The organism is Tenacibaculum sp. SZ-18, from assembly GCF_002813915.1.
Taxonomy (GTDB): domain Bacteria; phylum Bacteroidota; class Bacteroidia; order Flavobacteriales; family Flavobacteriaceae; genus Polaribacter.
In genome coordinates this window covers 3,468,634-3,583,976 of the sequence record NZ_CP019335.1, presented here as the reverse complement: position 1 = coordinate 3,583,976, position 115,343 = coordinate 3,468,634, and the positions used below count along the sequence as shown (strand labels likewise).

Annotated in this window: 130 protein-coding genes and 2 tRNA genes (2 of these 132 only partly in view); 36 read left to right on the top strand and 96 right to left on the bottom strand. The window is 30.7% G+C overall.

Annotated elements, in window-relative coordinates:
• The 5 genes from BTO06_RS16350 to BTO06_RS16330 form a co-directional block, all read left to right on the top strand.
• Positions 1-1,183, top strand: the 3' portion of a protein-coding gene (locus tag BTO06_RS16350; RefSeq protein ID WP_100923995.1) for a hypothetical protein. It extends 344 nt beyond the left edge of the window; 1,183 of the gene's 1,527 nt are visible here — the last part of the coding sequence; its start codon lies beyond the left edge, outside the window; its stop codon occupies positions 1,181-1,183.
• Positions 1,184-1,271: 88 nt separating this feature from the next.
• On the top strand, positions 1,272-2,198 hold the full coding sequence (locus BTO06_RS16345) for a tyrosine-type recombinase/integrase (RefSeq protein WP_100923996.1): 927 nt from the start codon (positions 1,272-1,274) through the stop codon (positions 2,196-2,198).
• Positions 2,195-3,082 (top strand): tyrosine-type recombinase/integrase, encoded by an 888-nt coding sequence (locus tag BTO06_RS16340; RefSeq protein WP_100923997.1) that lies wholly within the window; start codon positions 2,195-2,197, stop codon positions 3,080-3,082. The genes BTO06_RS16345 and BTO06_RS16340 overlap by 4 nt, the downstream gene beginning before the upstream one ends.
• A gap of 892 nt (positions 3,083-3,974) precedes the next feature.
• Positions 3,975-5,369, top strand: coding sequence for an RHS repeat domain-containing protein (locus BTO06_RS16335; protein ID WP_100926319.1), 1,395 nt, complete (start codon positions 3,975-3,977; stop codon positions 5,367-5,369).
• A 19-nt stretch (positions 5,370-5,388) separates the two neighbouring features.
• A complete protein-coding gene (locus tag BTO06_RS16330; RefSeq protein WP_100926318.1) occupies positions 5,389-6,078 on the top strand; it encodes a hypothetical protein in 690 nt (229 codons plus the stop codon).
• A gap of 95 nt (positions 6,079-6,173) precedes the next feature.
• Here BTO06_RS16330 and BTO06_RS16325 read toward each other — a convergent pair whose 3' ends face one another.
• Positions 6,174-6,509, bottom strand: coding sequence for a helix-turn-helix domain-containing protein (locus BTO06_RS16325; RefSeq protein WP_100926317.1), 336 nt, complete (start codon positions 6,507-6,509; stop codon positions 6,174-6,176).
• Between the two features lie 143 nt (positions 6,510-6,652).
• Here BTO06_RS16325 and BTO06_RS18735 point away from each other — a divergent pair, with 143 nt between their 5' ends.
• The 8 genes from BTO06_RS18735 (at position 6,653) to BTO06_RS16290 (ending at position 13,366) form a co-directional block, all read left to right on the top strand.
• Positions 6,653-7,474, top strand: coding sequence for a hypothetical protein (locus BTO06_RS18735; RefSeq protein ID WP_198517100.1), 822 nt, complete (start codon positions 6,653-6,655; stop codon positions 7,472-7,474).
• Positions 7,475-7,552: 78 nt separating this feature from the next.
• Positions 7,553-8,185, top strand: coding sequence for a hypothetical protein (locus tag BTO06_RS18730; protein WP_198517099.1), 633 nt, complete (start codon positions 7,553-7,555; stop codon positions 8,183-8,185).
• Positions 8,186-8,272: 87 nt separating this feature from the next.
• Positions 8,273-9,199: a tyrosine-type recombinase/integrase gene (locus tag BTO06_RS16315; RefSeq protein WP_100926316.1), complete on the top strand. Its 927-nt coding sequence runs from the start codon at positions 8,273-8,275 to the stop codon at positions 9,197-9,199.
• Positions 9,196-10,083 carry a tyrosine-type recombinase/integrase gene (locus tag BTO06_RS16310; RefSeq protein ID WP_100926315.1) on the top strand — a complete coding sequence of 296 codons (888 nt, stop codon included), beginning with the start codon at positions 9,196-9,198 and terminating at the stop codon, positions 10,081-10,083. The genes BTO06_RS16315 and BTO06_RS16310 overlap by 4 nt, the downstream gene beginning before the upstream one ends.
• Positions 10,084-10,095: 12 nt before the next feature.
• Complete coding sequence (locus BTO06_RS16305) at positions 10,096-10,389, top strand: addiction module protein (protein WP_232731481.1); 294 nt, start codon at positions 10,096-10,098, stop codon at positions 10,387-10,389.
• A complete protein-coding gene (locus tag BTO06_RS16300) occupies positions 10,390-10,680 on the top strand; it encodes a type II toxin-antitoxin system RelE/ParE family toxin (RefSeq protein ID WP_100926314.1) in 291 nt (96 codons plus the stop codon).
• 935 nt (positions 10,681-11,615) lie between these two features.
• On the top strand, positions 11,616-12,566 hold the full coding sequence (locus BTO06_RS16295; RefSeq protein WP_100926313.1) for an RHS repeat domain-containing protein: 951 nt from the start codon (positions 11,616-11,618) through the stop codon (positions 12,564-12,566).
• A 5-nt stretch (positions 12,567-12,571) separates the two neighbouring features.
• Complete coding sequence (locus tag BTO06_RS16290; protein WP_100926312.1) at positions 12,572-13,366, top strand: toxin-antitoxin system YwqK family antitoxin; 795 nt, start codon at positions 12,572-12,574, stop codon at positions 13,364-13,366.
• Here BTO06_RS16290 and BTO06_RS16285 read toward each other — a convergent pair whose 3' ends face one another.
• From BTO06_RS16285 to BTO06_RS16265, 4 genes are all read right to left on the bottom strand, one after another.
• A complete protein-coding gene (locus tag BTO06_RS16285) occupies positions 13,367-13,900 on the bottom strand; it encodes a hypothetical protein (RefSeq protein WP_100926311.1) in 534 nt (177 codons plus the stop codon). It lies immediately after the preceding gene.
• A 393-nt stretch (positions 13,901-14,293) separates the two neighbouring features.
• On the bottom strand, positions 14,294-14,761 hold the full coding sequence (locus BTO06_RS16275) for a hypothetical protein (protein WP_100926309.1): 468 nt from the start codon (positions 14,759-14,761) through the stop codon (positions 14,294-14,296).
• Positions 14,762-14,790: 29 nt separating this feature from the next.
• A complete protein-coding gene (locus BTO06_RS16270) occupies positions 14,791-15,588 on the bottom strand; it encodes a DNA adenine methylase (RefSeq protein ID WP_100926308.1) in 798 nt (265 codons plus the stop codon).
• Positions 15,589-15,612: 24 nt separating this feature from the next.
• Positions 15,613-15,978: a JAB domain-containing protein gene (locus BTO06_RS16265; RefSeq protein WP_157811901.1), complete on the bottom strand. Its 366-nt coding sequence runs from the start codon at positions 15,976-15,978 to the stop codon at positions 15,613-15,615.
• A gap of 32 nt (positions 15,979-16,010) precedes the next feature.
• Between BTO06_RS16265 and BTO06_RS16260 the strand changes: the two genes are divergently transcribed.
• Positions 16,011-16,427, top strand: a complete 417-nt coding sequence (locus tag BTO06_RS16260) for a hypothetical protein (RefSeq protein WP_157811900.1) — start codon at positions 16,011-16,013, stop codon at positions 16,425-16,427.
• A gap of 63 nt (positions 16,428-16,490) precedes the next feature.
• Entirely contained in the window at positions 16,491-17,882 is a 1,392-nt protein-coding gene (locus BTO06_RS16255) for an exonuclease domain-containing protein (protein ID WP_100926305.1), read from the top strand.
• Here the strand turns inward: BTO06_RS16255 and BTO06_RS16250 are convergent.
• Positions 17,865-18,908: a sensor histidine kinase gene (locus BTO06_RS16250; RefSeq protein ID WP_100926304.1), complete on the bottom strand. Its 1,044-nt coding sequence runs from the start codon at positions 18,906-18,908 to the stop codon at positions 17,865-17,867. The genes BTO06_RS16255 and BTO06_RS16250 overlap by 18 nt on opposite strands.
• Positions 18,909-18,968: 60 nt before the next feature.
• A complete protein-coding gene (locus BTO06_RS16245) occupies positions 18,969-19,664 on the bottom strand; it encodes a response regulator transcription factor (RefSeq protein WP_100926303.1) in 696 nt (231 codons plus the stop codon).
• A 212-nt stretch (positions 19,665-19,876) separates the two neighbouring features.
• Here BTO06_RS16245 and BTO06_RS16240 point away from each other — a divergent pair, with 212 nt between their 5' ends.
• Both BTO06_RS16240 and BTO06_RS16235 read left to right on the top strand, forming a co-directional pair.
• Positions 19,877-21,601, top strand: coding sequence for a T9SS type A sorting domain-containing protein (locus BTO06_RS16240; protein ID WP_100926302.1), 1,725 nt, complete (start codon positions 19,877-19,879; stop codon positions 21,599-21,601).
• A 79-nt stretch (positions 21,602-21,680) separates the two neighbouring features.
• Positions 21,681-22,307, top strand: coding sequence for a DUF6973 domain-containing protein (locus BTO06_RS16235; protein WP_100926301.1), 627 nt, complete (start codon positions 21,681-21,683; stop codon positions 22,305-22,307).
• Here BTO06_RS16235 and BTO06_RS16230 read toward each other — a convergent pair.
• The 6 genes from BTO06_RS16230 to BTO06_RS16205 all read right to left on the bottom strand — a co-directional run bounded on the left by BTO06_RS16230 (position 22,304) and on the right by BTO06_RS16205 (position 27,998).
• A complete protein-coding gene (locus BTO06_RS16230; protein WP_100926300.1) occupies positions 22,304-23,443 on the bottom strand; it encodes an ATP-binding protein in 1,140 nt (379 codons plus the stop codon). The two genes, BTO06_RS16235 and BTO06_RS16230, sit on opposite strands and share 4 nt — an antisense overlap.
• A gap of 1 nt (position 23,444) precedes the next feature.
• Positions 23,445-24,314 carry an aldo/keto reductase gene (locus BTO06_RS16225; RefSeq protein ID WP_232731480.1) on the bottom strand — a complete coding sequence of 290 codons (870 nt, stop codon included), beginning with the start codon at positions 24,312-24,314 and terminating at the stop codon, positions 23,445-23,447.
• Complete coding sequence (locus tag BTO06_RS16220) at positions 24,304-25,062, bottom strand: SDR family NAD(P)-dependent oxidoreductase (RefSeq protein WP_100926299.1); 759 nt, start codon at positions 25,060-25,062, stop codon at positions 24,304-24,306. The genes BTO06_RS16225 and BTO06_RS16220 overlap by 11 nt, the downstream gene beginning before the upstream one ends.
• Before the next feature lie 277 nt (positions 25,063-25,339).
• Positions 25,340-26,212, bottom strand: coding sequence for an Abi family protein (locus BTO06_RS16215; protein ID WP_100926298.1), 873 nt, complete (start codon positions 26,210-26,212; stop codon positions 25,340-25,342).
• Positions 26,213-26,500: 288 nt separating this feature from the next.
• Positions 26,501-27,421, bottom strand: a complete 921-nt coding sequence (locus BTO06_RS16210; protein ID WP_100926297.1) for a hypothetical protein — start codon at positions 27,419-27,421, stop codon at positions 26,501-26,503.
• Positions 27,422-27,521: 100 nt separating this feature from the next.
• Positions 27,522-27,998, bottom strand: a complete 477-nt coding sequence (locus BTO06_RS16205) for a hypothetical protein (RefSeq protein ID WP_157811899.1) — start codon at positions 27,996-27,998, stop codon at positions 27,522-27,524.
• A 79-nt stretch (positions 27,999-28,077) separates the two neighbouring features.
• Between BTO06_RS16205 and BTO06_RS16200 the strand changes: the two genes are divergently transcribed.
• A complete protein-coding gene (locus BTO06_RS16200) occupies positions 28,078-29,187 on the top strand; it encodes an NAD(P)/FAD-dependent oxidoreductase (protein WP_100926295.1) in 1,110 nt (369 codons plus the stop codon).
• Positions 29,184-29,633: a GreA/GreB family elongation factor gene (locus tag BTO06_RS16195; RefSeq protein WP_100926294.1), complete on the top strand. Its 450-nt coding sequence runs from the start codon at positions 29,184-29,186 to the stop codon at positions 29,631-29,633. The genes BTO06_RS16200 and BTO06_RS16195 overlap by 4 nt, the downstream gene beginning before the upstream one ends.
• Here the strand turns inward: BTO06_RS16195 and BTO06_RS16190 are convergent.
• The 3 genes from BTO06_RS16190 to BTO06_RS16180 form a co-directional block, all read right to left on the bottom strand.
• Positions 29,617-30,549 (bottom strand): ABC transporter ATP-binding protein, encoded by a 933-nt coding sequence (locus BTO06_RS16190; protein ID WP_100926293.1) that lies wholly within the window; start codon positions 30,547-30,549, stop codon positions 29,617-29,619. The two genes, BTO06_RS16195 and BTO06_RS16190, sit on opposite strands and share 17 nt — an antisense overlap.
• A 64-nt stretch (positions 30,550-30,613) precedes the next feature.
• The gene (locus BTO06_RS16185; RefSeq protein WP_100926292.1) at positions 30,614-32,731 is read right to left on the bottom strand and encodes a M13 family metallopeptidase; all 2,118 of its coding nucleotides are present in this window, start codon (positions 32,729-32,731) and stop codon (positions 30,614-30,616) included.
• A 14-nt stretch (positions 32,732-32,745) separates the two neighbouring features.
• On the bottom strand, positions 32,746-34,902 hold the full coding sequence (locus BTO06_RS16180; RefSeq protein ID WP_100926291.1) for a prolyl oligopeptidase family serine peptidase: 2,157 nt from the start codon (positions 34,900-34,902) through the stop codon (positions 32,746-32,748).
• A gap of 135 nt (positions 34,903-35,037) precedes the next feature.
• Between BTO06_RS16180 and trxA the strand changes: the two genes are divergently transcribed.
• The 4 genes from trxA to BTO06_RS16160 all read left to right on the top strand — a co-directional run bounded on the left by trxA (position 35,038) and on the right by BTO06_RS16160 (position 40,041).
• On the top strand, positions 35,038-35,397 hold the full coding sequence (gene trxA, locus BTO06_RS16175; protein ID WP_100926290.1) for a thioredoxin: 360 nt from the start codon (positions 35,038-35,040) through the stop codon (positions 35,395-35,397).
• 518 nt (positions 35,398-35,915) lie between these two features.
• Positions 35,916-36,887 (top strand): ribonucleotide-diphosphate reductase subunit beta, encoded by a 972-nt coding sequence (locus tag BTO06_RS16170; RefSeq protein WP_100926289.1) that lies wholly within the window; start codon positions 35,916-35,918, stop codon positions 36,885-36,887.
• Positions 36,888-36,983: 96 nt separating this feature from the next.
• Positions 36,984-39,377 (top strand): ribonucleoside-diphosphate reductase subunit alpha, encoded by a 2,394-nt coding sequence (locus BTO06_RS16165; protein WP_100926288.1) that lies wholly within the window; start codon positions 36,984-36,986, stop codon positions 39,375-39,377.
• A gap of 352 nt (positions 39,378-39,729) precedes the next feature.
• Entirely contained in the window at positions 39,730-40,041 is a 312-nt protein-coding gene (locus BTO06_RS16160) for a hypothetical protein (protein ID WP_100926287.1), read from the top strand.
• Between the two features lie 66 nt (positions 40,042-40,107).
• Here BTO06_RS16160 and BTO06_RS16155 read toward each other — a convergent pair whose 3' ends face one another.
• Entirely contained in the window at positions 40,108-40,434 is a 327-nt protein-coding gene (locus BTO06_RS16155; RefSeq protein ID WP_100926286.1) for a hypothetical protein, read from the bottom strand.
• On the bottom strand, positions 40,427-40,924 hold the full coding sequence (locus BTO06_RS16150; RefSeq protein WP_100926285.1) for a Panacea domain-containing protein: 498 nt from the start codon (positions 40,922-40,924) through the stop codon (positions 40,427-40,429). The genes BTO06_RS16155 and BTO06_RS16150 overlap by 8 nt, the downstream gene beginning before the upstream one ends.
• 219 nt (positions 40,925-41,143) lie before the next feature.
• Here BTO06_RS16150 and BTO06_RS16145 point away from each other — a divergent pair, with 219 nt between their 5' ends.
• Positions 41,144-42,481 (top strand): deoxyguanosinetriphosphate triphosphohydrolase, encoded by a 1,338-nt coding sequence (locus tag BTO06_RS16145; RefSeq protein WP_100926284.1) that lies wholly within the window; start codon positions 41,144-41,146, stop codon positions 42,479-42,481.
• Here the strand turns inward: BTO06_RS16145 and BTO06_RS16140 are convergent.
• Positions 42,474-43,043 (bottom strand): DUF3109 family protein, encoded by a 570-nt coding sequence (locus BTO06_RS16140; RefSeq protein WP_100926283.1) that lies wholly within the window; start codon positions 43,041-43,043, stop codon positions 42,474-42,476. The genes BTO06_RS16145 and BTO06_RS16140 overlap by 8 nt on opposite strands.
• An 84-nt stretch (positions 43,044-43,127) precedes the next feature.
• Between BTO06_RS16140 and BTO06_RS16135 the strand changes: the two genes are divergently transcribed.
• Positions 43,128-43,709 carry a MarC family protein gene (locus BTO06_RS16135; RefSeq protein WP_100926282.1) on the top strand — a complete coding sequence of 194 codons (582 nt, stop codon included), beginning with the start codon at positions 43,128-43,130 and terminating at the stop codon, positions 43,707-43,709.
• On the top strand, positions 43,709-44,320 hold the full coding sequence (locus tag BTO06_RS16130) for an FAD-dependent oxidoreductase (RefSeq protein WP_100926281.1): 612 nt from the start codon (positions 43,709-43,711) through the stop codon (positions 44,318-44,320). Before BTO06_RS16135 ends, BTO06_RS16130 begins: the two co-directional genes overlap by 1 nt.
• Before the next feature lie 235 nt (positions 44,321-44,555).
• Here BTO06_RS16130 and BTO06_RS16125 read toward each other — a convergent pair whose 3' ends face one another.
• The 3 genes from BTO06_RS16125 to BTO06_RS16115 all read right to left on the bottom strand — a co-directional run bounded on the left by BTO06_RS16125 (position 44,556) and on the right by BTO06_RS16115 (position 46,595).
• On the bottom strand, positions 44,556-44,885 hold the full coding sequence (locus BTO06_RS16125; RefSeq protein WP_100926280.1) for a hypothetical protein: 330 nt from the start codon (positions 44,883-44,885) through the stop codon (positions 44,556-44,558).
• A gap of 352 nt (positions 44,886-45,237) precedes the next feature.
• Positions 45,238-45,918, bottom strand: a complete 681-nt coding sequence (locus BTO06_RS16120) for a LytR/AlgR family response regulator transcription factor (protein WP_232731479.1) — start codon at positions 45,916-45,918, stop codon at positions 45,238-45,240.
• Positions 45,915-46,595 carry a sensor histidine kinase gene (locus BTO06_RS16115; RefSeq protein ID WP_232731478.1) on the bottom strand — a complete coding sequence of 227 codons (681 nt, stop codon included), beginning with the start codon at positions 46,593-46,595 and terminating at the stop codon, positions 45,915-45,917. The genes BTO06_RS16120 and BTO06_RS16115 overlap by 4 nt, the downstream gene beginning before the upstream one ends.
• A 480-nt stretch (positions 46,596-47,075) precedes the next feature.
• On the opposite strand from BTO06_RS16115, the gene BTO06_RS16110 reads away from it, so the two are divergent.
• Together BTO06_RS16110 and BTO06_RS16105 are read left to right on the top strand one after the other, a co-directional pair.
• On the top strand, positions 47,076-47,957 hold the full coding sequence (locus BTO06_RS16110) for a thioredoxin family protein (protein WP_100926277.1): 882 nt from the start codon (positions 47,076-47,078) through the stop codon (positions 47,955-47,957).
• A gap of 16 nt (positions 47,958-47,973) precedes the next feature.
• Positions 47,974-48,363, top strand: coding sequence for a DUF1573 domain-containing protein (locus tag BTO06_RS16105; RefSeq protein WP_100926276.1), 390 nt, complete (start codon positions 47,974-47,976; stop codon positions 48,361-48,363).
• A gap of 218 nt (positions 48,364-48,581) precedes the next feature.
• Here BTO06_RS16105 and BTO06_RS16100 read toward each other — a convergent pair whose 3' ends face one another.
• Genes BTO06_RS16100 through BTO06_RS16090 form a run of 3 tightly spaced genes read right to left on the bottom strand, consistent with a single transcriptional unit; the run spans position 48,582 to position 52,041 of the window.
• The gene (locus tag BTO06_RS16100) at positions 48,582-49,328 is read right to left on the bottom strand and encodes a succinate dehydrogenase/fumarate reductase iron-sulfur subunit (protein WP_100926275.1); all 747 of its coding nucleotides are present in this window, start codon (positions 49,326-49,328) and stop codon (positions 48,582-48,584) included.
• A gap of 10 nt (positions 49,329-49,338) precedes the next feature.
• Entirely contained in the window at positions 49,339-51,354 is a 2,016-nt protein-coding gene (locus tag BTO06_RS16095) for a fumarate reductase/succinate dehydrogenase flavoprotein subunit (RefSeq protein ID WP_100926274.1), read from the bottom strand.
• A 12-nt stretch (positions 51,355-51,366) separates the two neighbouring features.
• Positions 51,367-52,041, bottom strand: a complete 675-nt coding sequence (locus BTO06_RS16090; protein ID WP_100926273.1) for a succinate dehydrogenase cytochrome b subunit — start codon at positions 52,039-52,041, stop codon at positions 51,367-51,369.
• 881 nt (positions 52,042-52,922) lie between these two features.
• Between BTO06_RS16090 and BTO06_RS18845 the strand changes: the two genes are divergently transcribed.
• Positions 52,923-53,102, top strand: coding sequence for a helix-turn-helix domain-containing protein (locus BTO06_RS18845; protein ID WP_232731477.1), 180 nt, complete (start codon positions 52,923-52,925; stop codon positions 53,100-53,102).
• 23 nt (positions 53,103-53,125) lie between these two features.
• Here the strand turns inward: BTO06_RS18845 and BTO06_RS16080 are convergent, their stop codons facing one another.
• The 3 genes from BTO06_RS16080 to BTO06_RS16065 form a co-directional block, all read right to left on the bottom strand.
• Positions 53,126-53,365 carry a hypothetical protein gene (locus BTO06_RS16080; RefSeq protein ID WP_100926272.1) on the bottom strand — a complete coding sequence of 80 codons (240 nt, stop codon included), beginning with the start codon at positions 53,363-53,365 and terminating at the stop codon, positions 53,126-53,128.
• A 1,117-nt stretch (positions 53,366-54,482) separates the two neighbouring features.
• On the bottom strand, positions 54,483-55,079 hold the full coding sequence (locus BTO06_RS16070; protein ID WP_100926270.1) for a hypothetical protein: 597 nt from the start codon (positions 55,077-55,079) through the stop codon (positions 54,483-54,485).
• An 11-nt stretch (positions 55,080-55,090) separates the two neighbouring features.
• Positions 55,091-56,008, bottom strand: a complete 918-nt coding sequence (locus tag BTO06_RS16065) for an OmpA family protein (protein WP_100926269.1) — start codon at positions 56,006-56,008, stop codon at positions 55,091-55,093.
• 247 nt (positions 56,009-56,255) lie between these two features.
• Here BTO06_RS16065 and BTO06_RS16060 point away from each other — a divergent pair, with 247 nt between their 5' ends.
• Positions 56,256-56,639 (top strand): ankyrin repeat domain-containing protein, encoded by a 384-nt coding sequence (locus BTO06_RS16060; RefSeq protein ID WP_100926268.1) that lies wholly within the window; start codon positions 56,256-56,258, stop codon positions 56,637-56,639.
• Between the two features lie 94 nt (positions 56,640-56,733).
• On the opposite strand, the gene BTO06_RS16055 is transcribed toward BTO06_RS16060, so the two are convergent.
• Positions 56,734-57,309, bottom strand: coding sequence for a 50S ribosomal protein L25/general stress protein Ctc (locus tag BTO06_RS16055; protein WP_100926267.1), 576 nt, complete (start codon positions 57,307-57,309; stop codon positions 56,734-56,736).
• An 18-nt stretch (positions 57,310-57,327) separates the two neighbouring features.
• The gene (locus BTO06_RS16050; RefSeq protein ID WP_100926266.1) at positions 57,328-58,269 is read right to left on the bottom strand and encodes a ribose-phosphate pyrophosphokinase; all 942 of its coding nucleotides are present in this window, start codon (positions 58,267-58,269) and stop codon (positions 57,328-57,330) included.
• 107 nt (positions 58,270-58,376) lie between these two features.
• Here BTO06_RS16050 and BTO06_RS16045 point away from each other — a divergent pair.
• The 3 genes from BTO06_RS16045 (at position 58,377) to BTO06_RS16035 (ending at position 59,179) form a co-directional block, all read left to right on the top strand.
• Positions 58,377-58,460: transfer RNA gene (locus BTO06_RS16045), tRNA-Leu, on the top strand.
• Between the two features lie 312 nt (positions 58,461-58,772).
• Complete coding sequence (locus BTO06_RS16040; RefSeq protein ID WP_100926265.1) at positions 58,773-58,958, top strand: hypothetical protein; 186 nt, start codon at positions 58,773-58,775, stop codon at positions 58,956-58,958.
• Positions 58,958-59,179: a hypothetical protein gene (locus tag BTO06_RS16035; protein WP_100926264.1), complete on the top strand. Its 222-nt coding sequence runs from the start codon at positions 58,958-58,960 to the stop codon at positions 59,177-59,179. Before BTO06_RS16040 ends, BTO06_RS16035 begins: the two co-directional genes overlap by 1 nt.
• A 1,042-nt stretch (positions 59,180-60,221) precedes the next feature.
• On the opposite strand, the gene BTO06_RS16030 is transcribed toward BTO06_RS16035, so the two are convergent.
• The 9 genes from BTO06_RS16030 to BTO06_RS15985 all read right to left on the bottom strand — a co-directional run bounded on the left by BTO06_RS16030 (position 60,222) and on the right by BTO06_RS15985 (position 66,784).
• On the bottom strand, positions 60,222-60,929 hold the full coding sequence (locus BTO06_RS16030) for a DUF6090 family protein (RefSeq protein WP_100926263.1): 708 nt from the start codon (positions 60,927-60,929) through the stop codon (positions 60,222-60,224).
• 306 nt (positions 60,930-61,235) lie between these two features.
• The gene (locus tag BTO06_RS18840; RefSeq protein ID WP_100926262.1) at positions 61,236-61,466 is read right to left on the bottom strand and encodes a hypothetical protein; all 231 of its coding nucleotides are present in this window, start codon (positions 61,464-61,466) and stop codon (positions 61,236-61,238) included.
• 901 nt (positions 61,467-62,367) lie between these two features.
• Positions 62,368-63,150 (bottom strand): PhzF family phenazine biosynthesis protein, encoded by a 783-nt coding sequence (locus tag BTO06_RS16015; protein ID WP_100926260.1) that lies wholly within the window; start codon positions 63,148-63,150, stop codon positions 62,368-62,370.
• Between the two features lie 81 nt (positions 63,151-63,231).
• Positions 63,232-63,918, bottom strand: a complete 687-nt coding sequence (locus tag BTO06_RS16010; RefSeq protein ID WP_100926259.1) for a leucine-rich repeat domain-containing protein — start codon at positions 63,916-63,918, stop codon at positions 63,232-63,234.
• Between the two features lie 54 nt (positions 63,919-63,972).
• Positions 63,973-64,527 carry a GNAT family N-acetyltransferase gene (locus BTO06_RS16005; protein WP_100926258.1) on the bottom strand — a complete coding sequence of 185 codons (555 nt, stop codon included), beginning with the start codon at positions 64,525-64,527 and terminating at the stop codon, positions 63,973-63,975.
• Positions 64,528-64,695: 168 nt separating this feature from the next.
• On the bottom strand, positions 64,696-65,307 hold the full coding sequence (locus tag BTO06_RS18965; RefSeq protein ID WP_100926257.1) for a serine hydrolase domain-containing protein: 612 nt from the start codon (positions 65,305-65,307) through the stop codon (positions 64,696-64,698).
• 84 nt (positions 65,308-65,391) lie between these two features.
• Positions 65,392-65,697 (bottom strand): serine hydrolase, encoded by a 306-nt coding sequence (locus BTO06_RS18960; protein ID WP_100926256.1) that lies wholly within the window; start codon positions 65,695-65,697, stop codon positions 65,392-65,394.
• On the bottom strand, positions 65,694-66,131 hold the full coding sequence (locus BTO06_RS15990; RefSeq protein WP_100926255.1) for a MarR family winged helix-turn-helix transcriptional regulator: 438 nt from the start codon (positions 66,129-66,131) through the stop codon (positions 65,694-65,696). The genes BTO06_RS18960 and BTO06_RS15990 overlap by 4 nt, the downstream gene beginning before the upstream one ends.
• Positions 66,132-66,349: 218 nt before the next feature.
• Entirely contained in the window at positions 66,350-66,784 is a 435-nt protein-coding gene (locus BTO06_RS15985) for a hypothetical protein (protein ID WP_157811897.1), read from the bottom strand.
• Between the two features lie 4 nt (positions 66,785-66,788).
• Here BTO06_RS15985 and BTO06_RS15980 point away from each other — a divergent pair, with 4 nt between their 5' ends.
• Entirely contained in the window at positions 66,789-67,136 is a 348-nt protein-coding gene (locus BTO06_RS15980) for a hypothetical protein (RefSeq protein WP_198517098.1), read from the top strand.
• Positions 67,137-67,663: 527 nt separating this feature from the next.
• On the opposite strand, the gene BTO06_RS15975 is transcribed toward BTO06_RS15980, so the two are convergent.
• The 5 genes from BTO06_RS15975 to BTO06_RS15955 all read right to left on the bottom strand — a co-directional run bounded on the left by BTO06_RS15975 (position 67,664) and on the right by BTO06_RS15955 (position 71,494).
• The gene (locus tag BTO06_RS15975; RefSeq protein WP_157811896.1) at positions 67,664-68,761 is read right to left on the bottom strand and encodes a BspA family leucine-rich repeat surface protein; all 1,098 of its coding nucleotides are present in this window, start codon (positions 68,759-68,761) and stop codon (positions 67,664-67,666) included.
• A gap of 564 nt (positions 68,762-69,325) precedes the next feature.
• The gene (locus BTO06_RS15970) at positions 69,326-69,739 is read right to left on the bottom strand and encodes a hypothetical protein (RefSeq protein ID WP_100926251.1); all 414 of its coding nucleotides are present in this window, start codon (positions 69,737-69,739) and stop codon (positions 69,326-69,328) included.
• Between the two features lie 219 nt (positions 69,740-69,958).
• A tRNA-Arg gene (locus BTO06_RS15965) sits at positions 69,959-70,023 on the bottom strand.
• 114 nt (positions 70,024-70,137) lie between these two features.
• Positions 70,138-70,854 carry an SOS response-associated peptidase gene (locus tag BTO06_RS15960; RefSeq protein ID WP_100926250.1) on the bottom strand — a complete coding sequence of 239 codons (717 nt, stop codon included), beginning with the start codon at positions 70,852-70,854 and terminating at the stop codon, positions 70,138-70,140.
• A 343-nt stretch (positions 70,855-71,197) separates the two neighbouring features.
• Positions 71,198-71,494: a hypothetical protein gene (locus BTO06_RS15955; RefSeq protein WP_198517097.1), complete on the bottom strand. Its 297-nt coding sequence runs from the start codon at positions 71,492-71,494 to the stop codon at positions 71,198-71,200.
• A 377-nt stretch (positions 71,495-71,871) separates the two neighbouring features.
• Here BTO06_RS15955 and BTO06_RS15950 point away from each other — a divergent pair, with 377 nt between their 5' ends.
• A complete protein-coding gene (locus BTO06_RS15950) occupies positions 71,872-72,837 on the top strand; it encodes a transposase (protein WP_100925140.1) in 966 nt (321 codons plus the stop codon).
• Here BTO06_RS15950 and BTO06_RS15945 read toward each other — a convergent pair.
• The 38 genes from BTO06_RS15945 to BTO06_RS15765 all read right to left on the bottom strand — a co-directional run bounded on the left by BTO06_RS15945 (position 72,834) and on the right by BTO06_RS15765 (position 102,348).
• Positions 72,834-73,070, bottom strand: coding sequence for a hypothetical protein (locus BTO06_RS15945; protein WP_100926249.1), 237 nt, complete (start codon positions 73,068-73,070; stop codon positions 72,834-72,836). The genes BTO06_RS15950 and BTO06_RS15945 overlap by 4 nt on opposite strands.
• 73 nt (positions 73,071-73,143) lie before the next feature.
• Positions 73,144-73,713 (bottom strand): SUKH-4 family immunity protein, encoded by a 570-nt coding sequence (locus tag BTO06_RS15940; protein ID WP_100926248.1) that lies wholly within the window; start codon positions 73,711-73,713, stop codon positions 73,144-73,146.
• Between the two features lie 128 nt (positions 73,714-73,841).
• Entirely contained in the window at positions 73,842-74,423 is a 582-nt protein-coding gene (locus tag BTO06_RS15935) for a hypothetical protein (RefSeq protein ID WP_100926247.1), read from the bottom strand.
• Positions 74,424-74,588: 165 nt separating this feature from the next.
• Positions 74,589-75,086 carry a hypothetical protein gene (locus tag BTO06_RS15930; RefSeq protein ID WP_157811895.1) on the bottom strand — a complete coding sequence of 166 codons (498 nt, stop codon included), beginning with the start codon at positions 75,084-75,086 and terminating at the stop codon, positions 74,589-74,591.
• Between the two features lie 164 nt (positions 75,087-75,250).
• Complete coding sequence (locus BTO06_RS15925; RefSeq protein ID WP_100925493.1) at positions 75,251-75,784, bottom strand: TPM domain-containing protein; 534 nt, start codon at positions 75,782-75,784, stop codon at positions 75,251-75,253.
• Between the two features lie 153 nt (positions 75,785-75,937).
• Entirely contained in the window at positions 75,938-76,693 is a 756-nt protein-coding gene (locus BTO06_RS15920; protein WP_100926245.1) for a hypothetical protein, read from the bottom strand.
• A 146-nt stretch (positions 76,694-76,839) separates the two neighbouring features.
• Entirely contained in the window at positions 76,840-77,502 is a 663-nt protein-coding gene (locus tag BTO06_RS15915; protein ID WP_100926244.1) for a hypothetical protein, read from the bottom strand.
• Positions 77,503-77,579: 77 nt separating this feature from the next.
• Positions 77,580-78,461, bottom strand: a complete 882-nt coding sequence (locus BTO06_RS15910; protein ID WP_157811894.1) for a hypothetical protein — start codon at positions 78,459-78,461, stop codon at positions 77,580-77,582.
• A 156-nt stretch (positions 78,462-78,617) separates the two neighbouring features.
• Positions 78,618-78,845 (bottom strand): hypothetical protein, encoded by a 228-nt coding sequence (locus BTO06_RS15905; RefSeq protein ID WP_100926242.1) that lies wholly within the window; start codon positions 78,843-78,845, stop codon positions 78,618-78,620.
• A gap of 7 nt (positions 78,846-78,852) precedes the next feature.
• Positions 78,853-79,080, bottom strand: coding sequence for a hypothetical protein (locus tag BTO06_RS15900; RefSeq protein WP_157811893.1), 228 nt, complete (start codon positions 79,078-79,080; stop codon positions 78,853-78,855).
• A gap of 174 nt (positions 79,081-79,254) precedes the next feature.
• Positions 79,255-79,836 carry a hypothetical protein gene (locus BTO06_RS15895; RefSeq protein ID WP_100926240.1) on the bottom strand — a complete coding sequence of 194 codons (582 nt, stop codon included), beginning with the start codon at positions 79,834-79,836 and terminating at the stop codon, positions 79,255-79,257.
• 241 nt (positions 79,837-80,077) lie between these two features.
• A complete protein-coding gene (locus tag BTO06_RS15890; protein ID WP_100925621.1) occupies positions 80,078-80,740 on the bottom strand; it encodes a hypothetical protein in 663 nt (220 codons plus the stop codon).
• A gap of 116 nt (positions 80,741-80,856) precedes the next feature.
• Positions 80,857-81,564, bottom strand: a complete 708-nt coding sequence (locus BTO06_RS15885; protein ID WP_100926239.1) for an ATP-grasp domain-containing protein — start codon at positions 81,562-81,564, stop codon at positions 80,857-80,859.
• 85 nt (positions 81,565-81,649) lie between these two features.
• Positions 81,650-81,982 carry a hypothetical protein gene (locus BTO06_RS15880; RefSeq protein WP_232731476.1) on the bottom strand — a complete coding sequence of 111 codons (333 nt, stop codon included), beginning with the start codon at positions 81,980-81,982 and terminating at the stop codon, positions 81,650-81,652.
• Positions 81,979-82,257 carry a hypothetical protein gene (locus BTO06_RS15875; protein ID WP_100926238.1) on the bottom strand — a complete coding sequence of 93 codons (279 nt, stop codon included), beginning with the start codon at positions 82,255-82,257 and terminating at the stop codon, positions 81,979-81,981. Before BTO06_RS15875 ends, BTO06_RS15880 begins: the two co-directional genes overlap by 4 nt.
• A 217-nt stretch (positions 82,258-82,474) precedes the next feature.
• Complete coding sequence (locus tag BTO06_RS15870) at positions 82,475-83,119, bottom strand: hypothetical protein (protein ID WP_157811892.1); 645 nt, start codon at positions 83,117-83,119, stop codon at positions 82,475-82,477.
• Positions 83,120-83,257: 138 nt separating this feature from the next.
• A complete protein-coding gene (locus BTO06_RS15865) occupies positions 83,258-83,662 on the bottom strand; it encodes a hypothetical protein (protein ID WP_198517096.1) in 405 nt (134 codons plus the stop codon).
• Between the two features lie 633 nt (positions 83,663-84,295).
• A complete protein-coding gene (locus tag BTO06_RS15860; RefSeq protein ID WP_100926236.1) occupies positions 84,296-84,865 on the bottom strand; it encodes a hypothetical protein in 570 nt (189 codons plus the stop codon).
• A gap of 138 nt (positions 84,866-85,003) precedes the next feature.
• Positions 85,004-85,147: a hypothetical protein gene (locus BTO06_RS18605; protein ID WP_157811692.1), complete on the bottom strand. Its 144-nt coding sequence runs from the start codon at positions 85,145-85,147 to the stop codon at positions 85,004-85,006.
• 329 nt (positions 85,148-85,476) lie between these two features.
• The gene (locus tag BTO06_RS18725) at positions 85,477-86,049 is read right to left on the bottom strand and encodes a hypothetical protein (RefSeq protein ID WP_198517095.1); all 573 of its coding nucleotides are present in this window, start codon (positions 86,047-86,049) and stop codon (positions 85,477-85,479) included.
• 146 nt (positions 86,050-86,195) lie between these two features.
• Positions 86,196-86,864: a hypothetical protein gene (locus tag BTO06_RS15850; RefSeq protein WP_100926234.1), complete on the bottom strand. Its 669-nt coding sequence runs from the start codon at positions 86,862-86,864 to the stop codon at positions 86,196-86,198.
• Positions 86,865-87,081: 217 nt separating this feature from the next.
• Positions 87,082-87,459, bottom strand: a complete 378-nt coding sequence (locus tag BTO06_RS15845) for a hypothetical protein (protein ID WP_100926233.1) — start codon at positions 87,457-87,459, stop codon at positions 87,082-87,084.
• Positions 87,452-87,724, bottom strand: a complete 273-nt coding sequence (locus BTO06_RS15840; RefSeq protein ID WP_100926232.1) for a CPCC family cysteine-rich protein — start codon at positions 87,722-87,724, stop codon at positions 87,452-87,454. Before BTO06_RS15840 ends, BTO06_RS15845 begins: the two co-directional genes overlap by 8 nt.
• Positions 87,725-87,887: 163 nt before the next feature.
• Positions 87,888-88,109, bottom strand: a complete 222-nt coding sequence (locus tag BTO06_RS15835) for a PLDc N-terminal domain-containing protein (protein WP_100925596.1) — start codon at positions 88,107-88,109, stop codon at positions 87,888-87,890.
• Between the two features lie 381 nt (positions 88,110-88,490).
• Positions 88,491-89,090 (bottom strand): hypothetical protein, encoded by a 600-nt coding sequence (locus BTO06_RS15830; RefSeq protein WP_100926231.1) that lies wholly within the window; start codon positions 89,088-89,090, stop codon positions 88,491-88,493.
• 1,291 nt (positions 89,091-90,381) lie between these two features.
• Positions 90,382-90,771, bottom strand: a complete 390-nt coding sequence (locus BTO06_RS15825) for a hypothetical protein (protein ID WP_198517094.1) — start codon at positions 90,769-90,771, stop codon at positions 90,382-90,384.
• A 43-nt stretch (positions 90,772-90,814) separates the two neighbouring features.
• The gene (locus BTO06_RS15820; protein WP_100926230.1) at positions 90,815-91,321 is read right to left on the bottom strand and encodes a hypothetical protein; all 507 of its coding nucleotides are present in this window, start codon (positions 91,319-91,321) and stop codon (positions 90,815-90,817) included.
• 73 nt (positions 91,322-91,394) lie between these two features.
• The gene (locus BTO06_RS15815; protein WP_100926229.1) at positions 91,395-91,862 is read right to left on the bottom strand and encodes a hypothetical protein; all 468 of its coding nucleotides are present in this window, start codon (positions 91,860-91,862) and stop codon (positions 91,395-91,397) included.
• Positions 91,863-93,229: 1,367 nt separating this feature from the next.
• Positions 93,230-93,694, bottom strand: a complete 465-nt coding sequence (locus BTO06_RS15810; protein WP_100924101.1) for a hypothetical protein — start codon at positions 93,692-93,694, stop codon at positions 93,230-93,232.
• Between the two features lie 203 nt (positions 93,695-93,897).
• Positions 93,898-94,470: a hypothetical protein gene (locus BTO06_RS15805; RefSeq protein WP_100926228.1), complete on the bottom strand. Its 573-nt coding sequence runs from the start codon at positions 94,468-94,470 to the stop codon at positions 93,898-93,900.
• 150 nt (positions 94,471-94,620) lie between these two features.
• Positions 94,621-95,091, bottom strand: a complete 471-nt coding sequence (locus BTO06_RS15800; protein ID WP_100926227.1) for a hypothetical protein — start codon at positions 95,089-95,091, stop codon at positions 94,621-94,623.
• Between the two features lie 156 nt (positions 95,092-95,247).
• Positions 95,248-95,709, bottom strand: coding sequence for a hypothetical protein (locus BTO06_RS15795; RefSeq protein ID WP_100926226.1), 462 nt, complete (start codon positions 95,707-95,709; stop codon positions 95,248-95,250).
• Positions 95,710-95,857: 148 nt separating this feature from the next.
• Positions 95,858-96,385 carry a DMP19 family protein gene (locus BTO06_RS15790; RefSeq protein ID WP_157811891.1) on the bottom strand — a complete coding sequence of 176 codons (528 nt, stop codon included), beginning with the start codon at positions 96,383-96,385 and terminating at the stop codon, positions 95,858-95,860.
• Positions 96,386-97,144: 759 nt separating this feature from the next.
• Positions 97,145-97,624, bottom strand: coding sequence for a hypothetical protein (locus BTO06_RS15785; protein ID WP_157811890.1), 480 nt, complete (start codon positions 97,622-97,624; stop codon positions 97,145-97,147).
• Between the two features lie 210 nt (positions 97,625-97,834).
• Complete coding sequence (locus BTO06_RS15780) at positions 97,835-98,593, bottom strand: NADAR family protein (protein ID WP_100926223.1); 759 nt, start codon at positions 98,591-98,593, stop codon at positions 97,835-97,837.
• Between the two features lie 149 nt (positions 98,594-98,742).
• A complete protein-coding gene (locus BTO06_RS15775) occupies positions 98,743-99,339 on the bottom strand; it encodes a hypothetical protein (RefSeq protein ID WP_100926222.1) in 597 nt (198 codons plus the stop codon).
• Between the two features lie 1,357 nt (positions 99,340-100,696).
• Positions 100,697-101,278, bottom strand: coding sequence for a hypothetical protein (locus BTO06_RS18595; RefSeq protein WP_157811889.1), 582 nt, complete (start codon positions 101,276-101,278; stop codon positions 100,697-100,699).
• Positions 101,279-101,490: 212 nt separating this feature from the next.
• Complete coding sequence (locus BTO06_RS15765; protein WP_100926220.1) at positions 101,491-102,348, bottom strand: alpha/beta fold hydrolase; 858 nt, start codon at positions 102,346-102,348, stop codon at positions 101,491-101,493.
• A 54-nt stretch (positions 102,349-102,402) separates the two neighbouring features.
• Between BTO06_RS15765 and BTO06_RS15760 the strand changes: the two genes are divergently transcribed.
• The gene (locus BTO06_RS15760) at positions 102,403-103,032 is read left to right on the top strand and encodes a TetR/AcrR family transcriptional regulator (protein WP_100926219.1); all 630 of its coding nucleotides are present in this window, start codon (positions 102,403-102,405) and stop codon (positions 103,030-103,032) included.
• Between the two features lie 129 nt (positions 103,033-103,161).
• Here the strand turns inward: BTO06_RS15760 and BTO06_RS15755 are convergent, their stop codons facing one another.
• The 14 genes from BTO06_RS15755 to BTO06_RS15690 all read right to left on the bottom strand — a co-directional run.
• Positions 103,162-103,962: a hypothetical protein gene (locus BTO06_RS15755; RefSeq protein WP_232731475.1), complete on the bottom strand. Its 801-nt coding sequence runs from the start codon at positions 103,960-103,962 to the stop codon at positions 103,162-103,164.
• A 59-nt stretch (positions 103,963-104,021) separates the two neighbouring features.
• On the bottom strand, positions 104,022-104,561 hold the full coding sequence (locus BTO06_RS15750; RefSeq protein ID WP_100926218.1) for an SMI1/KNR4 family protein: 540 nt from the start codon (positions 104,559-104,561) through the stop codon (positions 104,022-104,024).
• 59 nt (positions 104,562-104,620) lie between these two features.
• Entirely contained in the window at positions 104,621-105,127 is a 507-nt protein-coding gene (locus tag BTO06_RS15745) for a hypothetical protein (RefSeq protein ID WP_100925568.1), read from the bottom strand.
• A gap of 121 nt (positions 105,128-105,248) precedes the next feature.
• Complete coding sequence (locus tag BTO06_RS15740) at positions 105,249-105,722, bottom strand: hypothetical protein (protein WP_100925491.1); 474 nt, start codon at positions 105,720-105,722, stop codon at positions 105,249-105,251.
• Positions 105,723-105,791: 69 nt separating this feature from the next.
• The gene (locus tag BTO06_RS15735; protein ID WP_100926217.1) at positions 105,792-106,376 is read right to left on the bottom strand and encodes a hypothetical protein; all 585 of its coding nucleotides are present in this window, start codon (positions 106,374-106,376) and stop codon (positions 105,792-105,794) included.
• A gap of 85 nt (positions 106,377-106,461) precedes the next feature.
• The gene (locus tag BTO06_RS15730; protein WP_100926216.1) at positions 106,462-107,598 is read right to left on the bottom strand and encodes a tetratricopeptide repeat protein; all 1,137 of its coding nucleotides are present in this window, start codon (positions 107,596-107,598) and stop codon (positions 106,462-106,464) included.
• A 95-nt stretch (positions 107,599-107,693) separates the two neighbouring features.
• The gene (locus BTO06_RS15725) at positions 107,694-108,215 is read right to left on the bottom strand and encodes a hypothetical protein (protein WP_100926215.1); all 522 of its coding nucleotides are present in this window, start codon (positions 108,213-108,215) and stop codon (positions 107,694-107,696) included.
• A gap of 747 nt (positions 108,216-108,962) precedes the next feature.
• The gene (locus BTO06_RS15720) at positions 108,963-109,718 is read right to left on the bottom strand and encodes a hypothetical protein (RefSeq protein WP_100926214.1); all 756 of its coding nucleotides are present in this window, start codon (positions 109,716-109,718) and stop codon (positions 108,963-108,965) included.
• Positions 109,719-109,786: 68 nt separating this feature from the next.
• Complete coding sequence (locus tag BTO06_RS15715; RefSeq protein WP_100926213.1) at positions 109,787-110,323, bottom strand: hypothetical protein; 537 nt, start codon at positions 110,321-110,323, stop codon at positions 109,787-109,789.
• Between the two features lie 179 nt (positions 110,324-110,502).
• Positions 110,503-111,927 (bottom strand): DUF4041 domain-containing protein, encoded by a 1,425-nt coding sequence (locus tag BTO06_RS15710; protein WP_100926212.1) that lies wholly within the window; start codon positions 111,925-111,927, stop codon positions 110,503-110,505.
• Positions 111,928-112,689: 762 nt separating this feature from the next.
• Positions 112,690-113,538 (bottom strand): hypothetical protein, encoded by an 849-nt coding sequence (locus BTO06_RS15705; protein WP_100926211.1) that lies wholly within the window; start codon positions 113,536-113,538, stop codon positions 112,690-112,692.
• 149 nt (positions 113,539-113,687) lie between these two features.
• Positions 113,688-114,269 (bottom strand): outer membrane protein, encoded by a 582-nt coding sequence (locus tag BTO06_RS15700; RefSeq protein ID WP_100926210.1) that lies wholly within the window; start codon positions 114,267-114,269, stop codon positions 113,688-113,690.
• Positions 114,270-114,486: 217 nt separating this feature from the next.
• Complete coding sequence (locus BTO06_RS15695) at positions 114,487-114,990, bottom strand: hypothetical protein (RefSeq protein WP_100926209.1); 504 nt, start codon at positions 114,988-114,990, stop codon at positions 114,487-114,489.
• 219 nt (positions 114,991-115,209) lie between these two features.
• On the bottom strand, positions 115,210-115,343 hold the 3' portion of the coding sequence (locus tag BTO06_RS15690) for a hypothetical protein (RefSeq protein ID WP_157811888.1). Its footprint extends 103 nt past the window's final position; 134 of the gene's 237 nt are visible here — the last part of the coding sequence; its start codon lies beyond the right edge, outside the window — the gene reads right to left on this strand; the stop codon is at positions 115,210-115,212.

The window sequence follows — 115,343 nt, the reverse complement described above, 5'->3', positions numbered from 1 at the left end:
AGAGAAAACTGCTATCGATTTTTTAAAAAAGGGAAAGTTGCTAAGTAGAACAAATGAGTACATTGGTAAGAGTGGAGTTATTGGTGAAATCAATAATCGCTTACTGATGTATCTCATTTTTACGAGCAGAAAAACAAACAATCCGTTACACTGTATAAGTTTAGGAAGTAGTGGAGTCGGAAAAACTCATTTACAAAGTAAGGTTGCGGAATTGATACCCGAAGAAGATAAAGTAGAAATTACTGTTCTCTCAGCAAATGCATTTTATTACTTCAATCGTACCGAATTACAATACAAGTTGATTTTAATCGAAGATTTAGACGGAGCAGAATCGGTGTTATATCCATTAAGAGAATTACAATCTAAAAAGAGAATTACTAAAACGGTTGTACACAAGGATAGTAAAGGAACTACCAAAACAATCCATTTAACGGTTGAAGGTCCTGTTAGTGTTGCAGGCTGTACTACACAGGAATCTATTTATGAAGATAATAGCAATCGTAGTTTTTTACTCTACATCGATGAAAGTGAAGAACAGGATAATAGAATTATGGAATATCAAAGATTAGTAAGTGCAGGAAAGTTAAATGAAGAAGAGCAACACAAAGCTGCTGAGTTACTAAAAGACGTGCAGAGAGTACTAAAACCAATTAAAGTTATCAATCCTTTTGCAGAACACTTAACACTTCCGAAATCAGTTTTTAAACCGAGACGTACCAACTCTCACTACTTACAATTTATAGAAGCAATTACATTTTATAAACAATATCAAAGAGAGAAGCTATACAATAAAGAAACAGGAGAAGAATATATCGAAACTACAATAGAAGATATAGAAGAAGCAAACGAGATAATTACAGAAGTATTATTACGAAAATCTGATACTATAACGGGAGCTTGTAGAAATTACTTAGAGAAGTTAAAAAGGTATTTATATATCGAAAACCAAACTACGTATACAAGTACAGAAATTAGAAGAAATCTAAGAGTAAAAGAAACGACACTAAGAAGATATCATAAACAATTATTAGACGAAGGATATATTAGAAAAGTAAAAGGTAAAAAAGGGCAAATGTATCATTATGAAATTACTGATTTACAAGAATATACAAATCTAAAAGAGCAAATAAGTACCGTATTACAAAACTGTGTTAGTCACATCAACCTCGCTACTTCGCCATAGGTTCGCCACTACTTAATAGCGAACTTAAAAATATAATAATCAAATAATTATATCACTTCGTTTAGGAATCTAAAAAAGGATAAAAGGCATGAAAAAATTAAAGTTAACAAATCATAGCTATAAGGTAGTATTACAAAGTTTTAAAGAATGGTTATCTATCTTAGGTTACAGCACTAGTACAATTTATCACTCACCTATTTACTTACAAGAATTTTTTTATTGGTTAGAAAGTAAAAGTATTAATGATATAAGAAGCATAAGAAGAGAAGATATTACAAATTATTATAGCTACTTAAAACAAAGACCTAATGAGAGTTATGGAGGAGCATTAAGTAAAGCAAGTTTAAATAGTCATATTGGAGCATTAAAACAACTTAATGAGTATTTAAAGAAACATCAAAGTAAAGGACTATCAATACACTTACGTTTTGAAAAAACAGAAAAGTTATGTAGTACAGATATTGTTACGCAATCCGAAATAAAAGAACTTTTTAAAGCAACGGCATATAGCAGTAGAGTAGAACATATATGTTTGCGAGATAAAGCAATGTTAGTGGTGTTGTATAGTTGTGGATTAAGAAGGAATGAAGCAGTACAATTAAACTTAAATGATGTGCTTTTTGATAAAGAACGAATCTTAGTAAGAAAAGGTAAAAATTATAAAGAGCGTTATGTACCATTAAATTTGTATAACCTGGATATTTTAGAACAGTACATTTACGAATCTCGTCCACAGTTCTATAACTCAAAAGCTCATGAAGCTTTATTTATCAATCAGCAAGGAGGTAGAATGGGAGGACAAAGCTTTAAACTTCGTTTAAGAGCAATATTAAAAGCAACTAATAATAAAGAATTACAGGAAAAGAAAATCACACCGCATAAATTACGTCACAGTATCGCTACTCATTTATTAGAACAAGGTGCAGCTATAGAATCTGTTAGTCAGTTCTTAGGTCATGGTTCTTTAGAATCTACTCAAGTGTACACACATTTATTAAAAGAAATTAGTATATGAATTTTAGAAAGTATTTAGAAGATAACAAGTATAGTAAATCAACAATAACAGTACATTTATTAAGAGTAAAAAGATACACAGATTGGTTAGAATGGTATGGTAAACATAGTGTAGAAATACAGTACAATGAGTTGTTACAATATGTGAAATATTTACAGGAAAAGAAGCAATATCAAAGAGCGTCAATCAATAATGAATTACGTGCAGTAAAACTGTATTACGATTATCTTATCGAGGAAAAACACACAATGTACAATCCAGCAGAAAATATAGTTATAAGAGGAAAGTATATTAAAGTTATAAAAGAAACACTAACAGAAGAAGAATTAGAAGATTTATATTATAGTTACAATATAGATCATCACGATACATTTTTTAAAGCTACCAAATTAAGAGATAAAGTAGTATTAGGTTTAATGTTGTTTCAAGGATTAACAGCAATAGAAATTTATAGTTTACAGGAATATCATTTACAATTACAAAAAGGTATTATAGAAATCCCAAGAACAAGAAGAAGCAATCCAAGAACTCACAAACTACAACCTTTACAAATGTTGACAATATTAGAGTATATAAATACAACAAGAAATTATTTAACCAATCGAATACAAACAAGTAATAATGAACAATTAATTTATGGAAGTAGTCATCAAATAAATGCTATCACAGGAAGAATTATAAAAAAGTTAAAAAGATATAATAATAAAGTTACTAGTTACTCACAACTAAGAAGTAGTATTATAATCAATTGGTTACAACATTATAATTTACGAAAAGTACAATACTTAGCAGGACATAGATATATTAGTTCTACAGAAAAATATGTACAAGATAATTTAGAGAAGCTACACGATATTGTAAATACGTATCATCCGATTAATTAACCAAGTGTTCTTCGCTTTTGCTCAGGGTTTAATGTTTTTTACTTCCGTTTACACTCTAGTAAAAACGGTTATAAGGTGTTCTCTTCACGCCAACTATTAAAAACATTTATTACTGTAATCTTCCGTAAACTCCAGTTCCAGTAAAAATATTTTTGCCATCACTTCTGTTCCGTTCACTCGCAACTACTCTTCTTTTTTAGTGTCACTATTTTTAATCAAAAATATCGCCACAAAAAAATAACCGTTGCTTCATTAAGGCTCGCCGCTTTTGCCTCACTCTACTGCGGTTTTTAAAGGAATTTAATATTGATTAGAAATTGGATTTTAAAAACCTTGTGGCACACAAATCGCAATGCGTTGCTTGCTATTATTTGTCTGTCAAGTTCGGCGCTCGCTGTAGCTTCGCCTTGGTTTTGCGTTGCACGCAGCTTGGCTGTAGGCACCATAACTTTTTACAAATCTGAATGAAAAACAAGTCATTTTAAAACCTTGGAATTATCCGCCGCATCATCCAAGCAAAACACCAAGTTTTTAAAACGTTTTACATCATAACTTAAAAGAGGTTGCTGAAGCTGTGGATTTAAGTTATGATTTAAAATGACTTGCTTTTAGAATCCAACATTTTACGAAGTAATGCAGAAACTTACCAAGTGCGCTGGCTGAAGCCGGCTATTTAACATAGTGGCGTTATAGTACAGAAATCCAAATGAATGTTAGTATAACAGCACATTATGTTACAATAGCTTGGGAATATCTAACGTAATTTTTTATTTTTACAAAAGGAAAGATTAATGAAGATAGAACGTTCATTTATATAAAAATTTGTTGTTGAGTATTAGAAAAATGCGACCGTTGTTAAAAAAAATGTGTAAAGTAAGACTACAATGGAAACATGATATCCGATGCTAACAAAGGTATCACTAGTATTGAATACAATCATTTGAATTTACCAACAAAAGTTAGTATGGGAAGTATTGGTAAAACAGGTACAACACTTACGGGTACCATTGATTATGTATACGATGCAACTGGAGTAAAACTTTCTAAAAAAGTAACAGAACTAATTGGTTCAAGACCTCCAGCTATCATAACACAATACGCTGGTAATCACATTTACGAAAATGGAAATTTACAATTCTTCAACCACGCAGAAGGGTACACACAACCTGTCATTGCGAGCGGTAGCACGGCAATCTCATCATTTGATTACGTTTACCAATACAAAGACCATTTAGGAAACATCCGTTTATCATATACCGATGTAAATGGTGATGGTGTAATTACTGCCAGTACTGAAATTATTGAAGAAAAGAATTATTATCCTTTTGGACTACAACACAAAGGGTATAATAGTGATTATTCTGGGATTGGGAATTCAACTGCGGAGAAGTTTAGTTTTGGAGGAAAAGAGTTGAACCAAGAGCTCGGACTAGAGTGGCACGACTTCGGTGCTAGAAACTACGATGCATCACTAGGAAGATGGATGAATATTGATCCTTTAGCTGAGCAAATGCGTAGGCATTCTCCATATAATTATGCATTTAACAATCCTATTTATTTTATTGATCCTGATGGTATGGCACCAATGGATTGGTATGAAAATAAAAGAACAGGAGAAGTAACATGGTTTGATGGTGATGGAGAACAAGCGGGGTATAATTATTTAGGTTATCATTTCACAGAAACCGATGTAGATGGTACAAGAACACAATATAATGGTGATACTAAAACAAAAACTGTAAGAGGAGAGGTTGTCAAAAATTATGAGCCTGCTGAAATAAAAGACAAAAAAGAAAGCAGTATTTTTGGTGTAACGCATACTGTCAAGCATAAGGAAGTAGTTGGAAAATATAATGGGCAATGGGGAGATGAATTAGAAATTTCTGAATCTAGAAGTAAAACAGTTGGAGATAGTGGAATTTTTAATATGAATCTTACTACAACTTTGGATGAAAATGGAACAGTAAAAGATAATGATATAGGATTTAGTGTGAACCTTAGTTTAGGAGACTTTAAACTTAAAGCAGACGTAAAAAGCCTTAAAGTTTCAACTCAAGTAAATTTTGGGGAAAAAGGCTTAAAGTCACAAGTAGGTTTAGAGAAAACTGGTAGACCAAGTATTACAGCATCACTAAGTAAAACTATAGGAGGTTTAAGTAACAGTATTTCATCGACATACAAACCTGGAGGAGGAGGAGCTATGATATTAACTGGTGCAATAATATCAGCTACAGTGCCTGGTGCAGCACCTGCTATGGTAAGAGCTTTACCAGCTTTAGGATTGTAGTATAATTATTTAATTTAAAATGAATAAAATTAGAAGAGTAATATTTTTGGTTGTAATAATATATATTGTAAACAGAGTTTTTTTTCTGGTTAGTGCTGGTTTATCTTATTCTCCTGAAAAAAGGATAGAAGAGCCTTTAGATTACAAAGAAATTATTATTCAAACGAACTCGAAATTGAAATATAGTCACACAAAAACTAAAGGAAATTCTTTACCTATTTCTTTATACATTTATGATGATAAATACAATTTAGTAATATTTAAGAAGAAAACTGAAATATTTGATTTGTCCAAGGGTATTAAGTTCTTTGATGAAAAGAAAGATATAGATTATGATAGGTTTTATTCCGTATTTATGTCAGAGAAGTTTAATTATATTTTGAATAATGAAGAAATTATTAAGGGAATAGATGTTTTTATTGATGGATTTGATTCAAAAAGTATAATTAAAAAAAATAAGGATGAAATATATTTGTCTTTTTTAATGAAATCAACTCTTTCGATTTCATTTAACGGTGAAAATATTGACTTATATTCAGAGGTTTTAGATTCAAAGTTTAAAGAATTTAATGAATTGATGATTTTTTATAAAGAAGGATATACTTATTTTGTTTATTTAAAACCCTTCAAAAAAGTTGAAAAGAAAAAAATAATACTAAACAACCTTATTAAAAGAGAGTTCTCTGATGGCGCGAGTATGTCAGATTAACGACTAGCGCAAGAACCCGATAGCGCGGATTTGCAATCTGAGATTTATATAAGAATTAAGCCACGTTATTTTTTGAGTAACGTGGTTTTTTGGTTTTAAGAAGAATATGCTTTTTTAGCTTTATAATCTCTTATTAAAGCATCAATTACATTAAAAATTTGTTGTTGTTCGTCAGTAGGCATATCGGTAATAGCCTCTATACGTTGTAATATTTTTTTATCTTTCACAATAACAGAATTATTACCCACTAAAAAGTCTAAAGAAACATCTAAGGCTTTAGCAATTTTATTAGCTATCTCAACAGATGGTTTGATCTCATTACGTTCATACCTTCCTATTACAGCTCCAGAAGTACCTACTATACTTCCTAAATCTTCACGAGATAACTTTTGTTCTTTACGTAACTGTGTTATTAGACTTCCTATATTCATAATTTATAAGTAACAAAAAGCCTTTAAAAATAAAGGTTTAGACAAATATACGTTACTTAAAGATTAAAAAACAAACAAATAAATATGTTTTAAATATCATTTATTGATTAAGTTTGTAACTAATAAGTGAAGTTTTATAAGTTATGAACAATCTAGACACTACGAATCCAAACAACTACAAATACGAAACAAAACACTTAGAAATCCATGTTTTAGGCAGTTTAAAGATTAATAAACTGGAGAGTTTAAGAGTGACCTTATCAATCCAAAAAATAAAGTCAACTAATATTTTACGTCACTCCATAGACTTATACAACGATAATCAAGTAGAAAAGTTTGTAAGGCGAATAGCAGAACGTTTGGAGATTGGAACAAGTGTCACAAGAAAAGTACTTCAAGAACTAACTAAAGAGTTAGAGAATTACCGCTTCATATTATTAGACAAACAAGCAGAAGAAGGAAAACCAAACTATAAAACCCTAAATGCTAGTGAAGAGAAAACGGCTATCGATTTTTTAAAAAAGGGAAAGTTGCTAAGTAGAACAAATGAGTACATTGGTAAGAGTGGTGTTATTGGCGAAATCAATAATCGCTTACTGATGTATCTCATTTTTACATCAAGAAAGACAAACAATCCGTTGCACTGTATTAGTTTAGGAAGTTCTGGAGTTGGTAAAACACATTTACAAAGCAAGGTTGCAGAATTAATCCCCGAAGAAGATAAAATAGAAATTACGGTGCTCTCTGCAAATGCATTTTATTACTTCAATAGAACAGAATTACAACACAAATTAATTTTAATCGAAGATTTAGACGGAGCAGAATCGGTGTTATATCCACTTCGAGAATTACAATCTAAAAAGAGAATCACAAAAACGGTCGTACACAAGGATAGTAAAGGAACTACCAAAACCATACACTTAACAGTTGAAGGTCCAGTAAGTGTTGCAGGTTGCACCACGTAGGAATCTATTTACGAAGACAACAGCAACAGGAGCTTCCTGTTATACATCGATGAATCTGAAGAACAGGATAATAGAATTATGCAATACCAAAGGTTAGTAAGTGCAGGTAAATTAAATGAAGAAGAGCAAAGTTCAGCTGCGGAGCTTCTCCGCGATGTACAAAGAGTGTTGAAACCAATAAAAGTGATTAATCCTTTTGCAGAACACTTGACACTTCCGAAATCTGTTTTTAAGCCAAGAAGAACTAACTCTCACTATTTACAATTTATAGAAGCCATTACATTTTATAAACAGTGGCAGCGCCACAAGCAAGTAGACAAGGAAACAGGAGAAGAATATATCGAAACTACAATCGAAGATATAGAAGAAGCAAATGAGTTAATTACAGAAGTATTATTACGAAAATCTGATACCATAACGGGAGCTTGTAGAAACTATTTAGAAAAGTTAAAACGATATTTATTTATAGAGAATCAAACTACTTACACAAGTACAGAAATTAGAAGAAATCTAAGAGTAAAAGAAACTACACTAAGAAGATATCATAAACAACTTTTAGAGGAAGGTTATATCAAAAAAGTAAAAGGAAAGAAAGGACAAATGTATCATTATGAAATTACTGACTTACAAGAATATACAAACCTAAAAGAACAAATAAGTACTGTATTACAAAACTGTGTTAGTCACATCAACCTCGCTACTTCGCCATAGGTTCGCCACTACTTAATAGCGAACTTAAAAATATAATAATCAAATAATTATATCACTTCGTTTAGGAATCTAAAAAAGATAAAAGGCATGAAAAAATTAAAGTTAACAAATCATAGCTATAAGGTAGTATTACAAAGTTTTAAAGAATGGTTATCTATCTTAGGTTACAGCACTAGTACAATCTATCACTCACCAATTTACTTACAAGAATTTTTTTATTGGTTAGAAAGTAAAGGTATTAATGATATAAGAAGCATAAGAAGAGAAGATATTACAAATTATTATAGTTACTTAAAACAAAGACCTAATGAGAGTTATGGAGGAGCATTAAGTAAAGCAAGTTTGAATAGTCATCTTGGAGCATTAAAACAACTTAACGAGTATTTAAAGAAACATCAAAGTAAAGGATTATCAATACACTTACGTTTTGAAAAAACAGAAAAGTTGTGTAGTACAGATATTGTTACGCAATCCGAAATAAAAGAACTTTTTAAAGCAACGGTATATAGCAGTACAATTGAACATATATGTTTACGAGATAAAGCAATGTTAGTTGTGTTGTATAGTTGTGGATTAAGAAGGAATGAAGCAGTACAATTAAACTTGAACGATGTGTTTTTTGATAAAGAACGAATCTTAGTAAGAAAAGGTAAAAATTATAAAGAGCGTTATGTACCATTAAATTTATATAACCTGGATATTTTAGAACAGTACATTTACGAATCTCGTCCACAGTTTTACAACTCAAAAGGTCATGAAGCTTTATTTATCAATCAGCAAGGTGGCAGAATGGGAGGACAAAGTTTTAAACTTCGTTTACGAGCAATATTAAAAGCAACCAATAATAAGGAACTACAGGAAAAGAAAATCACACCGCATAAATTACGTCACAGTATCGCCACTCATTTATTAGAACAAGGCGCAGCCATAGAATCTGTTAGTCAGTTCTTAGGTCATGGTTCTTTAGAATCTACTCAAGTGTACACACATTTATTAAAAGAAATTAGTATATGAATTTTAGAAAGTATTTAGAAGATAATAAGTATAGTAAATCAACAATAACAGTACATTTATTACGTGTAAAAAGATACACAGATTGGCTAGAATGGTATGGTAAACATAGTGTAGAAATACAGTATAATGAGTTGTTACAATATGTAAAATATTTACAAGAAAAGAAGCAATATCAAAGAGCATCAATCAATAATGAGCTACGCGCAGTAAAATTGTATTACGATTATCTTATCGAGGAAAAACACACAATGTACAATCCAGCAGAAAATATAGTTATAAGAGGAAAGTATATTAAAGTTATAAAAGAAACACTAACAGAAGAAGAATTAGAAGATTTATATTATAGTTACAATATAGATCATCATGATACATTTTTTAAAGCTACCAAATTAAGAGATAAAGTAGTATTAGGTTTAATGTTGTTTCAAGGATTAACAGCAATAGAAATTTATAGTTTACAGGAATATCATTTACAATTACAAAAGGGTATTATAGAAATCCCAAGAACAAGAAGAAGTAATCCAAGAACTCATAAACTACAATCTTTACAAATGTTGACAATATTAGAATATATAAACACAACAAGAAATTATTTAGCCAAACGAATACAAACAAGTAATAATGAACAATTAATTTATGGAAGTAGCCATCAAATAAATGCTATCACAGGAAGAATTATAAAAAAGTTAAAAGTATATAATAACAAAGTAATCAGTTACTCACAGATAAGAAGTAGTATTATAATTAATTGGTTACAACATTATAATTTACGAAAAGTACAATACTTAGCAGGACACAGATATATAAGTTCTACAGAAAAATATGTACAAGATAATTTAGAATCTTTACATGAAATCGTAAACAACTTCCATCCGATTAATTAATTTGATAAAATCATGATTATAAACAATAAAAACATTAAATTATCTTTGTATCATAAAACAGTAGCAGCTATGGCAACAATAGATTTAAGGAATACAGTTAGAGAATATATAAATACGGCAGATGTAAGACTTTTAAAAATGATAAAAGCGCTAGCAGAAAGTTATCAAAGTGACGAGCAAGAATTATCCTTAACAAAGGAACAATATCAAATCATAGATAAGCGTAGAGAAGCTCATTTAAAAGGAGAAAGTAAATCTTTTACATGGGAACAAGTAAAACAAAATGCACGAAACGCTGCTCAATAAATGAAATACACTTTAGAGGTTAAAGAAGAAGCTAACATAGAAATTATGGAAGCTTATCTTTATTATACAGAAAAAAGAGCTGGTTTGGGAGAAGAGTTTTTAGAACACCTAGAACTTTACTTTGATAGAATTACTTCCAATCCGAAACACTTTCCTAAAAAGAGAAAACCGTATCGAGAAGCTTTTATAAAACGTTTTCCATTTTTGATTATCTATGAAGTTTCAAAGAAAACAATAATCGTTTACTCTGTATTTAATACTTGGCAAAATCCAGATAAGAAAAAGAGATAATTATGACAGAATGTGAATTTATAAAAAGAAAACTAGCACTTATACAGTTAATATTAGATTGTGATGATGAGAGTATTTTGCTAGAATGTGAAAGAATTTTAAAAGAAGAAGGTTTATAATAACCAAGTGTTCTTCGCTTTGCTCAGGGTTTAATGTTTTTTCCTTCCGTTTACACTCTAGTAAAAACGGTTATAAGGTGTTCTCTTCACGCCAACTATGTTTTGGTTTTTAAAGTTTTAAAAACTCAAAACTCCCCACTTCTGTTCCGTTCACTCGCAACTACTCTTCTTTTTTAGTGTCACTATTTTTAGCCAAAAATATCGCCACAAAAAAATAACCGTTGCTTGCGTTAGGCTCGCCGCTTTTGCCTCACTCTACTACGGTTTTTAAAATGGATTTTTAACGATTGATGTAAGTATTTAAAAAACCTTGTGGCGGTTGTGTCTTCATCCTTCGTCGTCATTCTACACCACCGTCAAGTTCGGCGCTCGCTGTAGCTTCGCCTTGGTTTTGCGTTGCACGCAGCTTGGCTGTAGGCACTATAACTTTTTACAAATCTGAATGAAAAACAAGTCATTTTAAAACCTTGGAATTATCCGCCGCATAACTCCAAGCAAAACACCAAGTTTTTAAAACGTTTTACATCATAACTTAAAAGTGGCTGATGAAGCTGTTGATTTAAGTTATGATTTAAAATGACTTGTTGTATAATCCAAGGTTTTACGAAGTAATGCAAAGACTTACCAAGTGCGCTGGCTGAAGCCGGCTATTTAACATAGTGGCGTTATAGTACAGAAATCAAATGAATGCTAGTATAACTGCACATTATGTTACAATAGCTTGGGAAATATCCAACGTAATTTTTTTTATCTTTGAAACTGGAAAAGACAAATGCTATGGGACGTTCAAAATTTTTTGTTGTAGGTAGATAACCGCTGAAAAAAAGGGTATGCGGAGAAAAAAAACGCGTTAATTACTATCCTTTTGGACTACAACATAAAGGGTACAATAACACGGTAAATTCAATAGGAAACTCTAAGGCTGGGAAATATGGGTTTACAGGAAAAGAACACCAAGATGAACTTGGACTCGATTGGATAGATATTACAGCTCGTAATTATGATGCTGCTATTGGACGTTGGATGAACCTTGACCCTCTTGCTGAAGAAATGCGTAGACATTCACCGTATAATTATGGTTTTGACAATCCAGTTTTTTGGATAGATCCTGATGGTATGTCTCCTTGTCCCCCAGATGTAGAGTGTGACCAGACCGAAAGTAATATTGAAAAAGTAAATAAAACTGTAGAAAAAGTTAAACATGAAGTTTCGACTATCGTTTCTAATGCATTTGATTGGGTTTCTGAACATTTTGTTTTAGAAGGATCAGGTACAATTAATTTAGGAGTTGCGTTAGGAGCAAAATCAAAAATTGGTGGCCTTGCAAAGGTAAATACTAGCTTAAATGTTGCTTCTTTTAAGTTAGCCTCTTTTAAAGTAGATTTGACAGATGTAACGAATTTAGATGCACACGATGCTTATTTAATTGGTGATGAAGGTACTGCTGATATAAGTCATGGTGCTTCGCTAACTGTTGGTACTACTGAAAAGCCTTTAATAGGTGGAGATTATAATGTATCTTATACAACTGATGGTGATGGTAATACTACAAATTATGATGAGTCTGGAAATTTATATTTTATTAATCCATTAATCGAAACAGAATCAATTGAGAATGCTGAAGGGCCAGTTAGTGCTCCAAAAAAAGGACCCTCTTCTTCCATAAAAGGAGGTAAAAAAGGCAAGTTTTATGGTTTAGATTTAGGGGTTGGAGCTCAAGTGTTTTTGGGAGTTAGTATAAATTTAAAAATAGGTTTTAATCTTTAATAAAAATGAAAAAAGTTTTAAGTATTGTCCTATTATTTAGTATTAGTATTTTGGATGCACAAAATAAAAAGCAAGTTGTTTCTCATTATTCAAATATTAAGGAAGAATTTTACGATGATGGAAAAATAAAGAAAAAAGTACAATTAAAAAACGGTAAAGAACATGGATTATATTTTGAATATTATAGAAATCAAATACCGTCAAAAACAGGTGTAAAAATAAATAATAAAAAAAATGGTTTATGGAAAGAGTTTGATAAAAGAGGTAAAATCATTTCGGCCTACCATTTTTTTAAAGGTAAATTGATTTATAATTTAGATGTAGAAGATTTTGATTATCTCAGGTATTTTATAGATAACAAAGATTTAGAAATTAGTATTCCAAGAAAATGGGAAGTTATAGAAAATTTTAAATCTAAAAAGGTTTTATTATCTATTAGAAAAAAGTGTATTAAACAACTAGCTTTTTGCCCGAGTGTTACAATTACTAAAGATTCACCTTATTCAGATCAGAAAAAGATATTACATTATTTACAAGAAAATACTAATGCTCTAAAACTAAAATTTCAAAACTATAAGTTAATTAAAGAAAGAAGTTATCATGTTGGAGATAACTTATATCATGAAATAATTTATATTGGATCGATTAAAGGAGTTAATTTGGGAGGAGTTACAACTTGGATATTCAATAAGAAAAAAACGTATATAATTACAGGTTTAGCATTAAATGAAAAAAACAATTCCTTTTTAAAAAGCGAAGGATTACTTCGAGATTTAACAAATGAAATAAAAGTAAACTAATCAAATAGGTTTCCATTTTTTATTAAATGGTTTGTATTCTAAGGCTATATTACCTAAATTAATACTACCAACTTCATCGTGCTCTTGATGGGTTAATTCAAGAGCAACGATGAATGTTATTAATAAGGTCTCCTCAGTATCGCTATTACAGACTAACTGTGTTTTTTCAGAATTATTGAAAGTAGTTTTATGTGTTTTGTAATACGCTATTTGTATATTATTCTTAAATATTGAAACATAATATCCTTTATGTTTTATGATTTTATATATATCATTTTTATAAAAAGCTTCGTAATAATTTTTTAACAAACTCCCTTTAAGTTTTAATGTTAAATTATAATTATTAAGTGTTATTTTATATTTAACTCCATTTAGCCCTATTTTTGGTATTACTTCTGCTATTTTTTGCTTTTTATCACTAAATAATTCTTTTTTTGTTTTGAACCAACTTATAGAATAGATAGCATAATAAAGTTTTTTTTCATTTTTTAAAAAAACGTATTCATTGCCATTTCTTTTAATATCAATTTTCATTTGAAATTAATTTAATAATTTTTTTCCTTTAAGTAGCCATAAAATAGGTCCAACAAATGCAATCATGACTATTAAAACCCAAGTAGTTTTTGAGCCTTTAAAAGGCTTTGTTAGTATTTGGTAAATGGCTTTTATAGTTATAAAAATTGAAGTAAAAGAGATTAAAAATAATAATAGAGCTAGCATGATAAGATTATTTTAAGTCTTTTATAAAATAGACTGAATTTTAGGTTTTGAGTTTTCCGTTTAAAATTGAGCTGAAAGGTTTATTAAAGAAAAAACTAATAATAACCTTAAAGAAAATTTAGTTACATTTTTAATTTACACAAATATAAAGTTTAATTTATAAAAAAGAACTCCTAGATAACGGAGTTCTTTACAAGTTAAGTAACATTATTTCTGATTCAAAGAAATAATATCCTCTCTTGAATTTTTAGGGTCTTTTCCTTTGATTCTAATTAGTTTTTGAGAGTTAAACAGTGAACGACATTTGATATTAAACTCAGTGTAGTTTACCATTTCATCTTTATTCTGAACCTTTTTACTGTAAGCATTATATAGCGTTTCATTGGTAAGTTTGTGTTCTTTGGTATTCATAATAATTTCAAGCGCTATTGTAGCTACTTGATTTAATACAGAACTGTTTTCAGAAAAATCAAACCCTAATGCTTCAATTTTCTTTTTCTGCTCAGGATTTGCATACTTTATCATTACGGTTATGTCTCTTCGATAATCTTTTAGTCTATCAACTACAATACGTTTAGCTTCTTTAGCTTGTTCGATTTTACCTTCAGTTTCTTTAAGTAATACTTGATCAGTTTTGATATTCTCAATAAGGATATCAACAATAGAATTATTCATAATATTAAATTTTAAGTGAGTAAATTGTTTTAAATAGGATAGTTCGCAACTAGAATTTCTGTTTTACGACTTCGTTTTTTTCCTGCAACTGCTTTTTGAGCAGAGAGTGGTTTGTTAAATGATTTGGTGTATAAATTGTATTTCTTGATATAGCGATCTAAAATGCTTGAAGGATATGATGAGAGTAAGAATTTTCCTTTAAGCGTAACAAGTGTATCTAAGAGCTTAGTAAAGTCTTTTAGCGTATATCCACTATAATGTCCTTGATTAATTTCTGTATCTCCTACATAAGGCGGGTCAACATAATGAAAGGATTCTTTAGTGTCTCTACTCAAGATTACTTTTATAGCATCATTATTTTCAATTTGTGTGTTCTCTAGTCGCTCAGCTATTTCAGGAGTAAAAGCGATTTTCTTATTTCGAAACGCTTTGACTCGTTTTCCATACTTATCGAAGCCCCAACTATTACATTGACATGCGAAGCCCATATTGGTTGCTATATAAAATGCCCAAGCTTGTTGTAATTTATTAAACAAATGTGGTTTTCTATAAATGGTAAGAGCAACAGAATACGTAGCTCTTGAAAATAGTGTTGCTTCAATTTTAGCTTTTAAGTTTTCAAAGTCTGTTTTTACTACTTCATAGAATGTAATAGCAAGGCAATTGATATCATTAATGATTTCTGATTCTACTGGTTCTTTAGCAAAGAAAACAGCACCACCACCAAAAAAGGCTTCTGTGTAAATTCTGTGTGATGGAATAAGCGGTAAGATATGCTGTAACATATTAAGCTTTCCACCGTAATAGGTGATGGATGTTTTCGGCATAGATGATATAAGGCTAGTTAAGATTTATAACAATCCTTCTTCTTTGAAAGAGTAAAAGGATTCAGAGGTAATAATTAGATGATCTAAAAGTGTAACAGATAATAGAAGTCCAATTTCTTTAATTTTCTCAGTGATGATTTTGTCAGCAGCTGAAGGAACAAGCTTTCCTGAAGGATGTGAGTGACAAATAATAATAGCTGATGCATTAGCTACTAGAGCTAATTGGAAAATTTCTTTGATATTTACTCGTATTCCTTTATCAGTTCCAGAACCAATTTCAGCAAAACCAAGTGCTTGATTTGCATTAGAAAGTAATATCACCCAAAAGAATTCTTTTAGATCAATTCTTCGAGTATTAATGTGTCTTCTAATATAATTCTCAGCTTCCACAGCACTAGTTATATGAACTAATTTTTCAATTGGTGGACGTAAGTAATGTAATTTTCAATAAACAAATACCAAATACTTATTTATTGTTTTCTCAAGACAACAGTTACTACTTGGTAGTCGAGAAAAAAGAATCGGGTTATGAAGAACATTTTCTTCGTGTTGATGAAAGAAATAATGTAAAGCGTTTAAAATCTAGATTTATCGATGTAAACACTACGTTAGATAGAGCTTTTAACAAAGAGGTGTATCATAAGGATTATACTAACCTTGATTCTGAACTTTTTATTTCGAGCACATCTTTTTCTGGTGGAGATTCAGTGTATTTCTATCATAAAAATGAAGATGGAAATATTTATGGTGAGGCAAATTTATCAACTGTAATTCATCCAAATCCAATTGATGTTTCTGTCTTTGGGTATTTATTAAACGAGCTTCAAGAGTATATTTAGTTTGTAAATATTTCTTTTAAAAATTGAGAGAAACAATCGAAATCTAATCGTATTTTTACTTCTGTGAAGTACGCAATTGTAGATATCGAAACAGACGGTGGAGTTAAAATTACTGAAATCAGTATTTTTATTTTTGATGGAGAACAGGTGGTAGACGAGTTTACAACACTAATAAATCCAGGAACTTCTATTCCACCATACATTACCAGATTAACCGGAATTAATAATTTCATGGTTAAAGATGCTCCGAAATTTGAAGAAGTAGCGAAACGAATTTACCAAATTACTGAAGATTGTGTTTTTGTAGCTCATAATGTTAATTTTGACTACGGAATCATAGGAAAAGAATTCAAATCGTTAGGGTTAACTTACAGAAGAAAGAAACTTTGTTCTGTTCGATTATCAAGAAAATTACTTCCAGGGAAAAGATCATATAGTTTAGGTAAACTATGTATTTCCGAAGGAATTGAAATAAAAGCAAGACACCGTGCTAGAGGAGACGCAGAAGCAACGGTTATATTGTTCAAAAAACTACTTTCTATAGATGAATTGAATGATTTTGAAGTTATCAACTCGTTTTTGAATCCACGTTCTCGTGAAGCAACCTTACCACCATTATTACCCAAAAATGTTTTCGAAAGTTTATCAGAAAAACATGGTGTTTATTATTTCTGGAATAAAGACAAAGAGGTAATTTATGTTGGAAAAGCTAACAATATTAAACAACGTGTTGTAAGTCATTTTCACGATAAAAAGAAACGTGAAATAGAAATGTGTTTAGCAACCGCTAATATTACATTTACAGAGACTGGGAGTGAGTTAATTGCATTATTAGAAGAATCTGCTGAAATCAAACGTTTATTTCCTAAATTCAATAGAGCACAAAGAAGAACTACAACGAACTTTGGTTTGTTTAGTTATAAAGATAGAAAAGGAGTGATGCATTTGGCTTGGAACAACGTAAAAATGATTAGTCAGCCAATTATGAGGTTTTACACAGTTTCTCAAGCTCGAAGTTTTGTTGAGAATTTGTGTAAAGAGTTTCAATTATGTCCGAAATATTGTCATTTACAAACGAACGTAAATAGCTGTTTTCATTACCAAATAAAAGAATGTAAAGGAGTTTGTAGAGAAGAAGAAGCAATAGAAGAGTATAACAAAAGAGTGATGCAGGCTATTGATTCTATTACTTTTAAAACTGATAATTTTGTGATTACGGAGCAAGGGAAAACCTCAGATGAATTAAGTTACGCCTTGGTAATAAATGGTGTGTATGAAGGTTATGGATACATTGACAAGAATCAACAAAATAATAGTACTTCTGAAGTGTATTTTGAAAGATTAAAACCTCAAAAAGACAATCAGGATATTAGGAGAATTATAAATGCTCACGTAAAAAAGAATCCAGCGTCAATTCTACCAATAGAACACAAAGCTTTAGGTAGCCTTTTCTAGGGTAAAAGAAAATTCAGAACCTTCACCGAAATTACTTTTAAGCAAAATAGTTTCGTTATGTGCTTCAATAATGTGTTTAACAATTGATAAGCCTAAACCAGAACCACCTTGTTCTCTTGATCTACTTTGATCTACACGATAGAAACGTTCGAACAAACGAGGAATATGTTCTTGTTTTATTCCTTCTCCATTATCAATAATTTTAATAACGAACTTAGTTTCATTATAAACCTCAACAGAAGCCGTGGTAATTCCACCTGGCTTTCCATATTTAATAGAATTTACAACCAGATTAATAAGTACTTGTTCAATACGTTCTACGTCACCTTTTACGAAAATTGGAAACTCGTAAAGTCTATCAAAAATTAATTTAATGTTCTTCTTTTTAGCCTTCATTTCAAACAAATCAAAAACCGTTTGAATAAGCTCCAAAATATTAAAAGGTTCAATTTTCATTTTCATTCCGTCGGTTTCAAGTTTGGCAATCATATCCAAGTCTTTCACGATTGAAGTCAAACGTTCAACACCTTTATTGGCGCGTTCTAAATATTTATCACGAATTACTTTATCATCTGCTGCTCCTTCAATTAAAGTTAAAATATAACCTTGCACGGTAAAAAGTGGAGTTTTAAGTTCGTGAGCAACATTACCTAAAAAGTCTCTACGAAAAGAATCTCTTTCGGTGAGGTTTGCAATTTCTTCCTTTTTATCTTCTACATAATCTTGTACCGTTTTTGTGAAAGCTTCAATATCTGTAGTTACTTTATCGCGTTCTAAGTCTTCAACATCTAAAATTGAAATATCTTTGTATAGTTTTTTAACTCTCTGGTAAATAAAGTGTTCTGCTCTGTATTGGATAACAAAAAACGAAAAAACGAAAAGGATAATTCCGAATATCATAATAGAAATTAACCCTAGAGATTTGTAGAAATAGAGGTATGAAAAAACGGCAATTAAAACAGAAATTATAGTAAGATATAATGCAGATATAAGGGCGTAATTGTATGTTTTTTTTAGTCTTTTCATAAAAATAAAGAAATGCCCGATTAGGGGCATTTTTGTATGTTTTTTCTAGTTTAAATAAATTTATTTATCAGTTTCCAGAACGAATTTGTACCCCACCCCTTTAACTGTTTTAAAGTAATGATCACCTATTTTTTCTCTTAGTTTTCTGATGTGAACATCAATAGTTCTACCACCAACAACTACTTCATTCCCCCAAACACTATCTAAAATTGTTTCTCGTTTAAATACTTTACCAGGTTTAGAAGTTAATAAAGAGAATAGTTCAAATTCTTTTCTTGGTAATGTGATTTTTTCTTCTCCTTTAAACACTACATATTCGTCTCTATTAATAAGAATGTCTCCAATTTTTGTGGTAGCTTCTGAAACCGTATCTGTTTTTAATCGACGTAAAAGTGATTTCACTTTACTAACTAAAACTTTTGGTTTTATCGGTTTTGTAATATAATCATCTGCACCAGCATCAAAACCAGCTACTTGAGAATAATCTTCACCTCTTGCAGTTAAGAAAGAAATGATTACGTTTTCTAAAGGTTTAATGTTTCTTATTTTTTCACAAGCTTCAATGCCGTCCATTTCTGGCATCATAATATCTAACAAGATTAAATGTGGAGAAATTTTGCGAGCAATTTTTACACCTTCTGCTCCGTTAGTTGCGGTAAAAACCTGATAACCTTCTGATCTTAGATTGTATCCAACAATTTCTAAAATATCTGGTTCATCATCAACTAATAAAATCTTGATATCGTTAGTATTCATAGGTTTAAATTTGATTTAAAATCAAACCAAAAGTAACGATTTAATAACAAAAACAGTTAAAGGCAGTTTAACTTAATGTTGATTTAATATTAATAAATATTTTTCGAATCAATTTTAAAAAGAGAGACTTAACGTTAAATTAATCCACAAAAAGTTAGGTAAAGGTTAATAATTTCCTAATTTTGAGAACTTTTTTTAAATTAAATGAAAACATGAGAAAAAATTACTTTTTAAGCTTTTTACTTGTATTAGTTAGCCACCTTTCTTTTGGGCAGATAGTAATCAATGAAATTGACGCAGATCAAACAGGAACAGATGTTTCTGAATTTATAGAACTAAAGTGGACTCCAAACACATCTTTAGATGGTTATGTAGTTGTCCTTTTTAATGGTAGTGATGATCGTAGTTATAGTTCCTATGATTTAGATGGTAAAACAACGGATGCAAATGGTTTTTTTATACTTGCAACTACAAATTTAGCAACAGGAAGTGATATTGATATGGGAGCTAGTAATGCTGTTCAAAATGGTGCAGATGCTGTAGCAGTTTACCAAGCGAATGATACTGATTTCCCAAATGATACAGACATAACATTGACTAACCTTGTTGACGTTATAGTATATGGTACATCTGACAGTAATGATAATGGATTATTAACAGGGTTCAATAAAACCGTTCAGTATGATGAGAATCTAAATGGAAGTAAAGATACCGAATCTATCCAGAGACATTCGGACGGTACATATCAAGTACTGGCTCCAACTTTTAGAGCAGAAAATAATACATCAAGCGAAGCCTCGTTAAGTATAACTTCACCTTCAGATAATTCAAGCTTAGCTCCGGGAACTACAGAAGTAAATATTTCTATTTCAGTAGGAAACTTTAATGTTGCTCCAGGAGGTACTGGAGATGGATACATTAAGTATATAGTAAACTCAGGTTCTGCTGTTGACAAGTTTGATACTGCTGATATTGCTTTAACTTCATTAACTCCTGGGAGCTATGCTGTAACTGTTGAGTTAGTTGATAATTCAGGAGCATCTTTAAGTCCAGCAATTACTGCAACAGTGAACTTTACAATTGCTTCTTTTACACAAGTTGCAAACTTAGCTGCTTTAAGAGCAGGTACAGAAGGAGACTATTATGAATTGACTGGTGAAGTAATTTTAACTTATGCAAGAAGTTCTAGAAATCAAAAATATATTCAAGATGCTTCAGCAGGTATTTTAATTGATGATACTGTAGGAACAATCACAACTGCTTATAACACATACGACGGAATTTCTGGATTAAAGGGTAGATTAGGATCATTTGGAGGAGTATTACAGTTTGTACCTAGTTCAGATCCAGGTGCAGCTTCTTCGACAGGAAATACTATTACACCAGAGGTAGTTTCATTAGCTGATTTTGAGGCGAATGCTGTAAATTATGAATCAGAGTTAATTACAGTTCAAAATGTATCTTTTACAGATGCTGGTGGTACTTTTGCATCTAGTACTAGTTATGAGATTATGAGTGGAGGTACAACATCTACTTTTAGAACAAACTTTTCTGAAGCGGATTACATTGGAACAACAATTCCATCTGGAACGGTTGATATTACTGCTTTAGGAGCAAGTTTCACTAATTCAAGTGGTACAACAAACCAAATCGTAGCAATTGATTTATCAGGAATTGTTCTTGGATTAAATAAGAGTAATATTGAAGGTTTTGCGGTTTATCCAAACCCGGTTGAGTCTAAAACTTTCAAACTTTCATCGGCTTCATTCACAACTAAAACAGTTCAAATATTTAATGTTTTAGGAAAAGAAGTTTATAGTACGAAAGTAAATGGAACTAATAACGATATTGATGTAGCTTCATTAAATGCTGGTATCTATATTTTAAAGGTTTTAGAAAACGGAAGAATGGCTTCAAAAAAGTTAATTATAAAGTAATTTTATATTATATAAATTCAAAAGAGCCTTTATTGAAATAAAGGCTCTTTTTTTATTTTTACAACAAACTAAAGTAAATATGAAATTCGCTTCTACCCTATTTTATTTTTTTATTGCTTCGGTAAGTTGTGTATCGCAGTCAAACTTTTCGCAGTTTAAAAAACTGTCTTCTCCTAAGAAATGGTGGGTTGTTTTACACCCATTTAAAGCCCAAAAGGCTTACTTAATTTCTGTAGAGGTAAATGGTATTAGTGATAGTATTAAAAATTGTAAGCTTCTCGATGGAGATCATGTGGGTGGTCAAGTAGACGCTTTTCGTCATGCTTATTGGATGGCAAGATTGACTGAGGAAATAGGAGCTTCCTCGTCAAGATCATTAGGTAAAGCTCATGAAAAAGAGAATTATTTGATGTATAAAAATAGAAAGTTAGAAGATGGTATTGTTCCAGATAAGATTTCTTCAGAAATGGATTTGTTCAATAATGAAGTAGGCATTTCACTTACACGAAAAGGAAATAAAACTCCCAAGAACGGTTTAATTTATCGCATAATTAATGCAATTCTTGATGGAAAAATGAAAGTGATTAAAAAGAATATAAGTGGACAATTCTTAACCTGTGAAGGAAAAGTAATCAGTTCAAAATCGTTAATTGGAAAATGGAAAAATAATAAGTGTTTGGTGAATTCTAGTTACATAAGAAATTAATGATATTTTACCTTTCTTAAAACCCTAACAACATCTTTATATTTTATATAAGTAGTTTTATCTTCTAAACTTCTAATGTAGCTTTTAGCCTTTTCTAGCTGTTCTTTTGCATCTAAATATCCGTTTAAATAACAAATCAAATAATTATTAGGAAGTCTTGAAACATCTTCATGTTCAGTAACTGATAGTGGAATATTGTTTTCAATATTAGAAATTATAGCATTACTACTTTCGTAAATATGCTTGATGATGTTCTCATCAAAAATAGGAGGTTGAAATAAAAACTTTTTTATAATCTCAAGCTTTCCATTATTTTTAAAATGAATGATTGTTTTTTCAAGAGGATAACGAGCTTCCTTCTTTTCTAAGCCTAACGATATATACTCAACAATAATGAAGGAATGTTCATTTATTTTAATTTGAACTTCATCTAATGCGGAGTAAAACAATTGTACTTGTTCATTAATCAACTCAATATCGACCCTAGAATAAAATTCCCGATTATTAATGATAGTTTTCTTTCCTGCCCAACATAAAACAAACTGCTCTTTAAAAACTTTATATTGAGGTTTGTATTCTTCTTTATGTCTATTTAAAAAATCAAAAACACCATCTAAGGTCAACTGAATATTATTACTAGCGTTTTTCTCTATCGCATTAACAACATTACTATTGGTGTTTTTTACTTCAAAGTTTTCGTTTACAGGAACCGAATTACTTCCTCGTCTGTAGAAAATGGTTTTCTTTGGATATTTCCAGGCAGATTTTGACAAGTGTGAAACTTTCTCATTAGGATAAATGGTCACCAACCCTATAACTTTATATCTAGGTAAACCAGGAAAAGGAATGTTTTCGTATTGAATTTTTGGAGGATGAACCAAATAGGCATTTACTAAATTTTGAATCTTACTGTCATCAAAAAAATCAACTCCCATTATTTTATTGTCTTCATCTCTAATTCCTATTAATATGTAAGAGTTATTGTCAGGATTTGAATTTGATAAAGCACAAACATGTTTTATAAATTTAGCCTTTCCTTCCTTAGTATTTAGAGTTAATCTTTGCTTCTTATCATAAAAACTATTTTCATCATTATGAGAAAGAAGATTTTTAATAAGTAAGCGTTTGTTAACCATTTTAAGCTACTTTATGTCCTCTGCTAGCTTCATAAAGAATAAACCAATCTTGTAAATCTAGTTGAATTTCTTTAGCAGCATTAGCAATTTTTATACGTTCTATATTTGAAGTTCCAACTACTGGAATTACATTGGCAGGATGTTTTAAAATCCAAGCTAATAATAATTGATCTTCTGTGGCATTATATTTTTTTAACATCGGTTGAAGCACTTCTTTTATTCTAGAGGCTTGTTCGTTTTCAAGTGAAAAGAATCCTCCAAGTGGACTCCAACTCATAGCTGTGATATTGTTTCTTAAAACATAGTCTAAAGTAGCGTTATCAATTGCTGTATTTTGAACTAAAGAAAATTCAAACTGATTACAGGTTATTGAAATTTCTTTTTGAATTAATTCCATTTGGCTTGGTAAAAAGTTCGATACACCAAAGTCAATTATTTTCCCTTGTTTTTGTAATTGAGAAATTGCTTCTGAAATCTCATCTGCTTGCATTAATGGACTAGGCCTGTGAAGCAATAAAACATCTAAATAGTCAGTTTGTAAATTTTTTAAAGACTGTTCAACGCTCCAAATAATATATTCTTTAGAGTAATCATAATGTTTAATTCGGTTGGGTCTGTTTTCAGTTATATACTGAATTCCACATTTTGAAATTAATTGAATTTGTTCACGTTTAACGCCACTTTGTATAAGAGCTTTTCCAAAAGCTTCTTCCGTGGTATAACCACCATAAATATCTGCGTGGTCAAAAGTTGTATTGTCTTGTTCTATACATGAGTTAATTAACTCATGCATTTCCTTGGAAGAATAATCTTTTCCCCAAATTCCCCATGACATACAACCAATAATTATATCTGAAAGTTTAGTTTTCACTTTTCTTAAGTAAAGTAGCACTTGCTTGTGCTGTAGGGTAAACAATTAAATCTTCAATATTCACATGATAAGGTCGTGTTACTACGAAATGAATAATATCCGCGATATCTTCCGGTTGTAAAGCTTCATATCCTTGATATACTTTTTTTGCTCTATCAGTATCTCCTTTAAAACGAACATCTGAAAATTCGGTTTCCACCAATCCAGGATGAATGGCACTAACACGAATATTATATTGGTTTAAATCTAAACGCATTCCTTTGTTTAAAGCGTTTACAGCAAACTTTGATGCGCAATATACATTTCCATTAGCATACACCTCTTTTCCTGCAATAGAACCAATATTTACTATAAACCCATTATTTTTTTTAATCATACCAGGAATAATGGCTTTTGAAACGTAAAGTAAACCTTTAACGTTACCATCAATCATGGCGTCCCAATCATCAATATTTCCATCTTGAATCGTTGCTAATCCATGAGCATTTCCTGCATTATTAATAAGAATATCAATATTATTAAAATCTTCAGGTAATTTTTCAATAGCTAAAAAAACTTCTTCTTTAAATCGCACATCAAATTGTAAAGTATGTACTTCTGTGAGCTGAGAAAGTTCATTTTTAATTTCTTGAAGTTTTTTCTCTCTACGACCGCATAACACTAATCGTATTTTATGCTGAGCAAATAAATAAGCGGTAGCTTTCCCTATTCCTGAGGTAGCTCCTGTAATAAAAGCGGTTAAAGACATGTTTAATTTTAGTTTTTTATAAAGGTATAGAAATTGACCTAATTGATAAAAAAAACTATTTGTCGAATCAGGATTTTCAGGAAGATAATTATAAATTGAAATAGGTATCTATAAAAAATAGATGATGTAAAACATAAAAACCTAGAGCAAGTCTAGGTTTTGTTTTTAATATTTTAAAGTGCAGAGACTAAAGCAAAGTTGAATAGTAGTGCACTATTGTAATCATGTTAATTACTATGCAAAAGTACAACTTTTTTTAGATATCTAAAAATAATACTTAGATATCGAGATAATTTATCTTCTCTTTTATGATTTTTTTAAGGTTTTCATTTTTGTTAAACTTATCAAATAGAACTTGTAGTTCTTTTCCTAAATCGTTTTGCCTATTAATAGAAATTTTACCTAGAAAATATAAAATAACTTTAATACTTGCATCTAATGAATTTCTATCTCCTTTATTAAATGTAATATCGGGTATTACTGATAATCCTTTTGGAGCCCTGAAGTCAAACATTATATCACCATGAGCACATAAGTTTCTAATTAACAATGTGTTTGACATCAGATTGATGAATTTTTTAACATCCCTAACTCCATAAACATTTGATATTCTTCCTTTTATTCCTTCATCTTTAATGTTTTGATATATTGTTAGTATAGTACCAAAAGTGAAAAATTCAAGAGTTTTCCATGCTGGTGCATACTTATCATTTATATACTTTCTGTGATGCATTTTAATTGGTTTATTATTACTAATAAACTTAGAATTATAATACTTTTCGGGTTGAGAAACAAAAGAAGCCATCATTATTGCAGGATCAAAAAACCAAGTTGGTGAACCTTTAAATTTATTTGATACATAATAAATAATTTTAGCTCTGAAGTTTATCTCGATCCTATTAATATATCTGGATAATAAATTTCTTAAATCTACATCTAAATAATACAATTTAATAATATCCGAGAATTTAGTTCCTTTTTGAAAATTATGTTTATTATCAATTTCAAACGGATTCCAATAAAATCCTAGACGATAATAACCAATATCCAAAAGAAACTCTTTTACTTTTTCTTCTGAATAATCTAATTCCATTCCTCGACTCTTCAAAAGCTCTATTTGTTCATTAAAATTAGTAGCAATTATACCCATAAGTTTATATTTAGTAGGAACTTCATACTTTCAGATATCTAATTATTAATTTTAGGAAATCACAGCAATAATTTAACACATGCGTTGAAGTCTAGTGTAAAATTAATTAATTGATCTATAATGCGAAACTTTATTTTTAAACAAGAAGAAATAAATTGTCAATAAATCATATACTTTTTATGTAAACCCTATGTTATAAAAAATAGAAAACCGCCCTTTAATGAGGCGGTTTCTTGAGTTGGTTTTTCATAAAAAACCAACCAAAAATCAACTAACCAAACTTTATTTTTAAACTCTTCTATTTATTTTTTTTCTTTCTATTTTAATACGTTTTCTTCCACTGTTCCTTACAGCTGGTTTCTTAATTTTTCCTTCTCCTTTTAAATATTGGATGAAGCCTCTACCTTCGAAAACGTATGTTGTATTACTACTTAAATGAAATAACTCTATTGTTCCATCATTAATAACGCTTAATTCAAATTCTTCAGTATCACCACCTTCATAATAAAGTGTTAAAAACTTCAAGTCATTATAATCAATGATATCATCTATTCGATAACTCCCTATATAGTCCCAGTTGATTAAATCAATATCTGTGCCAAACGAATCATTAGATGAATAAAAAGTGGTAACGTTTTCAGGAGTAAACTGTAAGAAATGCTCACTATCAAAAGGGTTTGGTGTTCCATTTGCAGTGCTTGTTCTTTCCCAAGCTACATACTCTTGTAAAAAGTATTCTATATTATCATAGAATAACATATCGTAATCAAAGTTATTTCTTTGATAACCAACTAATAAATAACTCACATTACTTTGTAAATCATTTAATCTTATTTCATTAGCTGAAATTTGAATAACTTCGAAACTATAGTTGCCATCTAAATTATGACGAGTTTCTATAACACCATCATTATAAGTTCTATAACTTCCTACTAGAATACCTAAACCGTTTCCAGTTTTACCAATATCTACAATATTATTATTGGCATATAAATCACCGTTAAAAAATGATACGGTAAATGCTCTTGATAAATAAGGTACTTCAGAAGTTCCTATTGTTCTATGAAAATCAACATACCATAAATCATATCCTCCTACAACTTCTTCTAAAGAGATAAAATCATCATCTAATGGATCATCATTTACAACAACACATGATGTGATTGAGACGGATAAAAAAAGTGCGAAAAGTAATTTTATTGCTTTCATAAGTATAAGTTTTTATAGTTATGAAAAGTCTATGTCAAAATGCATGCCAAAAAAAACAAAGTCGCTATTAAAGCGACTTTGAAGTATTATTTTATACTGTTTATTGCATAAAAATTGTTTCTCCTTTTTTAACTGGTCTCACTTTATAGTATTTTGTTTTATTTTTTATAATATAACTGATAACGAGTTCATCTTCTTTTAGTTTAAATGGAATGGTGATTTTGCTTGCAGTAAGAGTATTTCCATATTCTTTTTTAGCATCGCCGTTCATTTCAATATCTTTTTTTACTGCACTATGGTAAATATTTGCAGAAACTATTTTTTGATTCCCTGAATCAAAATTACTGGCTTTAACTTTTTTTCCTTGAAAGTAAATACTATCAAATTGAATTTTATTTTCAGAAGTATAAATTATTTTAACTTGAGTGCCTCCAGGAGAACCGGGCATTCCTCCAACTCTCGCATTTGATGTCGCAGAAATAATCTTAAACGGTGTTTTGTTTTCCAATTTATAACTTGCACACTTGGTGAGTATCAAAAGTATTAACGGAATAGAAAGAAGTTTTAATAATTTCATACAAGGTGTTTTTCTAAAGAGTTTCAAGTTTTATACCAAAGTACAAATTTATATGAAACGAATTTTATAGTTTTAGTTTATGAATCAATTAAGTTATTGGGAAATTAAGCAATGGTTTCAACAAGTTGATTTTACCATTGTAGGAAGCGGAATTGTTGGGTTGAATTGCGCTTTAAACTTGAAAAAGAACCATCCAAATGCTAAAGTTTTAGTATTAGAAAAAGGAACATTACCTCAAGGAGCGAGTACTAAAAATGCAGGTTTTGCTTGTTTTGGAAGTTTATCAGAGTTAATAGACGATTTGAATTCTCATTCTGAAGAAGAAGTTATAAGTTTAGTTAAAAGAAGATGGGAAGGTTTACAATTTTTACGTCAGAATTTAGGAGATGATAAAATAGATTTTCAACAGAATAATGGATACGAATTGTTTGATGATAAAGATTTGTATCATGAATGTTTGTTAAGAAAAGATGAGATTAATAAACTTTTGTCATCAATCTTTAAAGAAGATGTTTTTTCGGAATGTAATAATATTTACAACTTTAAAAATATAGAGGAAAATTACATTGTAAATAACTTTGAAGGTCAAATTGATACTGGAAAAATGATGTTTCATTTAGTAAAGAAATGTCAAGAAATTGGTGTCTCAATTTTGAATAACATAACAGTTTTAAATTTCGAAGACGAAGGTAATCATGTTACTATAGAAACAGATGAAGCTACTTTTACAACGAATAAATTATTAATAACTACTAACGGATTTTCAAAACATTTGATAAGTGAAGAGGTTAAACCGGCAAGAGCTCAGGTGTTAATAACTAAGCGCATCGATAATTTACCTATTAAAGGAACTTTTCATTTAGATAAAGGTTATTATTATTTCAGAAATATTGATAATAGAATTCTATTTGGTGGTGGAAGAAATTTAGATTTTAAAGCAGAAGAAACAACCGATTTTTCATTAACTGAAATAGTTCAAAATAAGCTAGAAGAATTATTAAGAACGACAATTTTACCAAATTCAAATTTTGAAATTGAACATAGATGGAGCGGAATTATGGGTGTTGGAAATCAAAAGAAAAGTATTGTAAAACCAATTTCAGATAATGTTTTCTGCGGAGTTCGATTAGGAGGAATGGGAGTTGCAATTGGAAGTTTGGTAGGTAAAGAATTAGCAGAACTTTTATGAAAATAAAAAAACAACTTTTTAACGAATGTAAGTTATATGTTGAAAAACGCGAACGAACAATTCGTGAAATTATGACTTCGAATAAAAAAGCGTTGTTTTCAGAAACTAAAAGCTCTGCAGGAGATAAACATGAAACAGGAAGAGCAATGTTACAGTTAGAAATGGAGAAGGCAAGTCAGCAAATAGCAGTTGTTCAACAAATGAAAGAAGTACTGCATCGAATTAGTACAGAGGATGTTTCAGAGGTAATTCGTTTAGGAAGTTTGGTACACACCAATAAAGCATCCTATTATTTAAGCATTAGTATTGGAGCTGTTGCTGTTGAAAATGAAATGTATTTTGTAATTTCTAGTTCTTCACCTATTGGTAAATTATTGTTAGGAAAGAGAGTGAATGATATTGTGGAATTTAATGGGCAACAAATAAAAATTACACAGGTAAATTAAAAGATATGGCAATCTCTGAATCGATAGTTAGCGGGATTGAATTAGATAAAAATAGTTGTTTTTCATCTGAAATAACTTCAATTAACCAGTAATTTCCCTTGAAATAATTCTTCTTCACTGTTGCTTTCACTTGGGCGTTGTCCGTGACAGAAATTTGATGAGGATAAACTAACTTCGGTTCGCCATTAATATTGATTTCGTTAACATCATCAAAAAGTGCTGCTACATAAATATTTGGAGGAAATTGATAAAGCTCATTCGGCCTTCCTTGTGCAAGAATTGAATGGTCTTTTATAACGATTAGTTGGTCCGAAAATGATAAGGCATCGCTTCCATCGTGAGTAGCAACAATACAGGCAATATTTTTATCTTTTAGGTATTGAAATAATTTTCTTCTTAATGAATTTTTCTTGAAATTGTCTATTTGACTGAAAGGTTCATCCAGTAAAAGTAATTCAGGCTCTTTTGCTAAAGCTCTTGCTATGGCAACTCGTTGTTGTTGTCCACCACTTAATGTTTTTACTTTTAGATTAGCAAATTCTTCCATTTCAATAACTTCTAAAAGCTCTTGAGTCCTTTGTTTTGCTTCCTCAGGAAAAAAACGAGATAAATACTTTGAAATATTTTCTGCTACAGTAGTAAAGGGCATTAAATCGAAGTGTTGAGGAACATATTTGAAGAAATCCATCCCTGGAACTAAATGATATTCTGGACCTAAAATTTGATGATCTTTCCAGAACAATGTGCCTTTATCAACATCGAGTAATCCATAAATTACTTTTAATAAAGTTGATTTACCACAGCCACTTTCTCCCATAATACTTAAATGTTCTCCTGGTTTTAACGAAAGACTTATATTATTAAGTGTAGGTTTATTCTTAGTATAAAAAAAAGAAATGTTGTTTACTTTTAGCATAGATGCAAAAATAAAAATAACCGACACTTTCGTATCGGCTATTTTAAAATATTGTTGAAATATATTACCAGATTTTAACTCTATCTTCTGGTTTTAAATACATTTTATCACCTTCTTTAATATCAAAAGCTTGGTAGAAAGCATCAACATTTTTTAAAGGCACGTATGCTCTAAAGTTTCCTGGAGAGTGAGGATCTGTTTTAATCTGATTTTTAATTGCCTCTGGACGTGCTTTAGTTCTCCAAATTGTTCCCCAAGAAAGGAAGAAACGTTGCTCAGGAGTGAAACCATCGATTTCTCCTGGACGACCATTTTTCTCTAAGAAGATTTGTAATCCTTCATAAGCAGCATTTACACCACCTAAATCACCAATATTTTCTCCCAAAGTAAAAGTTCCATTTACGTGAACATCATCAATAGCAACTAATGCATCGTACTGACCAATTAATGCTTTTCCTTCAGTAGTAAACTTCGCTAAATCTTCATCAGTCCACCAGTTATTTAAGTTTCCGTCAGCGTCAAAACGAGCTCCAGAATCATCAAAACAGTGAGAAATTTCATGTCCGATTACAGCACCAATTCCACCATAGTTCACTGCTTCATCAGCTTGGTAATTATAGAATGGAGGTTGTAAAATTGCAGCAGGGAATACGATTTCATTGTTTACTGGATTAAAGTAAGCATTTACAGTTTGAGGAGACATTCCCCATTCAGATCGATCAACAGGCTTACCTAATTTTGCAATATCTTTTTCGTAGTTCCATTTAGAAACGTTAATCGCATTTTCAAAATAGCTTCCGCCTTCTTTTATTCCTTTAACCTGTAAAGCTGAATAATCTTTCCACTCGTCTGGGTAAGCTATTTTTACAGTTAATCGGTTTAATTTTTCTAGTGCTTTTTGCTTTGTAGAATCACTCATCCATGATAACCCTTTGATTCGCTTTTCAAAACCTAACATTACATTATCAATCATCTCCTTAGCTTTTTGCTTCGCTTCAGGCGGGAATTTTTTGTCTACATATAATTTACCAAGTGCCTCACCTATTGAACCATTTACAGAAGCTAATGCTCTTTCAGTTCTTGGTCGTTGTGCTTTTGCACCACGTAAATCTCTACTATAAAACTCCCAATTAGCTTTTTCTAAATCTGTAGATAAAGATCCAGCAGCTCCGTTGATGGCATTCCAACGTAAAAGTGTTTTCATGTCTGCAACAGGACACTCTGTGAAAATTGTATTGAAAGCTTTGAAGTAGTTAGGGTCAGTAACAATGACCTTTTCTAATACTTTACCTACATTTTCTGTTTTTTCAGTATTTAAAACACCAATACCAGTTAAGTGAGCATTCCAATCAATTGCAGGAACTAAAGCTTGTAATTCTTCAACAGACATTGGATTGTACATTTTTCTTGTATCACGTCTGTCTTCCTTAGTCATCATTGGTTCTGCCAAACTACGCTCGAAAGCAACTACAGTAGCAGCATTCTTTGTAGCGGTAGCTTCATCATCTCCAAGTTTTTGGAACATTTTAGCTACAAAAGCCTCGTATTTTTTTAATTTTTCTTTAGTATCATCGTCTTGATCAACATAGTAATCTCTTGATAATCCCAAACCACCAGCACCTAAGTATCCAGCATTTGTTTTACTATCTTTTAAATCATTGAAAACACCAAAACCATAGAAAGCACCGCCACCATATGGAGCCATGTTCGTGATGTAATCTTCTACATCTTTTTTAGTTTTAATTTCATCAATCTTCGCTAAATAAGGTTTTAACGGAGCAATACCTTGTTGATTACGAGTAACAGTGTCCATAATACTTTCGTAATAATTTACTGCTTTTTGCTGATCGCTATCAATTTCATTTCCTTGTGTATCTTTAATCTTTGGGAAGTTACCTTGTTCGATAGCTTCATTTAAGATTACTAATACGTCAGCGTCAGTTTTTTTACGTAGCTCTCCAAACCCTCCCCATCTTGTTCTGTCCGCAGGAATTTCAGTTTTGTCTAACCAACTTCCGTTAACATATCTAAAGAAATCATCTGATGGCTTTACTGAAGTATCCATATTCTCTAAAACAATCCCAGGGATTTTTTCAGCAGTTTCTGCTTTTTCTGTTTTACAGGCCATCATAGCAACTGAGGCAACAGCACTACAAATTAGAACTTTTTTAAGTGTGATCATGTTGAATTAATTTATTAAGGCTTAATTTTTTCGGTTTTTGAATCTGGTAAATTCTCGAATCCCATGTTATGTAAAGTAAATCCGAAAATATCTGCATATTGTTCAATAGTCTTAGCAACTGGAGTTCCAGCACCATGACCTGCATTGGTTTCAATTCTAATTAATACAGGATTACTACCTTGTTGTTTGTCTTGAAGCTCAGCCGCAAATTTAAAACTATGTGCAGGAACTACACGGTCATCATGGTCACCAGTTGTTACCATCGTAGCTGGATATTCTACACCTTCTTTTACATTGTGAACAGGCGAGTATCCTTTTAAGTACTCGAACATCTCTTTATTATCTTCTGCTGTTCCATAATCATACGCCCATCCAGCTCCAGCAGTGAAAGTATGATAGCGTAACATATCTAAAACTCCCACAGCGGGCAAAGCTACTTTCATTAAATCTGGTCGTTGAGTCATAGTAGCTCCTACTAATAACCCACCATTCGAACCGCCTCTTATTGCTAAGAAGTCAGAAGAGGTGTAGTTATTATTGATTAAATACTCAGCTGCTGCAATGAAGTCATCAAATACATTTTGTTTTTGCAGTTTTGTTCCCGCATCGTGCCATTTTTTTCCGTATTCACCACCACCACGTAAATTAGGAACTGCGTATACTCCTCCTTGTTCCATCCAAACAGCATTGGCAATACTAAAACTTGGAGTTAGACTTATGTTAAATCCACCATAACCATAAAGAATAGTTGGGTTTTTTCCGTTTAATTCTAAACCTTTTTTATACGTTATAATAATTGGAACTTTTGTTCCATCTTTAGAATTATAAAAAACCTGTTTACTTTCGTATTCGTCAGAATTAAACGAAATGTTCGGTTTCCAATATAATTCATAACTACCATCTTTTGGGTTGAACTGATAAGATGAACTTGGTGTGTTATAATTAGTGAAAGAAAAATATAATTCTTTAGCATCTTTTTTTCCACCAAAACCACCAACAGAACCTACTCCAGGTAATTCGATTTCTCTAATTAAATTCCCATCATAATCATATTGAAAAACTTTTGATACAGCATCAACCATATACTCAGCAAAAAAATATCCAGATCCTTTTGAAGGGCTTAAAACATTTTCCGTTTCAGGAATGAAATCTTTCCAGTTTTCTGGTGTAGGATTTACTGCATCGACTGTTACTATTTTTTGATTTGGTGCGTTAAGATTGGTTACTAAATATAACTTCGTTCCTTTATTATCGGCAACGTAGGTGTCACTATTAAAATTATCAACAACTGTTACGAAGTCACTATTAGGTTTAGATAAGTCCTTAATAAATAATTTATTTCCAGAAGTTGAAGTGGATGCAGTTACAACTAAGTATTTATTATCATCAGTTAGGTAGCCTCCTACATATCTATGTTTTTCTTCTGGAGTTGCTCCAAATACTACTTGGTCTGTATTCTGAGGAGTCCCTAATTTATGGTAATATAATTTATGTTGATCTGTTTTTGCCGAAAGTTCACTTCCTTTAGGTTTGTCATAACTAGAATAGTAAAAACCGTCATTTCCTTTCCAAGAAATTCCTGAGAACTTAACATCAACTAATGTATCTTCTTTTATTTTTTTCGATTCAACATCCATGATGATGATTTTTCTCCAGTCGCTTCCACCTTCAGAGATAGCATATGCTACAGTCTTTCCGTCTTTTGAAAAACTTACACTACTCATAGAAGTTGTTCCATCTTCTGCAAATGTATTTGGATCAAGGAAAACTTCTTCTTTCCTTTCTTTGTTTTTTCGGTATAATACATAATGGTTTTGTAGCCCATTATTTTTATAGAAATACGTGTAATCTCCTTCTTCAAAAGGAACACCTATTTTTTCATAATTCCAAAGCTCAGATAATCGCTCTTTTAGTTGTGCTCTGTATGGTATTTTATCAAGATAATTAAATGTAATCTTATTTTCGGCTTTTACCCAGTTTTCCGTTTCTTTACTTCGATCATCTTCTAACCATCTGTAGTTATCTGTTACTTCGGTATCAAAATAGTTATCTACAACAGGTTGTTTTACTGTTTCAGGGTAATTCAATGGGCTAGTGTTTTTTTTTGGAGATTCAGTCTTACAGGCGAAGATAAGTGCAACTGCAAGAGTAGATAAGATTAATTTTTTCATGTCTAATTCAGGTTAACCTTTCAAAATTAGAAGAAAAAAATATAGAATTGTTACAATTTAAGATGTTTTTAACATAAAAAACTAGATTTGTAATGTTGCATAAATACAACGTCTAAAAGATAAAATAGATAAAAAATGACAGAGTTACTAACAAAGAGTGAATTTATAGATAAAATATTCGATTTTGAAAATAAGAAAGAATGGGATTATAACGGTGATGTTCCAGTATTAATTGATTTTTATGCTGATTGGTGTGGACCGTGTAAAATATTAGCTCCAGTTCTTGATCAGTTGAGTGAAGAATATGAAGGTAAAGTAAAAATATACAAAGTAGATACAGAGTCAGAACAGGAGCTCTCAACTGTTTTTGGTATTCGTAGTATTCCATCAATGTTATTCTGCCCAGTAGGAGAAGATCCTCAAATGGCTCATGGTGCGTTACCAAAGAAACAAATAGAGCAGATAATTTTGGATGTACTTAAGGTTTCTAAATAGTAAGAAAGGATGGTTAATTTTCAATAATTTAAGGAAATAGATGTGCTTATTTCAATGATAGTTTACCAAACACACAAAAAAACCAACCATTTATACAAAATATAATTGACACATTTAAAGATGTATATATATTTGTGACGTACTTTTATGTATTCAACATTTACACAATCATAAATCGTAATATTGGGGATTATTCGAATTATGGAATCAAAAACGACGTTTCTCAGACGTCGTTTTTTCTTTTTGAAACTCTTTCAAACCATTGTTTTTTTATCTAAATTTAAATGAATTAGAATCCTAGTAAAATTAACTACCTAGTGAAATCTATTTGTTTTAAATGATTGTAAAACAGCAAAATAAGATATGTGTTTATAAATGTTAAAATTTGTGAGTATTTACCATTTTGTTAAAAACTTCAAGGAGTTTGTGGAAAAGTATAGCTTTATTTTAGTCTTAAAATTTCCAATCTTTGTAATTCCCCCACGAAAGAAAAAAAAACACGAAATTAAATTATCAGAATGGCTACTATAGAACCTATTTTACAAGAAAACAAGGACAGATTTGTTATTTTTCCAATTCAACATGATGACCTATGGGAATGGTATAAAAAGCAACAAGCTTGTTTTTGGACTGCTGAAGAAATAGACTTGCATCAAGATTTAGACGACTGGAATAATAAGCTTTCTGATGATGAACGTTACTTTATAAAACACATCTTAGCATTTTTTGCTGCATCTGATGGAATTGTAAATGAGAATTTAGCTGAAAACTTTGTAAACGAAGTACAATACAGTGAGGCGAAATTTTTCTATGGATTCCAAATCATGATGGAGAATATTCACTCAGAAACGTATTCTTTATTGATTGATACATATATAAAGAATGACGATGAGAAAAACAAACTGTTCAAAGCAATTGAAGTTTTTCCAGCGATTAAGAAAAAGGCTGATTGGGCTTTAAAATGGATCGAATCCGATTCTTTCGCCGAAAGATTAATTGCTTTTGCAGCTGTTGAAGGAATTTTCTTTTCAGGGTCATTTTGCTCAATTTTTTGGTTAAAGAAAAGAGGGTTGTTACCGGGGTTAACCTTTTCAAATGAATTGATTTCAAGAGATGAAGGAATGCATTGTGATTTTGCTGTACACTTACATAACAATCACCTACAAAATAAAGTTAGTAAAGAAAGAATTAAAGAAATCATTATTTCTGCTTTAGATATTGAAAGAGAGTTTATTACAGAGTCATTGCCTGTTAGTTTAATTGGAATGAATTCTAAATTAATGACTCAATATTTAGAATTTGTAACAGATAGACTTTTATTAGAGTTTGGATGTGACAAAGAATACAACGCAACGAATCCATTTGATTTTATGGAAATGATTTCACTAGAAGGAAAAACAAATTTCTTTGAAAAAAGAGTTTCTGAATATCAAAAGGCAGGGGTTAAATCTGGAGGAACGGGCTCTATCAGTTTTGATGCTGATTTTTAAGAGCTACTATATATAAAAACATCAACCAATAAAATAATTGAAATCTTGAGGGAAATTCTTCCCTTTGGAATAACCTATATAAAACCAAAATAAAATATGTATGTAGTAAAAAGAGACGGGAGAAAAGAACCTGTGATGTTTGACAAGATCACAGAAAGAGTAAAAAAGATGTGTTACGGATTAAACGGCATCGTTGATCCAGTTAAGGTTGCAATGCGAGTTATCGAAGGATTGTATGACGGAGTTACAACTTCAGAGTTGGATAATTTAGCCGCTGAGGTTTCAGCAACAATGACCACTGCACATCCTGATTACGCTAAATTAGCAGCAAGAATAGCCGTTTCAAACTTACATAAAAACACTAAGAAGTCGTTCACAGAAACAATGACTGATTTGTATGAGTACGTGAATCCACGCACAGTAAAAAAAGCTCCTTTGCTTGCTGATGATGTATATCAAATCATTATGAAGAATGCCGAAAAGTTAGATTCAACTATTATATATAGTAGAGATTTTAATTATGATTATTTTGGTTTTAAAACTTTAGAGCGTTCTTACTTATTAAAGTTAAACGGACAAATTGCTGAAAGGCCTCAGCAAATGTTAATGCGTGTTTCTATAGGTATTCACAAAGAAGATATTGACGAAGCAATTGCTACATATGAGTTAATGAGTAAAAAGTATTTTACTCATGCTACGCCAACATTATTTAATTCTGGGACACCAAAACCACAAATGTCGTCTTGTTTCTTATTGCAAATGCAAGATGACAGTATTGATGGTATTTACAATACATTAAAGCAAACAGCAAAAATTTCTCAATCTGCTGGAGGAATAGGATTGTCTATTCATAATATCCGTGCAACAGGAAGTTATATTGCAGGAACCAACGGAACATCAAATGGAATTGTTCCTATGTTACGTGTATTTAATGATACCGCTCGTTATGTAGATCAAGGAGGAGGAAAGCGTAAAGGGTCTTTCGCAATGTACTTAGAGCCTTGGCATGCTGATATCTTTGATTTCCTAGATTTAAAGAAAAACCATGGTAAAGAAGAAATGCGTGCACGTGATTTATTCTATGCAATGTGGATTTCTGATTTATTTATGAAACGTGTTCAAGAAGATGGAAATTGGACGTTAATGTGTCCGCACGAATGTCCTCATTTATATGATACGTACGGAGAAGAGTTTGAGCGTTTATATACAAGCTATGAGCAAGCGGGTAAAGGGAGAAAAACAATTAAAGCCCGTGATTTATGGGAGAAAATCTTAGAATCTCAAATTGAAACAGGTACACCGTACATGTTATATAAAGATGCTGCAAACCGTAAGTCTAATCAAAAGAATTTAGGAACAATTCGTTCTTCAAATTTATGTACAGAGATTATGGAATATACAGCGGAAGACGAGGTTGCTGTATGTAACCTAGCTTCTATTGCTATTCCAATGTTTGTTGCAGAAGATGAAAACGGAAACAAATTCTTTGATCACCAAAAGTTATTTGATGTAACTAAAAAGGTAATCAGAAACTTAGATACGGTTATTGATAGAAACTACTATCCAGTTGTTGAAGCTGAAAACTCTAACATGCGTCACCGTCCAGTTGGATTAGGTATTCAGGGATTAGCTGATGCGTTTATAATGTTACGCTTACCGTTTACAAGTGAAGAAGCGAAGAAATTAAACCAAGAGATTTTTGAAACATTATACTTTGCATCTGTGACTTCTTCTATGGAAGTAGCCAAAGCGAAAGGAGCGTATTCAACTTACGAAGGATCACCAATGTCTCAAGGAGAATTCCAACACAATATGTGGGGAATTAATGACGATGAATTAAGTGGACGTTGGGATTGGAATGCGTTACGTACGGAAGTGAAAAAGCATGGAGTTAGAAACTCGTTATTAGTTGCACCAATGCCAACAGCTTCTACATCTCAAATTTTAGGGAATAACGAAGCTTTCGAACCATATACTTCTAATATTTATACTCGTAGAGTATTATCTGGTGAGTTTATTGTTGTGAACAAACACCTATTAGAAGATTTAGTGGAATTAGGATTATGGAATAACGATATGAAAGAAGATATCATGCGTGCAAACGGATCTATCCAACATATTGATATCATTCCACAAAATTTAAAAGAGTTGTATAAAACAGTTTGGGAAATGAGTATGAAAGATATTATAGATATGGCTCGCCATAGAGGTTATTTTATCGATCAATCTCAGTCTTTAAACTTATTCATGAAAGATCCTGATTTTGGAAAACTAACTTCTATGCACTTCTACGCATGGAAGAGTGGATTGAAAACAGGAATGTACTATTTACGTACTAAGTCTGCCGTGAATGCAATTCAGTTTACATTATCTAAAGATAACGACAAAAAACAGGAAGAAGATAAGCCGATGAGCCCAGAAGAATTCAAGGCAATGGTAGATGCTTCTAAAAATGCAGGACCAGATGATTGTTTAATGTGTGGTTCTTAATTAGAGTTAAATTAAAAGGGAAGAAAAGAGAGGTCGAAAGGCTTCTCTTTTTTAAAGAAATCCGAATTTAGATTTAATAGCTGAGGTAGAAAAGAAACATAAAAAAAAGGGACACTATGAATATCCCTCTTGATTTTTTTAATAATTGGTTTCCGACGCCAAAAATATTAAAACAGAAAGAATAAGATTGCCTCATCTCTGTTTTGTATTCCAAAAGTACAAAAGAAAACTCTTTCCATCAAGTTAAATATTTCTAGTTGTTTTTTTCGCAGTAACAAACTCTTTAAAATTCACTAGAGGAGCTGCATTAACTATTTATTAACAGCGGTTAATAAACTAAATTTTTAGACATATGTTTAAAGATAAATTTGTACTGGCCATCAATGAAAAGTTGATGGTAAGAGTTACCTATGTAACAAATGATAGTAGAGTGTTAACAAGGAAATGTATTCCTTTTGATTTTGGACCGAGTAAGAGATTTATGGATAAATCCTACCGATACCATTTTTTGGATTTAGATAGTCCGAGAGGTAGGCACCCTTTACCATTGCTACCAAATAGATTAGTAAAATTGGAGTTAACTAATACTAGTTTTAATCCAGCTAATTACATTAATTGGAAACCAAATTGGTATTTCAAAAGAAACTGGGGTAAATATTCTTAAATAACTTTATTTTAGTTTAAGGAGAGGTCGAAAGGCTTCTCTTTTTTATTTTAAGTTAAAGTTGAATTATCTGAATAAATAACGCATCACCAAAATAAAAATTCCTACAATACTCGCTAAAGAAGAAGTTATTAAAGCTATTAAAACTGTGTTATCTAATTTAAACCCTAGTGTTTCAGAAAAGCCAGCTGCAACTGTTATCATTAAAACGATAGCCGTAAAACTACTTAAGAATATAAAAGTTCTGTAAGCGTATTTTTTACGTTCTTCTCTATCTTGAATTCTATCTGAAATTTCCTGTTGTGTAAGATTGATATTTAAATCAATTTCATTAGCATCAACTTGAGAATTCCCTGCTTTACGAATCAAGTCGTCTAGGTCTGAATTAAGCACTTTTTAAGTATTTTTTTAAGCTAGTTATAAACTTATCGTAGTATTTTTTTATAAGCCTATTATCAATTGTGTTGTTTTTTCCATGGGCATATGAAAAACTCCATGGTGTTCCTGGTCTGTGCGTAGAAACTACCAAGTCTTCTGCAGAACTATCCTTATACAAATTCCAAGTCAACTGTACAATCTTCTTATCATCTTCAGAAGTTAATTCTGGTTCTGACGAATGTACCCAATTACTATCAAGAGTAACCGATTTCGATGTAATTGGTTCTGACTTAAAATGTTTAAATTCGTGGTAAATACTTGGAACAACAGGTCCGTATTTCCAAGCTTCAATTTTATCATCTTCAAATATAGGACGCTCTAATAAAGATAACGACAATCCTTGAGCAATGTACATTAACTTTACTAACTTCATATTAGTAACATTACTGCCTTGTTCTTTAGATAATTTTAAAAATTCGTTAGCTACTGAGCTTGCTGTACCCATAGGTTTATCACTATTGTTCTACAAAAATAAAGACTATTTTTTAAATTTCAATCACATGCTAACAAAGCTACCATATTTAACACTAAAAATCAAACAGTTAAAAGATAGATAATTAATAGAGCAACAAAAATTTTATAATTCAAAAAAGATATGAGCATAAAGAAAAAGATTAAATAACTTTGCTCACGATTGATTTTTTTAGCCTATAAGAATTACAGAATGAACTGGGAACAATTACTTTCTTTAAAAAGATTCGGAGATACACAAAAGAGAACAAGAGCAACTCAAGATGAAACTCGATTAGGATTTGAAGTAGATTTTGACAGAATTATATTTTCATCTGCTTTTAGAAGCCTGCAAGATAAAACTCAAGTAATTCCATTATCAAAAACAGATTTTGTTCATACTAGATTAACCCACAGTCTAGAGGTTTCTGTAGTAGGAAGAACTTTAGGTAGAAGAGCAGGGAAAGTAATTTTAGATCGTCATCCAGAATTAAAGAATTTAGGATATACCTTTAATGATTTTGGAGCAATTGTAGCAGCTGCTTGTTTAATGCACGATATTGGAAACCCTCCTTTTGGTCATTCTGGAGAGAAAGCAATAGGAGAGTATTTTAAAACAGGAAAAGGATTAAAATATAAAGAAGAGCTATCAGAAAAAGAATATCAGGATTTAGTCGATTTTGAAGGAAACGCAAACGGATTAAAGATAGTTACGGAAAGTAAAGAAGGAACTCCAGGAGGATTACGTTTATCGTATGCAACATTAGGTGCTTTCATTAAATACCCTAAAGAGAGTTTACCTAAGAAGCCTACTTCTCATATTTCAGATAAGAAGTACGGGTTTTTCCAATCTGAAAAAAATATTTTTATTGATGTTGTAGAAGAGTTAGGAATGGTAAAAAAAGCCTCTCAAGGAATTGCTTATTATCGACATCCATTAGCTTATTTAGTGGAAGCAGCAGATGACATTTGTTATACTATTATTGATTTTGAAGATGGAATTAATCTTGGCTTAATCGATGAAGAATATGCTTTGGAGTATATGATTAAATTAGTGAAGGATACCATCGACATTAAAAAGTATCATTCACTAAAACATAAGAAAGATAGAGTAAGTTATTTAAGAGCGTTGGCTATCGGAGTTTTAATTAATGAAGCTGTGGATATGTTTTTAAGTAATGAGGAAGAGATTTTAAAGGGAACTTTCAGTAACTCATTATTAGATAAATGTAAGTATGAGGCGCAAATGAATGATATCATTAAAATAAGTATCGAAAAGATATATAGAAGTAATGATGTTGTAGAAAAGGAAGTAGCGGGTTATAAGATAATAGCTGATTTGTTAGATGTGTTTGTTACTGCATTGAATAACAAATACAAAGGAGAACAGTCTAATTTTGATCGTTTAGTTCTAAACTTACTTCCAGAAGAGTATAGAACGTTAAAAGATGACCTTTACGAACGAATTTTGCAGACATGTAGTTATGTTGCAAGTTTGTCTGATGGATATGCTATTAGATTACACAAAAAAATATCAGGAAATGTTATTTAGTCTTTTCTGCGGCTAATTTTTCAAGTTCCATATACCAGTTTTTACCAAACTTTCGGATAAGCGCTTCTTTTACAAATTTGTAAACAGGAGCTTGTAATTCTGCCCCTAAAGTACAAGCATCATCGCAAATATCCCATTTGTGGTAATTTACGGCGGAAAATTCAGAATAATCCTTTACTCTAACCGGGTATAAATGACAAGAAACAGGTTTTTTCCAATCTACAATACCTTTATTGTAAGCCTCCTCAATAGCACAAAGAGCTGTTCCTTTATCATCGAAAATTACATAAGCACATTCTTCTTGGTTTACTAAAGGTGTTTCTAATTCACCAAAATCACTTGTAATCCAAGTGCCGTTTTGTTCTATAGATTCTATTCCTTCTTTACGTAAAAATGGTCTTACTTTCGGATAAATTTCCTCTAAAATTTTTGTCTCCTCTTTATCTAAAGGAGCTCCTGCTTCCCCTTCTACACAACAGATTCCTTTGCATGCAGATAAATTACATACAAAATCCTTTTCTATAATATCCTCCGAAACAATGGTCTTTCCTAATTGAAACATAATGCAAAAATAAAGTTATTTTTATTACATTTAATTGTAATTAAACATACTTTTGACATTTAATAATTCAAAAACTAACAAGAGATGAATCTTAGTCTTAATGAAATATTTACAGCTTTTATGGTATTATTTGCTGTAATTGATATTGTGGGAAATATTCCAATTATTATCGATTTAAGAAATAAAGTTGGCCATATTCAGTCGGAAAAAGCTTCGGTAATAGCTGGTTTCATTATGATTTTATTTCTCTTTGTTGGTCAGCGTTTATTAAATTTAATTGGAATTGATGTAAATTCATTTGCTGTTGCAGGTTCTTTTATTTTGTTCTTTATTGCCTTAGAAATGATTCTTGGAATTACGCTATATAAAGAGGAAGAAGATCAGGCGTTAAATGCAACTGTCTTTCCATTGGCTTTTCCATTAATTGCAGGTCCAGGTAGTTTAACCACTTTACTTTCATTACGTGCAGAATTCGACTTAATGAATATTATTATCGCGGTACTGTTAAATGTTTTGGTTATCTATATTGTTTTAAAAACATCTTCTCGTATTGAAAAGTTAATCGGTAAAAATGGTATTGCGATTATTCGAAAAATATTTGGTGTAATCCTACTAGCAATTGCAGTGAAACTTTTTGCAGCAAACATTAAAATGTTACTTGCTTAATGAGTTTTGATACATTAATTATTGGTGGAGGAGTGGCAGGAATACAATGTGCGTTAGTTTTAGCTTCGGCAAAGGATAAAGCTTATGCTCAAGGGAAAAAAGTTGGAATTATAATGCATCAAAGAGCTTCTCATTTGCAAAATGCCCTTTTTAATAATGTATTAGGATTGCCACCAGGAACTTTAGGGAAAGATATTTTGTCTGATGGTAAAAAGCAATTAGCAAAAATGTATCCTCACGTAGATCAAATGGAAAATGAAAAGGTTACAGCTGTCATTGATGACGATGCTGGTTATAAAGTTATAACAAATAAAAATGAATACATAACCAAGAATGTTGTTGTTGCTTTAAATTATGCTAAACCTTTTAATATAGTTGGTTTAGAACAATATATTGAGAGACATTCTAGAGCAAATGCAATGAAAGATAGGATACAGCTTCGCAATTTTAATCATTTAATTAAAGAAGGATTGTATTGTTGCGGAACCATCGCAGGTTGGAGAAGTCAATTTGCAATTGCTGCGGGAAGTGGTGCCAGTGTTGCAACTGATATTCTAACAGTTTGGAATGATCATATACCTACAAAAATTCATGATAAAAATAAAAGCTGAGTTGATTAAATCAGCTTTTTAATTTTTGTTAAACAAAACCACTTCATTCTCGCAAAGAAAGGTTTACTAAATCAGGCTAAATCTATTTTCCTTTACTTAGTTTTTAGTAAGAAATAGCTAAAGCCTCTTAATCTTGAAATCTAACTAAGATATTCAGTAATAAACGAAGTCAAAAAAAGCCATCATTTAAAATGATGGCTTGCAATATAAATTTGTTAAGTAGAAATTCTATGAATTAAGCTTTAACTAATTTTAAAGGCATTTTATAAGTTTGACCTTTTACGATTAACTTGTTAGTGATTAGTTTATAGTTTAATTTGTTTTTTACGTAAGTTTCAACATCTGCGTTTTTTGTATCAACAGTTAAAACGATAACTTCTCCTTTGTTGTTGATCATGAATTCAACATCTGCAGTTAAATTAGATTCAACATTAAAGTTTGCGTTTCCTAATAATTTAATGATTTCAGTTCTGATCTCAGACTTAACTACCTCAGCTGGTCTTGAGTTGTTAGCAAAAATTGAAGTGCTCACTGTGATCGCTAATAATAAAAATAACTTTTTCATCTTAATGGTGTTTTATTGTTTTAGGTTTGTTTTTTTGTTTATTAATTACATTCCAAAAGTACTACCACTTACGATATAATTGACTATTCAAAATGTTAATAAAACATTTCGTTTTAGGCGTTTTTCGTTAAAGTTCTCTAAAAATTAACACACGTCAAACATTAACAAATAATCAACAAAATAATGCTTTAGTTAAAAATATGTCACTTTTTATGGTTTTAAAAGCTAATTTTTTATAAAGTAAATAATTTAATTTTTATAGATAATTCAAAAACAATAGTTAATTTAAGGTTAGTTTTGGCTAAAAAATGGATGTCAGATTTACATCAATTGAAGAAAATTTCTTGCAATTTTAAGAGTTAAATTTCTTCATGAAATTAGGCTTAAAAGTTCTTCCTATCGGAATCTTAATTTCACCCATGCTAATTTCATTTCCAGCAATTTTATCAATATGATTTACATTAATAATGTAAGACTTATGAATTTGAATAAAATCATCAGTCAATTTGGAATTCCAGGTTTTTAATGAGTCGATAAAAACGTATTTCTTGAGTTGGGTTACAAAGGTGAGATAGTTCCTATCCGATTCTATAAAAAGAACATCACTAAGTAAAATCTTATGTAAGGTTTTATCAATATTTAAGAATACATGATTATTTGGTTTCACTTCTTGTCTATTAATAATGTGTTCAACCTTGTGAATCGATTTTAAAAAACGATCGAATGAAAATGGTTTTACCAAGTAATCTACAATAGTCGGAAGCTCGAAACTATCAACTGCATAATTAGGATACGCTGTGGTAATTATAACTTGTGGTGGATTTTTAATTGTTTTGATAAAATCAATTCCAAGAATATCTGGAAGATTAATATCTAAAAAAAGAAAATCGACATTATTTTCCTTTAGAAAAGTATTTGCATCAAGAGCTGTTTGAAAAGCAGCTATCAATTTTACATCAGGAATTTTGTTAAGAAAATTCCTAAGAAGGTTTTGTGCAGGAAGTTCGTCTTCAAGAATAATACAAGTCATCATATTAAATTTAGCTTTAAACTTACCTTAAAAGTATCATCTTCATTTACCTTAAATTCATGCTGGTTTTGATATAGTAAATTCAACCGCTTCTGCAAGTTTTTTAAACCAATAGCCTCTTGTTTAAAAATAGCTGAATCCAAGAAACTATTTTCACAAGTGCATAGTAATGTTTTATCTTTTATTTCAATATGAATACGAATGATACTATTTGGAGTACTGTGTTTGAATGCGTTTTCAATTATAGTTATTAATAATAATGGTGCAATCTGATACTGAACAGAACTAATACTTTTTGTATATACGATCTCTTTAATTCCTTGTGTGCGTATTTTCTGAAAGTCGATATAATTATCAAGATACTGTAGTTCTTTTTCTAAAGGAATAAAGTCTGAGTTACTTTCATATAGCACATGCTTTAAATTATCAGATAATTTCAGAATTAAATCAGGTGTTTGATCTGGTTTTTCAATGGCATAAGAATAGATAGTATTCAAATTATTGAATAATACATGGGGATTTATCTGTGATTTAAGAAACTTTAATTCGAGTTCTGTTCGTTCTTGCAATGCCATTTCAATTTCCTTTTCTCTATCCAAATACTTGAACAGAATCCAAACAAATGAAAAGAAGAATAGTGGCACAAGGGTTTGCCATAAATAATCGCTTAAACACTTCATAAATGAACAGCCACATCGCGTGAAAACATTACAATAGAGTTGTGTTGCTAAAAACGAAATAAGAATGAATAATATGGCGTATAGGATATATTGTTTCTTTCTGACAAAGTATGGTAATAATATTAAGTGATTCGCATAAACAATAAATATTAATATGGATAGATATTGTAAAAATGGGTTTTCAGACCAATAATATTCTGAAAACACAAAAAGTGATATAAACACAAAAAGCAGCCAAAATAAAAGATGAACTAAGATTTGAGTTATATGTTTTTTGAATAATTCCATTTCTGATGTTGAAAATACAGAATTAATAGGTTTTAATTTTTTATAGAGGTATAAAATACACTTAGAACTATACGAACTGCATTTGGTATAGGTAACAATGTCGTTTGTACTTTATTGTTTGTGTTACAGCAAGTTATTTTTACTTAGGGGTTCTTAGTGGTTAATTTCGAGGAACTTAAAAACTATAATCACATGAATAGAACTTTATGGATTCCCGTATTCTTTATACTGAACCTAACACTTCAGTCACAGATAAATCAAGTTATTATCGATGAAAAAGGAAATAAAATGCTGTTAGGAGAAACGAATCGAGAAGCATTCAAGGATTCGGATTTCAATTGGTTTGATCAAAATCAACAGAAATATCTAACGAATCATAAGATCATCAAAGAATTAAAAAAGGATTTAAATGAGTATGAGATAAAAGTATTTTTTGGCTCGTGGTGTGGAGATAGTAAACGTAATTTACCGATTTTCTATAAAATAATAGAGGAGGCAGGCTTACCAAAAGAGAATTTGAAAGTGTATGCTTTGGATAGAAAAAAAGAAGCGTACAAGCAATCTCCAAATAAAGATGAAAAAGGATTAAATATTCACCGAGTACCAACTTTTATTATTTATAAAGATGGGAAAGAGGTCAATAGAATTGTGGAATACCCAAAGGAAACTTTTGAAAGAGACCTTTTGAAAATAGTAAGAGGTGAACGCTATTATCCGAATTATAGAGGAGTTCAAGTTCTAGATAATTTATTGAAAAATGCTAAAGACAGTCTTCAGTTTATGGAGGAACAATTAATCCGTTATCTACCAGAAGTAACCAAAGGAACTAAAGAGTTAAATACTTACGGATTTGTTAAGCTTAGAAATAAAGAATTCGATAAAGCAGAGTTTGCTTTCAAACTAAACACAAAAATGTATCCAAAGAATTATGTCACCTATAGTAGTCTAGGAACATTGTATTACGAACAGAAAAAATTTAAAGAGGCTTTACAGCAAATGTATAAAGCATTAAGCTTAAATCCTGATGAAAAAAGAATAAAAGAAATGATTACTAGGATCAATAAAAGTTTATAATTTAAAATCACATATTATGAGAGTACGTATTACCTTATTCATATTACTTTTTACAGGAGCAGTATTAAGTTATGGACAAGAATTCAAATTTGAAAAAGAAACTATTAATTATGGAAAGATAGCACAAGGTTCAGAAGGAATTCGAGTTTTTGAATTTACAAATATTGGAGATGCACCATTAATGATTAAGCATATCAAGTCTTCATGTGGATGTGCAGTTCCGCAAAAACCAGAAAAGCCAATTATGCCAGGAGAAAAAGGTCAGATTTCAGTATCGTATGACACAAAAAGACCAGGAGGCTTTTCAAAAGCAATTACGATTTTTTCGAATGCAAAAAGAGAACGTTTGAGTTTGAAAATAAAAGGTTTTGTAAATAGAAATATGCAAAAAGAGAAAGTAAAATAGGTAAATTAGTAAATATCAAAATCTGTATTATCATCCATTCTATCAATGTGTTTTTTTATATCATCTTCACTACCATAAATTAATAAATGTAGGAATTTGCCAATCTTATATAGGACCAAAATGGCAAGGATAATTATCAGAATATAATTGAACATACTTCAAAAATTAAAAAAGCTCGGATAACTTCCGAGCTTTTTTAATGTATATAGAATAATTTTTTATCCTTTTAAACTTGCTTTTAAGAATTCAGTATTCATACGAGCAATGTTTTCTAAAGAAATTCCTTTAGGACATTCTACCTCACACGCACCTGTGTTAGTACAGTTACCAAATCCTTCTTCGTCCATTTGCTTCACCATATTTAATACACGATCCGCCGCTTCAACTTGTCCTTGTGGTAATAAGGCAAATTGAGAAACTTTAGCAGATACGTATAACATTGCAGATGAATTCTTACAAGTTGCAACACATGCTCCACATCCAATACAAGTAGCTGCATCAAAGGCTTTGTCTGCATTCTCTTTATTAATTGGGATAGCATTTGCATCTTGTGTATTACCAGAAGTGTTTACAGAAACAAATCCTCCGGCATGTTGAACTCTATCAAAAGCAGATCTATCAACTACTAAATCTTTAATAACTGGGAATGCTTTAGCTCTAAATGGCTCAATATAAATTGTATCACCATCTTTAAACTTACGCATGTGCAATTGACAAGTAGTCACAGCTCTATCAGGTCCATGTGCTTCACCATTTATATATAAAGAACACATTCCACAAATTCCTTCACGACAATCATGATCAAAAGCTACAGGTTCATCACCACTTTCGATTAATTGTGTATTTAAAACATCTAACATTTCAAGGAAAGACATATCTGGCGATACATCATTGATTTTATAATCAACCATTTTTCCTTTATCGCTTGCGTTCTTTTGACGCCAAATTTTTAACGTTAAATTCATAATTCTTTCCTTATTTGTATGAACGTTGTTTTAATTCAATATCGTTAAACTCTAACTGCTCTTTGTGTAAAACTGCATCTTTAGGCTCTCCTTTATATTCCCAAGCAGCAGCATAAGCAAACTCCTTATCGTTACGTAAAGCTTCACCTTTTTGAGGTCCATCTAACTCCACAGATTCCTCACGGAAGTGACCCCCACAAGATTCAGTTCTATTTAAAGCATCCTTAGCGAATAATTCTCCTAATTCTAAGAAGTCCGCAACACGTCCTGCTTTAGCTAATTCTTCATTGAATTCGTTAGCTCCACCTGGAACTCTAACGTCATTGTAGAATTCAGCTCTTAAGGCAGAAATTTCTGCAATTGCTTCTTTCAATCCTTTCTCATTACGAGACATTCCAACTTTGTTCCACATGATTTTTCCTAAACGTCTGTGGAAATAATCAACTGATTTTGTTCCGTTATTATTTACAAACTTCTCAATAGAAGCACGAACGCTCTTTTCAGCTTCTTCGAATTCTGGAGTTTCAGTTGAAATAGGTCCAGTACGAATATCATCTGCTAAATAATCACCAATTGTGTAAGGTAATACGAAGTAACCATCAGCTAAACCTTGCATTAATGCAGATGCTCCTAAACGGTTTGCTCCGTGATCAGAGAAGTTTGCTTCTCCAATTGCATATAATCCAGGAACAGTAGTCATTAAGTTATAATCAACCCAAACACCTCCCATTGTATAGTGTACAGCTGGGTAAATCATCATTGGAGTTTCGTATGGATTTTCATCAACGATCTTCTCATACATTTGAAATAAGTTTCCGTACTTATTCTTAACAACTTCCTGACCTAATTTTTTAACTAAAGCAGCATCGTTTACATTTAATCCCTTGATTGTAGCTTGCTCTTTTCCGTAACGCTCAATTGCTGAAGCAAAATCTAAATAAACAGCTTCACCAGTGGCGTTAACTCCAAAACCAGCATCACAACGTTCCTTAGCAGCACGTGATGCAACATCACGAGGAACTAAGTTACCAAATGCAGGATAACGACGCTCTAGATAATAGTCTCTATTTTCTTCAACAATTTGTGTTGGTTTTAAACTTCCTTCACGAATTGCTTTTACATCTTCTATTTTCTTTGGTACCCAAATACGACCATCATTACGTAATGACTCAGACATTAAGGTTAATTTCGATTGATGATCTCCTGATACTGGAATACAAGTTGGGTGAATTTGTGTGTAACATGGATTTGCGAAGTAAGCTCCTTTTTTGTGAGCTTTCCAAGCAGCTGTTACGTTACTTCCCATTGCATTAGTTGATAAGAAGAATACGTTTCCGTAACCTCCTGTTCCTAATACAACAGCATGAGCAGAGTGGCGTTCAATTTCTCCAGTAACTAAGTTACGAGCAATAATTCCACGAGCTTTTCCATCAACAATTACAACATCTAACATTTCGTGACGGTTGTACATTTTGATTTTTCCACGACCGATTTGACGGTTCATTGCAGAATAAGCTCCTAATAATAATTGCTGTCCTGTTTGTCCTTTTGCGTAGAAAGTTCTTGATACTAATACTCCACCAAAAGAACGGTTATCTAATAATCCACCATAGTCACGTGCAAAAGGTACACCTTGAGCAACACATTGATCGATAATATTTGCAGATACTTCAGCTAAACGATATACGTTTGCTTCACGAGAACGGTAGTCTCCACCTTTTACAGTATCATAGAATAATCTGTATGTAGAGTCACCATCTCCTTGATAGTTTTTTGCAGCGTTAATTCCTCCTTGCGCAGCAATTGAGTGTGCACGACGTGGAGAATCTTGAAAACAAAACGCTTTTACGTTATATCCTAACTCAGCTAAAGTTGCTGCGGCAGAACCTCCTGCCAAACCTGTTCCAACAACGATAACGTCAATTAATCGTTTGTTAGCTGGGTTTACTAAGTTGATTTTATTTTTGTGATTGGTCCATTTATCAGCAATAGGACCTTTTGGTATTTTTGAATCTAAAGTTGCCATATGATACTATTATTAATGGTGATTGAAATGGTGAAATAATGCAATAATGATGAACCCTAAAGGAAGACCGATGGCATAAATTTTACTAAAAGTTTTCAATCCTTTAGTGTATTTGTTATTAGCCCCAACTGATTGGAATGCAGAGTTAAAACCGTGTAAAAGGTGTAATGCTAAGAAAACGAAACCTAAACAGTATAAAGCTACTCTCCAAATTGGAACGAATTTTTCCTGTAATTCATGGAAATATCTGAATTCACCGTTGTGCATTCCTGATAAATCTCCTTGAATGTACTTTGTGTTCATTTCTGGAATCCAGAAATCTATAAAGTGTATTACCAAGAAAATTAAAATGAATAATCCGCTGTAAATCATATTTCTACTCATCCAAGAAGAATTTGCGGCTCCATTATTTTTTGCATACTTAACTGTGCGTGCACTTTTGTTTTTGATTTCTAGAACAAATCCCATTGCAAAGTGGAATATAACACCGAAAATTAAAACTGGTTGTAACAAATATTGTACAGCCCAGAATGTACCCATAAAGTGAGAAGCTTTATTAAAAGCATCCGCGCTGAATACTGATAAAATGTTGATTGCAAAATGTTGTAATAAGAAAACCATAAGAAAGAGTGCTGAAAGTGCCATAGCAAACTTTCTTCCGATAGAAGATTTAAGTAATCCGCTCATTATTTTGAATGTTGGTTATAAATAATTGCAAGCAAAGTTACGACCTATAGCGAATTACCACAAATAATAGACTTTGTTTTGTTAAATATTTAGAATGGGTATAAATAGTAAGTTTAATACCAATATAAACTTGAAAAGATTAGTACAAATTCAATGAAAATTGTTTGATTTTGATCAGATTTTTTGTTTTAATGAGCAAATGACAAATCAACGAATTTATAGTTGTAATTGATATTAAAATTTGAAATTTTAAGAATGTTTTTTTCACTTAGTTCAGTGCGAAAAAGATTGTCTTCTTAACAAGCCGATTCAAATAGATGACTATAAAATCTTCAGGATTAAAAAAGGAGAAGGGGTCTACAACATCGATTTTAAAAGTTATCACTGTAATAGTATCGTTTTGTTTTTATGTCACAAGGTCAAATCTTTATAGTTTATTCAGAAGAGATAAAAGAAGCATATTAGTTAAGCTTTAAAAGAGAGTTTAACTGTATTCAAACACACGATAATGTAATTGCATATAATGGTGTTTTGTTAATATTATTTACGAAACTTCTTTTATAGTACCAACTGATAAAGACATTCAAAAATTAGATTACACACTTGAAAATTTAGTCGAACAGTTTAATTTAGATGAAACTGCACAAAATGACATGTTGCAGTCATTTCTTTAACAATTTATAAATTATCTTGTTCGAATTAAGTAAGAACATTCAATAGTTAAGTAAGAACATTCAATAGTTAAGTGAGATTAAGAGATAACATGAATTAAAGATTTTAGCTTATCAAAAGATCAAAATTTTAATTGGCTACGTATTGTCGCTGAATATGTAAACCGTTTGGCTATTTCTCCAAAATCCTTGGCAAAACATTTTCAAAAAATGGGTTCGGAAGCGCCAAGTGCTTTTATAAAGAATAGCGTTATTACAGGAGCGAAAAGACAACTATTATACATTTTAAAGGAAGTTAAACTTATTGCATTTGATTTAGGTTTTTATGACCTTACATATTTTTCATATTTGTTTCAAAAACAACAGGAAGTTCCCTTACTTAATTTTTAAAAAATTTAAAAGGCGTAATTAAGCTATAAGTCTAAATTTTTTAGCATCCTGATACACATTGCTGCTGTTTGAATTAGTTCTGTCTGGACTTCCTTCAATTCTCCTTTTTCATATTGATACTGTAATGCTGCTCTCGTTGCTTCTCCTGATTCTTCGTTTACTATGGCTATTTGGTGAAGAATATCTGTTGGCCAAAAAGGATGTTTTGATTCTGCCTTTACCAATTCCTCTTGTATTTTTTGAATGGCTTCATTTTCTGTCATTGGATTGTTTTTGAGTTCAAAGTTACTTTTTTAAATGGTCAAATCTTAACAAAAGTATTTTAAACCGATAAAACTAGGACTCTATCGATATGATTTGTTATTTTATCATATTTTTTAACGTTTACAAGGAACTTTTTATTACTTTTATAAACGCTTAGGAGACGTCCTAAGTTTCTTTTTCATAGCAATTTTCCCACTCAAACTTTGAGTGGGTTTCTTTTTTAGATTTTTATTAATTTGTAAAAAAATTAAATGAATGACTATTATTTACCCTAATTCCTTTTATTATAGCTGTATTAGTTGTTATTTCCTTTCTGGTTATTACTATATGTAAAGGGGCTATGAAGAGTAAAAATTTCTTTAGAAATTTATTGTTGATTTTATTATCTATCTCGTTTCTTTTTGGTGTTACATATTATGAAGTTGATAAGACAGGAGATTCGTTTTTCCATTTTTGTGCAGCTATTGTGGTTGCTATCTCAATTTCATATATTAAAGAATAGAGTAAAATGTAATACTTACTATTGTTAATTTGTGTAAAATGATTCAGAATAATATTATTAAGTTTTTCAAGAGTTTTGATTATCCTAGCCTTATCTTTTTTATTTTATCTTTTATTTGGCTCACAGTAACTTATGGTTTACATGGTTTTGTAGCATTTATGTTTTTTGGGGTATCAATTAATGCTATTAGGTTTTTTGTAAAGAAATATACCAAAAAAGCTGATCAAGCCTTTATACGATATTTATTGTATGTAATCGTGGGAGTGATTATTACTTATATTTATATTGTTTTCGATTCTCAATCACTGTAACTTTTTTCTTTTTGCTTATTGAAATAAGTCATTTAACCTTGATTTATTTCTAGATTTTCTTCCAAATTCTCAATTGTACAACTCATAGGAACTTTTGTCCATTTTTTGAGGTCTATTCTCGTCGCATCTTTGTATCAGAAAGTTTTACTAATCCTATTAAAACAATAATAACATGAATATTCAAGCATTTCAATGTCCAAATTATTGGGGTAATTAAGTATCTGTCAAGTAAAGCTTATTATAAAAAAAACAATAAATTAAATAAAAAATCTCGGTATAGAATCGAGATTTTTTATATATGAATTAGGCTTTTCCACCATCAAGTTTATCTTGCCATTTTTTGAGTTCTTCCCATTTACCTTCTAAGGCTAATTTCGCTTGTTTAGGCCAAGTGTTTGGTTTGTGCATTCTAAATCGATCTCCACCACTTCTTAGAACTTCTTGACATTTTTCTACAGATGTTTCTCCGAGTTCTTTCCAAGTTTTTATTCCGAAGTTGTGAAATAATTCTTCAATTTTAGGACCAATTCCTTCAACTACTTTTAGGTCGTTTTGTTTAATTTTTTTACCAAAAGTGGCTTTAGCTAAAGCTGCATCGAATTGCACTATTTCTGTCGTTTCTGTTGAAGTGGATAGTGAGTTAGCAAAGTCAGTTGTATTGGTAAAAGCTTGAGAAGCCTCTTTTGCTAGTTTTAAGTCAGATGTTAACTCTAGTTTTGTTTTTTGACAGGCTTTTAATTCTGCTTCTAAAGAAGAAATTCTACTTTTAAGATTTGATAATTCTTCATTAGATGAATTGTTGTTGCTTTCATGATTTGATAAAACATGTCTTCCTAATAAATAACCTAAAAAAGCTGATATGAGTCCGACTAAGATAGGTGTGATAATACATGCCATAATGTGTGAATTTGTTATTTAATTGTTATTACTATTCTTCTGTTTTTAGCTTTTCCTTTTTCTGTTGAGTTGTCTGCAACCGGCTCGCTTTTACCCTTTGAAATTGCGGTAATTTTATTTTCTGGTATTCCGTTTTGTATTAAATAGCGTTTGGCTGAATTAGCTCTTTCTTGTCCAATTCCCAAATTTGTAGTAACATCACCTGTGTTATCGGTATGACCTGTAACGATGCACTGAGCGCTTTCTACTTGGTTTAAATATTTAGCAATATCAGCCATCTGTCGTCGCTCTTCTGTTGAAAGATTGATATACGTTACACCAGTTTTAAAGTACAATACCACAGGATGCTCCTTGATATAATTTCCTAATTTATTTAGTTCTTCACTTTTATCTTTCAATTCTGTAAAAACGAAGTCAACGGGTCCATGAAATACATTTAATGAATCAGGAATCATGGTTTCCTTTAATTTCCCTGACATTTTCATAACATTAGAAGGGATGCCTTTCGAAGTGAGATAATTTTTTATTGAAATTGCTCTTGCAAATCCAAGATTAGGGTAAGCAGATTCATTTGATTCATTTTCAGTGTAATATCCAGTGATTGATAAACCCTTATTAGAAATACTGTTTACATACGTTTTTAATTTCTCTAATTCCAAATCTAAACCAGAGGGTACTGGACTAACGATTTTGTAGCTTGAGCTTTTAAATTTAAAATTATCGGCATTACTCAGAGAAAAGGTGTCATTATCTTCTTTAATTGTAAAAGCGTGAAATGTAGGAGATTTAATTTTCCTTTGATTATCGTTAATCAATTCAGAAGATGAACTTTCTTGTATTACATTATTATTGCAACATAATTTCCAATTGAAGTAAGTTCCAACTAAGATCGTAATGAGTATACCTAAAAGATACATGAGTTTTTTAGTCATAGTTTTTGTTTTACCTTGTTGATTGTTAATTTATTAAATTTTATTTAAAGTTTTAACAATCTCGTTTTCAAAGTAGTATAATTTTATGTTTTTTAAAGAATTTGATTCTGTAAAGTGTAATTATTCAGCATTGTTAAGGAAATTCTAAAAATGTTATTGTTACGTTAATTGCCTAATTTTGACGAAACATTTTTGAAATATGGGCGTCTTTTTAGCAAATAACCTGTTTAACTTAAATTTTTAGAATATGAAAAGAATCATTTTAACAATTGCTTTATTTTTAGGGGCTTTCACTACAACTGTAAATGCAACAGAAACTCCAAAACCAGAGAAAATTACTGTAACTAAGTACACTGAAGTTTCACCTTTTTGTACATTGATTAGAGAAGGAAACTATGAAGCTGTTAAAGCTTTAATTAAAAGTGGAGAGGACGTAAATCAAAAATCTACAGGTTTAACTCCGTTAATTTTTGCGGCTCGTTATAACAGAACAGATATTGCAAAATTACTAATCGCAAATGGAGCTAAGTTAAAAGCTAAATCTAAAAGAGGATATACAGCTTTAAAATGGGCTAAGTTGGCAAAGGCTAATGAAACAATGGCTGTTATAAAGCAAGCAATGAAGCGTTAAAATACACACATATATTATTGTGTAAATTAATTGAATTAAAAAAGACCTACAAAGCTTGTAGGTCTTTCTTTTTATCTTATAATAAAATCTTGTTTTATCCTTCAGCTTCTGTAGCAGCTTTAGCAGCATTACGAGACATACGAACTTGAGCAACCACAGTGTTGTCTGGGTGTAAAAAAGTATAGTTATCGTTTGCTAATTCAGTAACATAAAGTTTGTTACCAATTTCTAATTCTGTGATATCAGCTTCAATAAAGTCAGGTAAGTTTGCTGGTAAAGCTTTCACTTTTAATTTACGCATATTGTGACGTAAAGCACCACCAATCATTACTCCTTTAGAGTTTCCAACTAATCTTACTGGAATTTCCATAGTTACCGCTTTATCTTCAAATAATTGATAAAAGTCGATGTGTAAGATTCTGTCAGTAACTGGGTGAAACTGGATGTCTTGTAAAACAGCCGCATAAGTTTGACCGTCAACTTCAATCGAAGCAGTATATACGTTTGGAGTATATACTAAGCTCTTGAACGCTTTTTCATCAGCTGAAAAGTGAACAGGTTTGTCTCCTCCGTATAATACGCAAGGAACCTTTCCAGCATTACGTAAGGCTTTAGTCGCTGACTTACCTACGCTTTCTCTTTGAGATCCATTAATCGTAATCGATTGCATTGTTCTATTTATTTAAAATTACATTAAAAATTGATCGCTGATGGATGTGTTCGATTGAACTTTACGCATCACATCTGCAAATAATGACGCGCAAGATACAACTTTTATTTTAGAAACCTCCTTTTTTAAAGGAATTGTATCCGAGACAATTAACTCTGTTAACTTGGAATTTTCAATTCTCTCATATGCACTACCAGAAAGTATTGGATGCGTACAAATAGCACGTACTGATTTTGCTCCTCGTTCAACCATTAAATCAGCAGCTCTCGTAAGTGTTCCTCCTGTGTCAATCATATCATCAACTAAAATTACATTCTTACCTTCAACTTCACCAATAAGCTCCATATGTTCAATTATATTTGCTTTTTTGCGCTGTTTGTAACAAATTACAACCTCGCTTGCTAAATATTTTGAGTATGCATAAGCTCTTTTTGATCCACCCATATCAGGAGAGGCAATTGTTAGGTTTTCTAATTGTAAACTTTCGATGTAAGACATGAAAATGGTTGATGCATATAAATGATCAACTGGTTTTTCAAAGAAACCTTGAATTTGATCAGCATGTAAATCCATTGTCATAATTCTCGTAGCGCCAGCTGCTTGTAAAAGATTTGCAACTAACTTTGCTCCAATAGCTACTCTAGGTTTATCTTTTCTGTCTTGCCTTGCCCAACCAAAATATGGCATTACTGCTGTAATATGTCTTGCAGAAGCTCTTTTAGCAGCATCTAACATTAATAGCATTTCCATTAAATTGTCAGCACTTGGAAAAGTTGATCCAATGATAAAAACACGACGACCTCTAACCGATTCTTCAAAAGCAGGTTGAAATTCACCATCGCTAAAATGCGTAGTTTTTACATTTCCTAATTCAGCATTAAATTCCTTTGCTATTTTCTGTGCAAGCTCTGTACTTTGTGAACAAGCAAAAAGCTTTGGTGATAATTGTGTCGTTGACATCTCGAATGAATTTTTAGTTTGTGTTGTGTGTGGCAAAAGTAAAATTATTTTAAAGAGTATTAAAAAGTTTTTATTTTAATTGTTAGATTTGCACTTCCATAATTTTAGCCAAAGTGGTGGAATTGGTAGACACGTCGGATTCAAAATCCGATGCTCATTAGAGCGTGTGGGTTCGAGTCCCACCTTTGGTACAAAAACTCATATGTATTTGATAAACAGTATTTAATAACGGTCTTATTTAAAAACCTGTGTCAAAGGTGTGTCAGTAATTCTTATTCCTTTTCAATTAGCCAAAATTGAAGAATTATAAAAAAAAGGTCAAAACTCTACAAAAAAGTATTTAAAGCCATATTTGTTGATTACAAGCCAGCTGAGCTGAGGAAAAATCAAGATTGGTTAATCGTTAACTATGCAAAATTCCTGCGCAAGAAGAACTAAAGAGATTTAGAGTGAGATTTCCTTAGATTAAAAGTATTACACATAGGTTGCGTTATGCGAAAAAGATGGTGTTTGAGATTAACAAGAAATTAGAAAGTGGTTGGTCTCCTTGTTATGAAGAAAAGAATATACTCTATAGATCTTTTGAAGACTGTCAGACTAAGTTCTTAGAATTACAGCGAAAAGAGGTGAAAGATGGTATCAAAAGAGAAGTTAGTTGTAGTGCAGATAAATCTTATTTAAAAAAATAATGGAATTTATTAAGCTTAAAAGTTATGAGATCAAATTCATAATAGAAATTGATAATTCTTTTATTCATACTTTTTTAGATTACTTATATGTCGAAAAAGGTTATAGTACTGATAATAATTATTTACAGTTTCTAAACACTTTTTTTATTTTGTGTGAAATAAAAGATTATATAAAACAAAATCCTGCAGAGCTAATTATGCCTAAACCAAAGAAAAAATAAGTTGGTGAACTTCTTAGAGGTCAAGAAAAGAAAAAATTAATCAAGTTGTTAGAATCAAACTTTCATTACTACGTTCTGTGTATGTGCACGAACATTTGTTTTATTAGAAAGACTGAATTGACTAAACTGAGAGTTTCTGATGTTAATATTGATTTGGCTGTTGTTACTATTTCTGAAGAACAATCAAAAAATAAAAGTCAGATAAAGTAACAATATCATATGCTTTAATTCCTTTATTACAAAAGTATTTGTATAAATCTAAACCTGGCGATTTTCTATTTTCGAGGGTAGGATTTAAACTAGGAAAAATACAATTAAGTCCAAAGAAAATTTCTAACGAATGGGCACAGTTTCGATAACAATATAATATTGAGTAAAAATATCAATGGTATTCTTTAAAAGATACTTGTATCACGGATTTGTTAAATTTTGGTATTCCTTCTATAAAAGTGAGAAATCAAGTACGGCGTTATGATTTAAAAATGACGGAGACCTATCCGATTAGAAATACTACCTGAGATAAAATATTAAAAAATGCGAATAGTAAGTTTATAACTTCTTAAAGTTGTACTTTTTACACTCTTTTATTGTGTTAAAAACTAGTTTTACAATGCTTTGAGTTGAGTATTTTCATTGAGTACTTTAATTTTAAATCCAAAAATTTATACTCTGGGGTAAGGGGGCGTTGTACTTACATATATAAATTTCATTTTCGCTAAAATTTTGAGTTATCATTGATTAAAATTACAGCTTAATTTCCAAGTATGTATTCAAAATATTTCTCTATTGTTGTAAAAAGTCAAAGCGCACGACAATTAAACATTGATTAGTTTGTTCGTTATCAAATTGTAAAAGTATTTCATTAATCTTATAAGAAAGATTGGAGTATCACATTCTTTATTTGTTCATGCTACCAAAGCTGAAAAGAATTAGGAAAGACTTACTAAAAAATTATCTACTGAGGAATTACACCAGAACATCTGAAGAATTTTCGCAAGTGAGCCAGAACCAGCAACGAATTATACACCGAGCTGTACTTTCGTTATTGTTTAATTTCTTTATCTATTAACCCTGTAATTATTTCAATTTGTTTTATTGCTTGATTATATAGCAAGTCTTTTTGAGAACTAATGAGTAATGTAGAATAAAAATAATTTTGAAAATCAATTCCAAAAACTATATTTATATTTCGAGCGGATTTATCATGAATCTTAATGGCCTTTAATAAATAGGGGGCAATATTGTTTTGTATAGTTTCATAATGAATTTTCTCCATTCGGTTTATAGATATATAAGTTCCTTCTAATTTTTGGATTTCTTCCATTATAATTCTATTTTTCAAAAGTTTTGATTCACCACTATTAATTAAGTTTTGATAGATATTGCTATTTATATCAATATCAGAATGTTCAACCAGTATTAATTCAATTTCTAAGAGAGTATCGGTTTTAGCTCGATCATTTTCTTCTATTATTTGAGCTCCATATTCAAATTTTTCAGATAAAAATTGATTATGTTTAAGTCCCAAGGAAATTGCATTCTTATCCATTTTAGTCTGCCGTTTTATATTTTTGTAAATTGAAATAGCTGTTCTTTTTTCAATTCGTTTACTATTCCAATTATTAATATATAAGGCTATTAAAATACCTATAACTACAAGAATAATTTCACCAATTGCATATTTAAAATAATTTACTACTTTTCCTTTTGTAAGTGAATTTTGTTTATGTTTTCTAAAGAGTTTAATCATAGGTTAGTATTTCTATTATAATGAAGTACAAGGTATTTAAGTATGATTTATTGACGGAAAAGTACGTTAGTTCTTTTCAGTTTTTGCCGAAAGATAATTAATAAGATTGAATTTCTGTTGAGGAAATTCAGCCGTAACGAATCATATACGGTGTTAGCAAACGTATTTAGAAATATTCTTCTTTTTTTGGCTAATCTTTTTTTGGTACATCAATCATACTAAAATAGCTAACACTAACCGAACTAACTTTTGCTTTACTACCATAATCAAGTGTTGTTTCATAGTAGCCCTTACTTTTAAGGTCACTTAACATGTCTTATCTATTAGCTTTTTTTGTCTTTTAACAGTATAGTATATTAATACACCATAAACACCGTATGGACTTTCATATTTAGATTCATTTTCTCCAATAGTCTTATGTATAATATAAGGTGTAAATTTTATTTTAGTAGATTCATACTGATCTTTAATGATTTTATACTCGCTAAATTGTGTTGTTTTTTGAACAAAAGACATATTAAATAAAAACCAAGTCATACAGGGTAGGGTTAATTTTTTTAAAGTATTATTATACATATCAAAATTTATCACCAGATTTCTCTTGATTTTTTAGGCGTTTCTCTCTTGCTAAATAAGCTAAATGTGTTAGAGCTTTATAAAATCTTTTATTAAGTTAGGTATCACTTGGAATTTTATTTTCTTTATTAAGCTAGATTGCCCTTTAATAAATTTCAAAAAATGTAATTTTCTGATGCAGGACCAATAAAAGACCAATTTGGGCTCTTTTGTGTAAATTTGAAGTAGTCTAATTCATTTTTATACTTAATTAATGAAGGATATCGTCTCCTCCCAAGTCGCATCGTTCTGTTTTTCTTGGGTATTTAAGTTTAAAGTGAATGTTATTAATAATAGGAAAATTAAATTTTTCATGCTTTTTATTATTAATTAAAGTAAAACCTGAATAAATAATTTTCCAAAATATTATAATCTTGCCTGTGAAGATCTATTATTAATTTAACTCTTAGTTGGTTTGTTTCACTAACGCCTTTGTGCCAAGATTGCTTATAATTTCCCCAACAAAAAGTATGGGTTATATTAAATTTTGCTTGGAATTTTACCCATTTCATGTGTAATTCACTCGGTTTAACTTCATGATAATCAAATATTATGTAATTATCAAACTCATAGGAAATTATTGGACTTACATATGCTTTTTTAATTTTTAAACTGCTTGACGAGGCAGTTCCATTAGAAATATAAACCGTAAAGCTGTGTTTTTTATTTTCTCTTGTGCTATTAGATTAAATATTTGTCCTAATACAATTATTAAAAGTGAATACTGAATATTTTTTAATGCTGTTTGTTTTTATGTTTACTAAAGTAATTGAGTTTGATTTTTCACATCAGTTCTTCGTTAGTATTAGTAATTAAGCAATTTTCATATATAAATTTTTCCTTTAAGATACAGTACAGCTTTTCCGGCGATGTGGACTCTATCCTTAACAAGATTACATATTAAATCTCCTTCTCTTTCTGATAATTGTTTAGCAATGAAATGCTTTTTTTTAAGTTTTTCACTCCAATAAGGAATTAAAGATGTGTGGGCGGAACCAGTAACTGGGTCTTCCGGCATGGATGCATTAGCATCAAATACTCGGGATACAAAATCTACTTCAATTCCCTTAGCTGTGGGAACAATACATAAATAAGGTAATTTTTTAAGAAAATTTAAATCATATTTTAGTGTTCTTATCTTTTCTTCGTTTTCAAAGAGTAAAACCAAATCTCTACTTGCTAATGCTTCAATAGGTTTATAATTAAATGCAGAATAGACTTCTTGTGGTATTTCAATTTTCTTGGGTGGTCGCGACGGAAAGTCCAGTATAATGCTTCCATCTTCAGACTTTTGAGCTTTTAATATCCCACTTTGAGACATAAAATTTATATCATTTAATTCAGGTCTCAAATAACTAAAAATGACATAAGCTGCGGCTAAAGTCGCATGGCCACACAAATCAATTTCCTGATGAGGCATAAACCAACGAATTTCATAAAAATCCTTTTTTCTGACAAAAAATACTGTTTCAGACAAATTATTCTCGGCAGCTATACTCTGCATAGTTGAAGAATCAATCCAATCTTCTAAGGGACAGACAGCAGCAGGATTACCACCAAATACTTTGGCTGTGAATGCATCAATTTGATATATTTCTAACTCCATTTAATTTTCAATTTCTTAAATTAATACCAACGAATTGGTGAAACTTCGTTTTAATACAGTTTAGGTTTTATTAGTAACTCATTAATCGTGTACATTACATTTTGGAAGTGCTAGCTTGATGCTTTCCAATTCATTCTCGCTTAATAATGTTGATTGTAGGGATAGTGTTTTTAGTTTACTTAATTTTCCGAGGGATTTAGGTAATCTTGTAAGTTTGGTTTCATATAAAGATAATGTTTGCAAATCACCTAATTTTCCAATCGACTTTGGAAGAGTTTCGATCTTTGTATTTGGTAACTCTAGTACTTGTAACTTAGATAAGTTACCAATAGATTCTGGGATAGTTTCGAGCTGACTGTTATTTAACAAAAGTATCCGTAGCTCGGTCAAATTTCCAATAGATTTAGGAAGAGCTACTAATTTGGTTTGATTTAAAAACAACCATATCAAATTATTAAGTTTCCCTATGGAGTATGGAAGAGTATTGATCGGGTTGTTAGATAAATAAAGTCTTTTTAATTTTTTTAAGTTTCCAATGGATTCTGGAAGACTATCAAGGTTGTTGTCAATTAAGTTTAATTCAGTTAAGTTGTGAAACGAATCAATTGAATCTGGCAGGCATTTCAACGATTTATTCCGTAAAAATAATTTAAAGACAGATTCTGGATTCTTAAAAGCTGAATCTAGTGAAGTGAATATGTGTTTTTCCTGCGATGAACAAGGCGTTAAAAATGAAAATATTAAGAGTAAAATAACTATTTGTTTCATATACTAATATTTTATACTTGCTAACGGTGTAATTAGAGTGCGTTTTAATGCATTTTAAGTAGTGTTAGCTGTTCGTTCCAATTCAGTCCATTCTGTTTTGCTTATCTTGTACCAATTATAAGTAACACCCTCATAATCAAAAGTTTCTATAAATTTCAGTCCAATTTTTTTAAGAATTTTATTAGAAACTAAATGATTAACATCTGCTGCTGCCCCAATTTCTTTTAGGTTTAGTGTCTGAAATCCGTATTTCAACGATTCTATGGCAGTTTCTGTAGCTATACCTTTACCCCAATATTTCTTTCTAAGTCTATATCCAAGATCATAATAATTGAATTCTTTTCTTAAACCTTTTTCATATTTCAGTCCTGTCCAGCCAATAAAATCATCTGTATTTTTATCTATAATTGCCCACCTTCCAATACCATTGCTGACATATTGTTTCCTAATAAAATCAATCACTTTATGTGCTTCATTAATAGTTTTTATTGGTTTTTTTCCAAGAAATTCATGCACTTCAGGAGTAGAGTCCAGTTCGAATATTCCTTTAGCATCATATTCTTCAAGTTCTCTTATGATAAATTTATCAGTTTCAATATGTACTTTCATGAATTTTGTTTGTTATTATGCCTTTTAATGTTTTGGGTATGGTTGGTGAGAAATCGTCCGCAGGATGATTCCGATAAAATCAACTTCCATTAAAAGTAAGAATTTTTCCGTAGTATTAACTAATAGCCGCATGAATTATAAACTTCTTTAGTTACTAAACGTAGTTTTTTATTTTTTTTGTAAATGATTAATAATAAAACTCAAAACTTTAGCACCTCCCATAGATGGGTTTCTATTTGTGAGAATAATCACAGTGTATCTATCATTTATTATATTTATGGCAGAGGCAATACCGAGACCCGAATCGTCACTAGAAAAACCACCTGTATGTCCAAATTTTTTGACCTTTTCTTTGGGGTTTAGCATAAATCCGAGTCCATAATTTGCATCAGATTGTTTTGTTCTCATTACAGCGAGTACCTCTTTACGAATCAGAAAATTATTTCTCAACGCTTTAGAGAATTTAAGTAAATCATCTACAGTAGATTTAAAACCGCCTCCATCAGGAAGTCCTTGTTCAGTATCGAACATTTTTAGAGGGTTAATTAAATTTTTTGTTAGATATTCTTTATATGATAAACTAGAAACATTTTGAATGATTTTACCAAGAACTATATAGCCATTATTGCTATAATTAAAAATATTTTGCTCTTTTGGTTTTGAATCTCTCTTCTTTATGGTTTCATACAAACTATCTAAATCAGATGATATTTCATCAGTCGGATAATCCCAGTAGAATCCTAATCCACTTGTGTGCGATAATAAATTTTTTACTGTGATACTGTCTTTTCATATTTGATTTTTTATATCTTTCAAATAATAACCAATAGGATTGTCAATATCTATTTTCTCTTTTGATGCAATTTACATAATTGCTATTACAGTAAACATTTTAGGTATAGAAGCTAAGCCTATTTTTTCATTTATTGTGTGTTTTTGAGTCTGATTTAAGTCTTTAAAGCCAAAGGCTTTTTTTAAAATAACATCGTCTTTATCTGCGATAAGCACAATTCCGTGAAGACTATCTTTTTTTGTTTGACTGTCTAAATAATCTTTTATTATAGTAATATTAACCAACTTAACTTTATTCGACTTATTTTTTAATTGGCTATTACAATTTTTACAGCTAAAGGTTAAAAGAGTTACTGCAATTAAAATTAAGTTTTTCATTTTGATGTGTTTATTATTATTTTATTTAAAAGATTTAAAAGTGTTTTTATTTCTGTCTCGGTCATATTATGTTGAGCAATTTCTCTGTTTTTAGAGATTACAGGAATTGCTAAATCCAATAGTTTTTTCCCCTTTCGGGTAATTTTTAAGTCTTTTTTCCTGCGGTCTTCTTTGTTTTCTTTTCTTTCAATAAGTTTTTCTTTAACTAAAAGTTCTGTCATTCGAGTAATTGATGCAACATCTTTAAACAATAGTTCTGCTAATTCAACTTGACTTATTTCTTGATTTTTGTCAATTTGTATCATCAACAAGATTTGGTTTATGGTTATTTTATATCCGAGTTTATTCAGGTTTGCTTGCGCCATTAATCGGTATTGTTTTATTACTTTTTCTATTTGATAGAAGATTGTTTCTGTTGGTTTTTTGAACTCCATAATTCTATTTTGTTGATACAAATATAATTGATATATCAAATATATTAAAAATTTATCATCTTTTTCGGTTGCTATTCTTGGCAACCTATTTGTAAAACTGTTGTTACTGGATTAAAGTTACATATTTTGTTTAAGAACTAGTGTTAACAATTACCGAGTGGATTCGGACGTAGTCGAATCCGCTGTAATTGCGGTTATACATTGTTGTAGGTACTGCTCTATAATTTTGGCCATCCGAAACTATTCACTTTTTTTGTTTCCATATTATATTCTTTCAACCTAACATTTGTTTCAAACCAACCGTGCCAACCTCCAATCCAGCTTTTTGTCAATTGGTCTTTTAATCCATAAGGGGCTTGGCTAAAATCAATAAATTGAATTACTAATATTTTTTGTCCGTTTTCAATAAACCCTAAATATTGTCGGTCAATTTTTATCCTCTTTTTTGCTTCCTTTTTATTCCATTTCATAAGGTTTTGAAAGTTCTTTTGTCTTTCCTCAAGAGTCCATTCAGAGTCGTCTTTAAATCTCACAAAATTTTGATTGTAGGCAAATCTTTTGTCGGAATCCAAATACTGCTTATTTATTTCAATTTCGGCTTTTCTTATTTCGTTTTCTTCTGCTGATTTTGTATTTGACTTAGTAAAGCACATAGTAATGATAATAGCTGTAAAGTTACTATTTAGTTTGAATTTGGAAAGACTTACGAACATGCTACAAAACCAAGCAATCATTGCTACAAATTATAACGAACTTTGCAATATGTATTCAAAGTATTTCTCCAACGTAGTTAAAAGTCAAGGTGTACCACACTTAAACGCTGATCAGTTTGTTCGCTATCAGAACATAATAGCATTAGAGTATTTTATTAACCTTATAAAAAAGATTGGAGTATCGCACTCCTTATTTGGTCATGTTTCTAAAGCTGAAAAGAACTTGGAAAGACTTACTAAAAAACTATCTCCTGAGGAATTACTTCAGGTGATGATTGAATTGTCTTATTAAATTTAAATATACTTGAAAACTCAATTACTTATAGCCATGGTTAGCAAAAGTATTTAAAAGAATGACGTAAGGTGTTTGCGGCAGCTTATTTCCAAATACCCCCTTTTTGCAATGATCTTTTAAATATTTTTCGAATACTACTTACGCCATATTGTTTTTCCGTAGATCCTTCAAATACCCAATATTTTGGTTGATAGCTTCGATAATAATTGCGTAAAAGTTCCAATACAGCATTTTCACATTCTAAAAAGGAAAAAATAGTCTAAGAAGAATGATACGGTGGCCTTACTGAGGTTCCTGTATGTCTGATAATATTCTCCCAGTATTGTTTCCTTGCTCTTAGGACACTTTAAAATGAGTGTAACACTGGAGAGTTATGCCAAGATTAGAAATAAGGAAATAGCAGAGACCATGACTATATTTTTAATGAAAAAGGTGAAGGTCTTTAATAATTAGAGCCACGCATTAACACATAAATGCGTGGCTCTAAAACTCTCCTTAAATTAATTTAATAAAGTCTACTTAAATTAATTAAAGTTTGGTTTTGGAAGTGTCCAAGAGGTTGCTTGTTTTGCGAAGTCTTGGTATTCTGAAACCTTTTCTACATTCCATGCACTCAGGTCTTGATTAAATTTCAAAGCCAAAATAAACATGCCTACCATATTCTCAACACTGGATACATCCCAGTTACCAATCTCTGCATTAAAATTTTCTGCTCGTCCAAACATAAAAATCATATTGGTTACATTAGAAACATTCCAATTACTGATATCTTGGTTAAAATGTTTTGCATTGTAAAACATAGAGCCCATCTCTTTAACATTAGAAACATCCCAATTACTTATATTTTGATTAAATGCTTCAGCATTTCTAAACATAGAGAACATATTTTCAGCAGTTGATGTGTTCCATTCACCTATTTCTGCATTAAAGCTGCTGGCAAAGGCAAACATATCACTAAACGAAGTTACAGAAGAAGTGTTCCAATTACCAATCTCACTATGAAAGCTCTCTGCATGTTCAAACATCTTGGACATGTCTGTAACCGATGAAGTATCCCAATCCTTAAGATCTTGATTAAAGCTCTCTGCTCTTCGGAACATTGAATTCATGTTGGTTACGGATGAAACATCCCATTCACTGATGTCCCAATTAAAAACTGACGCACTTTCAAACATATGAGACATATCCGTAACAGAAGACACATCCCATTTACTGATGTCGGAATGAAATCCATTTGCTCCCTCAAACATGTGCCCCATATCGGTGACGTTTGACACATCCCAATTGCTTAAATCGGCGTTGTAACCTGGTTTTTGAAAAAGCCATCTCATGTCGGTAACTTTAGATGTTACCAGCTTGGAAAGATCGACACCGTTATTAGGATAGCCTTTTACTAGCTCATGTAGTGTTTCATTATCCACAATCAAATAAGAGGCTCCATCAAAAGTAGCTGTCTCTCCAGGTTGGGAATTTTCGCTAGCTTTGATGGTAACGCCATTTTCATCTAAATAAACATATGCTACTATTGGCTCTATTTCCTCATCTATGTCGTTACATCCGAAAATTAATGGTAGCAATAGATATGTGATGAATTTTTGGGGGTAAAAGTTTGAAAATTTCATTTTTATAGTTTTTAAATAATAGAGACTTCCTGATAACAATAATTGTGCCAAAAGGATAAATCGTATCAAAATCCATTATGCCTTGGGCTGTTTCAATAAAAAAATTCCACTTAACCTAAAGATCCAATAGATTTGTTTTTTCTGAGCGTCCTTTCCCCTTCGAGGAATTTTGACTCTCGTTGATTGTGGAGTCTACGTCTACATTTTATAAGACTTCAACCTATTGTTAATCAACTTATTTTTCTTTTTTTCGAAAAAAGAGGAATTGGCTACAACGATTAGTATATGGCAAGTAGGGCAGCAGAAAGCGATAAACTTTCAATTTTGCACTGAGCCAAAGCGTTATATTTTGTTTTTATCTTATTCATTCTTAAAAGCCAAATCAACGATTTGACGGTGTTTGTAAATAGCACTGAACTTCTCTAAACTACCAAATGCCCTATTTGCTATATACCGTTTAAGTTAAATAGATTATCGTTGGTTTTTACCTCAGTTCTTCTTAAAGTCATCTAACAGCGTATAATCTATATCACCGAGCGTTAGTTTAGGTCTGAATTTGTAAAGCTATTTAGCTGTATTTCTGTAAACACCCGCATTACCCTTTTTTTGCACTCCATTGTCATCTAGTAGTTTTTTTTGTTTAGCAACTAATTCATCCACGAAATCATAAAAAGACAAAACTTTATCATTTGAATTAGTATTACCAGTTAAAACTTCTTTTACATAAGCTAATGTAATATTGCTATCATCAATAGATTTAGTAATTAAATCAGCTAAAAGACCTTTCTTTCTTTTTATGATTAATTGTTTTCTTTTATCATTCAGAGGCAACTCTTTCTCAAAATCCCAGTCCTCCCTTGTAAAATTCAACTTTAGAGAAAATTGTAGCCTTTTACGATTATGTAAATCACAAATAACAGGGAAGCCAGATTTTCTTTTTTGACTTTCACGAGTATCTAAATAAATTTTTCCTTCCATAAAACAATTTTAGAGTTTAAAAAATTTCACGGATTTTTCACGGACTTTTAAAAAAATACAACAAAACACACCCAAATATATGTAAATTATTTTTTTTTACACTTCATGTGTGTACTCATCAAAACAAGTAAAAACAAAATCAAAGGAGAAGTAAAACCTTTGTAAATAAAGGTGTTGCCAACAAAAAAGCCTTACTAAAACTAGTAAGGCTTATTGTGATCGCGACAGGATTCGAACCTGTGACCGTCTGCTTAGAAGGCAGAGGAACTTTCATCTTAATACACTGATTGTTATGTGTTTATAAAATTTAATAAGAAAAATTTCCCAGAAATTGCACACATAAAAAAGAAATTAAATAATTATGAACTATTGAAATAATTGAGTTTCCTTATCGATTATTAAAACAACGATTGTTGTTCGGGGTAGAAAAAAGGTTGAATTCCTTCAGCATTATTTATAGGGTGACCACTACTCTTTTCTACTGGGTAATCAACGAACTTTTTAATAGTAAAGCTATTTAGTAATTCCGTTATATCACTTGTATTTAAATCATTCGATAACCAATTTGATTCATCCTCCTGATTTAATATTAGAGGCATTCTAAAAGTACCTTGCTTTTTCTTATTGTGTATCTCTGCAAAATATGGATTTACCTCTCTCGTTATAATTGTAGTAGTGTATAAACCATCATCTAATTCTGTATAAACTCCTGCTAACGCAAAAAGACTATGATCATGATGTTTTATATAATGAGGATAACTTATATCTGATCTGTAATGTGGTTCAAATATTCCATCTGCTAGAATTATGCAGCGCTGAGTCTTTATAAAATTTGCAGCTCTATTTTGATTGTTAAGTATTTTATCTACTCTGGCATTATAGGTTCGATATTGACTTAAATATTCTTGCCTCTTATCAATAGTTATATTTTCTGGAAGTAATCCCCAATATGCTGGGTTAATAATTTCACTTTCGTTTTGCTTTATGATATACAAATAATCAGTAGAATAACCAGATCTCGCGTAGTATGACTGATAAATTTCTGGTGCAATAAAACTCGTCTTAAATCTTTTTTCGTTTTCTTCTGCTGATTTTGTATTTGACTTATAAAACACATAGTAATGATAATAGCTGTAAAGTTACTATTTAGTTTGAATTTGGAAAGACTTATTAACATGCTACAAAATCAAGCTAACTTTAAATAAGAATTGCAATTGGAAATATGATTCTAAATTAGCAAGAGTATATAAATTAGAAACTGGAAATGTTTCTCATTATGATATTACAAAAACACATATTAATTTTATTCGTACGGAATTTCTGGTAGAACAGACAATGAAGAATTACAATAATGAACAAAGAGATGAAAATTTATATTTTAAAAGCTGAAATGATTAAGAATAAAAAATGAGTGCTTTTTAAAAGCACTCATTCAACTAAAAGCCTATAAGACAAATCTTATTGTTCACCAATAGCGGTAAAGCTGAATTGACGATCTCTTCTATTACCTTTAGAATCTCCAGTTAAAGCAGTAGTAGATCCTCTGTTAATATATGGAAATACGATAGAGTCTAGTGTGTTTTCATCGATTTTCCCATATCCTGTCTGACTTCCTACTACTGACGGAACATTCGCAAATCCAGGTTCAAAATCGATTAAATAAGTACCAGAGCTTTGTCTTTCAACAAGAAATCCTGTTCCAGAAATTATTTCTCCATCTTTTGAAACTGTACCGTAAATTGTTTTTGTTACCATTTTTATCATTATTTATGAGGTTAAACATTTAAAGCAAAGTTCGGGTAAAAAATGAAAGGTCTTTATATAAATGCTTTAATCGTCTCATTTTGTGGCATAAAAGAGGTAATAAATGGTATAGAACCCTTCTTAAGTTAAATAGAATATCGTTAGTTTTCACCTCAGTTCTTCTTAAGTTAGCAATATATTAATTTTAGATTTATTAATCAGAAAGAAAAAAGCGTAGAATAAGGCTATGATACACCGAGAAACCTAGATTTCGTCAACATTGATAATCCCTATGCTTTACTATTTTAAATTCGTTCAGTTCTATGAGAATATTATCTCGATTTTAAGTTGTTGAATTGTCAATAGTTTTCTTTCTAATCTTTTTTTCTATGAATAAAAATACAGTATATTTTGGTATTGATGTAAGTAAAGATGTTTTAGATGTTTATGATCATCAAGGTAATTTTCATCAGTTTAGTAATTCAATTAGGGGTTTTAAAAAGCTATTAAAAATGACTTCATATTCCAGTATATGTGTTATGGAGTCAACAGGTTATTATCATGTTCGTTTAGCATATTTTTTATTGGAAAATGGAGTTGGAGTTTGTGTTGAAAATCCACTAAAGATTAAGCGTTATATTCAAATGAATCTTTCAAAAATAAAGACAGACAAGAGTGATGCAAAACAAATATATAATTATGCATTAAGTCAGTCGCCAAGTTTATGGAAAGGAGAGAGTAAAGTTCAACAGGAGTGCTTGCAAATAGTACGTTTATTAAGTGTTTATACGAAGCAGCGTACTCAGTTAAAGAATAAAATCCATGGAGAAGAAGTTTTAGGAATCCCGAGTAAATTTGTTTTGAGATCATTGAAGAAACAATTAAAATCGCTGAATAAAGAGGTTGTAAGTTTAGAAGAACTATTGACCCTAAAGGTAAAAGAAGAACACCAAAAAGAATTGAGTTTACTTACATCAATTCCAAGTATTGGTTCTAAAACAGCCTTAGCATTAATTGTATTTACCGATGGATTTCAACGATTTGATTCAGCAAAAGAATTATGTAGTTACGCAGGAATCACCCCTATCATTAGAGAGTCAGGTAGCAGTATAAAAGGGAAACCTAGAATTAGTAAAATAGGTAATACTAAACTCAGGAATTTATTATTCATGTGTAGTTTTAATGCTTATAAATATAATAAGGCTTGTAAGGCACTTTATCAACGTCTAGTAGCTAAAGGGAAGAGTAAGAAATTAGCATTAATAGCAGTGTGTAACAAGTTATTAAAACAGGCTTTTGCTATTGTAAAAAGTGGTTTGCCTTATGATGAAAACTTTGTGTCAAAATTAAGCTAAAAATGCTTGTTTTTTATCTCAGTTCTTCTTAATTCATTGTATTTTTCTGCAATCGATTTTTCTTTTGTAAATGCCATGGTAGTTCGTGTATAAGAACTGACATCCAAAATTTTCTTATTAAAAGGGTTGTCTTTCTCTCCAACTTCCAACCAACGAAATGAATGTTGATTAGAGCCCGTTTTAAGAAATTCAGATTCAGGTTTTCTTTTTTTTCTCTTAAACCAATTAAACATAAAGTTCTTTTTAATTACCTACAACGTTTAGTATAAAATGCGTTTCAATGCATTTTATACAGTGTTAGCTGTTTTAGTTATTTCTTTCATCTTCTCGTTCCCATTTGAGCGTATCTAAGGTAATCAACCAATGGCTTCTATCAACTTCAAATATTTTTGAATCAATCTGTTTTAAATCGGTCAATAAATTATCAAAGCTTTCATCCGAAAATTCTGTTTCAAAGAAAGAATCAGGAGTCAATTTGGTTATTTGATTCATAAATATTTGAATCCTTAAAACAGAATGAGCAAATTTTTTCAAGTCAGAATTGATAAAAATTTCCTGAAACTCATTATCGTGATTTAAGTAAATTAATTCCTGATTAATCTGATTTAGAGATATTGGATCTCCAGATCCATTAAATCCGATTGCCAAATACTTGTCAAATTCAGGGTTGTCTAAATTCCATTTTTGATTAACCGTTTGGATATTCTCTTCTTTTAAGTAATCAAAGTTTAATTCCTGAAATTCCGATGGGATGCCAGATATGAAAAAGAAGTCCAATGCAGCCGACCCAAGATCGAATTTCCCTTGATTAGATTGGTCTACAACTATGTGTTCTTCACCTATCGATCTCCAGTTATTTATAAAGTCTATGCTCATTTGTTTCTATTACAGCTAACGTTTGGTATAATATTAGTTGCGTGCTTAAGTACCAAAATTAGCAAATTAAAAACAGATATAAAGTCCGTGACGATTTTCAGAAGTAGGCGAGACCAAAGCAATTAATTTTATACGGTGTTGGGTACAGTTATTTTTATCGGTTTAATATTCCCATAAGGTTCTTTTTCGTTCGCAAATTGTAAATTGTCAAAAACAATTGCAGATTTTCCTTTTTCAATTTCAGTATTCACTATTTTTTCCAAAAACTCAATTCCCATTGCATCTACTCCGTAATAGTCCAAAAGAATACAGTCATTTTTATCAAAACACGCTTTTATAATTAGAGCTTTCTTGTTTTTGAAACTTAAATATTCAAATTTCTCATTTAATTTAATTCCGATTTCTTCTGCTATTCTTTTTGCGGTCAGTTTGTCAATCCGCATTTTATTAATCAGATATTTATTTACAGTTAAAGGACTTAAAAATTCCGCAACTGTATTTTGTCGGTAGTTTTTTGCCCAAGGAAAATCAGTTTTTTGATTTTGGAATCTTTTTATCAATTCGATAGTCAAGTCAAAACCTAAAGGCAAGTTTTCAAGATTGAAATTCGGAATATAAATTCGGATTAGATTTCCTTTTTTTAATTCAAATTCAGGCACAGAAATTCCATTTATCTCAAACTCTTTATTATGGAAAATGCTGTTCGTCATAATTGTACCCAACGTTTTAAATATGGTGTGTTTGGCATTTTCAGCACTAGCTTTTCACGTTAGCATAATTTTAGTTTAAAACTACAATTTCTGTGTATAGATCAACCTGCCAAATGCCCTATATTTATTGTTATGTGCTTTTTATTATTTTTAGATTCCCTCTAGTTAATACTTACGATCTATCTTCTTAACCTTTTTCCAACGACTTTTCATTTCTTCAACTGTGCCGAATTTATTTATTAGAGTCAATTCATTATCTGCTAATTGAATTTTTACCTTATAGTCAACCTTCTCAATTATACCAAATCCTGAAATATCTTCATGCATATTTGTATTATCTTCTTCAAATACTTTAATCAATAAATAGCCTTTAGTCTCATCAACTTCAGTTATCTCATAATTATAAATAATATGATCATCCAAGTCATCAAAAGCTGTGATATATCTATCATTCTCAAAATTCATAATCCATCCTCTATTTAAAACAGGAATCCATGTATTTTCAGTAAGTTTTTCAAGAATTCCTTTTGAAATATTTTGCTGAATTTCTTCTTTTCTATTTTTTTGCTTAAATATTTCGTTCTTTGATGAAGAACTTTCCTTCTGGTCGCATCCAAAAGTAAATACAAAGAATATTATCACCAGTCGATTTATTTTTAACATTTGTTTTTTTAATTTTGTCTCAAATTGCACATAACGTATTTGTGTATGATTTTTTGCGGGAAAGGACGCGAGTTCTTTTCCGATGTTGCGGAAAGATAATTAATAAAATTGAATTTTCGCTGAGGGAATTAAGCCGCAATTAATTATACGCGTTGTTGTGCACTTTACTTTTCTTCCCATTTTAATATTAAACTCAATAATCCTTCTTTCATTCCTTTGTGATAATTTCCGTTTTTAAATTCAGGAATCATAATTTGATTAATCACATTTTTACAAAACTCGTTTTTTATTTTGTTCTCAGTTCCAACTGCTGTAGCTATTCCTATTTTACGGCAAGGCTTACATAGTACTATAGTAAGTCCATTAAAGTCTTTAGGCGACGCAATTCCCCAGTCATTACCCAAGTCTGTTGCGTATTTATGAATATCTGTATAAGGTTTAATATCGCTTGTTGTTACGATTATTATTTTTTTTGATGAATTACTTACAACTGTAGATATTAAATTCTCAAGTTCAGATTCTTCTTTTCTTGTAAAGACTTCTCCAAAGTCATTGATGATCTTTAAAGAATCAGGTATGCTGAAACCTAATTCATTGTCAAAGTGAATTTTGGTGTCTGTTTTTGAGATTTTATTTGTACATGAAACTAAATTCAAGAGAATTAATCCTAATATTATGTTCGTAGCAATTTTTGTCATTTGGTATTGTGCACAACGTATTTGTGTATGATTTTTTGCGGGAAAAGGACGCGAGTCGTTTTCCGTTGTTTCGGAAAGATAATTAATAAGATTGAATTTCCAGTGAGGAAATTCAGCCGCAATTAATTATACACTTCTTAAGTTAGCAATATATTAATTTTCCTTTTTTGTCAAATACAGTTTAAATCCTCTTTTTTTCTTTTCCCACATTTCTTCCGTGTAATTTTTTTTAGGAATATATCTTGAAATCAAAGTCAGTTTATTATTATTCAATTCAGCTATTGGAAATCCCATGACCATATCTGATTTTCTTAACGATAACTCTTTTTTGATTAGACTATAACTAAATTTATTACAGTAGTTTAGAGAGTCTTTCTCAAAAACCTCGAGTCGACCGTTTTCTTTAAAGTCAAATATTGAACCTTTTTCGATTTGATCACAGCTTAATGGTAATCCGCCTTTTCCAATTTCAGTCGAATCCAGTTTCCACTTCCCGTTTATCAATAGTTTATATTCGTTATTTTCGATAAAACGTTTAATATTTTCTCTGTCGAATGTATTCCAACGTTCTGCGTGATAAGTTTTGTTAAATGTTTTTAACTCTATGTTTTGGCTATCAAGAGCAATGATTTTAAACAATTCTGAATCATTTTTCAAAACTCTATTGTGTTTCCAAATCAATGCGCTATCAATTACGTAGCTTTTATTGTATTTAGAAAAACGGTAAAATTGTTTTTTAGGTGTGAAATAAATCCAGTCTTGAATGAATTCGTGAGAGCCATAAATCGAGTCAATAACCCATTCGTACGAACTCAAATATTCATCCGAAAATTCAATTCCGCTTTTTTCTTTCTGTTTGCATGCAACAAAAATTAAAAGACTAAATATTATGGTTATTATGGATTTCATAGGTTGGTGCTAACGGTTAGTATATGAAAAGTAGGCGATTTCGAAGCACGAAACTTTCAGTTAATCGCAAAGTTTCATTCGAGTCAAAAGCCTTGACTTTACTACTGTTACGCCTATTTTTTTATATACATTGTTAGCAATAGTTTTTATTCGTTATTATAGGTTTTAATGACTTTTTCACAAAGTTCAGCATATTTTTCACCGCCATAATTTGCAGGACTGTTTCTTGATACCACGTGATACTTATCATCGATTAAGACTTCTAAAATCCACTCTTCTCCATCTAAAATCATATTCGGGTCGTGAGTTTCAATTTCCCAAAAAGTGCTGTCAATTTTCCTTGTTAATGAATTCCACTCCGAAATTTTTAATTCCTTTACTTCGTGTTTAATTCTTCTTCCAGCATCGTATCCACCAAGTCCTTTAGTTTTGTTATAAGTTCCTATTATTTGACCGTTTTTGTTTTCAATACGATATGAATAAGGTCTTGACCAAGTACCTAAATGTGTAAACCTTACCACCTTTTTACCCTTTCCAATTTGATTGTACAGGATAGGTTCTTTCATACTTGCCAAGTGGGTTGAGTACCATTCGTTGACAAAATCATTTAGCGTATCGTTCTGTTCAAATACGCAAGGGAATTTTTCCAATTTCATACATTCAGCTTCTTTTTGTTTTGTTTCGTCACTTAAAGGTGGAAAATAATATTCTGCTGAATTTTTAGGTGTATATCTTGATTCAGGGTTCAATATTCCACATCCAACAAGCAGAACTAAAACAATTATATAAGCTGTATTTCTTGCGTTCATTAAATTATTGCTAACGGTTTGGGTATGGTGCGTGTCCCGCAGGGCATGCGCTATACCCATTGTTGCCAAACGTTTTTTTATTTTTGCGATTGATTGTATAGTTCTTGTAAATCATTTTCCATTCCGCCTGAATATTTAAAATACTCTGCGATAAAAAGAATTGAATTGAAATACAGGTTTCTCATCTCATCTGTTTTTTCTTTTTCAGCGAGTGCAGAAAAGTGTCCGTTCAAAGCCAAAAATAGACTTCCCAAATGTCTGTCTTTATACGATTCTGTTTTTTCGTATCCAATCCATTCAAAGTCTTCAAAGTCGAATGAAGTGTATTCATAATATGGTTTTCTATTGAATGTTGGTAGCTTGTCTACGAACTCAAGTAGTTTATCGTAATTCTTCATCATTTGAAGAACTCGGAATCTTTGTGTTAATGAATTCGTGATAGCGAAAAAGAGAATTGCCTTTTCAGTCTCGTTTTCTAATCCATAGTTGTTTAAGTCAATATTGTACTTGCTTAAATTTTTGTCATTGAACATTTTCGCAATCCCACCACGAATTCGATAGTAATAATTATCCAACAACCAGCGACTATCAATTTCTGTCTCTAGTGTCTCTTTTGCTATTTCCTCACTTGGTCGTGGCTCTGATTTCTCAGACTGATTATTGTAGTGAATTTCTCTCAATACATACCAATATTTTAACTCTTTCTCTGAAGGCTTTGAAAGGAATTCTTTAGTCAAAAGCTTTTTATCACCTTCACCAATTGCAATTAATGCGTCAATAATATGATTCAGCTCAGGTGTTCTAAGTTTTTCGGCTTCTTTTTTAAACTCATCACCTGTGGCATTGACATTCTTGGAATAGATTTCGCCAAGTTTCACTAGGTTATCAAAGTCGGCCTTTTCTTGTCCAAATGACATTAAGGTAATTGACAGGAATAGAATCGTAAAAATCTGTTTCATTCTTTTTATTTAATGTTTGGCAACGTTTTAGGCTATGATTTCGTTGTGGAATCATCCGCAGGATTATTCCGCCGAAATCCAGCTGTTTGATTTATACTTTTTCTTTGGTGTGGCAAAAAACCACAATGGATTATAGCCATTGTTGGCGTGTCGTTTTTATTTTCGTAATTCTTTTTCAGTCATTTCGGGATTATATCTTTTCCCATCTTTATCAAAGCTCCAAACATTCGAAACTTCACGTAATTCAGGTAATTCAGTTTTTCCAGAGTTAACTTTTTGTTTTACAATCCTGCGAAATTTTCGATTTGCGTCTCGCTTATTTTCCTTTTCAGATTTCGCTGTTGTAATTCCGTGTATTTTGGTTTTCTTTTTTGAGCGACTCATAATATTCTCACTTTTTCAATTGCTTATTTTGTTTTATAAACTTGAATTCATGATTAGCTACAATTTTTAGAAACCCTTCTAAATTTCCAAGACAACTCTCAATATCGTTTTCTTTAACGGTATCCAATCTCACAAGTAAATCTCCAGCTAAATATTTTCCGTTTTCGTCTAATTTTGGAATTTCAATTATAATTCCAAATTCATTATCATATTCAACAATATCTCCAATTTTCATCTCATTCAAATATTTTATCGAGTTTTCTTAAATGCATGCCAACGTAATTGTGTATGAAAAGTTGCGATGATTTTGGTAGCAATTTTTCATTCATTTTTCATGATTTAAAAGTAAATATATTTTTTGATTTAAAGAGAATTAAGCAATTTTTTATACATTTTGTTGGCAAATCGTTTAGCTATCCCACAAAGGGATGGATTTGTATAACTTCCAGTCTTTTCCGTTCCTTAAATAAACTATTAATCTAGCTCCGCCACAATGACTACAGCCACCAAATTCAGAATAAAAAATAGCCTTTTTATGATCTTTGCTAAAAAGAGGAATAGAAAATGAATAAAATTTTCTGTTAGGGTTATTTTTTAATCGTCCTTTTTTTATTTTAAAATTCCATTCAGTGTTTTTTTCCGAGTTGAACTGTTTCTCCATATAGTTAAAGTCCGATTTAGAGAATAATTCGGTAATTTTTTTCTTTTTGACATTAGAGCGTTGGTCATTTTTAATCATAGCTTCTTTTTGAAAAATAAAATCAGTTTTTTCAGGACTAAAAATTGAAATTAAGGCTTCTGACCAATTAACAGGCTTATAATAGATTCTTTTCTTCCATAATTTTTGATCATCATAAGCTTTAAACGTCTTATCTATGTGGAAAACTATAATCCTATTTATAAGAGAATCTGGAATTACGTTACTGTAAGATTGAGAGTAGATTTTATGGATTGAAACTAGTAGAAATATTATTGTAAATAGTTTTTTCATTCAGTTAGATTTTTATTAAATCTATTACATGTTTTATTTCTCCAAAACTCTTAATGAGTAAATGATAATTTTCATTTAGTTAGCAGATTTCCTTAAATGTTTGCCAACGGTCTCGGCTATGAGTAGTTGCGTGGGTTAGCGTTAAACTTTGCAAGTACACACCAAACTGAAAATTCGCGAGGACTTTCGTAAGTAGGTAATAACAAGCAATTACTTATAGCCATTGTTGTGGGCAGTTTTTTTAATAATTATACATATCTAATTCATCAAAGTCTTTTATTTCAGACAGTTTGATAAGATTTTCTATTTTAATTTTATTCCAAGTTTCCTTAAATGTTTCATCTCCGCCTTCCGCATTTTCATTGCTGTTCTCTTTGATTAATCTCTTTTTTGTCAAGAAGTTAATACTTGTTTCCGTATTTGTTACTGGACCACGATTACTACTTGAATCATATCCAATTAATTCAAAATTTGAGTTTTGATATCGGAAGGTATATTCCCAATATCCATATCTGCCGTGGCCGTAATGGATATAAAGTTTTTCGTTTTCAATTTTAATCCATAATTCTGGTGGAAAATAAACTCCACCATCTTCATTTTCTGACGAAAAGCAACTGTAGTTTTTATCGGCAAGTTCATAACCTTTCTCTTTTTTGAATAGAACAACAATTCCACGTCTATTTCTGTCAACTTTTTTATCAAAACGATTAGTGACAATGTTAGTTGTATCTGTCTTTTTGATAATCAAAACACAGTCATCCAATCCATCTTTATTTAGATCTCCAAAATATTTTTCAAATAAAGCATATCCTTTTGGAATGAAATCTGAAGGTTCTTTATCCTGTGCTTTACAGCCTAGAACAGTCAGTAGAAAAAAGGGTAGTATTATCAAAGTATTCTTCATTCAGTATTTAGCTTCTGATAGTTGGTTTAAATTGCCCACAACGTCTCTTGTATGGTGCGTTTGTCTGCCGAAGGCGGCATATGCATTATACAAATTGTTGTAAGCTGCCTTTATTATTAATTTATTGTTGCTTTCCTTATTCCATTAATTACTTTATTAGGATTGCAAGAATTTAGTCCAGCTCCCCAACTTGAATTAAATTCAATTACAAACCATTTATCTGTTTGATTAAACCCTAAATCGATAACATAAGATTCAGGTAAATCAATTGAATTGTTTTGCAAAAAGTCAGTTAGAAATTTTCTTGCTGATTCTAAATTAGAATTTCCTTCATAAATTGCCATATCGAGGATTTTATTGTTCAATATAAACGCTCGGACTTCACTTTCTATCTTAATAATATTTGACTTTATGACTTGCTCATTTTGTTCAATTCCTTTTGTTTCTTGAGTAAAACTGTCGAAGTCTATATAAACTTTTGATTTGAATGTTTTAGGTTTAGCAGGTTTAATAAAGACTGGAAATAGAGATTTTTCAATTTCAGCAATTTTTACAATTTCGATTTTACGTTTAATCCAATTAAAATCTAGTTCACTAATTAATTCATCTTTCGGTTCAATTAGTATTAATCCGAGTATTTGAGCTAAAACAAGACTAAAAGTGTCAATCCCATAAATGGTTATCCTTTTTTCAGAATCTATATTTGGTCGTTTCCAAAATTTTCCGATTCGTTGGACTTCTCCGCCATTCTTTTTCCAAATTTCTGCAACAGAGTCTCGTTCAATATCTATTTTTTCAGGAATTAATAAGACTTCGTTTATCATTTAACTAGATGTTTCTTTTGGTTGCTTACAACGGTTAATGCAAAATGCGTTTTAATGCATTTTTACATAGTGTTGTAGCCAGTTTTTATTTTTCATTATCAATTACTGTCGGGTTTAAAACATCTTCCAAATCTCCTTTTTCCAATAAGTCAGAAATTGTTTTTTCAATGCAATCTCTTGTTAATTCCTTTACAAACAGGTCAGGCGGAGTTTGATATAATCCATTTAAATTTTCCCCGTTCTCTATATCTTGTCTAATTGATGTTTCTAAGAATTTGAATGTCCACACGTTAACTCCATAATGTCTACCGTCTGGTAAGTCGACATGGATATTGCAAAACTCATTCTCAATGTCCCAATTACCAGGTTCAACCTCCTCAAATTCCAGCCAAAGTTTAAACTCCATATTCTTCGTCATAAATCTGGTTCGTTTGGAAGAATTTTTAAACTCTTGCTCCATTCCGTGAAACCATCCATGAAATCACTTAAGTTGTCATAAACTGTTTCTGATTTCTTAGTCCTGTCATCAATTTGAATTTCTGCATGGAATTCAAGAAATAGATTATAAATCTCATTCTTAGATTTCCCGTTTTTAGATAAAAGGTTTATCAAATTCAAAAATTCATCATGATAGCTTTCACCTAAAATGATTTCAAATAGTCGGTCTTTATATTCTTGAAATTCGATTTCCATTTTTATTGGCTACAACGGTTCTGGCTATGATTATGTTGTTGTTGGACAGTTTTGTGCCAATGGCTGTGCCGACAATCGGATCAAGCTTTGGCGGAGGCACTTTTGGTGGCGAAACAAAACTGGCATAACTTTCATGGCTTTCTTATTTATTTCTTCTGTCTAAATTTAGTAATTCTTTTTCTGTCAACTAAAAAGCGACAATTAATTATAGCCATTGTTACCCAACGTTTTTTCTCTTCATCAATATTTCAGCTGCTTCCACAGCTTCTTTTTGATAACTTTTCTTATTATCCAAAATCTCTCGTAATTGTCTTTCGTTTTTAGATTGATATTGTTCAATAAATTTTTCGGTTAATGTCTTTTCCTTTTTTGGTTCTTCAAATAAGTTTATTCCTTTTCTATTATCTTTTTTATTTATGTAAGGATAAATACGAAATCGATATCTAGTTTTCAGAAGTAACGGAGTTTGATGAAGAAAGTCATGTAGAATATTAGTTAAATAATATCGATCACCATTTTTGAATTGTATATCCCAATATCCAAAATCGGAAATTAACATTGGAATTCGACCTGCTCTATCAACTGCATTTTTATAATAAATTCCTAAATGATATGTAGATTTTTCAATTTCATTTTTTTGATATTCTTTTTTAACACCATCTTTGGTTATAGATATTTTTAATTGTTCATAATCCAAAGTAAATTCCGTGTTTCTATTCTCAAAATAGTAATTTAAATAAAGAATAACGGCAGGAATATTGGTAATTATGGTAAAACCAATAATAAACCAAATCCAGAAATCTTCTAAAACAAAATCGGTTCCATTTTTCCATTTATAATAAACGGGAAGTACTACAATCATTAGCCCTACAACTTTTAAGTTGTCGAATAACAATCTTCTCAGGAGTCGGTTATTTATTTTGTAAAGTTTTTTCAAATGTTGGGTAACGTTTTGGCTAAGCTGCGTTCTAATGCAGTTTAGGTGGTGTTAGCAACTGTTTTATCTTCTTAATTTATCACCTCCCCGATTGGTCCCAATACGAGTTGTTCCTCCAACAGACAATTCAGGATTAGGTGTCCTTTTTGTATACTTTCCTTTAGAATTATACTTTTTTAAGTCAATCAAATCAGGTCTGTTCCTAATTTCAATCCAATAATCTTCACGTATATTTTCATCAATTTCTATGTCTAGAGGGTAAAGAGCGTCATCACCGTTCTTTTTGGGGCCAGAAATCCAATATTCTTCTCCAGTTTCTATGTCAAAGTAATTGCATTTATATCCCATTCCTTTTAAAGACTGAAATTCTTGCCCATTATACTTTAAGGTTTTTCCTGTCTTAGAAAAAGTTACCAAGCCAATTCTTGCATCATAGGCTCCTAATCCTCCACCCGGTTCAATAAACATTATTCTTGATTTCACTTTTCTTTTTGATTGTTGCTAACGTTTCGTGTAAGTTGCGTTTTAATGCAATTTACACGTTGTTGTTTGTAGTAAATATAGCTAAAATCTTATAGTTTCTGTTTTTATATTTACGTAGTCAGTCCAGGCGCTACATTCAGATTACTTTAAATCCACTTGTTTTTTCAAGATTATGAATTATATCAACCACAGACTGATATGGTTTGTTATCTGAAAAATGATTTTCTGCTCCTCTCTAAAACATTGATTTAAATAAAATTATCGTTTTAAAACTTGACATTGTCAAAAAATTCTTCTAGTTTCGGCAAGCTTATTACGCTAGCATGCGTATTTGAAAGTGTAACTCTCATACGATGTCAATCGATAAGCTTGACTAAACTGCATTCTTACGTTTAGTTAATTTTAATCCTGTTTTACCTATCCTTGATCACAATCAAAAAGTGTATTTAAAAGCCAAAAGTTGGACTTATTACATACAACGTGTTCGTGTATGATTTGTGCGGAATCGTCCGCAGGATGATTCCGAGTAGTGAATATACGAAAATGTAGGATTTGTTCCTTGTCTTAACCATCAACCGCATGAATTATACACGTTGTTAGCAGCTGGTTTATATTCATTTACATATAGAAATATTTCCACAACCAAATTCCCGAATAATTGGTTATACACATATCTTTTATTTTAAACGTAATTATTTTGTCATTAGGTTTTGGTTTAATCTTTTCTCCATTCATTAACTGTTTGAATAGATATGATTTTTCTTTAAACCACTTTTCTTTTTGATTTGTAGAAACTGCGTATACTTTTAAATAATTTTTATTTTCGTTCAATTCAGTCACGATATCATCAAGAATTGAATCATCTTGAAATTCAGAATCTGATTCTTTGTCAATCCAACCATTATCCTTTAAAACTTGAATTCCGTTATTAGGGTTAGATTTATCTTTTAATTCTATTTCAAAATTTATATCAATTAAGCCATATTTTGCTATAGTTCCTTTTATGCTATTACTTTCATTTGATTTGACTTGAACATTAAGGTTTTCTTCTACAAGAAGCTTTATTTCTTCTGCAATTTGATCTCCACTTTTGGATATATCAATTGGGATTTCAATTCCGACATAATCGGTTAATGAATTATATGCTAATTCTTTATTTATTGTTCTTAATGTTCTTATACTATTCACGGTCGTTTCTTAACTTGCTGCTAACGTTTCGTGTAAGTTGCGTTTTAATGCAATTTACACGTTGTTGTTTGTAGTAAATATAGCTAAAATCTTATAGTTTCTGTTTTTATATTTACGTAGTCAGTCCAGGCGCTACATTCAGATTACTTTAAATCCACTTGTTTTTTCAAGATTATGAATTATATCAACCACAGACTGATATGGTTTGTTATCTGAAAAATGATTTTCTGCTTTGCTGTAAAACATTGATTTAAATAAAATTATCGTTTTAAAACTTGACATTGTCAAAAAAATCTTCTAATTTCGGCAAGCTTATTACGCTAGCATGCGTATTTGAAAGTGTAACTCTCATACGATGTCAATCGATAAGCTTGACTAAACTGCATTCTTACGTTTAGTTAATTTTAATCCTGTTTTACCTATCCTTGATCACAATCAAAAAGTGTATTTAAAAGCCAAAAGTTGGACTTATTACATACAACGTTGATGTATATGGTTTGTTGCGTGTTTTAAACACCTAATTTAGCAAATACAAACCAAATAGAAAATCCATAAGGATTTTGGTAAGTAGGCTTCAGCTAGCAATAAATTATATACAGTGTTACCTACAGTTATTTATTCCGTTTTATAGCAAAAATCAAAGTCGAATTCGGCAATACTTTAATTGATTTTCGAACTTTGCTTTTATAACTATTCTTTAATTCAATTTCTTTAGCTACTCGGATAATAAGATATTCAGCACTTTTTTCCGATTCATAAGAGTATTCAAGTCCGTTTATGACTAGGTCACAAGCTCCGTCAATTAATGATAATTCGTAAAACTCTCCCTTAAATTCAATTCCGAACGAGTTAGCAGAACCGTAAGTCTGATATTTTATTTCCGTTTTACCGCTTGTTGTTTTTCCTCCATATTTTTTATAGCTCAAGTCATAAACTTCGTCTTTATCTTTTTCAATTTCCAATTTTGCATAACTGCCTTGAAAATCCAATAGTGACTCCTTGTTATCAGAATTTTTTACGATTAGAGTTCCGTTTATTGTTCCGTTAAAATTCCCTGATTCCAAGTCTTGAAAAACAGAATCAAATCCGTTTCCGTCAATTGCATATTCCGAATATTGTTGTCCGAAACATTGCAAATAAGTAAAAATCAGAAATAATATGATTAGTATTCTCGGTTTTTTCATAATTGTAGGTAACGTATTTGTGTATGATTTTTTGCAGGAAAGGACGCGAGTCATTTTCCGATGTTGCGGAAAGATAATTAATAAGACGGAATTTTCGTTGAGGAAATTCAGCCGCAATTAATTATACGCTTTGTTGGCAATTGTAATTATTGTATAGTTTTCAAAATTTCAACCTGTTTATCCGGAAATTTCATGATCATATAATGTAAAAAATTTTTCTCAATCATCTGCTTTTTGTGATAGGAAAGAGAGTAGTTGTAAAATTTAATCAGTTTTTGGTAGTCATCAGACCATTCAATCCAAGAAGTTATTTGAGTTTCAATAAAATCAATTATTTTCAGGAAATCAATTTCTGAAATATTATAAATATTTATATTATTACTGTAAATCATTATCCCTTCATTTTCATTGTATCTTGAGTCTCTTTTTATTGGTTCTCCGAAAACTTTAATAATTTGTTCTTTACCTTTTGGTACTTTTTCAGATAGTCTGTAAAAGTTTGGGAATCCCATGAATCCTTTAGAAGAAACTCCTTCGTTTTTTAATTTCTTAATTAATTCTAGAGAAACGAAAGTTGGAATAATTTCCAAATTCACATACTCTCCTGGGGTATTTGATCTACTTGACCAAAAAGAAATCTCAAATTTTATTGATTTATTTTTAAAAGTGATTTTTGGTTTTGATTTAGCATATTTCCAGCCTTTTTTTGAAAAATATTCACCAATTTCATCGCAAGTTGCTTTAAAAATCTCTTTACAATCAGTATTCTTATCATAGGTATTTAGAATACTTTCTTTTTTCCATTTCCAATTCATTATTCACTATTATTGCCAACGTTTAGTATATGGTAAGTAGGGCAGTAGAAAGCGAAAAACTTTCAAGTTTGCACTGAGCCAAATCGTTGTATTTTGTTTTTAACTTATTCATTTTAAAAGCCAAATCAACGATTTGGCGGTGTTTGTAAATAGTACAGAACTTTCTTTAACCACCGATCGCCCTATTTGCTATATACAGTGTTGTAGCCCGTTTTTTTTATTCATCTAAATTCCATTGTTCTAAATCATCTAATGGATTTGGCAATCTTCCTTCTAACCACTTTTTTAATGTTCCTGGTTTGAATTCTTTGTCCTTAGTTTCGATTACCCAAGAAAGAAAATCTGTTGGTCCTCCATTCATGTACGGTGCAGGAGAAACTGGATAAAAAACTGTTGGTAATCTTTCATTGATTGATAAGTAATTTACTACACATCCCAATTCCTGAACTACACTCCAAGCATATTCATTGTGAATATCTATTTGAAATTTAATCCACCAAAGTCCTTCTTCATCAATTCCTGTAGCTATTGGTGAATTTATTGCGGGAACTCTTTCTAAGTATTCAGTCAACGTTTTGAAAGCTCTTTCATCCATTCGCTATTGCTTTTTTTATATCGTTTTTATTCGGTTTTCGACAATTCTTAATCATATCTTTTTCACAAGAACCAAAATCAATAAAATTCTTTCTTGCTTGAATTAAAGAAACTCTATTTGCTCCACCTACATAATCAGGTTCTTCAAATTGAATTGGGTCATCTTCCCAAAAACAAATTGGACAAATTGAATATTGCAATCTTTCCCCTTTTTCAAAAGTATTGTAATCGCAACAAGGACAATATTCGTCTAATTCAATTTTCATGTATGTTTTCTTAATGGGCTACAACGTTTAGTATAACCGTCAGTTACGGGTTAATATACGTTAATTTTCTGTTTAGCACTTACATTAGTATTTACTAAGTGGATTAGGACGTGGCCGAATCCGCCGTAATTGCGGTTATACATTGTTGGCTTTATGTGTTTTTTCAGTTTAATTTCAGTTTCTCATTTTTTCCAATAAACAAGTACAACAACGAACCTATAAATGGAATCAATATGACTGCTAAAATCCAAATTATTTTGTCATTTTGAGCAAACTTATTTTTTATAATGTCAAGCAAGCAATAAATCCAAAGTCCAATTGATAATAAAATTAAAGCTTGACATATAAAAAGTCCAATTGAGAAATCATTAATTGTTTTATCCATATTATATTTTTATTCAGTTTTTCTTTTTCACAAACTAGCTCAAATTCCGATTTTTTCCGCAAAGCAATTCATTCAGCGTTTAAGTTAGCAATTCCGATGTTGCTTTAAATTCCACTCTTGAATGAGATTTGAGACAGATTTTGGAATTCCACAATACAGTTTTTCTGTTTTATGTTTCATGAAATTCTCAAAAAAACCCAAACATTCAAACTAGTTTTTTCTATTTGGCAAACTAACTCTAGCATTAAAGCCAACGGTTTGTGTATGATTTTTTGCGGGAAAAGGACACGAGTCATTTTCCAATGTTGCGGAAAGATAATTAATAAGATTGAATTTCCGGTGAGGAAATTCAGCCGCAATTAATTATACGCTTTGTTGTACTTAGTTTTTTATCAGTTTGAGTTTATTCAATTCACTTAGTTGTTCATTCCAGTTTAGAGCGATTTTAGCTCCATTATCGTCATCTATTTCGGTTAAAAAATTTCCGTCTTTTAGATATCTAAGAGAGTTTAATATTTTATTATTAGTTAAAGCATAGTTGAATTTTCTTTCAGCTAATTCTTGTTTGCTTAGATAATTTCCTCTGAATTCATTCAATCCGATTTCCTTAAGTATCAATTGGGCTTTTTCTTTAAAATTAAAATCTATTTTGGAAAGAGTAACTAATAATTGAGGACTTACCCAAGTTCCTAAACAAAGCCGTTTCCATAAAAATCCAATAAACTTTTGCTGTTCAGATTTTTCTAATTTTAAAATTGTAATCAATGCAACTAAATGTAACCTCCAATTTAATTCAGTTAGTAATTTTCTAGTATCATTATAAATATCGTGAATTTCATTCTCAGATATTATTCCGTCAATTAGTTTTAAGGATTTACCAAGATTGAAGGTTTCAGTATCTGATAAATCAATTTTCAGGTTTAAAAGAGGTAAGTGATTTGGTTGATTATCCCAAAATTTATCAAATATTCCGAATTTCAATTTTAGTTCATTTTTAAATTAAGTACAACGTAATTGTGTATGAAAAGTTGCGATGATTTTAGCGGCAATTTTTCATTCATTTTCATGATTTAAAAGTAAATATAATTTTTGATTTATAGAGAAAGAAGCAATTTTTTATACACGCTGTTAACTAATGTTGGAGAACACTAGCCAAAATTCAAAGCATTTAGAAAATTTTACACTGAAAGCAAACGAGACAGAATGCAAATCTAAAGGTTTACAAACAAGCACAATTGTCAGCCAATAAAAGATAAATAGTTACAAGCCTTACTTGCATTTAGTTTGCGTATTTTAAGTTTTGTAAAAAGCCTTTTTTTAGAAAAAGAACGGATCAGAACGTTCAGCGAGAATTGGCTAAAAATACGATGAGGTTCTACTCAAAAGTAAAAAGTAAGCTTAGTTATCGGAACGAGTCAGAGACTTTTCAAACACAAAACAAGAACCGACAATCACGAAATTAGGAGATTGGCAAATGATCCAAACCATAAAACGTTTAGTTCTCTAAAAAAAGGACGAAGCTGGAATTACTGTTGAAAAGTAAAATTTTGAAACTGACTTTGATTTATCAAAAGGAGAACTTCACATAATTCTCGACAATGATAGTTAACGTAATTGTGTATGAAAAGTTGCGATAATTTTAGTAGCAATTTTTCATTCATTTTCATGATTTAAAAGTAAATATAATTTTTGATTTATAGAGAATTAAGCAATTTTTTATACACGCTGTTAACTAATGTTGGAGAACACTAGCCAAAATTCAAAGCGGTTAGAAAATTTTACACTGAAAGCAAACGAGACAGAATGCAAATCTAAAGGTTTACAAACAAGAACAATTGTCAGCCAATAAAAGACAAATAGTTACAAGCCTTACTTGCATTTAGTTTGCGTATTTTAAGTTTTATATAAAGCCTTTTTTTAGAAAAAGAACGGATCAGAACGTTCAGCGAGAATTGGCTAAAAATACGATGAGGTTCTACTCAAAAGTAAACAGTAAGCTAAGTTATCGGAACGAGCCATAGACTTTTCAAACACAAAACAAGAACCGACAATCAAGAAATAATGAGATTGGCAAATGATCCAAACCATCAAACGTTTAGTTCTCTAAAAAAAGGAAGAAGCTGGAATTACTGTTGAAAAGTACAATTTTGCAACTGACTTTGATTTATCAAAAAGAGAACTTCACATAATTCTCGACAATGATAGTTAACGTTTTGGCTAAGCTGCGTTTCAATGCAGTTTAGGTGGTGTTACCTGCATTTTTTATTGTCATTTATCGATGTAAATCAGGATTTAACTCGTGCGAAACAGGGTCGGGGTGTTTAATAAACCAATCTACAATTCGGTCAGTTAATCGATCATAAATATCGTCCTCTAAATAAGGTTGTTCAAAGATTAAAAGCCTTTGAATATCAGATTTAATTTGTTTTACTGTTTCTTGGTCAAACTCATTCGAATTGATCAGAGTATCTTTGACATAAAGTCCCAAAATCTCGTGTCCGTTATCCCAATTTATATTTCCATTTCGGTGAGCCTCATCTCTCAGTTTTTCAACGGCTCGAAGCAGTTCTCCTTGGACTGTTTCTGCTTGTCCTGATTTGGGTACATAATTCTGCCAAATAAACTTGGCTTTTTCAAAATATTCTTCTTTAGTCATTTTCATTATTGCAGGTAACGTTTGGTGTAAAATGCGTTTTAATGCATTTTTACATAGTGTTGTAGTGCGTTTTTCTTTTTTCAATTTCTTTACCTATAAACCAACTTGTCAATCCACCTTGTGCTGCACCAATTAAAAGAAATAGAGGTCCTCCCATAACTAGCCACATTAAAATACCCAAGCCAATAAATCCGAAATCAATTCCATGTTCAATTAGTCTAGGTATCATTTCAGAAAACATTGCGACTATAAATATTCCAAACCATAGTTTCAAGAAGCCGAGAAAGGTCGATAAAAAAGGATCTTTATTATTTTTAATTATTTCTTCTCCAATTTTTCCAGCAATAAAAAATGCAATTATTAAATCCAACACTATTTGGATTGAAAAATATAACGTTTCATTCAAGTATGGATTAATCAAATTCCTATTAATCAGTTTCTTTAACTCTGGAGATAAATACATTGAAAAAATCAGCATTCCACTTAGGATAAGTACAGTTACTCCTATGTATTTAAAGAATGAAATCCTACCAATATGTTTTGCGTATATTTTCATTTTATTATAATGCACTACAACGTCTCGGCTAAGCTGCGTTTTAATGCAGTTTAGGTTTTGTTGTAGAGCGTTTTTATTCTTTTTTTAGTTTATCTGTCAATTTGGTCAGGCAAGTTTCAAGTTCTTCCTGTTCAACTTTAAGTGACTCATTTCCTTCCGGCTTAAAATCCTTTATTGAATCAAAGTAGTCAGTCGGATTAATCGGGTCGACATTCCATCCTTCTTTCATGGAGTAACCGTAGGTCAAGTTAATGCTGTTGCCTTTTTCCAATTTTATGCATCCGGTATATTGGTCTGAGAAATCAATTGGCAAATAGATTGTTTTCCCTTTTTCCAATTCTTTAATTTTTCTATTCCAAGAGTTAACTAAAAGTCCGACAGCTTTTTTAATTTCAGTAAGTCCATTTTTTGGTTCAATTGCCAAAGCGAAATAATAGGTGTCAAACCTTTTCTGATTTACTAGTCCAGGAATATCAAAAAGTAAATCTTCATGTCCACCTTGTTTATTATCTAAAACTTCTATGTTTATCAGATTTGTCATTCTAATGCTCTACAACGTAATTGTGTATGAAAAGTTGCGATGATTTTAGTAGCAATTTTTCATTCATTTTCATGATTTAAAAGTAACTATAATTTTTGATTTATAGAGAATGCAGCAATTTTTTATACACGCTGTTAACTAATGTTGGAGAACACTAGCCAAAATTCAAAGCGTTTAGAAAATTTTACACTGAAAGCAAACGAGACAGAATGCAAATCCAAACGGTTTCAAACAAGAACAATTGTCAGCCAATAAAAGATAAATAGTTACACGCCTTACTTGCATTTAGTTTGCGTATTTTAAGATTTGTGTAAAGCCTTTTTTTAGAAAAAGAACGGATCAGAACGTTCAGCGAGAATTGGCTAAAAATACGATTAGGTTCTACTTAAAAGTAAAAAGTAATCTAAGTTATCGGAACGAGCCAGAGACGTTGCAAACACAAAATAAGAACCGACAATCAAGAAACAATGAGATTGGCAAATGAGCCAAACCATAAAACGTTTAGTTCTCTAAAAAAAGGAAGAAGCTGGAATTATTATTGAAAAGTACAATTTTGAAACTGACTTTGATTTATCAAAAGGAGAACTTCACATAATTCTCGACAATGATAGTTAACGTAATTGTGTATGAAAAGTTGCGATTATTTTGGTAGCAATTTTTCATTCATTTTCATGATTTAAAAGTAAATATAATTTTTGATTTATAGAGAATGAAGCAATTTTTTATACACGCTGTTAACTAATGTTGGAGAACACTAGCCAAAATTCAAAGCGTTTAGAAAATTTTACACTGAAAGCAAACGAGACAGAATGCAAATCTATAGGTTTTCAAACAAGAACAATTGTCAGCCAATAAAAGATAAATAGTTACAAGCCTTACTTGCATTTAGTTTGCGTATTTTAAGTTTTGTAAAAAGCCATTTTTTAGAAAAAGAACGGATCAGAACGTTCAGCGAGAATTGGCTAAAAATACGATGAGGTTCTACTCAAAAATAAAAAGTAAGCTAAGTTATCGGAACGAGCCAGAGACTTTTCAAACACAAAATAAGAACCGACAATCAAGAAATTAGGAGATTGGCAAATGAGCCAAACCATAAAACGTTTAGTTCTCTAAAAAAAGGACAAGGCTAGAATTACCTTTGAAAAGTAAAATTTTGCAACTTACTTTGATTTATCAAAAAGAGAACTTCACATAATTCTCGACAATGATAGTTAACGGAATTGTGTATGGTTAGTTGCGTGTTTAAGCAACTAAATTAGTAAACAAATACGAACCCGAGAAAATTCCGAAGGAATTTTCCAAATAAGCACCTGCCAAAGCAATTAATTATACACGGTGTTACCATACGTATTTTATTCCGCTATTTGTTAATTCAGTATTTTGTTTTCTACAATATCAAATCCAAAAAAACCTTTTCTTGATTTAAATTTGATAGATTTATAAAAGTTCATTTTTGCATAATATTCGTTAGCGAAAACTAACTCTTTATTTTGTCCTTTGTATTTTATTGTAAATACAGGTTGTTCCTTTCCAATTCCAGATTTTTTTGTTCCACGTATTGAAGTTCGGTCAATAATTTTATAAGATTCTGTTTTCACGTTTTGGTCAGCAAAATAGTAATTCGTAAACATAAAGATTGAACACGCTATAAATCCGTATCCGACTAAATAATTTAATGTCGCATATAATTTCGTTGTTCCATAATGAAAATAAGTTTCTTTATAATTCTTATAATCTAGCAGATAAGCTATTATTCCAACTGCAATTATTAATGACGCAGGAATTATCCAGTTTATTATTGTATTCCGAAAAATTTGTATTTGAAAATACATCAAAATTATTCCTAAAAAGAAAATAATCGGATAGAATATTTTTCGTTGTTTGTGCGTCATTGTGATATGTATGGTAACGTAATTGTGTATGATTTTTTGCGGGAAATGGATGCTAGTCATTTTCCGGTGTTGCGGAAAGATAATTAATAAAATACAATTTTCGTTGAGGAAATTCAGCCGCAATTAATTATACATTTTGTTAGCTACTGGTGTATTGATAATTCAATTGTATAATTTTTTAAATAATTAGTATAATCTTTATTGAAGCCTTTTATTGCTCTTATATTAGAAGAATCAGCCTCTATTACTGAATAAAAGTCCCCATTTTTTTCTCTTACGGTACCTGTAAAACTAAACGTGTAAAGTGAACCTTTAATAACTCTTTTACGAGAATAATTAGGTAGAACTTTATCATTAGGGTTCATGCCAGAAATACTAATTTTATTTCCTTTACTTATTGCTATGCTCAAGCTGTAAAAATCTTTACTTAATCTAATTGCATCTACAAGATAATTAAAGTTCTTTCTCTTTTTTAATGAGATATTTTCAGTAGCTATGTTAATCGTTTTAGTATTGGTCAAACTGTCTTTGATAAAATTTAACTTTACCTCTAATTCAAAAACAATTTCTGAAGAGTAACAGTCAATCATAGAAATCAATACTTTCTCTCCTTTCCCTTCTGCAGAATTAATTTCAGTACATTTTGTATTTGCGCAAGAAAAAAGACTGAATATTGAAGTAATTAGTAAGATAAATTTAAATCTCTTTTTTATCATGAATATATGATGTTAAAACTTGTAGCTAACGTATTTGTGTATGATTTTTTGCGGGAAAGGACGCGAGTCATTTTCCGTTGTTTCGGAAAGATAATTAATAAGATTGAATTTCAGGTGAGGAAATTCAGCCGCAATTAATTATACGCTTTGTTAGCACAAGTTTCTTTTTTTTGTTGATTTAATCAAATTATCTAATCCTTTATCAGTCAAAATGTGTCCATTTATCCAGATTTTTTTCTTCTGATATTCTGACTTAAAATAAATAGTTGTACTTGATCCATATTTTTTTCTAAATAGTCCAATTATTACTTCTCCTTCGAATGTGGCATTTCTTTTTTTGATTTTTCTTGAATACTGCTTTTTTAGGTCCAGTTTATTGATAGTCATTCCGAAGATGTTCTTGAGTATTAGTTTCTCTTTGGAAATCAGTACACTATGAGTTAGAAAGAGTAAAAAGAAAATAGTCAGTAAACCAGAATAGATTAAAATAGGAATCCAGTTTATAATTTTCTCTTTATTTGTTGAGAGAAATGTCAATACTAGTAAATTGATAAGAATTAATAGAATAAACATTAAAATTATTCTAAAAAATAGTGTTAGACTGTCTTTTTCAAATTTCATTTTTTCAATTTGTGCTAACGGTCTCGGCTATGATTTCGTTGTGGAATCATCCGCAGGATTATTCCGCCGAAATCCAGCTGTTTGATTAATACTCTTATTTTGGTGTGGCACAAAACCACAATGAATTATAGCCATTGTTGTACCCAGTTTTTATTTTCAGATAAAGTCGCTGTCAACTACTATTAACCAATTATTTCCAATTCCAAATACTTCGATAAATCCATATTCAGTCGAAAATCCTTTCTCGGTTTGTTTTGGGTCACACGTTGTCCAAGTCAGGTTTAAAGTTCCGATTGGGTATTCAGTCCATCCAGTTGCATATTCCACTTTTTTACAGTCAGAATCGTTGCATACAGTAATGAATTTAATTCCTTTTTTTATTAATTCAGTCGATAGTGATTGTTCTAAATCGCTTGGATAAATTCCTTTACCTAAATTAGAGTTTACAAATTGATTTGCTAAAATCCGATTTCTCAATTTATTCCATTCCGCTTTTTTGTCTGAAAATTGAGCAATTTTTTCCGCTACAATTTCTTTTCTTTTTTCCTTGTTGTCTGTACAGGAATAAAGACTAAAAGTTAGTACGAAAATCAGAATTATGGTCTTAAATCTGTTCATTTCTCAAATTGGGTACAACGTATTTGTATAACTGTTGTTACGGGATTAAAGTTACATAATTTGGTTAAAAACTAGTGTTAGTAATTACCGATTGGATTCAGACAAAGTCGAATCCGCCGTAATTGCGGTTATACATTGTTGTAACATGTTATTTTTCAAAATCGGGTTTATTTTTAATTACAAAAGCAATTAATAATTCGATCAAATTATCCTGATATTCGTAAAATTCAGAATCGCATTTATTCCAATTTTCTTTTGCCTTTTCCTCAATCAGTTCAAGTTCATTGTGCCTTTCAGCTCGGTCTTTTGGTACGATTTCATTTTTAAATTCCGAATTAGCTTTTTTAACTATTTCGGCTGTTTCGTTCGCTCCAATTTTTATTAAAGCATCAATAGTCTCATTCGCATACTCTCCACTTGAATTCCAATAAAATTGATGAAATCCACCATTGTTAATTTCTCGTTCCAAATTTTCAACAATCAACAAGACTTTTTGCGATTCGTTCAGTCTGTCAACCTTTTCTCCGTATTCACATTTTTTGTTCAGATATGTGTCAATTTCCATAATTATCATATCTCGTCTTTCCATTTTCAGAACTTTGTCTAAATCAAATTCCATTTGCGAACTTGCATTGGCTGAAAATAATGATGTTACGAATATTAATAGTTTTTTCAAAGGTTCGTTTTAATGTGTTACAACGTAATTGTGTATGAAAAGTTGCGATGATTTTAGTAGCAATTTTTCATTCATTTTCATGATTTAAAAGTAAATATAATTTTTGATTTATAGAGAAAGAAGCAATTTTTTATACACCCTGTTAACTAATGTTGGAGAACACTAGCCAAAATTAAAAGCGTTTAGAAAATTTTATACTGAAAGCAAACGAGACAGAATGCAAATCTAAACGTTTATAAACAAGCACAATTGTCAACCAATAAAAGATAAATAGTCACAAGCCTTACTTGCATTTAGTTTGCGTATTTTAAGTTTTGTATGAAGCCTTTTTTTAGAAAAAGAACGGAGCAGAACGTTCAGCGAGAATTGGCTAAAAATACGATGAGGTTCGACTCAAAAGTAAAAAGTAAGCTAAGTTATCAGAACGAGCCAGAGACTTTGCAAACACAAAATAAGAACCGACAATCAAGAAACAATGAGATTGGCAAATGATCCAAACCATAAAACGTTTAGTTCTCTAAAAAAAGGACGAAGCTGGAATTACTCTTGAAAAGTAAAATTTTGAAATTGACTTTGATTTATCAAAAAGAGAACTTCACATAATTCTCGACAATGATAGTTAACGGTCTCGTATAACCGTCAGTTACGGGTTAATATACGCAGACTTTTCGGTTTAGCACAGGCTTTAGCAATTCCGAGTGGATTCGGACGCATTCGAATCCGCCGTAATTGCGGTTATACATTGTTGTAACACGTTTTTTATTCATTTAATTTATCAATTATGTATTCATTCAGATAATCATTTTTTTTATCCAGAAATATGATTGTCGGTCCGTATACATTGTTAATTGCAAGAAGTCCATATTTCTCACTAAATAAAATTGGTCCAGTTGCGTCATCTGCATAATCTAATGTATCATAATAGTCAAACTCCAATCCTTGAAGTTCATCATTTGTGAAAGGCTTTTTGCTAGTTTTTACAAACTTGTCAAATCCGAAAAGAAGAGTGTCAGTATCAATTATTTTGTTTATCGCTATCGTTTTTGTTGTATCGATTTGATTTACGTATTTAAAATTCAGTTTGTTTCCCGTTTTTTTGAAAGTCAAATTAAACTTTTCATTTTTCGGTTCTGCTCCAAAGAATATTGTTGCATCCATTTTAGATTTCCATTCAGAGTTTTTGTCAGAACATCCGAAACAAATAGTAAATATCAATATATAAGTTAATAGATTTCTCAAAATGTGTTACAACGGACTTGTGTATGGAACGTAGCGTGTAAAAAGACACTAAGATTTCGGATTAACACAGAGCCGAATTTTTATATTTTGTTTTTAACTTATCAATTTTAAAAGCCAAATTAAAAATTTGGCGGACTTTTTAAATATACACAAACCTTTCGGTTTAGCACTTATTAGCTATGTTTTATACACCGTGTTGCCATTAGTTTTTTATCCGTTTTTATACCAATCTTTCCATTCCTCATTTTCAGGATAGGTCAGTTCGTATATTATTCTTTCGGTATCAGTTATTTTGTCTAAATATTCAATTAGGTTATCAATATGTTCTTCTCCATATCCCATTCTCCAACCAATACTATATCTGTTGATTTCAGGATGAGCCAACCAAGGTGGTAAAACAGAATTTTCAAGAGGTTTAAATTCTCCAATTTTGTTTAGTATATCTCTTGTTTCCATTAAAGCGTAACCAAGTAAATTCAGTCCGTCCCAAAAATATGGAATTTCAGCATTTTCGTCATTTTGTGCAATTCCAATTCCCCAAATTCTATCTACAGGACTTGCCTCAACTAAAATTCGGTCATTCGTGTTTTTTAAAAATTCAGATAACTCTGGGTTTTGACTAAACTTGTGGAAATTACCTCTAACTACTATGTCAAATCGATTTTCTTCCCAAATCCTTTGGTTAAAGTTTTTTACTTTTCTTCCAAGTTCTTTTACCTTTCCTGCTTTTTCTGATTCGATTATTTCCTGGTAAATTTCTTTGTCGTTAAACAACAGAGCTTTTTCAGCCATCATATAATGTTCAGCTGTCAAGAATTTAATTCCGTTAATCTCAAATTCAGATTCATACCATTGACTAAAACAAGATTTTGTAATTCGGTCAGACTTTTGATGTCCCCAAAATAGAAGATATTTCAGGTTTTCTCCAGATTCAATTCGTTCAATTATTTTCTCGTTCGTGTAGTTCATTCTAATTAATGGCAACGTATTTGTGTATGATTTTTTGCGGGAAAAGGACGCGAGTTCTTTTCCGATGTTTCGGAAAGATAATTAATAAGATTGAATTTCCGGCGAGGAAATTCAGCCGCAATTAATTATACACGGTGTTACCACATGTTTTAAATCGTATTGTTTATTCTTATTATAAAATCAGTTAATTTTTCTGGCTCTGTTTTTGCTCTTTCCATAATTCCAACATTGTCAATAATAAAATCTACTAGAATTTCATTTTGACTTTCGGTACGATTATATTTTTTCATGTTAAAATTGAAAATTAATGATCTAATCGTATTTATTGGTCCCCATGGAATTCCCCACCAACCCAAAAGAAGTGATTTTATATTAGCTTTTTTATGCATTATGTCTAGGCAATCTGAGCAAGCAATTCTTATTGATTTATCGTAATTTGTTATTACAAAAATGCTGATAACTTGACCGACAAAAGTTGCGTTGATTTTTTGTTTTTTTGATTTGCATTTCGGGCAAGGATGGTTTTTCAATATCTCATAATATTGATTTAAATCCTTATCTGTTATTTTCTTTGTTAAAGAATCTACACTGTTAATTAAACTATGATTTAAATTCCTTTTTTTTATTTCTGATTTTAAAATATCTACTACTTCTGGGCGTAATGAATCAGCCTCTTCAGTTGCAAGTTTTTCAATTTTCCAATCGTCAAATTTTTTATAATTCTCTCTAATGTCTTCTAGGTTCATTTCTCTTTTTCAAATATGTGGTAACGTAATTGTGTATGAAAAGTTGCGGTGATTTTAGTAGCAATTTTTCATTCGTTTTTCATGATTTAAAAGTAAATATAATTTTTGATTTATATAGAAAGAAGCAATTTTTTATACACGCTGTTAACTAATGTTGGAGAACACTAGCCAAAATTCAAAGCGTTTAGAAAATTTTACACTGAAAGCAAACGAGACAGAATGCAAAACTAAACGTTTTCAAACAAGAACAATTTTCAGCCAATGAAAGATAAATAGTTACAAGCCTTACTTGCATTTAGTTTGCGTTTTTTAAGATTTGTATAAAGCTTTTTTTAGAAAAAGAACGGATCAGAACGTTCAGCGAGAATTGGCTAAAAATACAATGAGGTTCGACTCAAAAGTAAACAGTAAGCTAAGTTATCGGAACGAGCCAGAGACTTTGCAAACACAAAATAAAAACCGACAATCAAGAAATAATGAGATTGGCAAATGAGCCAAACCATAAAACGTTTAGTTCTCTAAAAAAAGGACAAAGCTGGAATTACTCTTGAAAAGTACAATTTTGCAACTTACTTTGATTTATCAAAAAGAGAACTTCACATAATTCTCGACAATGATAGTTAACGTAATTGTGTATGAAAAGTTGCAATGATTTTTAGTAGCAATTTTTCATTCATTTTCATGATTTAAAAGTAAATATAATTTTTGATTTATAGAGAAAGAAGCAATTTTTTATACACGCTGTTAACTAATGTTGGAGAACACTAGCCAAAATTCAAAGCGTTTAGAAAATTTTATACTGAAAGCAAACGAGACAGAATGCAAATCTAAAGGTTTATAAACAAGTACAATTATCAGCCAATAAAGGATAAATAGTCAAAAGCCTTACTTGCATTTAGTTTGCGTATTTTAAGTTTTGTAAAAAGCCTTTTTTTAGAAAAAGAACGGATCAGAACGTTCAGCGAGAATTGGCTAAAAATACGATGAGGTTCTACTTAAAAGTAAAAAGTAAGCTAAGTTATCGGAACGATCCAGAGACTTTTCAAACACAAAACAAGAACCGACAATCAAGAAATTAGGAGATTGGCAAATGATCCAAGCCATAAAACGTCTAGTTCTCTAAAAAAAGGACAAAGCTGGAATTACTGTTGAAAAGTACAATTTTACAACTGACTTTGATTTATCTAAAATAGAACTTCATATAATTCTCGACAATGATAGTTAACGGTCTCGGCTATGAGTAGTTGCGTGGTTTAGTACTAAACTTTGCAAGTACGCACCAAACTGAAAATCCGCGAGGATTTTCAGAAGTAGGCGAGAACAAGCAATTACTTATAGCCATTGTTGCCAGTAGTTTTTATTCGTTTATAAATTTTTCAAATTCCGATTTATTTATTATCTGCTCTATTCTTGGTTTTTCAATTTTTAGTTGTCCATTTTCCGAAACGGAAGCAACTTTATCATTAGGTTTCTCCATAAAATATGCGAACGAGTTATCGGTAAAATCATATTCTGACCATACATAAATATCTTTTTTGTTTTCATTTTTGTAATAGTCAGTTTCAGATTTTACATTTAAAACTCCATATTCAACAATTTTTTTAAAATGTCCATTTTTTGAATTTTCATCATACCAAACTAGTTCGAATTGCTCTGACCATTCAGGAATATACTTTAGATTGCCTGATATTTGTGGGATTCCTAATTTCAATCGTTCCGAATTGTATTCAACTCCGTGAGTTTTATTTAAGGGAATGAAATAAGTGTAAGCAGATTTAATTCCAATTATTATTAAAAGAATAAAACAATATTCAAGAACCTTTTTTCCAACTTTTTTTAAAGAAAACTTAAATTCTTCCTTATCACTTTTATAATCTAAATAATATGCTCTAGAAATCGCAACAATAAAAATTGCGAGAAGTATTAATGTATATTCCATTTTTTCAAATTACTGGCAACGTTTCGGCTATAGTTAGTACGGGAATTAAAATTACTGATTTTCCGGCTAATCACTTAGCCAAAACTTTTTATTTTGTTTTATCTTTTTCTGTTATAAAGTCAAATCAAAAGATTTGGCGGTCTTTATAAAAATACATTTACTCTTGGATTAAACACTAACCCCGTATTAATTATAGCCATTGTTGTAACACGTTATTTTCTTAATATTATTTTTTCAATCTTATTATTATCAATTCTGTTTTGGACGTGTTTTGAATCTTCTAATAAAATAGCTTCTTTTAATGACGGAAAAATTTTGTTAGCACGTTTTAGCATTTTTATTCCAGGAAACATAATGTCTTGCTTAGCAGCAAATAAACTTATTGGAGTTGTTATCAATTTGGCTTCTGCTTTTTTTATTATTGGAACAGGTGTGAAGTCCATATTGAAATACAAAAATACCTTTGATAAATAATTAAGTGCAAATTCATCTTTTTCAGAAAAGAGAGATTGCAAGAATTTTTCAAGATATTTAGTCTTTTGATTTTTCATGTATCGTTTCATAGGAATAAATACCTTAAACAATGCAATCAATGGGTTTCCATTTACTATAAATGCAGGGGCAGATAAAAACACCTCTTTTATATTACTTTCATTCTGAATCAAAGTTTTAAGAATTATTAATCCACCGAAAGAGAAACCAGCCATAGTTACATTTTTCAATTCAAGTTTTTTTATTAATTCGTTTATCCACAGACCATAAGTATTGTCTTTCATACTCAATCTGTTTTGAGCACTTTTATTTGGTTGTGCAAGAACATCTATGGCAAATACCTGAAATTCTTTGTGAAGATTTGGATAAGTTTCCAATGAAATTGGAGCGCAACCATTTGAACCGTGAATTATTAATATTGGTGGTTTTATTGAATCACCAACTATAATAATGTTCGTGTTTCCAAAATTAGTTTTAACGAGTTTGTATTTGTAATCTATATTTAAATCCTTTAGTTTTTGCTCATAAAGATTCATAATCTCCTTTTTTCCTAATTCTGATTTGTATAATGATTTCATTTTGTAATTTTAGGACAAATTTACTAATTATAATAGTTTAGGACAAGTTTACTAATGAGTAAAAAGAAAAAGTTGATTTTAGAAACTGCAAAAACTCTTTTTAATGAAAGAGGTTATAGCCAAGTAACTATAAGAATGATTGCTTTAAAACTAAATATGAGTTCAGGAAACTTAAATTATCACTTTAAAAAGCGAGAGGATATTTTCGAGGCTTTGTATTTTGAGATGGCTGCAGAATTTGATGAAAGAATTAATGTTTTAAGCAAGATTGAAATTTCGATAGAACAAGTTAAAAATGATGTTGAAAGAAGTATGAAGAGGATGTTAGACTATTCTTTTTTTTGGACAGATTTATATAATCTTCTTTCTATAAATGTTAAAGTGCAAGAGCATTTTCAAGAAGTTTATAAAAAAAGAATTAACGGTTGTTTTTTGTTGTTTAAAAAAATGAAAGAAAAAGATTTGATGATAGATTCATCCTTTGAATTTGAATATGATTTTCTAGCTGACAGAATGATTAACTATGGTAATACTTGGTTATATTCTGGCAGTCTATATCCGAATAAATTAAATCTAGCTAATATTGATTACCACATACACACTTTCTTAAGTATATTGTTTCCTTATCTTACTTTTAAAGGAAAAAGAGAGTTTCAAAATTTATTACCAGAGTTTTTTGGGTGATGTGTTACAACGTTTTGTGTATGGTTTCGTTGCGTGTTTCAGCAACTAAATTAGCAAATACAAACCGAATAGAAAATCCTCGCGGATTTTCGTAAGTAGGCGAGTACTAGCAATGAATTATACACGTTGTTACCTGCAGTTTTTTAATTCAGTTATTATTTTTTCTGTTAACTCTCCTCCAATTATGCAGCCAGAACAAGTTCTTGTCAGCATTGGTTTTCTATTCAATTCCGCAATTCGAGTTTCAATCGATTTTTTCTGTGAGTCACTAAATTCATTTAGGTTACAGTAATAAAATTCGACTGCCATTAATCGAGTTGCTGGATTTTTACTATAAAGCAAATATTCGCAATTGCCACTTTCAATGATTTGGTCAAATAATTTTCTATTATTCATTAGAGTCATACTTTCTCCACAATAAGTTCCGAAAATTATCGATGAGAAAGGACTCATTATTTCATTCAGATTGTCATTATTCCATTTTTCAATTCCAGTTAACGGTTCGGTTGAGTTGTCAATTCCGAAATAGATTGGTTCCACTTTAAAGTCGTCATTAATTTTGAAAAGAGTGGATAGTTTTTCCTTGTATAGCTTTTTTAATTTCTTTGATTTGTTAGGAATTCGTGTTGTAAGTTCATATGACACAATTTCGTTTTTGAAGTATAAAATCTGATAATTGATTGTCATACTCCCAAGTCCTTTTCCACTTTGTTTTAATTGATAGCCAAATCCTAAATTCTCACGTCCCTCGTTTTTGACTTCCAGAGTTTTCATTAATTCTGCTGTCGAAATTTCATAGGCTTTTTTCAATTCAGTTACAAAAGCTGTGTCAACTCGAACATAATATTTTTCCACTTCAGTTTTTTGGGAAAATGAAAAGTTCCAAAATCCTAAAGTCAGTAAAATTGATATGTAAAATGCTTTTTTCAAATTGCAGGTAACGTTTAGTGTATGGTGCGTACCCCGAAGGGTATGCACTATAAACCTTGTTAGCTTGCGTTTTCTTTTTCATATTTATCTAATTCAATAATCATATTGTCAAAATTGGAATACTTTGATTCAAACTCATCAAAAACTTCGTGATCCCACAGAACAATAGGATAGTCGCTGTTTTGATTTTCAACAGTTGTATCAAAACACAATAATCCCCAATCACTCCAGTTTGCAAACGGTATTCTTCCTGTATCAATTAAAAACTCTCTTGGATATCCGTCAAAAATCATTTCGGACAGTGAAGCTCTCCAAATTCTGGCAGGATGCTCGCAAAATGAGCATTCTCCAATTTGAAGTTCGTAGAAATGCTTATGCTTTAGGAATTTCGTATAAGATTCAGGCAGATTGTGACCAAGTCTTGATTCAAATTCTTTTATTTCCTCATCAGTGACTGTGCTTTGAATTGGATTCCAAATTCTCCATTCTTCATTTTTATCTTGATTAGGGTCAGACATTTCCGATACTATCTGTCCTGGAAGTTTATTCAACTCAATTGATATAAGTTCGTCAAGATATTTATCTATAATTTTCTCCATTTTATTCAATGCAAGCTAACGGTTTAGCTAAGCTGCGTTTTAATGCAGTTTAGGTGGTGTTATCTGTATTCTTCTATTTTAAATTTCTTCTGTTTTTGTAAAGTCTTACCTGCAATTTTCTCAATCGAGATGACTTTTTTACAAATCCGTAATTTATCAGTCAGTTGCTCTGTTATTAATTTCAATCTGACTTTCTGCTTGTTATCAATCAAATTCTGATATGTGTATTCCGTAATTGGTGCATAGTCTTTGGCAGTCAAATAAACAATGAAGGTGGAATCAGAGTCAGTTTTAAGGTATATAAAGGGACTTTTTACTAAATCGTGTTTTTCTAATAATTCAATATGAGACGTTCCTATTGAATCCTGTTTTCTAAGTTCTTCAATCCCAAGGCTATCTCTTAACTCGGTATAATTTTGATAGAGGCTATCAGGTTGTTGATAAAAGCTACCTAATTTCAACCAAGTATAATATAGGTCGCCTTCTAAATTCGGCTTTTCTTCTGGTTTGGTTTGACAACCTAATACAACTAAAACTGAGCCTATAATTATTATTAAGTTTTTCATTTATTTCTTATTACAGATAACGTTTTGTGTATGGTTTGTTGCGTGTTTAAATGTACATTTTTTTAGCTAAACACTAGCTTTATAAAAAATCACTTGCCTTTGGTTTAGAAAGGTATAGCAATTAACTATACGCTTTGTTAGCTGACGTTTTTTTAAAAATATTATCATTTAATTTTCCATCTGCTACGTGATCAAGAAGCATTAATTTTCTTAAACTTTTCCATAATGAGTTTTTGTATAACTTTTCGTTTTTTAAAGATTCAGGATAAAGAATTTTTGCATCATCATAAAAGTGAATCCTCCATTTTGTTAATTCTGTTTTAAATTTTTCCTCAATTAGTGGTTTGATTATTTCAAAACCATCAATTCCCCATGTAATATTTAAGAAGTATTTCTTTAAATCGATATCAATAAATCCAATAAAATAACTATCATCATCTCCATCCATACAGTTTATTCCTACGATTGAGATTACCTTTTCTAAATCTAAAATCCAAGATTGATCTTTATGCGCGGTCCAAAGGCCATCTCTATGTCTTCCATCGAACTCACTTTCATAAGTTATCAAGTTATTTTGAATATAAATTTTGTTCATTGCAATGGCAGCTAACGGTTAGTGTAAAATGCGTTTTAATGCATTTTACATATTGTTGTGGTGTCGTTTTTATTTTTTCAGTTCTTTGGTCAATTCGATTTTTCCTTTTTGTGTAAGTTTTCCAGTTTTATAAATTGTTTCTTCCTTTTTTGTTCCTTTAATCTCTTCATAATCTTCATTGCATTCGTAATACTTTAAATTATTCGCAATGTAAACATTTAACTCTTCATCTATCTCTACTAGTTCTTCGCACTCAAAACAAGGTCCTTGTCCGCAACCACCAATTGCAATAGTTTTTGAGTCAATTCTTTCTCCATTTAGTTCATAAGTTGTCAATATTGGTAAAAAACAATCTGCTGCTCCAAGACTAATTGTAGCAATATAAGCTCCATTTGTATTAATCTTTCCAAAAGCATAATAAGGTTCTTTTTCATAAGGTGAACTTATTTCCTTTTTCAGTTCAGTTAATGGTTGAAAATCATCTTCACAACCTTTAATTTTTATTGGTAATTTAATTTCAGGAAATTGGTTAATAAAACTCTGAAATTGGTCATTCACTTGAGGTATTTCAGAAGTGAGTTTTTCAGATTTATTATTTTCAGTTTTACAACTAATAAATAAAATTATTCCAATTAATATTATTGTTTTTTTCATAGTTTCTCAAATGCACCACAACGTTCCGTGTATGGTGCGTATCCCGAAGGGTATGCACTATATACAGTGTTAGCCACAGTTATTTTTATTTTTTTCCTGGTCTTGATGAAGCACCCGGTTTTAATTTTCCTTCTAAAATCTCAATAACAGTACTTTTTAAGTAGTTATAGTTGAAGTCCTCATTAAAACCAACATTGAATGTTGAATGAGTGTCCCCTTTGTCCATGCCGAGTACATACTTAGGTCCTCCGAGTTCAACTGAGATTACAGAATTCTCTGTTTGAATGCGGTATTCAATTTCACTGTCCTTGTTTACCACATAGAAAAGGTGTTTATAGTATAATTTCCCTTCGGGTTCTGCAAACCTTTCAAATACTTGGATGAGTTTGTCATTCCACTTGAATTGGTCAAAGCAGAACATGTCTTTCATATTGTCCTTGAGCAGACCTTCGCTATGTGCATCATAAAGTTTCTTTTTCAATGGCTCTGCTTTGTCATATTGTTTGCGAGCGTAGTGAATTTGAATAAGCTTAGCATATGAATGATAGTCGTTAGGTGCGAGTTCAACAAGCTCGGTAAAGGCTGTCTCGGCTTTTTCATAGTTCTCTGCAAGTAGTTCAAAAAGCCCGATGTTATATAGCACATTGATATATGAGTCAGTCTCTTTTGATATTTTATCCTTGGCGACATAAAATGCCGCTAAAGCTTTGTCCTTTTGATTTAGTGAATTGTAAATCTGAGGTATCATTGAAAAAGGTCTGTCTGGTGCATTTTCTTGTTCTGTTGCCTTTTGATAGGCTTCAAGTGCTTTGTCAAGTTCGTCTTGGCTGAGATAAGAATCACCGAGCCCACTGTAATAGTAACCACTGGTATTATTGAGTTCTATGGCTTTTATGAAGGATTTTATAGCATTGTCAAATTGCCCCATGTAATTATATGTCATACCCTTTATGTAGTATGCGTCAGGGTCGCTTTGGTCTTTGTCAATTGACATATCCATGTACTTAACACAATTATTGTCGTCAGCTTTCATGTAATAAGCCATTCCTATGTAGTAAATAGCTTTTGCTGGGTACTTCTTTGCTTCAGCTGCATGACTTACAATAATCTCGTCATACTTCTGATTGTTATAAAGACTTTTGATTTCCGTTGTTAGGTCGTCTTGAGCCATTACCGTCAAGGATAGTAGTGTGAAGAGTAGTGTTGTTATTGTCTGCTTCATTATCTTTTTTTAATTGTGGCTAACGGTTTGCGTAAGTTTCGCTTTTTGTGTTGCGCCTGCGGCAAAAAATGAAATTTACGCTTTGTTGTATGTCGTTATTTTTTCATTAATTTGAATGTTCTTTTTAAATCATAACCTTTTATACAATAACATTCTCCTAAATTTTTAAATCTTTTTTTGAAAAAACTTTTAAAATCCTTGATATTTTTTATATCTCGACTATTTAATTCGATAGTCTTTTCATTTTTAAAAAACAAAATTAAAGATTCTGAAGGAAATCGTCCAAAGTTTTCATGAATAGAATAACCTTTTAAATCTCTTAATTGAAAATTCATTTTTTTCATTAATAATGGGTAACTTATGATTATAAATTGATCTTCAAAATGAACTTTTACAATTCCATTAAAAAACCTATATAAACAAACAGTTCCAAGATAACTAAACAAAGCTAAAATCAAAATAGCGATAAAAATTGTGTCTGTTTCTATCTTCGATTTTCCAAATATTAATTGATAAACAAAATTAACCAGAGGAAAAAAGAATACTACCATTCCAAAAACATCTATAATTTTATTTTTGAGATTAATCTTTAATTTAGGTGAATTATATTTCTTCAATATATTTTTATTTAAATGACATACAACGTAATTGTGTATGAAAAGTTGCGATGATTTTAGCAGCAATTTTTCATTCATTTTCATGATTTAAAAGTAAATATAATTTTTGATTTATGGAGAAAGAAGCAATTTTTTATACACGCTGTTAACTAATGTTGGAGAACACTAGCCAAAATTCAAAGCGTTTAGAAAATTTTACACTGAAAGCAAACGAGACAGAATGCAAAACTAAAGGTTTTCAAACAAGAACAATTGTCAGTCAATAAAAGATAAATAGTCAATAGCCTTACTTGCATTTAGTTTGCGCATTTTAAGTTTTATATAAAGCCTTTTTTTAGAAAAAGAACGGATCAGAACGTTCAGCGAGAATTGGCTAAGAATGCGACGAGGTTCTACTCAAAAGTAAAAAGTAAGCTAAGTTATCGGAACGAGCCAGAGACTTTTCAAACACAAAACAAGAACCGACAATCAAGAAATTAGGAGATTGGCAAATGATCCAAGCCATAAAACGTTTAGTTCTCTAAAAAAAGGACGAAGCTGGAATTATTGTTGAAAAGTACAATTTTGAAACTGACTTTGATTTATCAAAAAGAGAACTTCACATAATTCTCGACAATGATAGTTAACGGTCTCGTATAACCGTCAGTTACGAGTTTTTATGCGTTAATTTTCGGTTAGGCTCTGACACTCGTAATTCCGAGTGGATTCGGACGTAGTCGAATCCGCCGTAATTGCGGTTATACATTGTTAGCTACAGGGCTTTCTTTTTCCGCCCATTGTATATCCAGTTTTTTGCCTTGGTCCGTATTCAATTCTTACTATTTTACAACAATTTACTTCTATTACATATTGGAAGTTTTCTAACATTGCACCTCGATTCCCATAACAATCGTCAAATTCAAATTCACCAGGCAATGCTTTTTGTAATTCCGATAATTCATCTCCAACTTTGAATTTTGGAATGGTATTTTTTAATATATCGTGTCTCACATATTGCGGAACAGCATTATATGCAAGTGATGGTAATAATTTCGGGAAAGCGAATAAATAAATTAATAAAAAGAGAATCGGTAAAGTCAGAATTGGAATTAAGTGTATTTGCTTTAATTCATTCCTCTTTTTATTATTCCAAATCAGATGAAAAGTCAGCCCGAAAATCAGTCCACAAACAAAGGCATCTATAAAAACTCCCAAAAAGTTGCTAGACATTAAAAATCCCCAGCCAATCAAAATTGTAAATCCAATTAATGCATAAATGCCAGATAATAGTGTAAAGTTCAAAATTCCAATGTGCTCGGAAAGTTTAACAATTTGTTTTCTCGGTATAAGGATGAATAGTCCGTAGTAAATTAGTAGAAAAAATGAAGACCAAAAAATCACAACTCCTGTGTCTCCACCAGAAGCACTTTCATATCTCAAGTTCGACCAAATAATGTGCGTGATTATTTGTCCAATCCAACCTAAAACGAGAGCTAAAAATGATATTTTCTTAAAGTGTTTCATTTGCCTTGTAGCTAACGGTTTGGCTAAGCTGCGTTTTAATGCAGTTTAGGTGTTGTTGTGTGTAGTTTTTATCGTTTTGCTTGTTTATCTTTTGGGATATTTACTACTCCACAACCTTCAACAAACCATTTATTATCAAGCTCCTTAATTTTCATTGTTATTGTAAATCCTTTCCAATTTATAGCTTCCACGGTTAAGTAATTTGTTTTTGAGTCAAATTCTGAAAGTTTAAATCCATCATCAGGGCAATCTTGAGCGTCAAAAATCGGGTCAAAACCCAATCCATGTTCAGGGTCTGCTTTTTCAGCTTCCTCAATCATTCTTATCAGTTCAGTTTTAAATTCTTTACTAACATTTGGATGAGTATTAACAAATTCAATAATTCCAATCTGCGCTTTCATTTTATTACAATTAGAAACGTAGTCATTAATGAATTTTAAAGCTACATCTGTAACTGAAGTTGTATAATTTAATTCAGCTTTTTTAGTTTTTACTTCTTTTAAATCAATTTCAGTTTGTTCTTTCTTTCCGGGAATATTCTTTTTTTGTTTTTCTCTAAAACTCAGAGTGAAGAAAATCAATAGAATTAAGTATATTTTTTGCATTAATTTCTGATTTCTATTCGGTCTTTTTAAATTACACACAACGGTAACGTATAAGAATAGTAGCGGTCTTTTACGCACTTACTTTTCGGTTTGTTACTGTCTTTTGATTTATAAATTTCATTTCGTTTTAGCGATTAAACCGCTATTATTTTTATATAATGTTGTAGCAAGTACATTTTTCAGAACAAGCTGTCAGGATATTTTTCAACTTCGTTTTCTGCTTGTTCATTCTTTACTCGCTCAAGTTGTTTTATAATTGATTGTGTTTCTCTGAATTGTTGAGCTTCCGAAACTTTAATAAAGTCAACTTCTTTTTCGTATTTGTCTTTAATAACTTGTTCGATTTCGTCCAATGTTACATTAAAATACTCTTTTCTATAATTAACTTTATTGATACGCCTATCATCAAATTCTTTATGTAATAAATTTTCAAGTTCGGGTGCATTTTCTGAAAATATCATAGCGTGTAAATCAAATGTGAAAGGTACAGAAGCATCTCCTAATTCCTTTACTCTGTCCATTGGTTCAAGTCTTCTTGTCATACCAATTTTATAAACATTTTCTCCAAATGAACCAAGATTAGAAATTATATAAACGTGCCCAGATTTTGTTTCCTGTGCTCTCGAAATTGCTCTTTCCTTTGCTTCGTTTGCTTCTTTTAAGTTTTGTTCTAATTGAGCGATTTGAGAATTTAATTCGTCTAATTTTTCTCCGCTAACTAATCCTAAATCCTTTTTTGCTTTTTCCAATGCTTTTTGGTAACGCCTTTCTTCTATTTCAGCATCTTTGCGAGCTTTTTCGAATTCACGCTGTGCTCTTTCTTCTTCTCGCTGTTGGGCTCTTATTTCTCTTGCTTCCTCTTTTTCTTGATATTTTTTGTGAGCTAACTCATAAACTAAATGAAGTTCATCGAGTTTTAACTTTAAATATTTATCAGTAAGAAATGTATTATTCGATTTCCCAAGTTTATTGATTGCGTTAAAAGCTTTTTTTATTCTTTCTTCAAAACGTTTTACATTATTCCAGCGGACTTTAGAAATTAATGAATCACATTCTCCATTAAATGCCCTCAAAGTTAAATTGATATATCTTCGAGTCATTATTTCTCCTTGTTTTCGACTATTTCCAACTACCCATTCTGTATTACAAACACAAGCATTTCCTCCTTTTATAAGTTGTTTTTGTTTGTTTACAACATCCCTTATTTTCTCTTTGTATGCTTCGGACGTTTCTAAATCAAAAATCGGTTCATAAATTCCGAGCTCAATAAATTCTAAATCATTTTTATAAATTTTAATGTCCTTTTCTAGTTCTTTAAAAATTGATTTTGCAATAATAAATTTATCGTTTAATTCTGTTGCGTTGGCTTGAATTTCTGAAAATTCTTTGTTTTTTGATTCAATCTCACTTTCAATAGATATTATTCCACTAAATCTTTCCAAATCAGAATTGAGCTTACTATTTTCCTCAATTTTTGTAGATATTTCCGTACTCTTTTTTTCGATTTCAGAAGTTAGTTTAGCCTTTACTTTTTTACATTGGTTTATTACAATGAAAAGCGCAATTCCTAAAACTAAAATCGTGATTATTAGTCCTATTTCCATTTGGTTAATTTGTTTTTCTGGTATTTGCTACAACGTAATTGTGTATGAAAAGTTGCGATGATTTTGGTAGCAATTTTTCATTCATTTTCATGATTTAAAAGTAAATATAATTTTTGATTTATAGAGAATGCAGCAATTTTTTATACACGCTGTTAACTAATGTTGGAGAACGCTAGCCAAAATTCAAAGCGTTTAGAAAATTTTACACTGAAAGCAAACGAGACAGAATGCAAATCTAAAGGTTTACAAACAAGCACAATTATCAGCCAAAAAAAGATAAATAGTTACAAGCCTTACTTGCATTTAGTTTGCGTAATTTGATTGTTGTAAAAAGCCTTTTTTTAGAAAAAGAACGGATCAGAACGTTCAGCGAGAATTGGCTAAAAATACGATGAGGTTCTACTCAAAAGTAAAAAGTGAGCCAAGTTATCGGAACGAGCCAGAGACTTTTCAAACACAAAACAAGAACCGACAATTAAGAAATTAGGAGATTGGCAAATGATCCAAACCAAAAAACGTTTAGTTCTCTAAAAAAAGGACAAAGCTGGAATTACTCTTGAAAAGTACAATTTTGCAACTGACTTTGATTTATCAAAAGGAGAACTTCACATAATTCTCGACAATGATAGTTAACGGTCTCGGCTATGTGTAGTTGCGTGGTTTAGCGGTTAACTTTGCAAGTAAGCACTGAACTGAAAATCCGCGAGGATTTTCAGAAGTAGGCGAGAACAAGCAATTACTTATAGCCATTGTTGGTGGTAGTTATATTTTATTGATAAATTCGTTAATTACACTAATTCTCTGTTTCATTCGAGAATCATTGTCGAATTCAGTAATTAATGTTTTTAGTTCCTTATTTTCTGTGATATCATAATAATATTCCATTAAGTCATCAATCCCTGAATATGGCTCTTTTCGAAGTCCGATAATAAAATCTTTTAAGATTGATTTTAACCTTTGGTCTTTATATTTTACGAGAATTGAAATTATACCCTCATTGTCATAATCATAACGCTCGAAAGATTCAATAACATCATAAAGTTCATTTCTTTGTTCAGTCGAGAACTTTAGCAAATTCAGTTTAGAATATATTGGTTCCTGCTCAAATGTTATGTTATTATTTAAAAGTTCAAAAAGGTCTTTGTTTTTTACAGTTTGACAGAACCAATTTGTGAAATTTTTCGAATTTATATCTGATTTGATTTTATCAAATTCAGTCAAAGCTTTGGCAATTTCAATTGGGTTTTCATCCATACTGCCTATTTGAAATATACTATCATTTTTAATTTTTCCGAAAACTATAGTTTCTTGACTTTCTACATTTTCATAAAGTACTGGTGCATAACCGCAACCATTAAAAATATCTTTGTAATAGATTTTAGTTTTATCTGTATTTCCTTTCACTTTTATTGCAGAAGTCAAGGTCATACTTTTTAATGGCATTCTGAAAGGCGAAGTTTTTGTAGTGTCTTGTTTTAGATTTTCGATATTAGTAATTACGCCGATTATAACAACATCGCTCTGTTCGTATAAATCGACAAAATTTTTATTTCCAATCCAATTTTGAGCTTGAATTTGAATTGTAAAAAATAATATTATTAAGTTCTTCATTTTAATTACCACCAACGTGTTGGTGTATGATTTCGTTGCGTGTTTCTGCAACTAATTTAGCAAATACAAACCGAATAGAAAGTCCGAGAGGGTTTTCGTAATTAGGCGAATACTAGCAATGAATTATAAACGGTGTTGCCATTAGTTTTTCATATACGTAAACCTAATCCGAATTTCAATATATTAATATTCGTGTTATACTTGATGTCAGGGACATCATTGTCAACGCCAATTTTTATAAAATCATATTGTGCTTGTATAAAAAGCTTATCTGTAATATCATAAGATAAACCTAAATTCAAATTTACACCACTTTCCGTTCGGTCAATATTTGTCTCAAGAAAATCAGGATTAATTCCGTTTGATTGTGCTTTAAACATCAGAAAAGAATACCCTAATCCAATTTGAGGATGAAGTTTACTTAATTTTTCAATATTAAATTCAGCAAAAATTCTAGGTTGTATGGGATAAACATTTACGTCGAATGAATTATTACTATCAGCTTTAGAGTTTTTAAGAAATCCTCCGTTTATTGAAGCTCCAATATCAAATATTTTCAATTCCAAAAAACTATATTTTACTCCAATATCAACAATTCCTCCATAATTTTCTCCTAAAAAGTTATCCCCGATTGGAATTGGAAAGTTTGCTTCAACACTTAATTTCGAATCTTGAGAAAATAATTTTATGGAAAAAATCAGTAATAATGCTAATAATAACTTTTGTTTCATAGTTCAGTTTTTAAATTAATGGCAACGTTCTGTGTATGAAACGTAGCGATTAAAAAGACACTAACTTTTCGGAATAACACAGAGCTGAATTTTTAAATTTAACTTATCATTTTTAAAAGCCAAATTTAAAAATTTGGCGGTCTTACTAAATAAACAAAACCTTTCGGAAAGCCTATATTAGTTATGTTTTATACATGTTGTTGTACACCGTATTTTTTCATTCCATTGTTGCTTTTTTTGCGCGTTCAATCGTCGACTCATAATCAAAAGTTGAGCAAGAACCTTCGCTTAAAACTCTTTTTCCAGTTCGAACTATTGTGCTCTCGTCATTTTCCCAATCAAATATGTGAATAGTAGCTCTAAAAACTTCATTCAATTTTTTGTAATTCAGTTCTCCATTTTCGTGACCAAAGTTTTCTTCCGTTTCTATTATCTTAATTGGAATTCCCTTATTTAGATAAATAATTGTCCTTATTCGACCGTAAGAAAGTCCGATTTCCTCAACTATTTTACAAATCTGTTTTTCATTCCGGCAAACTTTTAAAATCCTGCCACCATCTGTTGTAATTCCAGTTAATTCAACCCAATCAAATTCAGTTTCATTGAGTGTGGAATCTGATTCTATGAATTTCACTTTTCTATCTATTCGGTCAACATTATTTTCTTGTCCAAATGCTAAAAATCCAATTAAGGTCAATATGATTACGAATGCGTTTTTCATATGGTGTACAACTCGTTATATCTGTATAAATATTCCTATTTATCGATTAAATATTCCGGATAACAGGAACTTTTGTGTTTTTTTAGTGTTTTTATTTATCAGGGTGTTTTTTCAAAAGTATTGAAAATTTAATTAACTCCAAATAGTTTTTTTAAACACAAAAAACACCCCACAGAAATTCTCAATAGGGTGTTATAATGGATAAAACAAAGACAAAGTTTACAAATCGATAATTATATTATCTCTACTTTCTTCTTCAGGTAAAGTTGCTTTCTTTTCAAAGATGTTGTAGGTAACCTCCAAACTATTACCTCTATTTTTTTCTAATTCTGCAAAACGTTTTTCGTAGTTTT

Bases quoted from the DNA above. Each gene is read 5' to 3' on its own strand.
- BTO06_RS16345 (WP_100923996.1), top strand. From the start codon at position 1,272: ATGAAAAAATTAAAGTTAACAAATCATAGCTATAAGGTAGTATTACAA.
- BTO06_RS16340 (WP_100923997.1), top strand. From the start codon at position 2,195: ATGAATTTTAGAAAGTATTTAGAAGATAACAAGTATAGTAAATCAACA.
- BTO06_RS16335 (WP_100926319.1), top strand. From the start codon at position 3,975: ATGATATCCGATGCTAACAAAGGTATCACTAGTATTGAATACAATCAT.
- BTO06_RS16330 (WP_100926318.1), top strand. From the start codon at position 5,389: ATGAATAAAATTAGAAGAGTAATATTTTTGGTTGTAATAATATATATT.
- BTO06_RS16325 (WP_100926317.1), bottom strand. From the start codon at position 6,509: ATGAATATAGGAAGTCTAATAACACAGTTACGTAAAGAACAAAAGTTA.
- BTO06_RS18735 (WP_198517100.1), top strand. From the start codon at position 6,653: ATGAACAATCTAGACACTACGAATCCAAACAACTACAAATACGAAACA.
- BTO06_RS18730 (WP_198517099.1), top strand. From the start codon at position 7,553: ATGCAATACCAAAGGTTAGTAAGTGCAGGTAAATTAAATGAAGAAGAG.
- BTO06_RS16315 (WP_100926316.1), top strand. From the start codon at position 8,273: ATGAAAAAATTAAAGTTAACAAATCATAGCTATAAGGTAGTATTACAA.
- BTO06_RS16310 (WP_100926315.1), top strand. From the start codon at position 9,196: ATGAATTTTAGAAAGTATTTAGAAGATAATAAGTATAGTAAATCAACA.
- BTO06_RS16305 (WP_232731481.1), top strand. From the start codon at position 10,096: ATGATTATAAACAATAAAAACATTAAATTATCTTTGTATCATAAAACA.
- BTO06_RS16300 (WP_100926314.1), top strand. From the start codon at position 10,390: ATGAAATACACTTTAGAGGTTAAAGAAGAAGCTAACATAGAAATTATG.
- BTO06_RS16290 (WP_100926312.1), top strand. From the start codon at position 12,572: ATGAAAAAAGTTTTAAGTATTGTCCTATTATTTAGTATTAGTATTTTG.
- BTO06_RS16285 (WP_100926311.1), bottom strand. From the start codon at position 13,900: ATGAAAATTGATATTAAAAGAAATGGCAATGAATACGTTTTTTTAAAA.
- BTO06_RS16275 (WP_100926309.1), bottom strand. From the start codon at position 14,761: ATGAATAATTCTATTGTTGATATCCTTATTGAGAATATCAAAACTGAT.
- BTO06_RS16270 (WP_100926308.1), bottom strand. From the start codon at position 15,588: ATGCCGAAAACATCCATCACCTATTACGGTGGAAAGCTTAATATGTTA.
- BTO06_RS16250 (WP_100926304.1), bottom strand. From the start codon at position 18,908: ATGAAAAGACTAAAAAAAACATACAATTACGCCCTTATATCTGCATTA.
- BTO06_RS16245 (WP_100926303.1), bottom strand. From the start codon at position 19,664: ATGAATACTAACGATATCAAGATTTTATTAGTTGATGATGAACCAGAT.
- BTO06_RS16240 (WP_100926302.1), top strand. From the start codon at position 19,877: ATGAGAAAAAATTACTTTTTAAGCTTTTTACTTGTATTAGTTAGCCAC.
- BTO06_RS16235 (WP_100926301.1), top strand. From the start codon at position 21,681: ATGAAATTCGCTTCTACCCTATTTTATTTTTTTATTGCTTCGGTAAGT.
- BTO06_RS16230 (WP_100926300.1), bottom strand. From the start codon at position 23,443: ATGGTTAACAAACGCTTACTTATTAAAAATCTTCTTTCTCATAATGAT.
- BTO06_RS16220 (WP_100926299.1), bottom strand. From the start codon at position 25,062: ATGTCTTTAACCGCTTTTATTACAGGAGCTACCTCAGGAATAGGGAAA.
- BTO06_RS16215 (WP_100926298.1), bottom strand. From the start codon at position 26,212: ATGGGTATAATTGCTACTAATTTTAATGAACAAATAGAGCTTTTGAAG.
- BTO06_RS16210 (WP_100926297.1), bottom strand. From the start codon at position 27,421: ATGAAAGCAATAAAATTACTTTTCGCACTTTTTTTATCCGTCTCAATC.
- BTO06_RS16205 (WP_157811899.1), bottom strand. From the start codon at position 27,998: ATGAAATTATTAAAACTTCTTTCTATTCCGTTAATACTTTTGATACTC.
- BTO06_RS16200 (WP_100926295.1), top strand. From the start codon at position 28,078: ATGAATCAATTAAGTTATTGGGAAATTAAGCAATGGTTTCAACAAGTT.
- BTO06_RS16195 (WP_100926294.1), top strand. From the start codon at position 29,184: ATGAAAATAAAAAAACAACTTTTTAACGAATGTAAGTTATATGTTGAA.
- BTO06_RS16190 (WP_100926293.1), bottom strand. From the start codon at position 30,549: ATGCTAAAAGTAAACAACATTTCTTTTTTTTATACTAAGAATAAACCT.
- BTO06_RS16185 (WP_100926292.1), bottom strand. From the start codon at position 32,731: ATGATCACACTTAAAAAAGTTCTAATTTGTAGTGCTGTTGCCTCAGTT.
- BTO06_RS16180 (WP_100926291.1), bottom strand. From the start codon at position 34,902: ATGAAAAAATTAATCTTATCTACTCTTGCAGTTGCACTTATCTTCGCC.
- trxA (WP_100926290.1), top strand. From the start codon at position 35,038: ATGACAGAGTTACTAACAAAGAGTGAATTTATAGATAAAATATTCGAT.
- BTO06_RS16170 (WP_100926289.1), top strand. From the start codon at position 35,916: ATGGCTACTATAGAACCTATTTTACAAGAAAACAAGGACAGATTTGTT.
- BTO06_RS16165 (WP_100926288.1), top strand. From the start codon at position 36,984: ATGTATGTAGTAAAAAGAGACGGGAGAAAAGAACCTGTGATGTTTGAC.
- BTO06_RS16160 (WP_100926287.1), top strand. From the start codon at position 39,730: ATGTTTAAAGATAAATTTGTACTGGCCATCAATGAAAAGTTGATGGTA.
- BTO06_RS16150 (WP_100926285.1), bottom strand. From the start codon at position 40,924: ATGGGTACAGCAAGCTCAGTAGCTAACGAATTTTTAAAATTATCTAAA.
- BTO06_RS16145 (WP_100926284.1), top strand. From the start codon at position 41,144: ATGAACTGGGAACAATTACTTTCTTTAAAAAGATTCGGAGATACACAA.
- BTO06_RS16140 (WP_100926283.1), bottom strand. From the start codon at position 43,043: ATGTTTCAATTAGGAAAGACCATTGTTTCGGAGGATATTATAGAAAAG.
- BTO06_RS16135 (WP_100926282.1), top strand. From the start codon at position 43,128: ATGAATCTTAGTCTTAATGAAATATTTACAGCTTTTATGGTATTATTT.
- BTO06_RS16130 (WP_100926281.1), top strand. From the start codon at position 43,709: ATGAGTTTTGATACATTAATTATTGGTGGAGGAGTGGCAGGAATACAA.
- BTO06_RS16125 (WP_100926280.1), bottom strand. From the start codon at position 44,885: ATGAAAAAGTTATTTTTATTATTAGCGATCACAGTGAGCACTTCAATT.
- BTO06_RS16120 (WP_232731479.1), bottom strand. From the start codon at position 45,918: ATGATGACTTGTATTATTCTTGAAGACGAACTTCCTGCACAAAACCTT.
- BTO06_RS16115 (WP_232731478.1), bottom strand. From the start codon at position 46,595: ATGAAGTGTTTAAGCGATTATTTATGGCAAACCCTTGTGCCACTATTC.
- BTO06_RS16110 (WP_100926277.1), top strand. From the start codon at position 47,076: ATGAATAGAACTTTATGGATTCCCGTATTCTTTATACTGAACCTAACA.
- BTO06_RS16105 (WP_100926276.1), top strand. From the start codon at position 47,974: ATGAGAGTACGTATTACCTTATTCATATTACTTTTTACAGGAGCAGTA.
- BTO06_RS16100 (WP_100926275.1), bottom strand. From the start codon at position 49,328: ATGAATTTAACGTTAAAAATTTGGCGTCAAAAGAACGCAAGCGATAAA.
- BTO06_RS16095 (WP_100926274.1), bottom strand. From the start codon at position 51,354: ATGGCAACTTTAGATTCAAAAATACCAAAAGGTCCTATTGCTGATAAA.
- BTO06_RS16090 (WP_100926273.1), bottom strand. From the start codon at position 52,041: ATGAGCGGATTACTTAAATCTTCTATCGGAAGAAAGTTTGCTATGGCA.
- BTO06_RS18845 (WP_232731477.1), top strand. From the start codon at position 52,923: ATGGGTTCGGAAGCGCCAAGTGCTTTTATAAAGAATAGCGTTATTACA.
- BTO06_RS16080 (WP_100926272.1), bottom strand. From the start codon at position 53,365: ATGACAGAAAATGAAGCCATTCAAAAAATACAAGAGGAATTGGTAAAG.
- BTO06_RS16065 (WP_100926269.1), bottom strand. From the start codon at position 56,008: ATGACTAAAAAACTCATGTATCTTTTAGGTATACTCATTACGATCTTA.
- BTO06_RS16060 (WP_100926268.1), top strand. From the start codon at position 56,256: ATGAAAAGAATCATTTTAACAATTGCTTTATTTTTAGGGGCTTTCACT.
- BTO06_RS16055 (WP_100926267.1), bottom strand. From the start codon at position 57,309: ATGCAATCGATTACGATTAATGGATCTCAAAGAGAAAGCGTAGGTAAG.
- BTO06_RS16050 (WP_100926266.1), bottom strand. From the start codon at position 58,269: ATGTCAACGACACAATTATCACCAAAGCTTTTTGCTTGTTCACAAAGT.
- BTO06_RS16040 (WP_100926265.1), top strand. From the start codon at position 58,773: ATGGTGTTTGAGATTAACAAGAAATTAGAAAGTGGTTGGTCTCCTTGT.
- BTO06_RS16035 (WP_100926264.1), top strand. From the start codon at position 58,958: ATGGAATTTATTAAGCTTAAAAGTTATGAGATCAAATTCATAATAGAA.
- BTO06_RS16030 (WP_100926263.1), bottom strand. From the start codon at position 60,929: ATGATTAAACTCTTTAGAAAACATAAACAAAATTCACTTACAAAAGGA.
- BTO06_RS18840 (WP_100926262.1), bottom strand. From the start codon at position 61,466: ATGACTTGGTTTTTATTTAATATGTCTTTTGTTCAAAAAACAACACAA.
- BTO06_RS16015 (WP_100926260.1), bottom strand. From the start codon at position 63,150: ATGGAGTTAGAAATATATCAAATTGATGCATTCACAGCCAAAGTATTT.
- BTO06_RS16010 (WP_100926259.1), bottom strand. From the start codon at position 63,918: ATGAAACAAATAGTTATTTTACTCTTAATATTTTCATTTTTAACGCCT.
- BTO06_RS16005 (WP_100926258.1), bottom strand. From the start codon at position 64,527: ATGAAAGTACATATTGAAACTGATAAATTTATCATAAGAGAACTTGAA.
- BTO06_RS18960 (WP_100926256.1), bottom strand. From the start codon at position 65,697: ATGAAAAACTTAATTTTAATTGCAGTAACTCTTTTAACCTTTAGCTGT.
- BTO06_RS15990 (WP_100926255.1), bottom strand. From the start codon at position 66,131: ATGGAGTTCAAAAAACCAACAGAAACAATCTTCTATCAAATAGAAAAA.
- BTO06_RS15985 (WP_157811897.1), bottom strand. From the start codon at position 66,784: ATGTGCTTTACTAAGTCAAATACAAAATCAGCAGAAGAAAACGAAATA.
- BTO06_RS15980 (WP_198517098.1), top strand. From the start codon at position 66,789: ATGATAATAGCTGTAAAGTTACTATTTAGTTTGAATTTGGAAAGACTT.
- BTO06_RS15975 (WP_157811896.1), bottom strand. From the start codon at position 68,761: ATGAAATTTTCAAACTTTTACCCCCAAAAATTCATCACATATCTATTG.
- BTO06_RS15970 (WP_100926251.1), bottom strand. From the start codon at position 69,739: ATGGAAGGAAAAATTTATTTAGATACTCGTGAAAGTCAAAAAAGAAAA.
- BTO06_RS15955 (WP_198517097.1), bottom strand. From the start codon at position 71,494: ATGGTAACAAAAACAATTTACGGTACAGTTTCAAAAGATGGAGAAATA.
- BTO06_RS15950 (WP_100925140.1), top strand. From the start codon at position 71,872: ATGAATAAAAATACAGTATATTTTGGTATTGATGTAAGTAAAGATGTT.
- BTO06_RS15945 (WP_100926249.1), bottom strand. From the start codon at position 73,070: ATGTTTAATTGGTTTAAGAGAAAAAAAAGAAAACCTGAATCTGAATTT.
- BTO06_RS15940 (WP_100926248.1), bottom strand. From the start codon at position 73,713: ATGAGCATAGACTTTATAAATAACTGGAGATCGATAGGTGAAGAACAC.
- BTO06_RS15935 (WP_100926247.1), bottom strand. From the start codon at position 74,423: ATGACGAACAGCATTTTCCATAATAAAGAGTTTGAGATAAATGGAATT.
- BTO06_RS15930 (WP_157811895.1), bottom strand. From the start codon at position 75,086: ATGTTAAAAATAAATCGACTGGTGATAATATTCTTTGTATTTACTTTT.
- BTO06_RS15925 (WP_100925493.1), bottom strand. From the start codon at position 75,784: ATGACAAAAATTGCTACGAACATAATATTAGGATTAATTCTCTTGAAT.
- BTO06_RS15920 (WP_100926245.1), bottom strand. From the start codon at position 76,693: ATGAAATCCATAATAACCATAATATTTAGTCTTTTAATTTTTGTTGCA.
- BTO06_RS15915 (WP_100926244.1), bottom strand. From the start codon at position 77,502: ATGAACGCAAGAAATACAGCTTATATAATTGTTTTAGTTCTGCTTGTT.
- BTO06_RS15910 (WP_157811894.1), bottom strand. From the start codon at position 78,461: ATGAAACAGATTTTTACGATTCTATTCCTGTCAATTACCTTAATGTCA.
- BTO06_RS15905 (WP_100926242.1), bottom strand. From the start codon at position 78,845: ATGAGTCGCTCAAAAAAGAAAACCAAAATACACGGAATTACAACAGCG.
- BTO06_RS15900 (WP_157811893.1), bottom strand. From the start codon at position 79,080: ATGAAAATTGGAGATATTGTTGAATATGATAATGAATTTGGAATTATA.
- BTO06_RS15895 (WP_100926240.1), bottom strand. From the start codon at position 79,836: ATGAAAAAACTATTTACAATAATATTTCTACTAGTTTCAATCCATAAA.
- BTO06_RS15890 (WP_100925621.1), bottom strand. From the start codon at position 80,740: ATGAAGAATACTTTGATAATACTACCCTTTTTTCTACTGACTGTTCTA.
- BTO06_RS15885 (WP_100926239.1), bottom strand. From the start codon at position 81,564: ATGATAAACGAAGTCTTATTAATTCCTGAAAAAATAGATATTGAACGA.
- BTO06_RS15880 (WP_232731476.1), bottom strand. From the start codon at position 81,982: ATGACGAAGAATATGGAGTTTAAACTTTGGCTGGAATTTGAGGAGGTT.
- BTO06_RS15875 (WP_100926238.1), bottom strand. From the start codon at position 82,257: ATGGAAATCGAATTTCAAGAATATAAAGACCGACTATTTGAAATCATT.
- BTO06_RS15870 (WP_157811892.1), bottom strand. From the start codon at position 83,119: ATGATTGTAGTACTTCCCGTTTATTATAAATGGAAAAATGGAACCGAT.
- BTO06_RS15865 (WP_198517096.1), bottom strand. From the start codon at position 83,662: ATGTTTATTGAACCGGGTGGAGGATTAGGAGCCTATGATGCAAGAATT.
- BTO06_RS18605 (WP_157811692.1), bottom strand. From the start codon at position 85,147: ATGTCAAGTTTTAAAACGATAATTTTATTTAAATCAATGTTTTACAGC.
- BTO06_RS18725 (WP_198517095.1), bottom strand. From the start codon at position 86,049: ATGAAAAAACCGAGAATACTAATCATATTATTTCTGATTTTTACTTAT.
- BTO06_RS15850 (WP_100926234.1), bottom strand. From the start codon at position 86,864: ATGAATTGGAAATGGAAAAAAGAAAGTATTCTAAATACCTATGATAAG.
- BTO06_RS15845 (WP_100926233.1), bottom strand. From the start codon at position 87,459: ATGGATGAAAGAGCTTTCAAAACGTTGACTGAATACTTAGAAAGAGTT.
- BTO06_RS15840 (WP_100926232.1), bottom strand. From the start codon at position 87,724: ATGAAAATTGAATTAGACGAATATTGTCCTTGTTGCGATTACAATACT.
- BTO06_RS15835 (WP_100925596.1), bottom strand. From the start codon at position 88,109: ATGGATAAAACAATTAATGATTTCTCAATTGGACTTTTTATATGTCAA.
- BTO06_RS15825 (WP_198517094.1), bottom strand. From the start codon at position 90,771: ATGAAAATGACTAAAGAAGAATATTTTGAAAAAGCCAAGTTTATTTGG.
- BTO06_RS15820 (WP_100926230.1), bottom strand. From the start codon at position 91,321: ATGAAAATATACGCAAAACATATTGGTAGGATTTCATTCTTTAAATAC.
- BTO06_RS15815 (WP_100926229.1), bottom strand. From the start codon at position 91,862: ATGACAAATCTGATAAACATAGAAGTTTTAGATAATAAACAAGGTGGA.
- BTO06_RS15810 (WP_100924101.1), bottom strand. From the start codon at position 93,694: ATGTATTTTCAAATACAAATTTTTCGGAATACAATAATAAACTGGATA.
- BTO06_RS15805 (WP_100926228.1), bottom strand. From the start codon at position 94,470: ATGATAAAAAAGAGATTTAAATTTATCTTACTAATTACTTCAATATTC.
- BTO06_RS15800 (WP_100926227.1), bottom strand. From the start codon at position 95,091: ATGAAATTTGAAAAAGACAGTCTAACACTATTTTTTAGAATAATTTTA.
- BTO06_RS15795 (WP_100926226.1), bottom strand. From the start codon at position 95,709: ATGAACAGATTTAAGACCATAATTCTGATTTTCGTACTAACTTTTAGT.
- BTO06_RS15780 (WP_100926223.1), bottom strand. From the start codon at position 98,593: ATGAACTACACGAACGAGAAAATAATTGAACGAATTGAATCTGGAGAA.
- BTO06_RS15775 (WP_100926222.1), bottom strand. From the start codon at position 99,339: ATGAACCTAGAAGACATTAGAGAGAATTATAAAAAATTTGACGATTGG.
- BTO06_RS18595 (WP_157811889.1), bottom strand. From the start codon at position 101,278: ATGGAATATACATTAATACTTCTCGCAATTTTTATTGTTGCGATTTCT.
- BTO06_RS15765 (WP_100926220.1), bottom strand. From the start codon at position 102,348: ATGAAATCATTATACAAATCAGAATTAGGAAAAAAGGAGATTATGAAT.
- BTO06_RS15760 (WP_100926219.1), top strand. From the start codon at position 102,403: ATGAGTAAAAAGAAAAAGTTGATTTTAGAAACTGCAAAAACTCTTTTT.
- BTO06_RS15750 (WP_100926218.1), bottom strand. From the start codon at position 104,561: ATGGAGAAAATTATAGATAAATATCTTGACGAACTTATATCAATTGAG.
- BTO06_RS15745 (WP_100925568.1), bottom strand. From the start codon at position 105,127: ATGAAAAACTTAATAATAATTATAGGCTCAGTTTTAGTTGTATTAGGT.
- BTO06_RS15740 (WP_100925491.1), bottom strand. From the start codon at position 105,722: ATGAACAAAATTTATATTCAAAATAACTTGATAACTTATGAAAGTGAG.
- BTO06_RS15735 (WP_100926217.1), bottom strand. From the start codon at position 106,376: ATGAAAAAAACAATAATATTAATTGGAATAATTTTATTTATTAGTTGT.
- BTO06_RS15730 (WP_100926216.1), bottom strand. From the start codon at position 107,598: ATGAAGCAGACAATAACAACACTACTCTTCACACTACTATCCTTGACG.
- BTO06_RS15720 (WP_100926214.1), bottom strand. From the start codon at position 109,718: ATGAAACACTTTAAGAAAATATCATTTTTAGCTCTCGTTTTAGGTTGG.
- BTO06_RS15715 (WP_100926213.1), bottom strand. From the start codon at position 110,323: ATGCAAAAAATATACTTAATTCTATTGATTTTCTTCACTCTGAGTTTT.
- BTO06_RS15710 (WP_100926212.1), bottom strand. From the start codon at position 111,927: ATGGAAATAGGACTAATAATCACGATTTTAGTTTTAGGAATTGCGCTT.
- BTO06_RS15705 (WP_100926211.1), bottom strand. From the start codon at position 113,538: ATGAAGAACTTAATAATATTATTTTTTACAATTCAAATTCAAGCTCAA.
- BTO06_RS15700 (WP_100926210.1), bottom strand. From the start codon at position 114,269: ATGAAACAAAAGTTATTATTAGCATTATTACTGATTTTTTCCATAAAA.
- BTO06_RS15695 (WP_100926209.1), bottom strand. From the start codon at position 114,990: ATGAAAAACGCATTCGTAATCATATTGACCTTAATTGGATTTTTAGCA.